Here is a 115,343-nt window from a genome sequence, read left to right as displayed (position 1 = left end):
CTCCACGCTGTATCGCGTGTTCACGCCGGTGGGCGGGGTGTCCCAGTACATCAAGGAGCGCCGCCTGGCGCGCATCCACGAGGCGCTGGCGCGCGGCCATTCCGGCCAGTCGATCGCGCGCCTGGCCGAGGAGTACGGCTTCAAGAGCGCGGCGCACTTCAGCACCGCGTTTCGCGAGCAGTACGGCTACAGCGCGCGCGAGGTGGCACAGCGCGGTCCCGTCATCGCCGGCTCCGCGGCCGCCCGCGGCGAACGCCTGCACGGCTGGCTGGGCGACCTGATGCAGGTCGCGGCCTGAGCGCGGCCAGGCCCGTTCAGCTGGAACGCCCGGGTTCTTCGTAGAGGGCCTGGCGGCCCGAGCGCGCGCGGCCCCAGATCTCCTCGTCCGACAACCCGTTCTGGATCAGCTCGACCGGCACGCCGGCGTTGTCGATCACCTCGACCCGGAAGTCCCGGATCGGCTCGTAGGGCCCGAGCATTACGACGTGGCCGGCCAGGCCGCATCCAGGTCGCTGACCTTGTAGGCCAGGTGCGGCTGGCTGCGCAGCAGGGGTTGCAGGCTCGAATCCTCGTCGAAGCGGTGCCGCTGGATCGGCAGCGCGCCCGACAGGTCGTCGCTGGTGTACGTGCCCACCCGGGCGGCGTAGCGCTCCTGCGCGCGCGGCACCTCGGTCGGTATGCCGATGTGGTGCGGCGCGTAGTGCACGCCGACGCGCCGGAAGTCGGCGCTGCGTGATGCCGGGGCCATGGCAGTCCGCGTCAGCCGGGGTTCCCGCCGAACAGGCGCTGGATCAGTGTCGAATAGAGATAAGCGCGCATATGCACGATCTTGCCGTCCTGGAAACGGGCGACCCAGCCAGTAGCGATTGTCGAAGCGCATGCCGTTCTTGCGGTCGCCATCAACTGCATCCCGACGGCGGCCGAGGTGCCGTCGGTGAGCAAGTGCAGTACGCGAAGCTGCGTGCCCCCTTCGAGGGTCTTCGCGATGCGTGCAAACGTCGCTGCGATGAACCCGCTTGGTGCCGAAGTAGCCGGCCACCAGATGGGTGGACGGTCCAGTCGACTTCATCGGCCACGCGGGAGAAGAAGGCGTCGTAGCCGTGCTCGAGGTGCGCAAAGACGCACCGACTCGCCGGTGATCATGGAGTGGGAGGACATGGGATGCAGGTGTGATTGAGCTTGATGGCAGCATCGTAGGAAGAGCAGGGTGCGCGCTGGTTGCGCGCGCATCCCAACTGGATGCCCCGGGGTGCCCCTGCTGCATCGCGGTGCGCGAGCAATCGACGCTCGCGCGGCGCCCTCGTCACGTGCGAAGGCGTTGACCGTGCGCCAGTGGAAGAAGACCGGTCCCTGGTACTGCTTCACCTCTCCGGCATCATCCGAGCGAATGCGCTTCGCATCCGCGATCCGAGAGACCGGCCCGGCCAGCGATGGTCGGCATCGCGATCGGAGTGACGAAGGGCCAGTGGCCGGTTTCGACCACCATGTCAATGGCCTCGCCTTCCATGGGATCACCACGGACAGCACTGGTGACACCCAACAGCGCTGCACCAACGCATGCCAGCGGATGACGCTGGCTCTCGCCCGGCGCTCACGCCTACTTTTTGCTTTGGGTTTGACGTAGCAATGAAGCGGCCTACAGAATTTATTGCGCGTCTCATTTATTGATGGAACGTCTTTTGCACAACATGAAGAATTATTTCAGATTGCCCTAAGGAACAAGCCATAAATTCACTCCGTCGCCAAAACTGCGCGACACGAACAGAATGACAAGCCGTCCGCGTTATTCTGAAATTTGTCAATCACTTTTATTGGAGAAACCATCATGAACAAGACTCAAATTGAGCGCGTTCGCAACGACAGCGAGCTCACCCAGCCCCTGTGGGTTGGCTGACCTTTGCTGGCGAGCCGGCCGCCGAGCGCCGGCTCGCTTCGTCTGAGAAGCAGGATTAGACAACCATGAAAATCCGCATCGACCCCGACAAAATTCGATCGTTCCAAAATATCGATCGTAGCGAGCGCCGCTTCTGTTGCCTTTTGAGTCGCGACATATTAGAACGATTTGATCTTTGCCATTCGCATTGCTATCTACACAGCGAAGTTCAGGTTTTTGAATCCTCGGCAGCACGCCTTCTACTGCAGGAAAAGAACTATGACGTCCTAGTAATCGTCAATGACGGTTCGCTCCCGGTGATTCAACGCGACGCCCCCATCTGGAAAGGAATGGACAGAACCACCAGGGCCATCGAGATTCCACTTTTCTCGACCGGAGTACCGCCCGAGTTTCTGCCCCAATACGTCGAATCTCTGTATCTGACCAACCCGCAAGACTTCGATGAGCGCGTGGACAGTTTTTTCAGCAAGCTTGAGGTCTCCGGACAACTGCGGTTCGTCAATCGTACCTGCGAGACCGAACTGGTCTATCGTTGCGCCACTGAGGTCGGCCGCGAGCGTTGGCTCGAAGTTGGCGGCTACGCCGAACTCGGGGTCAAGCAGTCCTACCCATGCGGCGAGATCGAGGTGTCCCCTGCCACCATCGATCGGACGATCGCTTTCGATGCCCAAGGAACGCTGAAGCTCGATGGCGAGCTCATCCTCAACGGTCCGAACATCGTCAACGCGGGCTACCTGCCATTCGTGCGGAGCAGCCAGTGCCGCATCTTCGAGGGCCTGTCAGGCATCGATGCTGCCGCACCCGTCAGATTAACCATCGGCAACGGGATCATCCGGTCGATCGATGGCGTCCGTGGGCGGCCAACGCAGGGGGTCAGGATGCTCGAGTCGATCCTCAACATGGACGACCGCTATTCGATCGTGCACGAACTGGGCGTTTCCTTGAACCGCGAGTTGGCTCGCCTTCCTGGCAATCACTCTTACAACGAGATGGTCGACGACAGCGAAGATCGCCAGGGAACCTTGCATCTCGGCCTGGGATTGCTGCCGATCACCCAATACCACTTCGATCTCTTCTCCCGAGGCACAAACATCGGCTTCGCGTAGGTTGGCGCGATCGCTGCCCGCCTTCCGATAGGACGGCGTGGCGGGGCACGGGCGGTCGCCATGTTCGATGACGCGCTCATTGCCTTGTCTTGGCCCCAGGGGCGGTCGAAGGCCTGTCAACTTATGCCTAAGCGCGAGGCCCGGCAGACGCAACCGATAGGCGAAAGTTGGAGGAGACGTTCGCCTGTGGGTTGCCCATCCCCGACAAGGCAGTGCTGGAGTTGCCTTCTCGCCAGTTGTGCGCGATATGCTGCTGCAACGCATCCGCCAAGCGACACACGCGCAAGCCCAAAGCATGTGCGCCGACATCGGGTGGTGCCAAGCCTATCCGGTCCTGGGCAACTAGCCCGAGCCCGCCCGCTTCACCTACGAATCGGCGCTCGGCCCTCCGGCCCATAGCAACCATCAGCCGCCCATCACCCGCATTGCGGGTGTGAACAACCTCCCGAGACTCAACAGCTAGCCGCCGTCGTGCGCCTGGGTCAAGGCCTTCAGGAAGGCCAATGCCAGCCGCGGCGGAGGGGGCGATAGGCGCGAGATGGCCACGAACTGCACTTCGTACCGGCATTGCGGCTGCTCGATGCGCCGCATCGCGCCTACATCCACGAAGCGCTCCGCGTAGTGATCGGGCAGGAAGCCCACGTAGCAGCCGGAAAGCACTAGCGATGCCACGGCCTCCTGGTCGGTGGCCGTCGCCTTTCGCCGCATGTGAAAGCGCTGGCTAGCCTCCAGATTGGGCGAATGAAAGCCCAAGCCTGCGTAGTCGAAATCCTGCAGGTCATTCATAGACAGCCCCGCGTGCGACATGTCGAACAGCGGGTGCCGGCGTCCACAGTACAGACGCATCTGCTCGCCGAACAAGTTGGCATAGCGCAAGCGGTCGGACCGCCGATGGTCGGGGATCACGCCCACATGGATCCGCCCCTCGATCACGCCGGCCTCGATGTCGCTCGGCGTGCCGACCAACACGTCGACCAGCGCCTCGGGGGCGTCGCGCCGGAAATGGCGCAAGGCCTCGGCGATGCGGGCCTGCGGGTTGGTCACGGTCTTGTCGAACAGCCCGATGGACAACGTGCCGACGGGCTCGGCGTGAAGTTCCCGGACCTCGCCGCGGAAGTCTTCCATTGCAGCCAGCAGGCGGGCCGCGGCATCGTAGACCTGCCGGCCATCGGGCGTGAGCGCGAAGCCACCGCGGCCCCGGTGGCACAGGTCCAGGCCGATGCGCTCCTCCAGGTCCTTCAGGTGCCGGCTGATCGTGGAGCGGCCGATGTTCAGTTCGAGTTCGGCCGCGGCAAGTCCACCGCACTCGACGATCGCCTTGAAGATGCGCAGCAGGCGGATGTCCGTGTCGCCGACCTGTCCGAGCAGCGCCTTCTTGACCATGAATGTTTCAGCCGAACGAACGTGAAGATGGAGACGTTGCAGTTTACCGGCGCGCAGGCGCTACGCAGAATCCATCGCGACCCTCCACTCCAACCTGCCACCCATCATGGACCTCAACGATCTGCCATCGTACCTTCGCACGCCGACCCAGGCGCAACTGGATGCGCACTGGATGCCGTTCACCGGCAACCGCGCGTTCAAGAAAAACCCGCGCCTACTGGTGCAGGCACAAGGCAGCTACTACATGGACGCAGACGGCCGGCAGATCTTCGACGGGCTTTCCGGCCTCTGGACCTGCGGACTGGGCCATGCGCGCCCGGAGATCGTGCAGGCGATCGGGCGTCAGGCGGCCACGCTGGACTACGCTCCGGCATTCCAGTTCGGCCACCCGCTGTCCTTCATGCTGGCCGAACGCATCGCCGCCAGGATGCCTAAGGGGCTGGACCGCGTGTTCTTCACCGGCTCCGGCTCCGAAGCGGCAGACACGTCGCTGAAGATGGCCCGCGCCTACTGGCGGGTGAAGGGTCAGCCCTCCAAGACCCGCCTGATCGGCCGCGCCAAGGGCTACCACGGCGTCAACTTTGGCGGCATCAGCGTGGGCGGCATCGGCGGCAACCGCAAGTTCTTCGGCGAGGGCGTGAGCGCGGACCATCTGCCCCATACGCTGCTGCCGGCCAACGCCTTCAGCCGCGGGATGCCCGGCCACGGAAAGGAACTGGCCGACGAACTGCTCGAGCTGATTGCGCTGCACGACGCATCCAACATCGCCGCGGTGATCGTCGAGCCCTTCTCCGGTTCAGCAGGGGTCATCGTTCCGCCTCAAGGCTACTTGCAGCGCCTGCGCGAGATCTGTACCCGACACGACATCCTGCTGATCTTCGACGAGGTCATCACCGGCTTCGGCCGTGCCGGTGCGTGGACCGGCGCCGAGGCCTTCGGTGTCGTGCCCGACATCCTCAACTTCGCCAAGCAGGTCACCAATGGGGTCGTGCCCATGGGCGGCGTGGTCACGCGTTCGGACATCCAGCAGGCCTTCATGGATGCGGGCGGCGCCGACTACAACGTGGAGTTCCCGCATGGCTACACCTACTCGGCGCACCCGGTGGCATGCGCCGCAGCCCTGGCCACGCTGGATTTGCTGGAGCAAGAAGATGCACCGGCGCGCGTACGGGAACTGGCACCTCACTTCGAGGAGGCGGTGCACAGCCTGCGCGGCGCCTCGCATGTGCTGGACATCCGCAACTATGGCCTGGCCGCGGGCCTGAGCATCGCGCCCTGGCCAGGCGAGCCGGCGCGGCGCCCTTACGAGATCGCAATGCGCTGCTGGGAAAAGGGCTTCTACGTGCGCTGTGGCGGCGACACGATCCAGTTCGCCCCGCCCTTCGGGACGGAGCGCTCCGAGATCGACGCGCTCGTCGACACGCTGGCCCAAGCGCTCCGCGACCAACCCTGACGCCCCCGCACGCCGTCCATTTCTTCCTTGAATTCCCATGAACAACATCGAACACCACATCTGCGGCCGCCTGGCCCCCAACACCTCCGGCCGCACGCAAGACGTGACCAACCCGGCCAGCGGCCGCGTCACCGGCAAGGTGGCGCTGGGCGCCGTGGAAGATGTGAACGCGGCCGTGGCCGCGGCGCAGGCCGCCTTCCGGGCCTGGGCCGACACGCCGCCGATCCGCCGCGCGCGGGTGATGTTCAAGTTTTTGGAGCTGCTCAACCAGCACCGCGACGAGCTCGCCCACCTGATCACCGCCGAGCACGGCAAGGTGTTCACCGACGCGCAGGGCGAGGTCACGCGCGGCATCGACATCGTGGAGTTCGCCTGCGGCATCCCGCAGCTGCTCAAGGGCGACTACACCGAGCAGGTCTCCACCGGCATCGACAACTGGACGCTGCGCCAGCCCCTGGGCGTGGTGGCGGGCATCACGCCCTTCAATTTCCCGGTGATGGTGCCGATGTGGATGTTCCCGGTGGCCATCGCCGCGGGCAACTGCTTCGTCCTCAAGCCCAGCCCGACGGACCCCAGCCCCTCGCTGCTCATGGCCGAGCTGCTCAAGAAGGCCGGGCTGCCCGACGGCGTGTTCAACGTGGTGCAGGGCGACAAGGTGGCGGTGGACGCGCTGATGGAGCACCCGGAGGTCAAGGCGATCAGCTTCGTGGGCTCCACGCCCATTGCCAACTACATCTACGAGACCGGCGCGCGCCACGGCAAGCGCGTGCAGGCCTTGGGCGGCGCGAAGAACCACATGGTGGTGATGCCCGACGCGGACATCGACCAGACGGTGGACGCGCTGATCGGCTCGGGCTACGGCTCGGCCGGCGAGCGCTGCATGGCCATCAGCGTGGCGGTGCTGGTGGGCGACGCGGCCGACAAGGTGCTGCCCCAGCTGGTGGAGCGCGCCAGGACGCTGAAGGTGCTGGATGGCGAGAACCTGGCGGCCGAGATGGGCCCCATCGTCACCCGCGCGGCGCACCAGCGCATCACCGGCTACATCGAGCAGGGCGTGAAGGAAGGCGCGAAGCTGCTGGTGGACGGCCGCGGCTTCGACGCGAACTCGGCCGGCGCGGGCTGCGGCGACGGCTTCTGGATGGGCGGCACGCTGTTCGACCACGTCACGCCCGAGATGCGCATCTACAAGGAAGAGATCTTCGGGCCGGTGCTGTCCTGCGTGCGCGTGCACGACCTGGCAGAGGCGGTCGATCTGATCAACGCGCACGAGTTCGGCAACGGCGTCTCGTGCTTCACGCGCGACGGCAACGTGGCGCGGGAGTTCTCGCGCCGCATCCAGGTGGGCATGGTGGGCATCAACGTGCCGATCCCGGTGCCCATGGCCTGGCACGGCTTCGGCGGCTGGAAGCGCTCGCTGTTCGGCGACATGCATGCCTACGGCGAGGAAGGCGTGCGCTTCTATACCAAGCAGAAGTCGGTGATGCAGCGCTGGCCGGAGAGCATCGGCAAGGGCGCCGAGTTCACCATGCCGGTTGCGAAGTGAAGCCTTCCGGAATTTCACCTGAGGTCAGGCGCAAACCGTCTGCCGCCTCGCGTGCGCGTTGAGCACTTCGGCCGAGACGGTCGCGAACGGCGCATGAATCAATGCGCCGTTGACGCCATGCTTCCTGGACAGCACCGATATGTGAACCCTCGCACAGCTTCTGGCGCACCGGATCCGACGATGTCCGAGCACACCCAAAGGCACATGTCGTCTTGGCGGCCCGGACACGATGCCTACAGCGCGGCGATCAGCTTGCTGCGCATGCTGCATCGTGATCTTGGCGATCGTCTCCTCGCCCATCCAGGGCGGACTATCGGAGGCAAATGTCATCACCAGGGCTCCAAGCGGATCACCCTGTTCGCCGAGGACAGGGGCGGAGATGCCTGTGATGTTGGCCCCGAGTTCGTCACGAGCGACGTAGTAGCCCGCGCGCCGCACCGCGTTGTTGGTCGCCACGAACTCTTCCCAGGTCGCACCGATGCGCGCGCGCCATGGGTCGTCGGCATGGGTGTCGTACAGGCGGCGCAGGCGACGCCTGGCTGTGGGTGCCGGGCAACTCCCTGGCCACGGCGGCCGGTGTCCAGGATGGCACGGTGGGGGCACGCGAATACATCCGGTACGGCGCTGGCGACGAGTTCGATCCGGACCGGGTAGACGCCTTCCGCCGAACACGATCTGCGTGATCGATCGCCTGGTGAAAGAGGACTTCCTCTTCGAGGTCGAGGCTGTCGCGTGCGGCGCGACCTAGCCTGGATCGGCGGTCGGCGGCCCACAGCACTTCCTGATCACGGCGACGTGATTGCGCGGCACGAATGAAAAGTCCTCCCGAGTATGCGCTCGCCAAGTGGAGGCGACTCTCATCAGCGCCGCCTCGGCCTCGGCTGGCATACGGCGTGGTCATTTGAGACGCACGTCGAACAGCGCAGCCCCGACGAAAAATAACCTCACGGCATCTCCTTCACACCCACCGGAATGCCATGACTTCGAACTGCTTCCCACCTCCGGCGCACATCGCAGCCCGGCCTCTGAATCGAGTGCTTGCACTCGCCCTGGGCGCTCCGTTCGCGCTGATGCCGGTCGCGGCCCTGGCCGACACCGGCCCGGCTTGCCAGAACGGCGCGCCGACGGCCTGCCAGATCATCTATCTGACGCCGACGGCCGGTGACGGGGACGCCGGCGGCATGGGTCAGCCCATTGTCAGCACCTTCACCAATACCCAGACACTGACCGCGGCGCCCGGCGTCAACGGCACTGGAGCGATCCAGCTCGAAACCGTCGCCGGCGACGGCGGCAAGGGCAGCAGCGACGGCGACAACGGCGGCAACGGCGGCCAAGGCAACCAGGTCACAGTCACGGTCGGCCCAGCGGTCAGTGCGCAGGGCAGCAATGCGGGCGGCCTCCTTCGCTTCACCTCCTCGGGCGGCTGGGGAGGCGCCGGCGTCGGCGCATCCATCGGCGGCGCCGGCCACGACGGCACCGGAGGCGGTGGCGGCCCGGTGAGCGTCACGATGAACGCCGGTACGGTGAACAGCACGGATCCCGCGACACCGGGCTTGTATGTCCTCTCGCAGGGCGGGGGCTCGATCTCTTCGGGAACCGATGGCGGCGCTGGCTACTTTGGCGCACTCTCCGGCGATGGCGGGGGCAGCGCCTATGTCACGGCCAACATCGGCGGCAACATCTCCACTGCCGGCACCGGCGCCTCGCTCAACGCGCTGGGCGGCGTCGGCAGCACGGGCACGAACGACAACGGAGGCATCTCCGAAAGCCAGGGACGCACGGGCGGCAACGGCGGATCTTCCAGCCAGGGCATGACCGCGACCGTGACCGGTTCCATCACATCGTCCCAGGCCGACGGCATCGACATGTTTGCGACTGCGGGTAGCGGGGGCAATGGTGGCAACTCGTCTGCTGCGCCTTCGTCGTCCACGGCGGGCAACGGGGGCGCCGGCGGCAATGCCCCGGACGCGACGCTGACCATCTACAACGCCACCGGCGGCCAGAACCAGGGCAGCGTCCAGGGCGCCGGAGTCGGCGCGCTCGTCAGCAGCACCGGCGGCGCTGGCGGCAACGGGGGCGCGGCGGGCAACGCCAAGGTCTCCGCCGGCGGCGTGGGCGGACAAGGTGGCAATGCGGGCAATGTCACGGTCAATCTGCAATCCGGAGGGCAAGTGGTTGGCAACGGCATCGCAGCCCTGTTGGCCGAATCCCTCGGCGGCAACGGTGGCAGCGGCGGCGCCAGCGACTTTGGCAACGCCACCTCTACCAGCGGCAACGGCGGCAACGGCGGCGCTGCCGCGTCGGCTACCGTCGTCATCGGCGCGACGCCGAGCGATGGCACCACGCGGCCTACGAGCGTCACTACCGGCAGCAGCTCATCAGGCTTTGGCGTGGTGGCGCGCAGCGCAGGGGGCAGCGGTGGCGATGCCGCCGTGGCCGTCGGCGCAACCTACGCCGCTGGCGGCAAGGGTGGAGACGGCGGCAACGGCGGCACCGCCAGCGTCACGCTGCTCGACAACGCTTCGGTGACCACGCAAGGCGCCGAAAATGCGCTCACGGATGCGGTGCACGCTGGTGTGTACGTGGTTTCCAGCGGCGGCACGGCCGGCTCGGGCGGCGATGCCAGTGCCGGCATGGGCAGTGCCGCCGGAAGCGCCGGCAAGGGTGGACTCGGCAACACGGCGACCGCGGCCATCGACGGTACGGTCAGCACGACGGGCAGCTTCGTGAACGGGGTGTTGACGCAAAGCCTGGGCGGCATGGGCAGCAGCGGCGGTGATGCGGCCAGCGTATTCGGCTATGCCGGGCCGGCGCGCAACGGAGGCGACGGCGGATCGGTCTATGTGAACGGACAGAACGGCACTGTCACGACCCAGGGCACCGGATCCTACGGCATGGTCGGTCAAAGCATCGGCGGTGGTGGTGGCGCGGGAGGCAATGCCCTTTCGAGCACGACCGGCGTCGCCATCGGCGGCAATGGCGGCGGCGGCGGCAACGGCGGCAATGTGACGCTCGGCCTGCTGTCGAGCGATCCCAATTCAGCGGTGCTGAACGACACGGTGATCACCTACGGCGACGCAGCCATCGGCATCCAGGGTCAGAGCGTTGGTGGCGCGGGCGGCATCGGCGGCAACGCGGTCGCCGTGGGCACGGGTGTATCGCTGGCGATCGGCGGCGACGGCGCCAGCGGCGGCAACGGCGGCGCGGTCAACGTGAACAGCAACGGCCTGGTCACCACGCTGGGCCCGCAGTCGGGCGGCATCGCCGCGCAAAGCGTCGGCGGCGGCGGCGGCAACGGCGGCGCCGCCGTGGCGATCGACGCCGGGGTGCAGATCTCGACGTCGTTCGCGTTGGGCGGCAGGGGAGCCAACGGCGGCCAAGGCGGCGCGGTTAACCTCACCAATGCAGGGCAAGTATCGACCTATGGGGCGGATTCCTACGGCCTGAAAGCGCAGAGCATCAGCGGCGGCGGCGGCCAGGGGGGTACGGCACTGGCCACGGCCGCAGCACTTGGTGGCGATCCGGAAATTCCGACCACCTCCGTCAGCGTCAGCGTGGGTGGCAGCGGCGGCGCCGGCGGCGACCAAAGCAACAGCCCGGTCACGGTGAACAACAACGGCCTCGTGACGACCGCCGGCGCCGGCTCGATCGGCATCATCGCGCAGAACCTTAGCGGCGGCGGCGGCAATGGCGGCGACTCCACCGCCTCCTCGTACGCCAATGGCCTGAACAGCGACAGCACCAATGTCAGCGTCAGCGTCGCCGTGGGCGGCAAGGGCGGCGGCGGCGGCACGGCCGGGTCGGCCACTATCAACAACAACGGCCTGGTGCTCACGATGGGCGCCGACGCCTATGGCGTCTTCGCGCAGAGCGTGGCTGGCGGCGGCGGCACAGGGGGCGCGGGCGACTCGTCCGCCTCGGCCGGGTCTGGCGACAACAGCTACACCGGCTCGGTCACCGTGGGTGGCTCGGGCGGCCAGGGCGGCATCGCAGGCGCGGTCAATGTGAACAACCAGGCGCTGGGCAATATCGCCACGGCCGGCGACGGCGCCAACGCGATCTTTGCGCAAAGCCTGGCGGGCGGTGGCGGTGCCTCCGGCGGCGGGGTGGCCAAGGCCAACGGCGGCTCGATCTCGGCATCCGTGACGGTCGGCGGCAGCGGCGGCAGCGGCGGCACTGCGGGCGCCGTGACCGTGCAGAACCAGGGCAATCTGCTCACCCAGGGCGCCGAAGCGGACGCCGTCCTCGCGCAAAGCATCGGCGGCGGCGGCGGCAAGGCCGGCAAGGGCACCTCCACCACGGGCGGTGCGCCGAACGCAGAGCAGGTGTTCCAGCAGATGAGCAACTCGATCCAGAGCGGCTTGGGCGTGGACACGAGCGGCGTCACCAAGGTTGCCGACAACGTGTACAGCGTGGGCAGCAAGGTGTGGGGCGCGGTCAACAGCGTGACGAAACTCGGCTCAGCCCTCGGCGGTGGCGACGATGACGCCGCGACCGGCACACTGCGCGACGATGATGATGGCGACGGCCAGGCCAGCAGCCTGAAGCTCAATGCCACGCTGGGTGGCCAGGGCGGCGTCGGGGGAGCGGGCGGCGCCGTCTCGGTGATCAACAGCGGTGGCATCCAGACCAACGGCAACAAGTCCGACGGCATTTTTGCGCAAAGCCTTGGTGGTGGCGGCGGCGTGGGCGGTGCCAGCAGCTTCTCGGGCAGCGCGAGCGACGGTGGCTCAGGCGATGACAGCACGAGCGGCGCGCTCACGGTGGGCGGCAGCGGAGCGGGCGCCGGCGCCGGCGGCACGGTGCAGGTGACGAACACCGGCAGCATCGCCACCCTCGGGGTCAGCAGCTATGGCATCAGTGCCCAGAGCGTGGGCGGCGGCGGTGGCAAGGGCGGTGCGACAGCAGCGTCCGCCGGCGCACTGAAAGACTTCACCGTCACGCTGGGCGGTTCCGGCGGTGCGGGCGGCTCGGGCGGCAGCGTGACGGTGGACAACGAAGGCTCGATCAGCACGCAGGAACGCGAATCGATCGCGGTGCTCGCCCAGAGCGTCGGCGGTGGTGGCGGCACTGCGCACCTGCTGTCCAGCGATGTGTCGGCGTCTACCGATTCGCAGAACAACATGCAGATCAATCTCTCGTTGGGCGGCAGTGGCGGTGCGGCTGGAGATGGCGGCGCCACCACCGTGTTGCTCAACCAGAAGCTCGGCAGTCAAGGGACGATCCGTACTTCGGGCGCCAACAGCATCGGTGTGCTGGCGCAGAGCATCGGCGGCGGCGGTGGCCTGATGGTCGCCACCAGCGCCCAATCGGACGCGAAAGGCGGCGGCAACGGGGGCGGCATTCAGAACACGACCCTGCTGCCGCTGACGATCGGCGATGCAAACGGTTCCAGCGGCAACGGCAATACGGTGAATGTGAACGTGGGCAACGGCAACGGCAGTGGGCTCTGGAACGCGATCGGAACGTCCGGCGCCAACGCCCACGGCATCGTGGCACAGAGTATCGGCGGCGGCGGCGGCGTGTTCTCGGGCGCGACACCCTCGGTGGATCTTGCCAAGCTTTTCCCCGGCACCAAGCAAACCGGCAACGGCGGCAGCGTGAACGTGTCGCTGACGGACTGGAGCTTCGACAGCGTGACCACCAGCGGCGCGGGCGCGGTGGGCGTGCTGGCGCAGAGCATCGGCGGAGGCGGCGGCCTCATCGGCGACATGAGCCATGTCCAGCTGGGCACGGCCACCGCCGGCGGGTTGAAAGCCAACCCGAATCAGCAAAGCGGCCAGGGCGGCAACGTCTCGGTGAACGTGGGCGCCTTCAACACGGTTGCCACCACTGGCGCCAATGCACATGGCGTACTGGCACAGACATTGGGCGGCGGCGGCGGCATTCTGGGCGGCACGGCCGACAACCCCGGCTACAGCTTTGCCGGCAGCACGAACTACACCGGCTGCAGCTCGGACAACTGCACCGGGAACGTGAACGTCACCCTCGGCAACTCGGCCACGGTGAGCACGAGCGGCGCGGGCGCCTGGGGCGTCTACGCCCAGAGCAGCGGCAACGGCAGCAACAACGCCACCATCAATGTAGGCCCGTACGCCTCGGTGCAGAGCCAGGGCCAATCGGCTGGCGCCGTCTATGTCGAGGCCACGGGGACTAACACGGTGACGAACGGGGGCACGATTTCCGCGACCAGCACCGGCTTGGCGGTGGGCAGCGCCGCCGGCACGACCACCCTGGACAACCTGAGCACCGGCATCGTCAACGGCAACGTCAACCTGAAGATCGGCTCGAGCTCGGGCAGCGTGCTGAACCGCTTGGGCGGCACGCTCAACACCGGCAGCCTCATGGGTGCCGACGTGGTGCAGAACGACGGCAAGGTGGAGGTCGGCGGCGTCGGCACGGCAGGCGCGGTCACCGAAGTCACCGGCAAGCTGGTACAGGGTTCCACCGGCCGCATCGTGATCGACAGCGATCACGTGGCCGGCACTTCGGACCGGCTGACGGTCGATGGCGATGCGCACCTGGCCGGCGCCATCCAGATGCGCCCCACGCGCCTGGCGCCCACGACCGTTGACGTCATGGACGTCAAGGGCCAACTCGACGCATCGCAGCTGCAGTCGGTCGACCCGATGCTGGTGCACTACCAGATCTCCAGCGCCGGCACCACCGCGGCCGACGGCTCGGCCCAGCAGTCGATCTTCGTGACGCCGCAGGCGCGCTTCGATGCCGCCGCCTCGGGCCTCGGCAAGAATGCCCAATCGGTCGCCGATCACCTCCAGGCCAACTTCAATGCGGGCTCAGGGGGCCTGGGCGGCACCCTTGCCCAGTTGGCCGCGGGCGTGCAGGACCCTGCAACCTACAAGGCGACCCTGACCAGCCTGGGCAACGAAGCCCAGCAGGCTGTGGGCACCTCGCGCCTGGCCGCCAGCCACGCCTTCGTCGAGCGCATGAACTCCTGCCCCACCTTCGATCAGGACAGTGGGACGGACATGAAGGAGCGCGAGTGCGTCTGGGGCCGGATCATCGACAACAGCACCACCGCCAGCGGATCGCAGCACGCCAACTACAGCGCCGGCACGCACTCGGTGCAGGTGGGCGCCCAGAAGCAGATCGCCGAGGGCTGGTTCCTGGGGGCCAGCGCGGCGTACGACAACGAGGACCTCAACAGTTCCACCGGCGCGGGCAGCGTGGACGGCAACGGCGGCGCGGTGGGCATGGTGCTCAAGCGAGAGATCGGCAACTGGACCATTTCGGGCGCCGCGGACTTCGGCTACGGCAACTACGACACCACGCGCAACATCGCCTTCCCTGGCTATGCAGCGCAAGCCACCGGCAGCTTCAACCTCACGCAGTACGGCCTGCACTCCCGCATTGCCTACCTGATCCCGCAACAGAACTGGTACCTCAAGCCCTACCTGGACCTGCATGCGGTGCGCATGCACACCGGGAGCTACAGCGAACAAGGTGCTGGTGCACTGGGCCTCAACGTGAACGGCAACAGCGACACGATGCTCTCCGCTTCCCCGATGGTGGAGGTCGGTGGTCGCGTCGAGATGGACAACGGCATGACGCTGCGGCCCTATGCGGCCGTGGGCGCCACCGTGCACGACAAGAACGAGTGGGGCGCGGACGCGCAGTTCCAAGGGGCGGTGCCTGGCGTGCAGAGCTTCAACACGGCGGCCAGTGCGCCCACCGCCCTGGCAAACGTGCGCCTAGGCGTGGACTTGATGGTGAAGAAGAACCTGCAGTTGCGCGCCGAGTACGGCGGCCAGTTCGGTTCGGGCTACCGTTCCAACGAAGGCGTCCTGCGGGTGAACTACCTCTTCTGACGCACTATTGCCGGTTTCGTCGTGCTTGCCTTCACGCCCCGCGCTGCGTCAGATTCGCGGCATGGCGAACACCACTTCGCCGCTGAAGGCGGCCGTCGACGAGCCGGCGCTGTCGACGTCGTCGAAGGCGAAGCTGCCCAGGATGAACAGCATCGCCCCGTGGACCTTGAACTTCTTCAGCCGCAGTTCGCCATGCACATCATGGCCATCCAGCAACCTGCGAAAACGCGTGGACATGGAAGCGACGAAGGTCCGGCTGATGACGTTCTTCTTGAAGTCATCCAGGTCGTGCGTGAGGATCGCATCGCGAAAGCGGTGCTCTTCGCGATGCTCGACGAAGTCGGCCATGGTCACGAAGGCTAGCTGGTTCAGACACAGGGCGGACTCCACCGCGTTGAAATGCCCTGTCTGGTCTCCATAGAAGGTCGCGGGCACCGAAAAGCGCCCGTGCGACACGAGCTGCGTCAGGCAGTCGGCATCGCGCCACGCATCCTTCAGGTAGACGCACGAGGGCACGTAAGCATCGAGGATGGATGCACGCGCGAGGGGTTCTATGCGACGCGGGCCGAGACGGCGGGCGTGCGGTGCGGAGTCGACCGCGACATGGGCAAACGGTTCTCTGGCTTGGGTCAGCAGCATGGAAAGATCCTTGGTTCGAGTGGGCTAAGCGATCCGGCGCCGGGTTCAGCACCGGAAGACCAGTCTGGGTCGGAATCCTTAGGCTTTGCTGAAACCATGCGCTCGCGCCCTGCGCTTCAGCAAAGGCTAAGCAGCCTCGCGGAGACTTGCGTCCACCATGACGACTCACAATGACCGCAACAATGCATGGCTTCCCGAGCCACTGGACGAATGCCAGATGCGCAGCATCATCGGACTGCTGGACACCTACGAGGCCGACCCCCATGGCGCACGGGTGATGCTGGACCAGTTGTACTGGGATGGAGCCTTGTCCGGCCACCACCGGCAGGCCGTGCGCATCCTGTTCCTGCTGCCCACGGCCGATGCGGATGAACTTCTCGCCCGCGCCTGCAAGGACGAGCAGGCCCGGCGGGTGTTCCTGAGCATGCGTGGCCAATAGAAGCACAGGCTCTCGTCGATTTCCGCGATCACGCAGAAAGGACAACAAGCGATGGATCTGAACCATCCGCAGCAGGGCACGTTGCCTTACACCGCCGGCATTGATAGATTACGGCTTGCGCCATCGCTGGCGCAGTCACAGCCCTTGCAGGAGCACCCATGATCCGGCCGCACGAAGAGAAGGTACCTTCCTACCTGTTCGCGGGCGACGATCTGCCACCGACACAGGCCAGAGATCTCCTTCGAGAGCGCTTCTCTGCCAATTTCGACCTGGTCCTTCCACCTGCGGGCCCCATACGCGTCGACGGTGCCAAGCATCTGGGCCTCATGTTCGGCGGCATGGCCATACTGTGGCGCCAGATGTACGTGCACGGCATCACGCGCGGCGCAGCCTTGATCCGCAGCAGCCAGATCGATCACTACATTCTCACCGTCTCGCTCGAACAGAAGGGGCCGACGCTCCACGTGTTCGACGACGGTCGCGTGCTGGAGCAGCGTGCGGGCGAGCCCGTGGTGCTCGACATGGCACGCCCGATTCACCTGGACATCCAGTCCGGCACGGACCTCACGCTGTTCATCCCGCGCGACGCCCTTGACGAACTGCTGCCGCGCCGCCTCGACCTGCACGGCGTTAAGCTCCAGGGGACGGTGGCAGCGCTGCTCATCGAGCATCTGCGAACGGTGGTGCGGGAGGGCTCCGGTCTGCATCCCGCGGAAGGACAGCTTCTTTCGCGCAGTACGCTGCATCTACTCGCTGCCTGCCTGGCGCCCATGAGCAACTCGATGGCACTGGCGCGCCCGCAGGCAGAGCACCTGCTGGTGCGTCGTATCGGCCAGTACGTGGAGTCCCGGCTAGCCGACCCGGATCTTTCGGTGGAGCAACTCTGCGCTGCCTTCGACCTGTCCCGCTCGAGCCTGTATCGGCTGCTCGAGCCCATGGGCGGCGTGGCTGCCTTCATTCGAGAGCGCCGGCTCAGCAAGGCGCACCAGTTGCTCGCTGGGGCCCAGGAGCGCGTTCACCTAAAGCGCGTAGCCGACGAATTCGGTTTCCGGTCGGCGGCGCAGTTCAGCCGCGCCTTCCACGATCAGTTCGGCTACTCACCCAGCGAAGCAAGGGGGTGGATCGCGCCTCTGGCCGACAGTTCGTCGCCCTTGCAGTCGGAAGCGCGCCGCTTCGCCACTTGGCTCTACAGCCTGCATCACTGATCGGTGCCCGGTCGCCCCGGTCTCAGCCGACGATCGCGGCAAGCCGCCGCTGGATGATCGAATCGGCCTCAGACATGATGCGTTCGATCAGGTCGGCGACGGACGGGATGTCGTCGATCAGGCCGGCCACCATTCCGCAGCTCCATGCGCCCGCGTCCATCTCGCCGTCGTACATGACGCGCGGATAGACGCCCGCGACCTCGTCGGCGATGTCCTTGAACTGGATGCTGCTGCCGAATTCGCGCTCTTTCTGCAGCATGCGTTCCACCGCGGCGTTCGTCAGCACCCGCTCGGTGTTGCGCAAGGGGCGCATCACCAGCCGCGTATCCAGTTCGCTTGCGCGGACGATGGCGTCCTTGACGTTCTGGTGGACGGGCGCCTCCCGGGTCGCCAGGAAGCGCGTGCCCATGTTGATCCCTTCCGCCCCGAGCGCCAACGCCGCCACCAGCGAGCGGCCATCGGCCATCCCACCCGAGGCGATGAACGGAACCTTCAGTTCCTGCGCCGCGCGCGGCAGGAGGATGAAGTTGGGCACGTCGTCTTCGCCGGGGTGGCCGCCGCACTCGAAGCCATCGACACTGATCGCGTCGCAGCCGATGCGCTCGGCCTTCAGCGCATGGCGTATCGAGGTGCACTTGTGGATGATCTTGACGCCCGCCTCGTGCAGCACCGGCAATACCTTCTCGGGGTTGTTGCCCGCCGTCTCCACCGCCTTCACGCCGCCTTCGATGATGGCGCGGACATAGCCTGGGTAGTCAGGTTGCTTCACGCTCGGCAGGAAGGTGAGGTTCACGCCGAAGGGCTTGTCCGTCAGCTCGCGGCATCGGCGGATTTCCTCGGACAGCTTCTCGGGCGTGGGCAGGGTCAGCGCCGTGATGATGCCGAGCCCGCCTGCGTTGGACACCGCCGCTGCGAGCGGCGCCAGACCCACGCAGTGCATGCCGCCCTGCACGATGGGATGTTCGATGCCGAAGAGTTCCGTGATCCTGGTTTTCATGGTCGAGGCCTTTTGCAACTAGTGGCGAATTAGGCGGCAGCGGACGCGGGGGCGCCGAATTGCTCCCTCAGCCGGGCCTTCAGCATCTTTCCCGTGGCGCCGAGCGGAATGGCATCGACGAACACCACGTCGTCGGGGATCTGCCATTTAGCAATCTTCCCTTCGAAGTAGGCCAGCAGCTCCTCGCGGGCCACGTCCGCGCCGTTCTTCTTTTGGACGACAACGATGGGACGCTCGTCCCACTTGGGGTGCTTCACGCCGATGCAAGCCGCCATCGCCACTGCGGGGTGGGACATCGCGATGTTCTCGATCTCGATGGAGCTGATCCACTCGCCGCCGGACTTGATGACGTCCTTGCTTCTGTCGGTGATCTGCATGAATCCGTCGGGATCGATGGTGGCGACGTCGCCGGTGCAGAACCAGCCGTCGACAAGAGGGTCACCGCCCTCGCCCTTGAAGTATCCGCTCACGATCCAAGGTCCGCGCACCAGCAGGTCGCCGGAGGCGCGACCGTCCCACGGCAATTCGGCGCCGCGTTCGTCCACGATCTTCATCTCGACGCCGTAGACGGCCCGGCCCTGCTTTTCCAGCACGCGCAGGCGCTCGTCCAGCGGCAATGCCCTGTGCTTCGGCTTGAGCGTGCACACCGTGCCCAAGGGGCTCATCTCGGTCATGCCCCATCCGTGCTGCACGCGCACGTCGAGGTCTTGCTCGAAGCCCCGAAGCACGGCAGGCGGACACGCCGCCCCGCCGACCACCGTGCGCCGCAGGCTGGAGAAGCGCAGGCCGTTCGATTGGACGTGGGCGAGCAGCATCTGCCAGACCGTCGGCACGCCGGCGGCCAGCGTGACCGACTCCGACTCTATGAGTTCGTAGACCGATTTCCCATCGAGGGCCGGGCCGGGCAGCACGAGCTTGCAACCCACCAGTGCCGCCGAATAGGGAATGCCCCAGGCATTGACGTGGAACATGGGCACTACCGGCAGCACCGAGTCAAAAGCCGACAAGCCCATCATGTCAGGCAGCACCGAGCCGTAGGCATGCAAGATGGTGGAGCGGTGGCTGTACAGCGCACCTTTTGGATTGCCTGTGGTTCCGCTGGTGTAGCAGAGGCTGGAGGCCGTGCGTTCGTCGAGCGTCGGCCAGGCATAGCTCTCCTTTTGGTCGGCGATCCACGCCTCGTAGCTTTCCAAGTTTGGGATGCCGGTGTCCGCCGGCAGCTTGTCGGCGTCGCAAAGCGCGATCCACTTCCTGACCATGCCGCATCTGGCGTGGACGGCCTGCACCAGCGGCAGAAAGGTAGTGTCGAAGAGAAGTACCTGGTCTTCCGCGTGATTGACTATCCACGCGATCTGGTCGGGGTGCAGCCGTGGATTGATGGTATGCAGTACACGGCCCGATCCGCTCACCCCGTAGTAGAGTTCCAGATGCCGGTATCCGTTCCATGCGAGCGTGGCCACACGATCGGAAACCTGCAGGCCTTCGCCATCCAGTGCATTGGCCACGCGTCGGGAGCGGGCGGCGCAGGCGGCCCATGTGTAGCGATGAACGTCGCCCTCGACTCGGCGCGAGACGATCTCGCCGTCGCCGTTGTGGCGTTCGGCGAATTCGATGAGCTGGGAGATCAGCAAGGGCTGATCCTGCATGAGGCCTTTGAGCATTTGAGTCTTGTCTCCTTTGTTCGTCATTCAGGAAATGGGGCGGGCCAGTTCGGCCAGCGCGAGCCGATGTCCCGCGACAACCTCGGCGGAAATCGTCGCGAACAGCGCGTGGATCAAGACCAGGCTGACGCCATGCCGTCTGGACAAGGTCGCCAGAAGCCGGGCGCGCTGCTTCTGCCGCGCCGGGTCTGAGGGCATCTCGCCCAGCCGGGCCTTGAGCATGCCCACCTCCCGCGTCTTCTCGAAGCGCCGCGCGAGCAGCGCGATCCACTCGTCGTCGATGAGGTCGATGGCCTCGCGCAGGTCGCGAAGCCGCACCTCGGCCATCTCCTTCTCGATGTCCGGCGGGTTCGGCATGTGCTCAGTCCATCCGGATGCCCAGGGGCTTCACATCGCGATTGAGTTGCTCGATGTCCTTTGTCAGCGATGCGCTGAATTGCGCGGGAGTCGTTGACAGCATTTCTGAGCCGATGTTCCTGGCCGTCTCCAGCAGCGCCGGCTGCTTGATCGCAGCCGCCAAGTCGCGCTGGATGCTGCTGGCAAGGGCTGGCGTCATGCCGGGCGGACCGAACACGCCGACCCATGCCGGCACGTTCACGCCTTCGATGCCCTTTTCCTTGAGGGTGGGAATGTTCGGCAACTCGGCCAGCCGCTTGTCGGCCGCCACCGCCAGCGCGCGGACCTTGCCCTGGGCGACCAGGGTGGAAGCGAAGGCCGAGCCCCAGAAGACCATGTCGATGTGCCCTGCCATCAGGTCGTTAATGGGTGAACCGCGATAAGGCACGTGCACCAGCTTTGTCCCGGTAGATTTCTCGAAGAGCGCACCGACCAGATGCGTAGTATTGCCGTTGCCTGCAGAGCCAAAGGTGAGCGCCCCCGGCTTTGCCCGCGCCGCATCGAGCAACTGCTCCAGATTCTGGTAGGGCGAGTTCGCGGCCACCAGCAAGGCGAAGCCCGCCGTACCCGTGAGTTGCGAGATCGGCGTGAAGCCGGTGAGCGTGTCGTAGGGAAGCTTCTCGAAGAGCACCGCATTGGTGGCATGGCCGCCGGTGGTCACCAACAAGGTAGTACCGTCCGGCTTGGCCTTGTTCACTTCGGTGGAGCCGATGATGGCGCTGGCGCCCGGCTTGTTCTCGACGACATAGTTGTTGCCGTTGATCTTGTGCAAGGCCTCTCCAAGCTGTCGCGCAAGGATGTCGGTGAAGTTGCCCGCCGCATAGGGCACGATGATCTTGACGGTGGACTGTGCCAGCGCCGCGGAAGATGCCGCGCACAGGACTGCGGCGCCGATGGAGCCGGCCAGCAGCCGGCGCAGGGTGGAAGAGGCCGTCACGAATACATCCTTTTTCAGAAGTCGGGTTGTTGCAGCAAGAACTGCACGATGGCCTGCGCGAGCAGGCCGGGCGCCTGGACCGCCGCCGAATGGCCGATTCCTTCCAGCGACTCCCAGGCGGCGCCTGGAATGCGGCCGGCCAGGGCCTGCATCACGTTCGCAGGCACCACCTGGTCCAGCGAACCGGATATGCACAGGGTGGGCGACTGGATACGCGCCGGGTCCAGGGCGTGTACCTCCTGCGCCAGCGCGCTGCGCTTGCCGGGCATCGCGCTGGCGAAGCGCGAGGTCAGGGCCGGGTGCCGGGCGACGTGCTCGGGCGTGTAGAACATCGAGGCCAGTTGCCCAGCCGTTTCGGGCAGTCCGGCGCGCAGCGACTGCATGCGGGCCATGCCTTCGGGATTCAGCTCCGGCAGGGAGCGGTCCAGGGGCCAGGTGTTGCACAGCGACAGAGACTGCACGCGCTGCGGATAGGCAATGGCCAGCGCTTGCGCGATGCGTCCGCCAAGCGAGGTGCCGAATACGCTGTACCGCGCATGGCCGAGGTGCCCCATTAGCTCGGCGGCATCCTCGGCAAGTTCGGGAATGTGATGCTCGCCAGTCTTGTTCACGGTCTCGCCGCATTCGCGCTGGTCGTAGATCACGACCTGCGCATGCAGTGCCAGTGCTTCGGCCAGCGCATCGAAGCTGTGACGGTTGGCTTCGGCGCCATGCATCAGCACGATCGCGGGCCCGCTGCCGCGCAGCTCGTAGGCGGTGTGGGTGCCCTGCAGGTTGGCAAACTGCGTCATGCCGACTCGCCCTCCTCCTGCGCCAGATCGAAGGTCAGCTCGATCTTCAGCCCCAGCGGATCGCGGATGAACAGCTGGTGCAGCGTCCACCCCGGCACGGGAGCTTCGGTGTAGGCGATCTTCAGCGCATCGAGCCTGGCGCGGGTGCGGGACAGGCCCGAGGCACGGAAGGAGATGTGGTCCAGCGCCACGGCTTCGGGGCTGGGCGCGCGGCCGGAGGCATACAGGTGCACCATCGGCTGATTGCCCACGTACAGCCAGTAGCCAGGGAAGCGCAGTTGCGGACGCTCGCCGGGCACGAGCCCGAGCGTGCGCATGTAGAAATCGCGCAGCCCATCCAAGTCCTGCGCGTCGCAGCGCAGGGTGAAGTGATGCAGGCCGCGAACCGGCGTGTCCACGATGGTTGACTCAGGCCACGGACTCGGGACGGCGCAGAATCCGGGTCAGCGCCTTACCTAGCTCGCCCGACGGATCGGTGGGCACCCAGGGCATGCGCCACGCGACGTGGCCGTCCGGACGCACCAGCACCGCGCCGTGCAGGCCCATGTCCAGGCCGTCGCGCGAATCCACCGAGGGCAACTGGTGCGTGGCCACCCTCACCCCAAGCCGCCCGCCGACGTCGCGTGCCACGGCGGCCCAGTCCGCGGACTGCGGACCGTGGACCAGCACGAAATCGCGATCGAACAGATCCAGCGTCGAGTGCTGGCGCGCCAGGTCGAGCCAGAAGTGCGGGAAGCGCGCGCCCGGCCGATCAGTGGGATCGTAGCGGCTCAGGGTCAGGCCGCGCGGCGCCGTACCGTCGGGGATCACTGCGCCGTCCTCGTAGCTGAAGCCCAGACCCAGGCCGATGCTGTGGCTGTGGTGGAAGGTGTCCTTGATCCAGAACTCGATCGCCTGCAGGTTCTTGGCGCGGTAGGCCTCTTCCAACTGGACGAAGCGCATGGTGTTGCCGTGGCTGAAGTCCGCGTTGGCCTGTCCGATCGGACGGCGCTCGCTGTCGTAGCTGTCCAGCAGCGCGCTGCCGGCCTGGCCGCGCAGCACCATCGAGAGCTTCCATGCTAAGTTGTGCGCGTCCTGGATGCCGGTGTTCATGCCATAGCCGCCGGTCGGCGGAAAGCGGTGCGCCGCGTCGCCGACCAGAAAGGCACGGCCACGGGCATAGCGCTCGGCCACCTGCTTGCTCACGCGCCAGGCCGAGCGGCTGATGATCTTCACATCCAGGTTCGGGACGCCCGAGTGAGCACGTGCCAGCTTTACCACTTCCTCGTCGGAGCGCATCGGCGGCATGGCCTCGTTGCCGTCGCCCACCCGCGTGACCGTGAGCCAGCGGTCGGCGCCATTGGTGTTGAGGACGGCACCCCCGGGCACCGAGCGGTCGCCCGGCATGACGCGGAAGACGCCGACCTGCCGCACGCTCGGAATGTGCGACAAGTCGCCCTCCCAGAAGTCGTTGTTCATCAGTGCGAGGCTGGCCGGTCCGTTCATCTGGATGTCCATCATCCGGCGCACGCTGCTGCCCGCGCCGTCGGCAGCGACGAGGTAGGCGGCCGTCCAGGTCGTCTGTGCCTCGGTGCCCACATCGCGCGTCACGACCTGCACGCCGTCGCCCCGCTCCTCGTAGCGCACGAACTCGGTCTCGAACAGCACCTTGCCCCACTTGGAGCCGCGCACGGCTTGGTAGAGCTCGTCCTCGACGGCATCCTGGGAGACCGTGCACTTCCAGGCCGGCGTCTGACCGTAGTCGATCTCGCGCGGCACGCGCCCGATCTCGTCGCCGGCGATCGACTCCACGAAGGCGAAGCCGTTGGCATCGTCAGGCAGCCCGCGCGCCTTCACCTGTCGCTCGATGCCCCACTGGCGAAAGAGCTCCATCGTGCGCACCCAGGTCCCCCGGGCGCGCGGATGGTCGGTCAGGCCCGCGTTGCGCTCCACCACCACGAAGGGAATCTCGAACCTGTCCATGAGCAGTGCCGTGGCCAAGCCCGTGGGCCCGGCGCCGACGATGAACACGGCCGTGCCGTGCGTGGACGGGGGAAGAACGATAGGATTCATGGCTCGAATTCGATATGTGGACAAGGACTCGCTGGCATCGCTGCCATGCCGTCAATGTCTCACCCGGGCCGCCGCTGCCGGTAGCGTGACACTGCAAAGAAATAGCGAGAAAGGGCCATGAAGAATCCGACGTCGGGCTTTGCCACACAGACGGCCTACAACGAGGCGCTCAATGAACTGGGCGAACGCCGGGATGGCCCATGGGTGCTCGCCATCTCCGCCGCCAGCGTGCGCTCCACGTCCGAGCGCAGACAGAAGCACGAAGGAAGGTGGCATCAGCACCACCGGGGCCAGCTCATGTTCGTCGACGACGGCGTGCTCTTGGTGCGCACCGAGGGAGAGTCCTGGGTGGTACCGCCGGGCCGGGCCGCATGGGTTCCCCCGGGCAAGACACATGCCGTGAGCGGCACGGACGTCACCAACAGCTGGCACCTGTACTTGTCTCCCAAGGCCAGCAGGGTGCTGCCGCCCAAGCCCTGCGTGGTCACCCTGAATGCGCTGATCGAGGACCTGGCGCCGCGTGCCGTGTCATGGAGCGAACAGGAGCGCTTGACTGCCACGCAACGTAGGCTCATGACGGTCTTGCTGGACGAGTTGCGGACGGCGCCGCTCAATCGGATGCAACTGCCCCTGCCGCGCGACCGGCGGCTGCTGCGCATCGCCTCCGCGATACTGGACAACCCGGCCGACGAGCGTACGCGCGATGAATGGGCTGCCTGGGCGGGCCTTTCCTCGCGGACCCTGACCCGCCTGTTCCAGCAGGAGGTCCAGATCACATTTCACCAGTGGCGCGAGAAGGTGGTGCTGACGGCGGCACTGGAGCGCCTGACGCATGGCGAAAGCGTGGCGGGCGTGTCAGATGCGCTGGGCTATGCCACGCCCAGCGGATTCATTGCCATGTTCCGACGGCATTTCGGGGAGTCGCCAGCACGGTATCTGGCTTCTCAATAGCCTCCCCGCGCCGGCAGGTGTGCCGCAGATTCACTCGTTGGGTTTCACGCCCTGCCGGCGATGGGCCACCACCGTTTCCCGGTTGATGGAAGCGTAGATCGCGAGCGCGGCCTCCGGATCCATCGAGTACTTCCGAGCCAGCGCACGAATGAGCTGGGCCCGGTGCTGCACCCGTTCGGGCAGGCTCACCGGCAGATCGCGCTCCAGCTTGATCTGGCCGATCGCCTGCGTCTTCACGAAGCGCTTGGCGAGCAAGGCGATGATGTCTTCGTCGATTCTGTCGATATCGTCCCGAAGGGTGCTCAAGCTGTCCTCACTCATGATTTTCTCCAAGGCTTTGGTCCTGTGTCCGATCTTCCCTCGCAGGAGGGGGATTCATTCGCGCGCAAGAATACGCTTCAAGGCACTGCCGAGGCTGTCCAGCGGGTCATCCGGCAGGTAGGGCATGCGCCATGCCACGTGGCCGTCGGGCCGCACCAGCACGGCGCCGCGCAGGCCCATCTCGAGCCCGTCGCGCGGGTCCACGCGCTCCAGTTCGAAGCTGCGAATCGAAAGCGCTGTCCGCTGACTCAGTGCTGCCGCAGCCTCATGCCACTGCGGTGCCTTGGGTCCCGTCATCAGCACGAAATCGCGATCGAACAGGTCGATGGTCGAACGCGCCCTGGACAGATCAAGCCAAAGGTGGGGAAAGCGCCCACCCGGACGGTCCGAAGGGTCGTACCAGCGGGTACGCTGCGCCTGCTTGACAGTGCCGTCCGGAATCAGCGCACCCTCATCGTAGCTGAAGCCCAGGCCAAGGCCGTCGTTGTGGTTGTGGTGGACCGAGTCGCGGATCCAGAAGTCAATCCGATCCTGGTTGCCCGATGCGAATGCGGCCTCCATCTGGCCGAAGCGCGCGGTGTTGCCCATGCTGAAGTCGGCGTTGGCGTGGCCGATCGGGCGCCGTTCGCTGTCATAGCTCTCCAACAGGCTGGCACCTGCGTGCCCCTTGAGCACCAGGGCGAGCTTCCAGGCCAGGTTGTGCGCATCCTGGATGCCGGTGTTCATGCCGAAGCCCCCTGTGGGCGGAAAGCGGTGGGCGGCATCGCCGGCAAGAAAGACGCGGCCCTTGCGATAGTGCGCCGCCACCTGCCGGCTTGCGCGCCAGATCGAGCGGTTGATGATCTTCACTTCGAGCCCCGGCAGCCCTGTGTGCGCACGCGCATTGTGTATCACCTCTTCTTGGCTCCAGGGTCGTGCGCTGCTGCCCTCGCCCACACCACCGATGCGGCTGATCGTCAGCCAGCGGTCGTGCGCGTTGGTGTTGAGGACGGTGGCGGTGGGCACGCCCGGCAGGTCCGGCGAGACGCGGTAGCCGCTGACATGCTGCGTGCTCTCGATGTGCGACAGGTCCATCTGCAGGAAGTCGTTGCACATCGTCGCGAAGACCGGCGAGCCCTCCATCGCGATGCCCAGTGCCTCGCGCACGCCGCTTCCTGCCCCGTCCGCGGCAACCAGGTACTTCACCGCCCAGCGCTTCTCCTGACCTGTTTTCAGATCGCGCGAGCGCAGTTCGACGCCATCGGGGATCTCGCGATGCTCGAGAAACTCGGTGGCGTAAAGCAGCTGGCCGATCTCGGCGCGGCGAGCGGCGGCGAGCAACTCGTCCTCGACGGCGTCCTGCGCGACGGTGCAGCGGAGCACGGGGCTGTCATTGCGGTTGGGCTGCGGCGGCGTCCGTCCGAACTCGCGCCCTGCGATGCTCCGCACGAAGGCGAAGCCCCCCGCGTTGTTAGGAAGCCCGCGGTCGCGGACGGGCTTGTCGATGCCCCAGATGCGAAACAGCTCCATCGAGCGCGGCCAGACGCCTCGCGCTTTCGGGTGATCTGTGGTGCTTGCGCTCCGCTCGAAAAGCACCGACGGTATGCCGTGCCGGCTCAGGAGCAGGGACATGCTCAACCCCACCGGCCCGCCACCGACGATGGCCACTAAGGGAGATGGGCTGGTGATGGAGCCGGACTGGTGCGTGAGCGTCTTGCCCTCGTTGAGATTCATGGCTTCCATTGCTTGTTTTCGTCCTGGCTCAAATCTCGCGCGCCCATGCGCCTGTGGCTGTCGACCACCTCTTCGTTGATCGGCTGGTAGATGCGCTGGACAAGCCCTGCATCCAGGCCGAAGCGCAAGGACAGTTCCTTCAACAGCCCTGCGCGATGCGCGCGCCGATCCGGATGGGTCGCACTCAGGCCGTCGCGAATCTTGATCTCGCCGATGGCACGGGTGATGTCGAATCGTCGCGCCACGAGTTCCACGAGCTCTCGGTCCAATTCGTCGACCTCGCGGCGTAGATCGGTCAGGTTGTTTGCGGCCATTTCTTGCAGGATGAAAGTGGGACGGGGACGGTAACTACTGTGTCATGCACCGGTGCGAAGTGGTAACGTAGCGGCGACGATCGGTAGTGATTTCTCGCCATGCCCTCCGACCCGAACCCGATGGATCAGGCCGCCAGCCATACGCAGGCCCTTCACGCCTTGTCCAGGCGATCGTCGGGGCCGATGCTGGTGGCGCTGCAGTCGGGCACAGCGCGCAGCGCGCGCAGCCAAGGCAAGGGGATCTCGCGCGAGACCCGATCTCATGCCCACGCGCAGGGGCAACTCATCTGCATCGACGACGGACTCATGCGCATCCACACGGACCGTGGCAGCTGGGTTCTGCAGCCCGGACGGGCCGTCTGGATGCCGCCCCACGCACCCCACGGCGTCAGCGTCTACGGCGTGAGCACCAGCTGGAACGTGTTCATCTCGCCCGAAGCGGCGCTCGTGCTGCCGCACGAACCCTGCGTGCTGTGCGTCAGCGACCTGGCTCGCGCGCTCATGATGCGCGCGGCCTCCTGGACCTGGCAGGAGGAATTGCAACCGCACCAGGAACGATTGATCGCAGTGCTGCTCGACGAGCTGCGGCAATCCGACCCGAGTGCGATGCACCTGCCGCTGCCTAGCGACAGGCGCCTGTTGCGCATCGCCAATGCCATCCTGGAGTCGCCCGGCGTCCAGCGCACGCTCGGCGAATGGGCAGCCTGGGCCGGCATGTCCGCGCGCACCGTCAACCGCCTGTTCGACGCCGAAGTCGGCATGAGCTTTTCGCACTGGCGCCAGCAGGCCATGGTGATCCATGCGCTGGAACGCCTCGCGCTGGGGGAGGCGGTTTCCGTGGTGGCCGATTCGCTCGGCTATGCAAGTCCCAGCAACTTCATCGCGATGTTCCGGCGCTCGTTCGGGCAATCGCCGATGCGCTACCTGTCCGGCGGCGCGAAGCCAGGCTGACGAGGCTTTGTAGCGGTAGGCCAACCGCGGCGTGCCCTGGCGCTGCGAGCGCCCATGGCATGGCGTTCGTCCCGAAATCAACACTTTTCGTCCCGTGCGTGCTAACGGTCGAGGCGGGGTCGGTGTGACATTGCCCGCTTCCCATCCATCCCATCCTCTGCAGATCAACATGTTTGAGTACTTCAAGGACAACTACGCTTGGAATATCGCAGTCGCGACGCTGGTAGAAGAGGTCGGCACACTGGCCGAACCCATGGAGGCGTTCCAAGCGGTAGCCCACCTGGCCGACGCTGATCCCACTGTCGCCAATCAGGCCTGGCACGACGCCATGATGGCCCTCGGCCAGAGGCTCGAGCGGCTGGCAGATGAGGACCTGGCGGCGGGCCATGCCCTCAGCGCCGCGCGCAAGTACCACCGGGCCTCGATGTACCTCATTCGCGTCGAGCGCATGATGCCGCCTCGCAATTCGGACCGACTGGCGGTGTACCGCCGGGCTCTGGCGAACTTTCGCAAGGCTCGCGAACTTGGCAGAGACGGTGTTGAGTTCGTCGGGATTCCCTTTGAAGGCAAAGTAATCCCTGCCCTGCTGGTGAAAGCCAAAGGCAGCGCACCGGCGCCGATCGTGATCCACCTGCAGGGCTTCGACTCTGTCAAGGAGACGCAGTGGCCGATGCTGCAGGAGTATCGCCGGCGCGGCCTGTCGGTGCTGATCCTGGACCAGCCCGGCGCCGGTGAAGCACTGCGCCTACACGGACTCACGGCGCGCATCGAGAGCGAGACCTACGTTTCCCGCGCAGTCGACTACATCCTCGGGCGCGCCGACATCCGCACCGAGCAGATCGGCCTGGCCGGCCTGAGCATGGGAGGCTTCTTGGCACCCCGTGCCGCAGCGTTCGAGCCCCGGATCAGGGCCGTCGCCTCCTGGGGCGCGTTCTTCCGTCTGCGGCCGCCCGCGCCGCAGCCTGCCGCAGGCTCTGCCCGGAGCGGCGAGGCGCCGGGCGCCGCGTCCCTCCCGAGCATGCTGGCGCATGCCCTGTGGTCCTGGGGACTGGACACGCCGCAGGAGTTCGGCGCCCTGGCCGAACGCTTCACCCTGGAGGGCGTGGTGGACAAGATCCGCTGCCCCTACCTGGTCATGCACGGCGAAGGTGACCGGCAGATTCCCTGGTCCGATGCCGTCGCCACCTACGAGCAGACCACCGCCCCCGGCAAGCGACTGAAGATCTTCCGCAAGGACGAGGGTGGGATCGAGCATTGCCAGTTGGACAACCGAGCCTTCGGCGCCGACTACCTGACGGACTGGTTCGCAGAGATCTTCTCAGGCAGATAAAGCCGCTCTGCCACCCAAGCGCTACGCCATTTCGCCGCTTCGGGTCAGGTAGCGCGTGGGCGACTCTCCGTGCGAGCGGCGGAACATGGCGATGAAGTTGCTAGGGCTGGAATAGCCCAGCGCATCCGCCACGTTGGAGACGCTTTCCCCGCGCGACAGGCTGGACCTGGCATGCATCAGCATCGCCTCCTGGCGCCACGCCATGAAGCTCATGCCGACCTGGACCTTGAAGAGGCGATTCACCGTCCTGGCGGAAACGCCCGCCCAGTCCGACCACTCGTCCAGGGTACGTGCCTGGCCTGGCTGGGCAAGGATCGCCCGGGCGATACGAAGCAGTCGCCGATCGGTGGGCATCGGCAGATGAAAGGCGTCCTTCGAGGCGTTGCGCAGTCGGTCGAGCAGCACCATCATCAGACGCCTCTGGGATGCCTGCCTCTGCTCGTGGGGTGTCCATCCGACGGCCTGCTGCAGCAGCATCCGCGTCAACGGTTCCACGCTGACGGCACAAGGCTGCGGCGCCATGTGCCTGGACAAGGTGGGAGAAAGAAAAAGGCTCCATGTCAGCGGCCGCTCACCGCTCACGCTGGAGGCGTGCATCACCCCCGGCGGGATCCACGCGGCGCGGTGCGGTGGGAGCAGCCACGTCCCACCGTCGATCAGGACCTGCGCCACGCCTCGTTCGACATAGAGGATCTGTCCTTGCGGGTGCTGGTGCCAGTTCGTCTCGCGCCGCTGCGTCGGTGCCGCGGTGGGCGGGCGCTGCAGGGCAAACAGCGGCTGGCTGGCCATCCACTGCGGCATCGCAGGAGGTGACCAGCCGTCGTTGACGAACGCATCGAGGGCCATGTCTTTCGTCCATTCGCTTCCGATGCCGCCATCGTGCCGACTCCGGCGCGCGCTTCCAGCATCATTAGCAGATCTGATGATCGACTTCAGGCCGACGCATCGTGCACATGCCTCAAAGATGCTCTGCAACCAACTGCGCCATCGCCTGCGGGAGCTGAATGGATGCGGAATGGCCGGCGCCCGGCATCACGATCAAGCGGGCACGCGTGAAGGTGTCGGCCATGCCGCGCATGATCGATGTGGGCACGATCTCGTCGAGCTCCCCGGACAGCAGCAGAACCGGGGCCCGGATCCGATTGGCCGGATCCTCATGGGACTCGACCGCAAGCGCGCGCCGCTGCACCCGGGCGGCGAAGGCCGCCCGGGCCCTCACCCGCTCGACTACCACCGGGTGGGCATCGATGTACCCGGCCGGGTAGTACATCAGGGCGACCTCCCTAGCCGTTTCCGGCAAGGCGTCGGTGAGGTCCCGGAGCTTGCGCAGGCCTTCGGGATTGAGCTCGACCAGCTGGCGGTCGATGGGCCACGTGTTGCACAGCATAAGTTGCGACACGCGCTCCGGCCTGAACATCGCGAAGGCCTGCGCCACGCGGCCGCCCAGCGAGGTGCCCAGTGTGGTCGCTGCAGGAATGCCCAGGTGGTCGAGCAGCTGCGCCGCATCGGCGGCCAGGTCTTCGAGGGTATGGGGCCGCCCGTCGTAGCGCGTGTCCCCGCAGCCACGCTGGTCATAGCTGACCACTGTTGCATGGGGCGCCAGCTCGGCACTGAAGTCGCGGAAGTTGTGCCGGTTTCCTTCGGCACCATGCATCAGCAGGATCGGCGGACCTTCTCCGACGCATTCGTAGGCGGTGGTCGTGTGTTCGAGATCGGCGAATTTCAGGGTCATGATTTCTGAAGCGTGGCCTGCGCTGCGGGCTGGGTTGCCGACGGTGCCCCGACCGTCGTCGAATGGCGGCTGAGAACCTTCTGCAGGACCGCATCCAGCGCCGCCGGGGCGTTCGCGGCGGCGCCCTCGCTGCGCCAGGCGACGATGCCGTCGGGGCGGACCAGCACCGCGCCTTGCGGCCCCACGCCGTAGAGCGCCTGCCAGTCGCCGTCGGCATCGACCAGATCGTCACCGACCACATGGGCGCGAATCGACGGGCCCCGCACGGCGTCGGCCGCGTCCTTCCATGCCTTGCCCTGCGGGCCTGCCAGCAGCACGAATTCCAACCCGAAGAGTTCGATCGTCGAGACCTTCTCGCCCGAGCGAAGCAGCTCGGCGTGCGGCGCCCGGCATCCCGGCGTGGCCGAGGGGACGTACTGCGTCACCGGATCGGCCACCTGCGGCACCGGCGTGTCCGGATCCGGGATCACGGCGGTGGATTCGTAGCGGTATCCGAAGATGACACCACGCTCCTGGAGAAACTCCTCGCGCGCCGTCACCGGCTTGTCCGTGCGCTCCTTGCGGCCCATCGACAACGAGCTCAGCAGCGCGGTGCGCGTCGTGAACTCGCCCATGGGCCGGCGTTCGGCGTGGTAGGTGTCCAGCAGCTCCTCGCCGGCTTCGCCCTTGATCACCGCAGCGAGCTTCCAGGCCAGGTTGTGCGCGTCCTGGACGCCGGTGTTCAGGCCCATGCCGCCGGTCGGCGGCATCTCGTGCGCGGAATCGCCCGCGAGAAACACCGGCCCGTCGCGATAGCGGTCCGAGACGATCGCCGAGGCCCTCCACGCGCCGATGCCCAGCACATCGATGTCCACATCGTCCTGGCCGATCGCGGTGCGGATGGTCTGCTTGGCGAACTCCGGCGTGAACTGCTCGGCGGTGAAGCCATACAGCGACATGGAATTGACCAGGAAGCTCCACCGGTCCGAACCGTTGATGGTCAGGAAGGTGCCGCGCAGGTCGGGTTGCTCGATCATGTAGAGCGCTGCCGGGCGATGCTCCACGAAGCGGCGCAGGTCGGCCCTGAAGTGGACATTGATGCTGTCGTAGATATCTCGTTCTCCCAGCATCTGCGCGCCGATCTGCCGACGGATCGTGCTTTGGGATCCGTCGGCGGCGATCACGTAGCGGGCGCGAAAGGGCGTCGCCTGCCCGGTGCCCGAGTCGACAAGAAGGCCCCTGGCACCGTCGGCCCCATAGCGAAGGTCCTGCATCGAGACGCCGAAACGCACCCCGTCCGGCGCACCTGCCTGCGCATGCCTGCGCAGGATGGGCTCGAGCAAGTCCTGCGCGCAGCTTGCATTGGTAGTGGGGGAGACGCTTCGGGTCTCGGCAGACGCGCTTCCCGGCACCAGGCGGCGCACCTCCTCGCCGGCCAGGCTCGTGGCCCACAGGACCATGCGGCTGAAGCGCGGGTCGAGCCCTGCGGCCCGGATCTCGTTCTCGATGCCCAGCTGCCGGTACATCTCCATGGTGCGCGCGTTGATCGAGCGGGCCTTGGGCAGCGTGGCGGTGCCCGCATGCTTTTCCACGAGCAAGGAGCGAACCCCGGCACGCGACAGATGGATGGAGGCCGTCAGGCCGACAGGGCCGCCCCCGACGATGAGGACCGGGACATCGATCGGGGTGTGGGAGGAGCTAGGGGTCGTCATGGAGCTTGCGGATGGGAGTGAGTGAATGTGTGCGCGCTGCTATTTCTTGATCCACAGGTCGGCCCAGCTGCCCAGCACCCAGGTCGGCGTGTTCGCCACGTTCTGCAGTTCGCGGCGGTATGCCTGGTAGTACTGCATCTCGACCAGCGGAAGCGCAGGAAGGTCGCGCATGATGATGCGCTGCAGTTCGGCCGCCACTTGCACGCGGCGCGCGTTGTCCTGCTCGCTGGCCAGGCGCTCAATGGCTGAATCGGCTTCGGCGCTGCGGTACTGCGAGGCGTTGTGGAAGGGGATCTTGTCGATCGTCTTGGACCAGAAGTAGTTGCTGACGGACTGGGCCGGATCCGCGGTCGCGGTCGCCAGCGTGACGGCCAGGTCGAAGTTGTAGTCCCGGTAGATGTTGCGGATCGAACCCGCCGAGTCACGCTGGATCAGTTCCACCTCGATGCCGATGCCCGAGAGGGCCTGCTGGATGTACTCCGCGCCGGAAACCAGCCCCTGGTTGAAGGGCAGGAAGGCCAGCTTCAGCTTCAGCGGCTTCTTTCCCGGCCCATAGCCTGCGTCGGCCAGCAAGGCCTTTGCCTTGGGAAGATCGACCGCATAGGCGGGCACGCCTTCCTTGGTGAAGAAGTGGGCGTCGCGCGGGTAGATCGAGGCGGCGGCCTTGGCGAAACCTGCGAAGGCAGAGTCGGCGATCACCTGTCGATCGATGGCGTGCGCGATGGCACGGCGCACGCGCAGGTCGGACAGGCCGGGCGTCGACAGGTTGAAGAGCATGGTGCCGAACCAGCCCAGGCCTTCGTTGCCCTTGGTGGTGATGGCCACCGTGGGGCTGTCGGCCAGGCGCTTGGCATCGCCGATGGAGATGTTCGACTGCGGCACCAGCTGCGCCTGGTTGGCCTCCAGCGCGGCGGCGGCCGCGCTGTCGTCGGGCATGATCTGCAGCGTCAATCGGTCGAGGTAGGGCAACTGCGGCTGCCAGTACTCGGGATTGCGCTCCAGCACGATGTAGCGGTTCTCGACCCGTTGCGTGATCTTGAAGGGGCCGGTGCCGATCGGGCGCGCGTTGACCGGATTGGTCCGCACGTCCTTGCCCTCGTACAGGTGCCTGGGCACCACGGTGACGAAGGGGCTGGCCAGCGTGGCCCGAAAGAAATCCGGCGAGATCGGCCGCTCCAGGCGGAAGACGACGGTGTCGGCCGCCGGCGTGTCGATGGTCTTGACGAGGTCGAACGCCTGGTTGGTGACGAAGATCTTCCACACGCTCGTCATCGAATAGGCGACATCGGCGGAGGTGAAAGGCTGTCCGTCATGCCACTTCACGCCCGGGCGCAGCCTGACCGTGAAGGTCTGGCCGGCGTCGGACGCGGCGAACGACAGGCCGAGCATGGGAACGAGCTTGCCGGCGTAGTCGAGGATGAACAAGGGCTCCAGGATCTTCGCTCCGATCATCGACACGCCGGTCGTCGCTTCGATCGCGGGCACAAGTACGCCGGGCATCCGTCCGGAGAGGTAGGTCACGTTGCCGCCGCGCTGCGGCTGCTCGCTCGTGAAGCCGCTGATCGGCCAGCCCGCTCCGATGGACACCGAAACTGCCGCTGCTGCCTTCAGCGCACGGCGGCGCTGCACGCCTTGGAGATTCATTGAAAGCACTCCTGCCAACTTGGGGTATGGATGAAACGATCGAACGCGGGGCCTGGCCGATCCCGCTCAGGCCTGGACGGACGTGCCCTGCGCCAGGGGCGCCGTCTGCACTTCCTGCGCAAAATGGCAGGCCGCCATCTGTCCGCCCGGCAGGCGCTGCAATGCAGGCGGGGACTCGCTGCACACCGGCCGCGCATGGGGACAGCGAGGATGGAATGCGCAGCCGGACGGCGGATCGAAGGGGCTGGGCAGCTCGCCCTGCACCGGCGCGCGCATGCGCTGCGCCATGGCGGGGTCGGCGTTCAGGGTAGAGCGCAACAAGGCACGCGTGTAGGGATGCGCCGGCGACGAGAAGATCTGCCGGCGCTCGCCCAGCTCGACGATGCGCCCGAGGTACATCACGGCGATGCGGTGAGACACGTGACGCACCACGTGCAGGTCATGCGAAATGAACAGCATCGCCAGTCCGAAGCTGCGCTGCAAGTCGACCAAAAGATTGATGATCTGCGCCCGCACCGACACATCGAGCGCCGACACGGCTTCATCGCAAACCAGCACCTTCGGATCGAGCATCAACGCCCGCGCGATGCCCACGCGCTGCTTCTGGCCGCCCGACAGCTCGTACGGAAAGCGCGAGAGCATCTCCGGCGTCAGGCCGCAGCGGCCGGCCATTTCCTGAACCCGGGCCTGCAGTGCCCGGGCGGGCACGCCTCCGCGGATCCGGAGCGGCTCCTCGAGGCTGCGGCCGACGCGGATGCGCGGGTTCAACGACGAGTAGGGATCCTGGAACACCATCTGCATCAGCGAGCGCATCGGGCGCAGCTGCCGGCGGCTCAGGCCGACGATCTCGCGACCCTCAACGCGCACCGAGCCGGACGAGGGTTCGATCAGGCGCATCACCGCGCGTCCCAGCGTGGACTTGCCACAGCCGGACTCGCCGACCAGCCCGAGCGTCTCACCCTGCCGCACCTCGAAGGAGACATCGCTGACCGCATGCATCCTGCGGTCGCCGACGCGAAACTCCTTGCTCAAGCCGCTGACGGACAGCGTGGTCATGCGATGGCCTCCTCGAGTCTGTGGCATGCGGCCGCGTGGTCGTGGACGAATCGGGTGAGGCCAGGAACGAGTTCGCTGCAACGCGCCTCGGCGCGAGCGCAGCGCCCGGCAAAGGCACACCCGCGCGCGCGTCCGAGCACCGAGGGTACGGTGCCGGGGATCTCGTGCAGGCGGGGCGGCGTGTCCCAGTCCTGCGCGTCGCCCCGGGTCCCGGGCATGGCGGCCAGCAGGCCTTGGGTGTAGGGATGGCGCGGCGCGGCGAAGATGTCCGCGACGGGAGCCTCCTCGACCTTGCGACCCGCGTACATGACGATGACGCGATCGGCCAGCGCCGCGACCACGCCCAGGTCGTGCGTGATGATGAGAAGGCTCATCCCGCGTTCGGCGCGAAGCTTACGCAGCAGGTCCAGTATCTGCAGCTGCACCGTCACGTCCAGTGCGGTGGTCGGCTCGTCGGCGATCAAGAGGTCGGGCTTGCAGGCGATGGACATGGCGATCATCACGCGCTGGCGCATGCCGCCGGACAGGCGGTGCGGGAAATCTTCCACCCGCCTTCGGGGATCGGGAATCCCGACCTGGCCCAGCAGGTCGACAGCGGCGGCCCGGGCCTGACGGACGCTCAAGCCTTCGTGCTCCCGCAGGGTTTCGGCGATCTGGTCGCCCACGCGCATCACCGGGTTCAGGGCCGTCATCGGCTCCTGGAAGATCATCCCCAGCCGCCCTCCCCGAACCTGGCGCATGCGCGCCGGACTGGCGGCGGCCAAATCCTCGTTTCCGAGCAGGATGCGGCCTGCAACGACCTGCGCGTCGGGCTTCGGCAGAAGTCCCATCAGGCTCAGGGCCGTCAAGGACTTGCCGCACCCGGACTCGCCCACCAGGGCCAGCGTCTCGCCCTTGCGGATAGCGAAACCCAGGGCGTCGATGGCCAGCGCACCGGCCGGCGCGGCGGCGAAGCGCACGCACAGCCCTTCGACCTGCAGGAGCGGCTCGCTCATGACCGCCTCCTGGCGCGCGGGTTGAGCGCGTCGTTCAATCCTTCGGCCACCAGATTGATCGACACCACGAGGATCATGATGGCCACCCCGGGCACCAGCGCGATGTACCACTCGGTACGCAACGCTTGGCGGCCCTTCCCGATCAGCCAGCCCAGGCTGGGTTCGTTGGGATCGCTCAGCCCCAGGAAAGCGAGGGCCGATTCGACCAGCATCGCGATGGCCACGTGCATGGAGCTGAGCACGATGAGCGGCGGCAGGGCATTGGGCAGGATCTGGCGCACGATGATCTGCCAGTCGGGCATGCCCAGCCCCTGGCAGGCCAGCACGAACTCGCGCTGCCGAAGCGACATGAACTCCGCCCTGGCCATGCGCGCGGTTCCGGGCCAGGAGACGATGGCGATGGCCAGCACGATGGTCGGCAGCGAGGGGCCCATGATGGTGCCGAGCACCAGCGCGAAAAGCAGGTTGGGCAGGATCTGGAAGAACTCGGACACCCGCATCAGCGCGTCGTCGATGCGGCCGCCGTAGTAGCCGGCGATGGCACCCACGAGCAGGCCGAGGAGGGAACTGCAAAGCGCCGCGAGAAGCGCGACCGTCAGCGAGACACGGGTGCCATGCATGAGCGCGGCCGCCATGTCGCGACCCAGGTTGTCCGTGCCGAAAGGATGCGCCACCTGGCTGAGCGGCCAGATGTTCTTCTCGGCCACGATGGCCAGGGCGCCGGCCGGATAGACGACCTGCGCCATCGCCGCCGTCAGCACCGCCAGTAGCAGCAGCACCAGGCCGGCCACGGCTGCCCGGTTGCGCAGGTAGGCGCGCACGAACTGCCGCAGCGCACTGGCCGCGGGCGCCGGAGCTGCTCCCGGGCTCGATGGGGCCTTGCCGGCGCCTTCGACGATGGCCAGGCTGTTGCTCATGCGGCCTCCAGCCGGGGGTCCAGGCGCGCGTAGAAGGCGTCCACGACGAGGTTCAAGACGATCACTAGCACGGACGAGAAGAGCAGGATGCCCAGCAGGAGGTTGTAGTCGCGTTGCATCACCGCTTCCTGCGCGAGCCGCCCCAGCCCCGGCCAGGAGAACACTGTCTCGATCACGATGGCGCCGCCCAGCAGCGAACCCAGTTGCATGCTCAGCAATGTGACCACCGGCAGAAGGGCGTTTCGCACCACGTGCAGCAACATCACCCGGCGCTCCGATAGCCCCTTGGCGCGGGCGGTGCGCACGAAGTCCAGTGAGATCACTTCCAGCGTGGAGGCCCGCATGACGCGGGCGTAGATGGCGACGTAGAAAAGGGCCAACGCCCCCGCAGGCAGCACCAGGTGGTGCGCGACATCCACCGCCTGCGCCACCAGCCCAGGCCCGGCGCCGATCGTCATGAAGCCGCCCACGGGAAACCAACCCAGCTTGACCGAGAACAGCACGATCAGCATCAGTCCCAGCCAGAAGCTCGGCGTCGCAAAGCCCAGCAACACCAGGATGGAGATAGTGTTGTCCCGCAGGCCGTGCACCTTCCGCGCGGAGATGGCACCCAGTGCCAGTCCCGTGAGGAAGGCCACGGTGATGGCCACGGTCATCAGCAACACCGTGGGAAAGAGCGACGCGAGGATCAGGTCCAGCACAGGCTGCGAGTACATGAGCGAATACCCCAGGTGCAGCCGCGCGAGGCCGGCCAGGTAGTGCAGCAATTGCATGGGGAGCGGCTGATCCAGTCCGAAGGCGGCCCGCAGGTGATCGACATAGGCCTGCGAGGCGCCCTCGGCGCCGTTGAGCAGAACATCGACCGGATCGCCGGGTATCAGCCGCAACAGCAGGAAGTTCAGGCACATCCCCGCCAGCACCATGGGCACCGCGTGCAGCAGGCGCCGCAGAACGAGACTGCGCCTACGCATCGGCCGTCCTCGAATGCATGGCCATCGTCAGGCACAGGCCTGCCGCGCGATCCGCGCCTGCTTCTCGGGGAGCGGTGCGCGCCATTGCCGGCGAACATTGCCGCAGTGCGGTCGGGGTGCAGTTGGCTTCGGTCTTCACCTCGCCAATGTCACATCGCCGTCATGCGAGGCGGTATTGGGGCACCGACGAGAGGTAGTGAATTTGCGCCGTTCGGCCGCGGCAATCCCATGCGGGGAGCAGTTCACGCCGAGGGCGTCTCGGCGCCGGCCACGGCAATGACCTCGTGCGGCAATCGCGGAAGCGCCGCGCGCAGCTGCGGCAGAAGATCGGCCTGCAGCGCGGTGCGGGTGACGCTGACGATCTCGTCGGCAAGTTCCGACCACTCTGCGTCGCGGCACAGCAGATAGAACTCACGCTGCCCCAGCCGCATCGGGGGAAGTGGATGCACCTGGACATCCTCCAGCCACGCGCGCGACTGCCAAAGGCACAAGGGGGTGCTCAGCGCCCAGCCGATGCCCTCGCCGACCAGGCTCAGCATCGGGTCGGTGGCATCGAACGCGAAGCGCTGGGGGGCTCCCAATCCCAGATGCCGGAGGAAGCGCTCGAGCTGTTGTCCGATCACGGAGCGCTGGGTATAGCGGATGAGCGGCAGTTCTGCAGCGATGGCGCGCACCGCGGCCACATCCAGGTGAGAAGGTGCGGCCATGGAGCGTGGCAGCACCAGGACCCAGCGCTCGGAGAACAGCAGCCGCTGTGCGATCCGGGCGTCGCCGACGGGGGCCTCGGTGCAGATGGCCAGGTCCAGCTCCCTGGACTGGAGTTGTGCGCTCAGGCCAGGCGTGAGGCCCGACCACAGCTGCAGCTGCTCGGCGGTATCCGACAGCGCGCGCACGAGGGCCGGCCCCACCGTCGCTGCGAAGGAGTCCACGCAGCCGAGCCGTATCAGCGTGCGCCCGCGCGATGCGCTGCGATGCAGGCGCCGCGAGAGTTTCCGGGCATCGGCCAGCAGCGCCTCGGACAGGGCCAGCAGCCGCGCGCCGTCACGCGTGGGCCGGGCCGGTCGTACCTCTCTGTCGAGCAGGCGCACGCCGTGCTGCGCCTCCAGCGACTTGATCGTCTGGCTCACGGCGCTCTGGGTGACACCCAGCTGATCCGCCGCCTGAGCCATCGAATTGGCGCCGCAGACGACCACGAAGGTCTCGAGCGCCCGCAAATCCGGCAGTGCCGCGCGGGAAATTTCAAACGGAGGCGGAGAGCGGTGCGGGGTGGTTGACATGGATGTGCGAGGAATGGCCGCGCGTCGGGCGGAACGCGGCTGGAACATCAGCGGGCCTAATTCTAGAAATCAGTTTCGCTTCTGTCCGAAGCACGTGAAGGCATGCGGCCCTAGCCTTTGCGCCATTGCAACAAGAGCGAGCCCTCGGAAGAAAAATGGACGAGAACAAGAACTATGAAGTCATCGTGATCGGCGCAGGCGTCATCGGCACTTCGGTCGCCTACCATCTGGCCAAGCTGGGCTGCACCCGAGTGCTGGTGCTGGACCGCACGCAGATCGGCGCGGGCACCACGTCGCAGTCCAGCGGCATTCTGCGCACCCACTATTCGGTCATCGAGAACGTGCGGCTGGCACAGACGTCGTGGCGCGTGTTCGACGATTTCGCCGCGTATCTCGAAGACGAAGAAGCGTCGGCCGGGCTGGTGAGATGCGGCTATCTCATCGCTTCCCCCGACGGCCCCAAGCTCGACCCGCTGCGCGCGTCGCTGGAGTCGCAGCGTGCGATGGACATCGAACTGCGCTACCTCGACGCGGCCGAAGCCAGGGATCTGCTGCCGATCGCGCGCTTCGACGACGCGGCGCTGATCGGCTACGAACCGCAGGCGGGCTTCGCTGATGCCTACCTGGTGGCCACCGGCTTTGCGCGTGCAGCGCGACGCCGAGGTGTCAGGATCGTCGAGGGCGTGGAGGTCCACGGCCTGCGGCGCGAGAACGGCCGGGTGGCCGGCGTCGAAACCTCGCAGGGCCGCTTCAACGCACCCGTCGTGGTCAGCGCACAGAACATCTGGGCTCGCGACATCGAGCGCTGGACCGGCATTGCCAGCCCCGTAGTGCCCGAACGCCACGCGGTGCTCGCGCTGGAGGGCCCGCAGCCATACACCTTCAGGATGCCGGTCTACAAGGACCTGGGCTCGCCCGGGATGCTGTACTGCCGCAGCTATGGCGGGCGGCAGATGCTGGTGAGCGAAGGCATCGTCGGCGAGACGCTGAGTTCCCCGGACAACGAGCAGGGCGACATCGAGATGGACTACATGGTCGAGGTCGGCGCGCAGGTGGCCGAACGCTTTCCGAGCTTCGGCGAGGCCGGGGTGGCCTCTGCGTGGACTGGCGTCTATGACGTCACGCCCGATTGGAATCCGGTGCTCGGCCCATTGCCCGATGTGCCCGGGCTGGTGGTCGGCTACGGGTTCTCGGGCCATGGCTTCAAGCTGTCGCCGGCCGTCGGCCTGCTGCTGGCGCAATCTGCACTCGGCTTGCCGACCGAGGTCGACATCGCACCCTACGCCCTCGATCGTTTTCGCACCGGGGGCCTGCTCAAGGGCCGCTACGGGCTCGGCGCCGTGTCCTGAGCGACGCGCAGGTGCTCGATCCCTCGCCGAGCGCCCCGGCGCGCGCCATGGCGCGATTTCATCACAACACGGCGCGCGGTCAATAACGCGCGCCCTGCGGCAGTGCCACATTTCCAGTGAGCACGGCCCCGTCAAACCTACCCCCACGAGATGTCCCCATGACAATCAGCGTCCAGCGGCTTCATCATTACACCCTTCGCTGCACGGCGGACGAGATCGAGGAGCTCCGCTCCTTCTACGAAGGCGTGCTCGGCATGACGGCCGGCGAGCGACCGCAGCTGCGGGTGCCTGGCTACTGGATGTACGCCAACGGTGCGCCGCTCGTCCATCTCTTCATCGACACCCCGGGCGCCAGCCCGGCCAACACCGGCTTCGACCACCTGGCCTTTCTCGCCTCGGACCTGGAAGGCAGCCGGCGCTTCCTGGCCGACAGGGGCGTCGAGTTCACGGAGGCACCGGTGCCAGGGTGGCCGCTGCATCAGATCTTCGTGCGCGATCCCCTGGGCGTGAAACTGGAACTCACCTTCGAAACGTCGCAGCGCTCCTGAAAAACGCAGGGGCCGGATGCCACAGGGCAGGCCGGCCCCAAATCCCGAAGGAGACTTGCAGTGCGTGAAAGGCGCGGCGCCTATTCCGACGTGATGCCCAGGGCCGGGAGATCTCTCCGGTAGCGATCGAGTTCGTCCTGGACGAAGGCCGCGAACTCAGGCTGCGGCATGTCGACGATGGCGCGGTTCGCTAGGCGCGAAGCCTCCACGTAGGTTCGATCCTTCTTGGCCTGGGCGATCTCGCCGTTGATCTTCCTGGCCAGTTCCGGCGCCATGCCGCCGGGCGCGAAGACGCCCGCCCAAGCGGGCACATCCACGCCCTTGATGCCGCGCTCTGCCGTCGAAGGCACGCCGGGCAGGAAGGGGTCGCGTTCCGAGCCGGTCACGGCGAGCGCACGCGCTTCTCCGTCGCGCACGAGCAGGGAGGCCGCGGCGGATCCGATGAAGGTCATGTCGATCATGCCGGCGCGCAGGTCGTTGAGCGGACTGGCTTTGTAGGGCACATGGAGCAGCTTGACGCCGGCCGCGCGCTCGAAGGTCGCGGCCACGATGTGGGTCGTGTTGCCGACGCCGGAGCTGCCGTAGCTGAGCTTTTCCGGCGTCGCCTTGGCCGCCGCGATCAGCTCTTCGAGCGAGGCGTACCTGGAAGTCTTGGGCACGATGAGGGCGAATCCCGCGGACTTGGAAATCATCGAGATCGCGGTGAAGTCCTTGGCGGTGTCGTAGGGCAACTTCGAATAGAAGGTTGCATTGCTGGTGTGCCCTCCCGTGGTGTAGAGCAGCGTGTATCCATCCGGCCTGGACTTGGCCACGTCGCCCGACCCAATCGTTCCGGCAGCGCCGGGCTTCGGATCGACGATGTAGTTCATGCCGGTCACCTTGCGAAGCGCCTCCGCCAACTGCCGGGCCGCGATGTCGGTGGGCGCGCCGGCCGCATACGGCACCACGATGCGGACCACCTGTTGGGACTGCGCCTGCGCAGACCCGGGGCCAGCGGAAACGACTGCCAGGAGGAACAAGCACGCGGCGGATAGCTTCACTGCATTCACGATGGAACTCCTCGATTCGCGATGGAAACTTCACCAGGCCAGGGCGTAGCACTCTCGACGCGGGTCCGCGCCCGCCTGGAGCATTCCGGTCTGCGCGTCCCTCATCACTGCGCAGACGCCGCCGCCGGGTGGCGGGAGCACGGGCCACACGTCGACCGAATGTCCCATGTCGCGCAGGCGCGCGAGCGTCTCGGCCGGCAGGTTGCCCTCGGCGCATACCCCACCCGGTACGTAGGCATGGGGCACGAAGGACGAAGGGAAGTTGACGCTCCACGCGCGCGGCTCCTCGATCGCACGCTGCAGCGGCATTCCGAAGTGCGTGGCATTGAGAAAGACCTGCAGCATCGCTTGCATCTGCACGTCACCACCGGGTGTCCCGAATGCCATGAAGGGCCGGCCTTCGGACATAGCCAATGCCGGCGCGGGCGTCAGGCGCGGCCGCTTGCCCGGCTGGACCTCCGCCGGGTGCCCTGGGTCCAGTCGGGACTGGGACCCACGCGAAGAGATCACCAGGCCCGTGCCTGGGATGACCGGCACGTCATGGCTCGTATCGCTTAGCGTCGCGGAGTAGGCATTGCCTTCTGCATCCATTACCGCGCAATAGATCGTGTCGCGGGCGGGCGCAGCTTCGCGGACCGGTGCGGAATCGGCGATCCAGGGCGCCACTGTCGCATCCGGCCTGCCCGGCAGTGGCATCCTGCCGAAGGCGCGCGAGCGCTCGATGCGCGATGCCTGGCCGCGCGCGTAGGCCTTGGATAGCAACCCGGTAGTCGGCACCTTCACGAAGCGCGGATCGCCGACGTACGCCTCGCGGTCGGCGAAGGCCAGGTTGAAGGACTCCAGCACCAGGTGCAGATACTCGGCGCTGTTGTGCGCCATGGGGCCGATCTGCGCCTGCTCGAGGATGTTGAAGGCCTGCAGCAGGCTCACGCCCTGGCACCAGACATCGCCCATGTGGATCTGGTAGCCGCCGAAGGTGGTGGAGATCGGCGCTTCCACCGGAACCTCGAAGCGGGAGAGATCGTCCGCGGTCATGAAGCCGCCTTCCTGCGCATGGAAGCTGGCGATCTGCCGGGCGATGGGGCCTTTGTAGAAGTAATCATGCGCGGCCTGCAGGCCGGCAGAGCGCCCCCGGCGCGCTGCGGCCTGCTCGGCGTCGATCATTCCAGCGATGCTCCTGGCCAGATCGCATTGCACGAAGCGATCTCCCACCTGCGGCGCCGTGCCGCCGGGAAGAAAGATCGCGGCCGAGGAAGGCCAGCGCGCGTAGCTCGCGGCATCGCCTGACAGGCTCGCCGCGAGGAGCGGAAAGACCGCGAAGCCGTCGCGCGCCAGTTCTAGGGCCGGCTGTGCTGCCTTCGCGAAACTGATGGTCCCGAAGCGCTTCAATGCTTCGATGTGGGTGGCAGGCGCTGCCGGCAAGACCTGCCGCAGGACACCTTCGGGCACGCACTTTCCCCCGACTGCGCGCAGGCGATGGACATCCGTTGCCGCCGGCCACCAGCCGAGCCCCGCGAGGCTTACAAGTTGATCGCTCTTGGCGTGGTAGATGAGCGTGGGTGCCACGCCCGCGAAGCTCACGATGTCCGGCTGCAGCACGGCCAGGGCCATCGATGCGGCCACCCCCGCATCGATGGCGTTGCCACCGGCGTCGAGAATGCGAGAGGCCGCGAGGCTTGCAAGGTAGTGCCCGGTGGCAATGCCGAATTGCCTGCCGAACAGCGTAGGGCGGTAGCTGGTCGCCGAGACGCGGCGCTTGTACGAAGGCTTCAGTTCCATGAATTCCCACGGTGTGTTGCTGCGGACTGCGGTGCGCCCCAGCGCATCGCCATCACCACCCGGCTAATGTGTCGTTTCGATGAACGAGCGCGGTAGTGGCCGTGCGCCCACAAGTACTGATTTCGCGACATAGCGGCCCCGGCCCTCAATGGGCGGATCGGCACCTCGATCAGCGGGGCTAATGGCTGGCTTCAGTGGAACTGATGAAGCGCCCTGCACCATGTGGCGCCTGCATGACAAAGACCATCAGGTGGCGCGAATTCAGCAGCATTGGTCGCCAATCTGATACCGCCACCCAGATCCGCGAGAGGACATTGATTGCGCCGAGTGGAGGAACCGCCCGGCGAATCCTACGAACTCTTCTTACGGAAAAAAGCGCATGAAGAAAATGATTGCCGGTCTAGCCGCCATCGCCAGCTCGGGCATGGCGTTCTCGCAGTCCTCAGTGACCATCTTCGGCGTCATGGACGTCGCGGTGGCGTGGTCGTCCAACAAGTCCGAAGATTTGAGGCCTATCACTGCAGCCCATCCCGCCAGCGCCGGAAGCGTTTCGGTCAGCCGCACGGAGTTGCAGTCGGGTCGACTGGTTCCCACACGGATTGGCTTTCGAGGCACCGAGGACCTGGGCGGAGGGCTCGCAGCAGGCTTCTGGCTCGAAGCGGCCAACCTGGTCGACACCGGCGAGGTCACGGGGCAGTTCTTCTCCCGCCGCTCCACAGTGAGCCTGCTGGGACGTCTGGGCGAACTCCGGCTGGGCCGGGACTATGTTCCGACCTTCTGGAACGACTCGATCTTCGATCCCTTCGGCGTCATCGGGGCCGGCCAATCCCTGATCTACGCGGCGAACTCGGTCAACCCCCTGGGCGGCGGCGGTGGCTTCGGCGGCAATCCCTATGTGGTCCGGGCCAGCAATTCCGTCGGCTATTTCCTGCCCAAGGGCCTGAACGGCTTCTATGGGCAGGCGATGTATATCTTCAACGAGCAGACGAGCTATGACCCGAGCTCTGCCGCACCTCTCACGCCCAACACCGGCAGCGCGGGGCGCGGCTACTCCGGCCGCTTCGGCTATGCGGCCGGCAAGCTCGACACTGCCGTCGCCTTCACCAGCGCGATCACTGCTGACAACCCGGCGGCAGGCAGCCGGGACGAGGTGCAGCACATCAGCTGGGGTGCCAACTACGACCTGGACTTCATGAAGCTCTTCGGGCAGATCACCCGCGTGAAGTACGAGCGCAACTTCGCCATCCAATCCGCCGGCGGGCAGCCCGAGGCCACCCTGACCGGCTGGGTGGTCGGCGCGCACTTCCCGGTGGGTCCGGGCGTCGTCCGGGTCGGCTATTCGCGCGCAGACTACGATCTGAACAACGGCGCCCCCGATCCCAAGGCCGACAAGTTGGCCGTCGGCTATATCCACAACCTGTCCAGGCGTACTGCGCTATACGCCACCGTTGCGCGAGTGAGCAATAAGAACAAGGCGGCGCTGTTGGCGAACGGACCGGCCTTCGTCAACAACGCGGTCTTCACGCCCACCACGTCCACGGCGGCGGAGTTCGGCATCCGCAGTGCGTTCTAGCAAGCAATGAAGCAACAGAAGTCCGACATTTCTCTCGCCACCGCTGAGCACCTGGCACAGTGGGTCTCGGGGCTGCGCTTCGAACAGCTGCCTCACGACGCCCGGCGCCGTGCCCTGCAATGCGTGATCGACGCCGTCGCGTGCGCGGCCGGGGCACGCGACCATCCGGCCATCAAGCAGGCGCGGGCCTTTGCCGTCCTTGCCTTTCCAGGGGAGAGCTGTGCGACGTGGTTCGACGGACTGCCGATGTCCACCCTCGGTGCGGCGTTCGTCCACGCAAGTTCTGCATCCATCCTCGATTTCGATGACGGTCATCGCGCGGCTTCCGGCCATCCGGGCGCCGCCGTCGTTCCAGCGGTGCTGACATTGGCAAGGGCAACGGGAAGCTCGCTTCCGGAGGTCCTGGCCGCGGTGGCCTGCGGCTACGAGGTGGGTGTGAGGCTTGCCCGCGCCCGCAACCGGTCAGGGCCGCCCAGCGTCGCCTCAGGCCGCTGGACCACCGTTGCCGTGGCGGCGGCTGCGGCGCGGCTTCTCCGGCAATCGCCACACGCGACCGCGAACGCGATCGCCATCGCAGAAAGCCTCGCGCCTAACCTGTTGGCGGCGGATCATGCGGGCTTCGCGGGAAGCGAGGTCAAGGAAGGCATCGCCTGGTCCGCCCTGACCGGGTTGGCTGCTGTTCAGCAGGCGGCGCTCGGCTCGTCCGGTTACCTGGGTGGACTCGACAATCCATCGATGTACGGCCCGATCGATGGACAGGCGCCGCAGCCAGGCGAACCGTGGCTGATCGAAAGAACCTACTTCAAGCCTTACGCCTGCTGCCGCTGGATTCATGCCGCAATCGATGCCGCGCTTGCCATGCGCGAGCAACCAGGCTTTAGTGTTGCTGCGGTCCAGGAGATCGAGGTCGCAACCTTCGCCCGGGCGCTGTCCCTGGCCAACCAGCGCGCGCCGGAAAGCCCAATCTCTGCGCAGTTCAGCGTGCCGTTCTGCGTCGCACTCGCCCTGATCGACGGACGTGCCGGCGTGGAGGCGATCGAATCGTCCAGCCTGGGCCGGCCCGATGTCCTTGCCCTTTCCAGCAGAATCCGGCTCAGCCTCGACGAATCGCTCGACGCCATGTTTCCCGTCCGGGTCCCGGCGCGGGTGCGCATCGTTCTTGCCGACGGGCCGATCGAGCAGGAGATCCTGATTCCCAGCGGCGACCCGGATGCACCCATGACCCAGGCCCAGTTCACGCGCAAGCTGTCTCGCTTGCTGGGCCGGCGTGCCTCCGGCGTGGTGGATCGGCTGATTCCCATGATCTTCGGGCAGGGGCCCTGGTCCGCATGCGAAATCGAAGAGGCGCAACGTGCGCTGCTCGCGGTGCTGGCGCCCCCGGGAGGATTGCCGGACGAGGAAGGCGGTACCCGCGGACATTCGACCCGGCTGACGTCGGCTCGGGTTACCAGTGATTCGAAGGAGACTTGATGCTTCCTACCATCGTGTTCGAAGGCCGCGAATACTCGCCTGCCTGGCTGCAGCAGAACATCGCCCGAGTACAGGCCGGCCTGACCGAGCTTGGATGCCGTGAAGGCGACACGGTAGCTGCGATGCTGCGCAACTCTCCGCAGTACGTTGCCGTCGTGCTGGCGTGTCGTCTCGGCGGCTTCTACCTGGCTTCGGTGAACTGGCACTTCAAGACGCACGAAGCCCGCCACATTCTGGTGGACAGCGAGGCACGGGCCCTGTTCATTCACGACGATCTGGTCGGCCAGGTCCAGGATGGCTTCCCGTCGGACCTGGCGGTGGTGGTCGTGGCGTCAGGGCGGCCGGTAGAGCGCCCCGGCAAGCCTGCTGTCTCGTTCGAGGCCTTTGGCGACGGTTCGCCGCCCATGCCCTCGCGGCAACTGATCAACCACGGTGCCATCACCTACACGTCCGGAACCACTGGCGTGCCCAAGGGCGTCAAACGCACTGCACCGCCGCCCGAACTGCGGAACCAGATGATCGAGGGGATGTACCGCGTCACCGAGACGGTCTACGGCGATGGAAGCGACCTCGTCGCCTACCTGAGCGCACCCATCTACCACAGCGCCCCCATGACCTACGTCCAGCACTTCGCCCGGCTGGGCGCGCGCATCGTGCTCGAGCGGAGCTTCGATCCGGCGCACGCCTTGGCGCTCATGGCCCGCGAGCGCGTGACCCACGCCTACCTGGTGCCGACGATGTACCGCCGTCTGCTGACGCTGGACGAGGCCGAGCGCAAGCGCCATGACCTGTCGTCGCTGCGCCATGTCGCCTCGACCGGTTCGCCTTGCCCGCCTGCCGTGAAGCGCGCCATGATCGCTTGGCTGGGGCCGGTGATCAACGAGGCCTACGGCTCCAGCGAAGCGAGCTACACCACCTTCATCAACTCGCTCGAGTGGCTCGAGCGCCCCGGCTCCGCGGGAAGGCAACTGCCCAACGCCACCGTGCGGATCCTCGATGCCGACGGCTCGCCGCTGCCGCCGAACACGGTGGGACTCATCTATGTCCGCCAGCATTCCAATACCGACTTCACCTACATCAACAAGCCGCAGGCGCGCCGGGACGTCGAGCGTGAAGGACTCGTCACGCTGGGAGACATGGGCTATTTCGACGAAGAAGGCTATCTCTTCATATGCGACCGGCAGGCGGACATGGTGATCTCTGGCGGAGTCAATATCTATCCCGCCGAGATCGAGGCCGTGCTGCAGAGCATGCCTGGGATTGCGGACTGCGCGGTCTTCGGCATACCTGATCCGGAATACGGCGAGGCGCTGGGTGCGGCCGTCCAGACCGCCGAAGGCTTCACGCTCAGCGCGTCCGATGTTCAGAGTTGGATTCGCGATCGGATGGCGAACTTCAAGGTACCACGGCTCGTGGAATTCCACGAAGCGCTGCCGCGCGAAGAGACTGGCAAGATCTTCAAGCGCAAGTTGAAGCAGCCTCACTGGGATGGATTGGGACGGTCGATCTAGATACCCACGCCGGTGGCTTCATTCTTGCGGTAGTCCAGGAGGTCAGACAGAACCCGGGCAGGCGTCGGCTCGATTCGAACAGGAGCTCTGCCTCTGGCGGAGCCCACCAAGCCATTGAGGCCATTGCGCACCTCATGGCTGAAGACCGCCAGGCAACGCGCTATGGAGCGAGGTGTCTGGTCCGCCGAGAGCTTGGCGTCCTCCAGTATCGTCTCTCGCTGGCGCGGCAGGGTGAGTATCTACTCGGATGCTGGCGACGCCGCCGGAACGCATAGGGCGCTCGCTCAGGTGGATGGCGCGCCCATCGCGATCTGCGTGATCGATCGCCTGGTGAAAGAGGACTTCCTCTTCGAGGTCGAGGCTGTCGCGTGCGGCGCCACCTAGCCCGAAGGCCGAAGCGACAGAATCAGCGGCCGCAAGCCGCCCCAGGTCACTTCCACCCCGATGGCCAGCAAGAGGAAAACCGTCAGTTTGTCACGACCTGGGTGCCCGCGCGGCCGAGGCAGTCGAAGATGGAATCGGCAAAGCGATAGCACAGGCCCACGCACACGCACACGCACACGCACACGCACACGCACACGAAGACGAAGACGAAGACCACGCCCAGCACCGCACCGAGGTAGCCAGCAATAAGATTGTTCCCGGCACGCGCGATCTTGCTCGACAGCGGCATCGACACCGCCAGCGAACCGGCACCCGCGGTCAGGGGCATGGTCAGCGGAAAGAATGCCAGGTCATGGCCCTTGGGCCCGTCGTCGACCATCGGCTGGCCGCCGGCGGCCGGGCCGAGCAAGATCCCCCAGGCCGTATAGAAGACGAACAATCCACCGGCCACCTGGATGTCGGGCAGAGAGACACCAAAGAAGCGCAGCAGCCAGGGGCCGGTGAACAGCACGACCAGAATCAGCGCGGCGCCATAGAGGCTCACCTTCCATGCCAGGGCATGGCGAACGTGCACCGGCTCCCGGGCAGTCTTCTCCAGGAACACCGGGGCCATGCCGATCGGATTGGCCATGGAGAGCAGCGAGACGAAGCTGAAGGTCAGAGTGTTGTGCAGTTCGTTCACACTTTTCCCTTCCGGCCATGCGCCCAGATATCGCGCCTGCCCGAGTGCCTTGCGCCTTGCAAGCCGGGCACCGGCAGCATCAGCGTCAGGACGCCGAGCAGGCCTGCACCCACGCGCTGCCACAGTCCGGCCACCGACCATGCCGGGTCGAAGCCGAGCGCGTAGAGGGCCAGGCCGGCCAGGACGACGAAGCTGCGGACCTCGGCCAGGGTCGGGAGCGCGCTGTCGCGCATCAGTGCACAGGCCAGCATGGCAATCGCCAGCGCCGCCCCGACGATCAATGCGCTTGTGGCGTCGGTCCAGACACTCATGGCTGCGAATGCCCCGAAAGGCACCAAGGCGATGAGTGCGCCACGATCGGTCGGCTCATGTCAACGTAGGGCGTCCGTGGCCCTCAGGCGGCGGGCGAACTGGTATCGGTGCCGGTGGGCCAGATGAAGACCGATCAAGACGGGCCTTGGCCGCCCACGTCGATGCGCTGGCGCAGCGTTCGCCCGCCCAGCGTGGCCTCCACCTGGTAGAGGCCGGGCGCGAGACGCGCCAGCATGAACGGTCCCTGCGCCCGCACGTCGGACAACACCGGTCGGCCCGACGCAGACCGCACCGTGACCACCACGTCGGCCGCGTACTGATTGCGGCTCCCATCGCGCACGGCGAATTCGAAGCTGGCCGGCCATTCACGCGCGAGGCGGCGCATCAGCGCGGATTCGTCGGTGCCGATGCCGCCGCTCGCAAAGACCACGCCTTCAGGTGTGGCATGGAGAGGCACTGCCTCGGCCGCGTACGCGCGCAAGGAGGGCAGCAGCGCGGCCATTGCCAGAACGGCGGCGCCGATGGGATGTGGCATGCCGCGCAGCGTGGCACGGCGGGCACTTTGGTGATGAATGTTGGACATGTCGAATATTTGTTGACGAGCCGCCCGTTGCAGCCCGACAGAGCGGTTGACGGAAAGAAGGTGCCGCAACGAGGCCATGGGCAGGGCGCGACGGGAGATGGTCGTCCGCGCACAGACCGAGGTGTTTACCTGCCGTCCCATTCGATGTCCTGCCATACCGCGGCGTCTCGCCGCCGGCGGCGCTGCCTTGCCATGCGGGATGTGTGGTCAACCAACAGGACGGATCAGCAACTTCGCGGCGCCTTCCGTTCCTACGATGCCCCGCATCACCCAACCGATGCACATCGCCATGGAACCGCAATCCTCCTCAGCTTCGCTACCGCCATCCGCAATGCCGGCAAAAGCCCCGCTGAGCGCCCGAACGCTCGGCCTGTCCGCGCTGGGCGGAACCCTCGAGTACTACGACTTCATCGTTTACGTGTTCTTCGCCAAAGTCATCGGCGCGCTGTTCTTTCCAGAGCATATGTCTGGCTGGCTGCGCGAAGTCCAGACCCTGGGCATCTTTGCCGCGGGTTACCTCGCGCGGCCGATCGGGGGCATTGTGTTCGGGCACTTCGCCGACAAGCTGGGGCGCAAGCGCATGTTCACCCTGACGGTGCTGCTGATGGCACTGCCGACCCTGCTGATCGCCTGCCTTCCGACCTACGCGTCCGCCGGCATGGCCGCACCGCTGCTGCTGCTGTGCATGCGCGTGCTTCAGGGCCTGGCCGTCGGCGGGGAACTGACCGGCGCCTGGGTGTTTGTGGCCGAACATGTTCCTGACCGGCGCTACGGGCTCGGCCTGGGCATTCTTACGGCCGGGATCAATGGCGGCATCGTGCTCGGCTCGCTGGTAGCCGGCTGGATCCACGTTCACTACAGCGCCGCCGAGATCCAGGACTACGCATGGCGGCTGCCGTTTGCGCTAGGCGGCCTCTTCGGCGTAGTCTCGGTCTACCTGCGTCGCTACCTGGAGGAGACGCCCGTTTTCAAAGCCTTGCAGGCGCAGGCGCGAACTGCCCGGGAAATGCCCCTGCGCACCGTGCTGCAGGAACATCGGCCGACGCTCGCCTTCGTGGCGGCGCAGACCTGGGTACTGTCGGCGGCAGTGGGCGTCGTCTTGCTGCTCGCGCCGACCTACCTGCAGGCCCTCTACGACGTTAGCATGGCCCAGGCGCTTCACGTCAACGCGCTGGCCACGCTGGTCGCGGCGCTGGGCTGCGTCGTGGTCGGTTGGGCCAGCGATCGCGTCGGGCCTTCTGCGATGATGGTGGTCGGGTGGGGCGGCTTGATGGTGTCGGGCTACTGGCTTCTGGGTACCCACGCCCCTGCCGGTGACATGACGCTGCGCTACCTGGTAGCCGGCTTCTTCGCCGGTTCCCTGGCGCTCGTACCGATCGCCTGCGTGCGCGCCTTCCCGCCGCCCATCCGCGCCACGGGCATGTCATTCGGCTACAACGTCGCCTACGCCCTCTTCGGCGGCCTAACCCCCCTGCTGGTCAGCCTGCTGCTGCACATCGATGCAAGGGCGCCTGCGCATTACCTCGCCGCGGCCTGCGCAGTCGGGGTGGCGCTTGCCTTCGCCTCGCGCTCACGGTACGTTCGCGCGTCGGGCGACCTTCCTTCACCCGTGCCGGCACAGCGGTCTGCCTAGGGGGCGTGATCTCGGCCGCCCCGATTGGCCGCCTCTTTGCCCGCATCCTCCAGCAGCACGCGGCAGCCCGACGCGCCGGTGGCGCCATCAGGCATCTATCCTTCACCGAAGTCGTCAGCCGCGCAGGACTCCACATCTGCCGATAAGGGGCCGCCCAGGAACTCGATGCCCCAGCGCAGGCCGAAGCACTGCGGCCGCTGCTCGAGAGGCTCGCCCGAGGGTGTGCCCTGCAGGTCCAGCACATCGGCCAGGTGACTGAAGAGGGCCGCCGCATCCAGCCCCGGGTGGATGATCACCTGCTGGCGCGCCCCCGTTCCCGTGATGTTCACGAAGGCGCGTGCCGCCCCGCCCGGTACGCACACCATGTCGCCGCGGCGCGCAACGAAGCGCTGCCCGTCGACCTCGAACAGGTACCGGCCCGACGCGACCTGGAATATCTCCGCCTCGGCGCGCCGGTACAGCAGCGGGCCGAAGCCTGCCGCGTTCATGGTCTCGATCACGGTGGGGCCGCCCTCGACGCCCAGGTGGGCCACGCGCACACGCACCGACAGTCCGAGTGCAGGAATACGGATGATCCGCTCCGTCGGATGCGGCCTGGCCGAGCTGAGCATGCCGGGTCGCCTCAACGCCACGGAAAGTCGGCCTGCAGCGTGCCTCGGCGATGCGTCAATCAATCAACTTCTCCAGCGGCCGGCAAGAGCGTGCGCCTCCAGCTTGTCTTGATGCTTCTCCTTGGATCGGATCATTGAAAGGATCGGTCGATCGTAGGAGGCGGCGCGCCGCGCGGCTTGGTGCAGCGTCCCGTTTCGTGAGCAGCTGTCTCGCCATCGCGTCGAACACCGCCGGCAAAGGCATGGCGCGCATCCGTCGATGGGGAACGGCCAGCCACCCATCATGGGCGAGAGACCCTCCCGAAAAATTGCACGGGCGTCCCAAGTCTTGACCCGGCGTCCCCCGGCGCAGCAGCGGGCGGAGACGCCGCCGCATGAATCGGGACGCTCGCACAACCGTGAGCGCAACATGATTCCTACGATCGCCCCATGTCCCATCCAGCACCCGTCGCGCCATGCAGCCTATCGGTGCCACGCAGCCCGCGCGCTGGATCCTCCCGTTTTCTGCCCCCGTGTTCGCTGCGGTGGCCAGCGCGGCCAATCCCCTGGCCGGCCTGCTGGCGGGCCCTGGCGATGACGCTGGAGCAAGCGCAGGAGGATGTCGCGGCACCGGGCCGGCTCCTGCCCTCCCCCCTCCGTGCTGTGCATGGCCGCGATGTTCGCGCTGCACCTTCTCATCGACGGACAGGGCGGCCCCGCCTGGACCCCGTCCAGCCTGCGGCTGCGCGAAGATTGCAGCATGGCTTGATCCTCGTGGGCACCCTCGTCATCCGCCAGCCCTTCGCGGGCAACCTTCCGGGCCGGATGCCCGCAGCGCGGCAGTCGTCCCCTGCGTCACGGGGTTGCGCGCGCGGCGTGGTGGCGCTGACGCTTCTGTGGGCTGGCGCCTTCGCACTGCTGGTAGCGCTGGAATGGGCCATCCGCAGCCGCGGCCTTGCCGACACGACGGCTGCGCCGCTGGTGCTGCTGGTCCTGATGAGCGCCGCCTGCTGGTCGGCGAGCGTGTGCCGGCGAGTCTCCTCCCTTGACAGGCCGGCTCCGTGAGCAAGGCCGCCCTCATCGAGATGTTCGAGCGCATGGTCCTGTGCAAGGACGCATCGCTCATCGGCCACTACTACCACCCCGATTTCATGCTCCTGAGCAACGGCGAGGAGCAGGACTATGCGACCTTCCTGGCCGGCCACCGGCGCATCTACGCCAGCGCCGTTCGCTACGCCGTCCGCTACGACGATGACAGCTGGGTCGAGGAGCCGGACCGGGTCGCGGTGCGGCTGTGGATCACCGTCCAGCGCCCCGGCGAGGCGCCCACCGAGTTCGAGGTACTGGCCATCGCGCAGTGGAAGGACGGCCGCATCCACCGCCTGTGGGAGCTGACCCGGCCCGACTGGACGCAGGTGGCCGCATTCGCCCACTACGGCGATCCCGCCGCGCTCTGGAAGGCATGAACGCGACGGTACCCGACACGCATGGGGCACCAGCGCAGGAATTGGGACGCCGGAGAAATTGGCGCCGGCCCAGGCTGCCCAGAATCGGGCCAATCACAACACCCACGCACTCATCGATCGATATGCTCTGCAAGAAACTGCACCACGCCGCCTTCCGTTGCAAGGACGCGGCCGCCACCACCCGCTTCTACACCGGCGTGCTGGGCCTGAAGTTCTCCCACGCCATCACGCAGGAGGCCGTGCCATCGACCGGCCAGCACTGCCCGCACATCCACATCTTCTTCGAGATGCAGGACGGCAGCAGCATCGCCTTCTTCGAGTGCCCCACTGCGCCGGGCGAGGTCAAGGACATGGTGTCGCCGGCCTGGATCCAGCATTTCGCCTTCCAGGTGGACAGCGAAGAAGTGCTGCGACAGGCGCAAGCCGAGCTGGAGCACCTCGGCGTGCCGGTCGTCGGGCCGGTCAACCACGACGACTACGTACTGTCGATCTACTTTGCCGACCCCTCGGGCCACCGGCTCGAGCTCACCACGCCGATCTGCCCGCCCGGACGATTGAAGGAATTCGCGGCGCGGGCTCCCGGCGTGCTCGAAGAATGGACGCAGCGCCGTGCGCCCAGCCGCCCGATCGACATCGACTTGCAGCCGATGCCTGAAACGCGCTGACAAGAACGGGACGTGCGCGCAACTGCCAAAGTGCCTGCGCTTCGACAATTCCACTGCACCGGCGACATCCGGGCCAGTGCCGGACAAACGACCGGCCCCGTCCCCTACAACACCCCTCTTCAGTCAAAGCATCATCATGAGAACCAATCGATCAAGCACTTTGCCCTGGGCGCCTGCTGCATGGCGGCCCTGAGCGCCTGCGCCGCGTCCTACGCACTGTCGCATCCTAACTTCCAGGCCGCAGAGGAAGCGCTGCAGTCCGCCATCAACCACATCCACGGCGCGCAGGAGGTCAACGGCCCGACCTTCGCCGGCCATGCGGGCCGCGCGATCGAGCTGATCAAGGAAGCGCAATCCGAGGTTGCCATCGCCGACGAGTTCCACCAGGGCCGCCGCTGGTGAGCCGGCGCGAGGAAGACGACATGCCACCCCTGAAAGCGGCCTGCCTGGCGGCCATCGCCCTGGCATCCGCCCTGCTCGCAGGCTGCGCCAGCAGCGGTATGGGTGGCGGCGACATCGTCCGGGCCGGCCAGCCGCCGCAGCCGGTCCTGATCTCGTGGAAGAGCAATGACGGCGCCATCGACGGCAGCATGACCGCGACGCTTCCCGACGGCACATTCCAGGGCCGCTTCATGGAGATCACCCGACAGACCGTGAGCGACGGGTTGGGTCCGCTGTGGGCGCCCTGGCCCGTGGGCTGGGACGACTGGCCGGACGAAGGAGTCTGGGCCGGCGCGTCTGGCTGGGAAAGCGAGAGCGTGAGCACCCAGTACAGCGGCAAGGTCATCGCCAACCTGACGGACGCCGGCAACCGGCAGATGCGCTGCCGCATCCAGCTGGTGACGCCCGATACCGGAATGAAGGGCGGCGGCACCGGCCGATGCAAGGTCGCGCAAGGGCCGACCTTCACGGTCACTTTCTGAAGCGGGGCCAGTACCGTGAAGTGCGGGGATGTGCGTGCGATCGTGGCCACCGCACGGCGGCGCGAGCGGGTGAGGCCGGCCGCTTCTGCGCCCACGACCCGGCAAGCGTGGCCGAGGGCGCACCCGGCAGCATGATCCGCTGTGAAGCCATGCCAGGTGCCCCCGATGGCGCCCAGGCCTGGCGCATCCTCTACCGCTCCTCCGGGCTGAAGGGCGAGACGATCGCCGGCTCCGGCGTGGCCGTCGCCGCGCCAGCCACCGACCTGGGCCTCTTGATGCAGCGCGATGCGGATACCGTGCCCACGGTCGACGCGCTGGCCGGCGAATGCATCGAGTCGCTGTTCGACGTATTGCGACGCCAGTACACGGGACGCAGCCTGGCGACGGGGTTCCCGCAGGTGCGGGAGCTGGCACAGCACCAGCCCTGGCGGGACCTGCTGGCGCTCAATACACCCGGCCGCTGCCGCCCAGCGTGCCGTGCTACGTGGCGCAAGGCGCCGCCGACACGCTGGTCGAGCCGGCGATCACGCTGCCCTTTGCCCGGCGCCAGTGCGCCACCGGTGGCCCCGTCGAGATGGCGCTGCTGCCGGACGTGGGCCACGGCTTCGCGGCGCGCCGGCGGCGGTCGACTGGCTGACCGACCGGCTAGCCAGCCGCGCCGCACCCAACCAGTGCGCGAGCCTGCCTGTCGCGCCCGACATGCAGCAGGTGCAGTCATGAGCCGCCGCCTGGGCGAAGAGGGGGTGGGGAACGCCTTGCCTGCTGTCCGTCGAGCACTTGCAAGGAGCGCGGCGCAATGTTCTGATTCCGGTCGCGCCGCCGGTGCCAGCGCGGTGCAGGAGATTGCTATGACAGGTGCTCGCATATGGATGGCCGCATGCGTGGGAGCGTTCCTTGCCGCGTGCGGTGGCGGCAGCGGTACGTCGGCCCCGCCCGCGGCGGTGGAGACCTTCCGCAATCCGCCGGAGCTGAGCAGCAGCAAGGGCGAGTTGCGCGCCAGGCTCGACGTCGTCACCACCGAGGTGCAGGTGGACGGAACGCCGGTGATCACCACCATCTACAACGGGCAGTACATTCCGCCGGTACTGCGCCTCAAGCCCGGCGACACCCTATTCCTGGACCTGGTCAACCGCAGCGCCAATCCGACCAACGAGCACTACCACGGGCTGGATGTCTCGCCCCGCATCAATGCCGACGGCAGTGCCTCGGACAACGTCTTCGTGCACGTTCCGCCGGGGACGGCGCAGTCGTACGAGGTGGCCATCCCCTCCTCCCACCACGCCGGCCTGTACTGGTATCACAGCCACCAGCACGGCTCGTCCGAGCAGCAGGTCATGGGCGGACTGTCCGGCGGGTTGATCATCGAGGGGCTGCTCGATCCGCTGCCGCAACTGGCGGGCATCCGGGAGCGTGTGCTGCTGCTCAAGGACATCCAGATCGGCGACGACGGGCGGGTGCCGGCGGACATCGACCCCAGCGGGCCCACGCACCGGACCGTCAACGGCCAGACCAACCCCGTGATGACCATCGCCCCGGGCGAGACGCAGCTGCTGCGCATCGGCAACATCAGCGCCAACATGTACTACCGCCTGAAGCTGCCGGGCCACACCTTCTTCGAGATCGCACGGGACGGCATCCGGCGTGCCCAGGTGGTGGCCTACGACGAGCTGCTGCTGCCGCCGGCGTCGCGCTCCGAGGTGCTGATCCAGGGCGGGCCTCCCGGCACGTATCCGCTGCAGACGCTGGACATCGATACCGGCCCGCAGGGCGACACCGTGCCGGCGACCACCCTGCTCACGCTGGTCTCGCAGGGTTTGCCGGTGCCGGCCCGCCCCATCCCGGGCATGCCGGCGGCGGAGGATTTCCGCACGCTGCCCGTGGCGCGCAACCGCACCATCCAGTTCATCGAATCGGCTGATGGCAATACCTTCTACATCGACTCGGGCAACAGTAACGGACCGGTGCAGTTCGACCCAGCGCGCGTGGACTCGATCATCGATGCCGGCACGGTGGAGGAATGGACCATCCTCAACGTGACCGGCGAATGGCACGTGTTCCATATCCACCAGACCAACTTCCAGGTCACCGAGATCAACGGCGTGCCGCAACCCTTCACCGGGCACCAGGACAACGTGAATGTGTCCTTCCAGCCCGATCCCAGCTCGCCGCCTGGCCAGGTCAAGCTGCTGATCGACTTCCGCAATCCGAATGCGGTGGGCAAGTTCGTCTACCACTGCCACATCCTGGAGCACGAGGACGGCGGGATGATGGCCGTGGCCGAAATGCAGCTGCCTGGGGCACTCGCCTCCGCCAGGCCGCTGCAGACGCCGCGCGCGGCCTTCGCCAACGCGAAGTTCCTGGCGAACTCGACTGAGGCGCGCTTGGCCACGCTGCGCACACAGGACATCTGCACGACGCCGGCCGCCGGCGGGGGCCGTGGCGCATTGCGCGCCCGCGGCCCTGCCGGCGATGCCTTGGCACCGGTCGCTGGCCAGGGCCTGGCCCTCGCTCGCAGTCCTTCGCGGCTGCAAGCCTTGCGCGTGGCAGGCATGCTGCCGGCTTCTGCCGGCGCGAGCGAGCTCGCGACGCGCCGCTGAGCGGCCCGGCCACGCCATGCCCCACCGAAAGGTGCCCGCACTGCATGCGGACTCCCGTGCGATCCCAGTCGACGGACGCATCGACTGGTGGCGTGGCGCGGTCGGCGAAATCTTCGACATCACGCCCGGCTCGCCGGACTCGGCGTCGCCCGACGACCCGCACCACCTGCGCGGCGCCTGGTGGCGCTACGACAAGCTCATCCTGAGCACGGTCGACTATGACGCGAACCACGCCGTCCGCCTGCCTCGGCACGTGCGCAGCGACCAGCTCGACCACTACCGCCTCGTGCTGAAGACGCAAGGCGTGATGCACAGCGACACCAGCGGCCGGCGGCAGATCATTCGTCCGGGCGAGATCCTGCTGCATGACCTGGCACGCCCCGCGACCTTCGATCTCGCCGCCGGCTCCAGCCTGGTGCTCGTGCTGCCGCGCGAGATGCTCGACGAGCTGCTCCCCCTGCCAGTGGACCTGCACGGCGTGCGCCTGCAGGGCGCCGCGACGAAGCTGTTGGCAGACCACCTGCTGACGATGGCCGCCCACTCGCCCGAGATGACGGTCGGCCAGGCGCCCTTCCTGACCCAGGCGACGCTGCATCTGCTGGCAGCCAGCATCGCGCCCTCGGCGCAGACGCTGGCGCGTGCGAGCCCGGCGATCGAGAACACGCTGCTGCGCCAGTTGTGCCGCTACGTGGACCTGCACCTGAGCGAGCCCGGCCTCTCGGCGGAGCAGATCGCCGGATTCTTCGCGCTGTCGCGCTCGCGCCTGTACCGGCTGTTCGAGCCATTGGGTGGCGTCTCCGCCTACATCAAGGAGCGCCGCCTAGCGCGCGTGCACACGCTGCTGTCCAAGCCGACAGGACGCGTGTCGCTGAGCCGCCTAGCCGATGCGCATGGTTTCAAGACAGCCGAGCACTTCAGCCGCGCATTCCGTCAGCAGTACGGCTACAGCCCGAAGGAGCTGAAACAAGGCGTGCTGTCCGGCCTGCTGCTCGCAACGCCGGGCCCGGCGTCCTCCGACGAGGAAAGCTTCTACGGCTGGATCCGGTCGCTGCGGGACTGAGAGGCTGCGAGCGAATCGGCCCTGGCCGCCGCCGGCATGCCCCCGGGCAGGCGCTCGGCACGCCGAGGCTGGACTTGGGACGCGCAGACAACTCGCGCGGGGCGCGCAGGCGAACAATTACTTGCGGCGTCACACCCGCATCCGGGACGGCGCCACGGCCCTCCGACTCTCGCCCTTCAGGACGCACCATGACGACCCTCTCCGATGCCCATCCCTCGCGCCTGGCGCCCGCTGCCGTGCCCATGCCGCCGGCGAACTGGCTGTTCGTGCACACCGGCACCTCCTTCACCCTGAACGGCAGGACGCTGAGCATCCGCGGCGTGCGCACGCTGATGTTCAACGACCGGCCCGAGCGCAGGGTGGGCGACGCGCTCACCTTGGAGTTCGTCCAGCTCTGGCGTGAGGGCGCGGACAATTTCGAGAGCGATCCGCCCAGCGCCACCCTGTCCACCGCGATCGACGGAATGAAGGACCTGGTCGTCGCGGAGCTGACGCATCCGCGCCTGGCCGGCGACACTCTCTGCTACGACATCCGCCCGCTCGACGGTGCATTGCCCGCGGCCGGCAAGCAGATCAGCGTCTTCATCGATGGGCGGTACGGGCCTGAATCGCGCCAGGCCGACCAGCCCTGGCCAGGCCATTGAGGGCAGCGATGCTGCGGTTCGCTCCTGCGCTGCTGGCCTGTTGCGTCGCCGCCTGTTCCTCGCTGGCGCCGCAGATCGGCGGCAGCGCGGTGGACTACAGCACAGTGATGGAGGAATTCAGCAACCAGGTGCTGATCGTCAACGTGCTGCGTGCGCGCGACCAGTCGCCGCTGAACTTCGCCGACCTGCCGATTATCCACGGCAGCATCGCGCAGCAAGCCAGCCTGGGCAGCACGGTGCTACCCGGCGGCACCGCCGGAACGTCGCTGCGCAACACGGCATCGGCCGGCGTGCAATTCTCCAGCTCGCCCACCTTCGACACCAGCAGCCTCAACAACGAGGCCTTCATGCTCAACATGCTGCAGCCGGTCTCGCCAGTCTTCATCGAGAGCCTCTGGTCCAGCGGGCTGTCCAGAGAGTTGCTGCTCAACCTGTTCGTCGAATCCATCCGCCTGCCAAGCGCGGACGCAGACGAACCGGCGCACGAGTTCCTCAACAATCCCGACGCCGAGAACCCGCGGGACTACGCCGACTTCCTGCGCGTGTTGCATGCGCTCGTTTCTGCCCGCTCGAAACTACGTTCCTTCACAGTGCTCGAGCCAATGGGGCCGCCGCTCATGGCGCAGGAGGAGCAGGCCGGCGGCAAGGCCTACCTGCCCGCGAACTTGGCCAACAGCCGCCTTTATGCCTCGCTCGCTCAGTTGGATCCGACGATGTTCCAGCTCGGCAACGTTTCGGCGACCACGACGGACGCGCAGGCCGTCGCCGGGTTCCAGCTCTACCGGCGCTACCACGCGCTGATCGGCCTGTGCGTCGACGCGCAGCGCCTGCGTGCGGTGGCCGCGGCCATGCGTCTACCGGGTAGCCTTGCCGCCGCTGGCGGAGTGTCGGACCCGCTGCCCGGCATGCTCGAGGCCTCGGCGGACGACCTGCAGACCTTCTCCATGTCGAGCGCGCACACTGCCATCGCGCTGTACAGCGGCCGCACGGGCGGGCGAAGCCACGGCGGCGCATCCGACCGCTCGTCCAGCGATGGCGGCGTAACCGGGTTGGCCAAACCTTCGCTGGCGACGGTGACCCAGGCCTCCCGCATCACCGGCATCCTGGACAAGGCGCGAGAGTGCGGCGCGACGGAGCACATCTCGCCGCTGCGCCCCGAGGATGACGAGGCGCGCGATACCGCCCGCTTCGGCTTCATCCGCTGGCGCTCCCCGATGGATGTCTACAACTACCTCGGCGCGCTGGCGCGCAACCAGGACCGGCCCGAACGCACGCCGGCTTGGACCGAAACGCCCGGTGGCGCGACGCACACCGTACTGCGCGTCGTGCCGGGACGACCGCCTGCTGCGCCGGACCAGGTGCTCGCCAGCGTGCAGTATCGTGGCGCGACCTTCAGCATGATCGGGAAGACCCGGGCTACGAGGGGCGCCGAGGTGGTGCACAGCATGCAGGTACTGTCGCTGCTGAGCCAACTGGTGAGCCTCTCGAAGATCTCCAGCGACATCCCTGTGACGCGTTCGTTCGAGGTGCTGCCGTGAGCGCGACCGAGATCGCCATCCTCGCGCTCATGAGCGTCTACGCGCTTTGGCGCCAGTCGATGCAGCATGCCGTTTCGTTGGGACCGGCGCGATTCAAGCTCGCTCTGATCTACGCCGGCGCGGGCCTGGTGATCGGCGGCTACCACCTGCCGCCCGACCGCTCCTCCTGGCTCACACTGGCGGGCAGCCTGCTGGCCAGCGTGGGGGTCGGCCTCCTGCGCGGACGCTACACGCGCCTCTGGCGCGATGCGCAAGGACAGCTATGGAGCCAGGGCACGCCGCTGACGATCACACTGTTCGTGCTGCTGGTGGGCGGCAAGTTCGCGCTGGGGGCGTGGCAGTACATCCACCGGCAGCACCCGCACGGCGGCTTCGGCGAAGTGCTGGTGATGATCGCCCTGATGCTGGCGATGCAGTCGCAGATCATCTGGCACCGGGGCAGGAACGACGACCTGCCGGTACGCTGAGCCCCGCAGCGAGCCACTGACACCTCAGTGGCAGAGGGCGCCCAGCCAACGGTCCAGGCTGTGCGCGCCGGCCACCACGGGCGCCGTCCCGTGGCGCGGCACCTCGCGCGCGCTGTAGCCGAACTGCTCGCGGAAGGCCTTGCTGAAATGCGCCGCGCTCTTGAAGCCGTGGTCCTCGGCCAGTCGGGCGATCTGCGGACGCTCGCTGGCGCCCGAGAGCAACTCGTGGATGCGTGCCAGGCGCCGTTCCTTGATGTACTGCGACACCCCGCCCAGCGGCCCGAACAGCCGGTACAGCGTCGAGCGCGAAATCCGAAGGTGTGCACATAGCATCGCTGCCGACAGCGCTTCCTCGCGCAGGTGCTGCTCGACATGCTTGCGGGCCCGCCGCAGCAGCACGCTCTCGATGGCCGGGCGTGCACCCTGGGCGTTCTTCGGGCAAGTCGCGAGGCTGGCAGCCACTAGGCTGACCGTTGCCTGCGCCAGGCCGGCGGTCTCCTGCGGGGTGGCCGAAGGCAGCATCTGCAGCAGCGCCGCGAGGTGCTCGCCCAGCAAGCCGGCACAGGCGTTGTCGGGCGACAGGCCGTGCAGGCGCATGGGATGGGGTAGCGCCTCGTCGAGCAGGTCGCGCGGGATGTAGAGCAAAGAGGTCTGGCAGGCCGATTAGCTGGATTCCGGCAGGGCCGGTGATGAGAAAGCGACCCAGCCCCACCGACACAGGCGTATCGTCGGCATCGCAGTGGAACCAACCGGCGCGATTGAGCAGGATGCGGTAGTGGTCGAGCTGGTCGGCGCGGATATTGTGCTCGCGCCGCATGCGGTTCTGGGCTGGGCCAAAGCTGCCGCTGCCCACCAAGAGGTCGTGCAGCTTCCACATCGACACCTCGGCGTGGAAATGCGGGGCAGCGTCGGGGTCGACCAGCGACATCTCCCAGCTACGGGAAAGGTTGCCGCGCCAGTGCTCGAAAGCCAATTGGGGGCTGGCAATTGCGCGCGAATCGAAGCGCATATGGGGGAGCGAAGGGGCTGCGAGGGGCGACATGCAAATCCTAGGGGAACCGTTCGGTGATGCGGTGCATGAATGCTAGGAGTAACCCGCCTCGAGAGGTCGACGCGGGATCCCAATCTTGTCTCCCCGTCTCAATATCTATGCGCGCGCCGCTGACGACCGCTGGCGCGCGCCGATGCACTGAAGCTGACCCGTTCAGTCCTGTGTGCCGCTACCCCAGAAGGCGTGGCTGACCCCCGGCAGCTCCTGGACCTCGGCCAACACGCTGTCCAGTTGTGCCGGCGCCACCGAGGTGGCGTAGAGCGTGAGCTGAATCTCGACCTCTTCCGGGCCGAAGGGGCGCTGCTCGACGTCACGTACCGGATGGCCCTGCACGTCCAGCGCCGCGATCACGCGGTCGTGCACCTCGGCCCGCGCGTCGCCACTGCAGATCACGTGCACCGTGTAGCTCGCCTCGCCAGCTTGCTGCAGCGGGGTCCGATTGATGCGGTCGGCCACGGGCCGCAACAGCGTGTTGCTGGCGATGACGAACAGGGCGGCCACCAACGCCTCGCCAATGCGGTCGGCGCCGGCACAAGCCCCGACTGCGGCCGACCCCCACAGGGTGGCAGCAGTGTTCAGGCCCATGACGTTGACCCCCTCCTTCATGATCGCGCCGGCCCCGAGAAATCCCACGCCGGAGACCACGTAGGCGACGACCCGCACCGCCCCGTCGTTGCCCGAAAGGCCCTGGGCCAGGTCGACGAAGGCGGCGGCCGCCACGGCCACCAGCGTGTTGGTACGCAGGCCCGCGGTGCGCTGGCGCACCTGGCGCTCCAGCCCGATCAGGCTGCCCAGCACGAAGGCAGCACCCACGCTGACCAAGGTGTCGAGCATGGCGCCGGCGTTGAGATGCTCCAGGGCCTGCATGATGCTGGCGATTGTGCGCGGCGGATGCTGCCGCGAGTGTCGCCGGCATCCCATACCTTGACGCCGCGTCGCGGCCCGGCCAAGGCCGGCCGATGCATCCTCGCGGGCGGTGGCGGTCCGGCGACTCGCCGCGGCGATCACCAGTAACACCACCGCCGTGCCCGCGAGCATGCCCGCCCATCCGCTGCAGCGCCGGTGCCTCCTCCACCCGCCAGCCGTGGTGCTGCACGAGGACGATGACAAAGCCCATGCCGAACTGGATGGCCGCGTAGCGCTCTGGCGCTTCCCGCTCTGCTGATAAGCGGCGCATCAGACGCCGGCCGCCAGGGCGAGTTGGCATCCTGATGGATGGTCCGAGAGCCACGGAAGCAGCAGGCCCGCCAGCACCGTCATGCCGTTCATCGCAATTCGGCGGCGGATTTGGCGGCTCGGGCCCCGTGGTGCCTTCGCACGGGATTCGCACAAAACACAAGCGTGGTAGCCCCACGGCCGCATAGGGCCGCAGCGTCATGCCGTTGTCCAGCGACCCGGCCACGGACTAGCATCGGCCAGGCCGAGAGCATGGTGTCGCCGAGCCGTTCACGGCCAGCCCGAGCGCACCCGCCCCTGCTCGGCATAGCTGCTGGTGTGAGGTGCCCCGCATGCAGGTCCAGGTAGGGCTTGAGGTATCTGTTCTCCTGTGGCACCAAGTAGGCTGACCCGCGTCAGGTTGAAGGCGCCTTTGGCCTGCGCCGCATAGCCGGAAAAGGCGATGTTGACTGCCACATGCAGGACCATTCGCCGCCGATCACGAGGAAGGCGACAAAGTCCAGCAGGAAGGCCAGGCCCAGGCTCCAGGCTGCCAGGCCCTTGGCGGCGCTGAAGGCGGCTGCGTGGCGGCGTGCGGCGAAAAGCCGGGCGGCGCCGGAAAGGCACAGCGTGCTCATCAGCAATTGGTGGCGATGATTGCGCAGTAGCCAGCACCTGCAGTTGCGGGGCTGTGATGGCGCGCCGCGCAGCCGGTTGTCCGGGAACAACACGGTGAAGGTGCGAAGCACGGCGTGCGCGCCAATGTGATCTGCCCCGGATTCGTGCGCACGCCGCGGGTGGAAAAGCAGGTCCCCGAGCAGGCCAGGACACTTGGCATCTCCGAGGAAGAGGTGGTGAGAACGTCATGCTCAAGGAGACGGTGGATGGCGAGTTCACCAGCACCGATGACATGGCACGCGTTGCCCTGCTGTTCGCGGCCCATTCGACCAACGCGCTCACTGGGCAGTCGCTGGTGGTGAGCCACGGCTGGTTCATGCAGTAGCGCGGGCCCCGGGCCAAGCAGGCCCAGCCATGTTAAGCGCGCGAGGTGTCGTCGTTGCGCCGATGCTGCGCGCCTAGAAAGAAGGCATTGACCGCCAGTGGGACGTGGGCGGCCGAATGCATGGCGCCCGGCACGATGTCCAGGCGGTTGTCCACGCCGACAGCGCGCAGCAGATGCTGCACAAAGCGCGCGCTCCATGCGCGACGCACCCGATTCGTTGAAGCCCTCGGCGTACAGCGGGCTGAGCGGCGCCACCACGATGCCGTCGCCGCGGTCTTCTGCGATCACCGCAAGCGCTCTAGGCTCGCCCAGTCGACGGACTGTCCGAAGCGCTGCGCCAGATCGCGCACGCCGACGAACTGATCCTTCGACGGCCAGCGGCGGTTGCTGCTATCGAGCATGAAACGCAAGGAGGCACGCCATGGGTCGCCACGATCCAGTTGCTGGCTGCGAGTCTCGCGCCGTCCGTCGAGATGCTGGGACTCGCGCGGCCGGCCAACGAGGGAACGCTACCGCGCCAGCTCCGCTGGTTCATGGAAGAGCACCTGGCAGAGGAAGACCTGGGCGCCGACCGCATCTGTGCGCACTTCCAAATTTCTCGCTCGACGCTCTACCGCCTATGCAGCGCTGCTACTTCGGACGCCTGGCGGCCGACAACGGCTTCAAGAGCGCGACGCACTTCAGCCGCGCCTTCCGTGCGAAGTCTGGCCACAGCCCGCGCGAGACCCGCGAAGGCCGTGCGTGACGGGTTCGCGCACCGGCGTCTTTGCCGCTGCGCGAATCGACCTTCGGCCGCTGGCTATCCTCTGCGCCCGTCGCGGCCTGAGCCTAGGGAAGGTCTGAACAAGTCCACCGATCACGCCGTCAGACGTTGAACGCGGCAAAGGGGTCGCCACGATGAATCAACTGAGCTTCTCGGACGCGGAGTACGCCGGCAAGAGGAAGAAGACACGGCGCGAAGTCTTCCTCGAAGAGATGGAATTGGTGGTGCCATGGGAGGCGTTGCTGAAGGTCATCGAGCCGTTCCACCCCGTGGCGGGTCGGGGCCGCAGGCCCTACCTGCTGGAATCGATGTTGCGCGTGCACCTGATGCAGAACTGGTTCGCATTGAGCGACCCGGCGATGGAGGAAGCGCTGTACGAGATCACCTCGCTGCGCAACTTCGCCGGGCTCAACCTGAGCGAGCCGATCCCCGATGAGACGACGATCCTGAACTTCCGGCACATGCTGGAGGAGTACGACCTGGCCGAAGACATCCTCAAGCAGGTCAATGCGCACCTTGCGCGCAAAGGCTTGCTGCTCAAGCGAGGCAGCATCGTGGATGCCACGATCATCGCGGCACCCAGTTCGACGAAGAACGCCGAAGGTCAGCGCGATCCCGAGATGCACCAGACCAAGAAGGGCAATGAGTGGCACTTCGGAATGAAGGCGCATACAGGCGTCGACGCCGACAGCGGCCTGGTCCATACGGTCACTACCACCGCAGCCAACGAAGCCGACGTGGAGCAAGTGGCACAGCTGCTGCACGGCAAGGAAGAACACGTCTGGGCCGACTCCGGCTACCGGGGAGCCCAGAGCCGCGTGGACCGAGAAGACCTGCATTGGCACATTGCTGCACGGCCCAGCGACATTGCCAAGATGCCCGAGGGCAGAGCAAAGACGCGGGTGCAGAAGGAAGAACATCGCAAGGCCAGCGTACGTGCGAAAGTCGAGCATCCGTTTCGCGTGATCAAGCGCCAGTTCGGCCTGCTGAAGGTGCGCTACCGCGGGCTGCAGAAGAACACGGGGCATCTCCTGACACTGTTCGCGCTGTCGAATCTTTGGATGGCGCGTAGGCAGTTGATGGCGATGAAGGGAGCAGTCCGTCCGCAGACAGCATGAGCGCCGAGCGAGGCGCCCTAAACCCGTTCAGGGAGGAGATCGCATCATGAATTCATCGAGCCTTCGCGACATACGCGCGCCTAGTCGGCTCGGGTTTTCGAGTTGTTCAGACCTTCCCTAGTGCAGGAGAGATGCTTAAGCCCTGCCTCAGGCGGGACAGCGATGCTTCGCGCAGGCTGGATCAGGCCGACCTGTCGAACGTACAACCCTCCTTACTTCGAGAGCACTGACCGATGATGGATATCGAACGCACCGTGGCCGAGGCTCGCGCCCTGGCGACCGAGAATCAAGCACTGCGCAGCGACGCCCGCACACGCGCCAGGCTGCTGTGGCAACTGATAGAGGAACGAGACAACTGGAAGCGTTGCCAGGCAGACATGGCGCGTCAACTGGAAAGCGCTAAGGCGGAGGTGAAAACAGCCCATGCAGTCGCAGAGTGCTACCGTCACCAGGCTGTGGTCAGCAAACTCGAGAAGCTGGATGCAGCACGTCGCCTTGCGGCTCGTCCTGGGCCCACTTCACTCCACGCGACCGAGGTGATCGAACAGCAGGCGACCCGCAGGTGACAGGAGATGTTCCTCGCGGCAACAGACGACGAAGCGCCGGCGCGACCACGCATCCAGTAGGATCACGCGCGATCCGGCTGAACTGTCAAGGGGCTCGGTGTGGCCTCGCGCGGAATTACTGGGTCAGGATTCCATGGAAATCAACACTACGCAAGATCCCACTGCGCCGAATGCATTGCGGACAGGAAGTGCTTGCGGTCGTGAAGTTGCTCCGATGGCTGCAATGCACCACGCTTCCGCGACACTGCCTCGAGTGGGTCCTTCGACAGGAAGCGCTCCAATTCATTCGTTGCCCCAGAACGACCCGCCGGCCTGGATGCGCTCGTCGCATTCGGTAATGAAGTATTGGGAAGTAGTGCCGATCGACACATGCCCCAGGTTGTTTTGCATCACCTGAAGTGGCACCGGCGAGTGACCTTCGCGACCCTGTAGCGCATGAGATCCATGGGTGTGCCGGATCCAGTGAACGCTGGCTTTTCGGAATCGATCCGCATCGCGGCCTTCCAACCCTTCAGCCGCTTTCGCAAGAAAGGTCTTCATGGCCTGGTACAGGCCGGACGCCGACCACGCTACTGGTCTAGGTGGTGTGAAACGCGCCAGTATCTCTATCTCTCGGTTGCTCTCGGCCTGCACGTGACGCGCAAAGCCGTGGCGCGCCAATTCGTCACCGAACTCGTCCACGAGTTCGGTGGGCACGGGCACCTGGCGCGTGCGTCCGCTCTTGCCCACGACGTGCAGCAGCCACCCGGCCTCCGCGCTGCGGCGGTCTCCGCGGACCTCCGTCTGCTCGAGGTCTTCACACTTCGCTTGCGTGATCTCGGCCAACCGTAACCCGGTCGCATAGAGCCAACGCATGCCGCGCCGAAGCCGCCGTCTGTGCTCGGTGTCGCCATGCGCCTTCAGTAAGCTTTCAATGTGATCCCATTGCGCGAAGCTCAGCGTCCGGGCCGAACCCAGCGGGCGCTGCGGCAACGGCGCGGGCGCCACCGCCGCCAACGGATTGCCAACCAAATAGCCTTGGCTCACGAGGAAGCCGAACAGGCCACGGAGAATGCCCATTGATTGGCGCAGTGCCGCCGGCGACAGCGGCCCCTCCAGCGGCCGCCACAGCGGCGACCATCGCTGCGTGTGCCGCGGCCCGCACCAACTTGCGGGCGGATCGGCCAGAAAGTGCCTGAACGCCAGTGCGTCTTCCACGGTGAGTGAGGACAGCGCCTTCTTGCGTTCCAGGACGGACCACAACAGCAAACGCTCGGCTTCCTTTCGGTAAGAGCGTTGGGTCGCGGACAGATCCTTTCCATCCGGTGCCGGGCGCTTGGACGCCAGCCAGGCGCCGATCGCTTCGTGGTCATTGCCGGCGATGAGCAGGCATCGCTCCGGTGGACCTCTGAAGCGCCCGGCGCGGCCGTCGAGCTCCGCCGGCAGAATGAATTTTTCATAGGGGACAAGGGCCGTGGCCGCAGGGACGACGGCGGCCAAGGTCGCTGGGGCCAACAGCGTGCGCGGCCGCGCCACGTGCGCGCCCAGGCGCAGACCCAGCACGTCTTCGTTGGCGCGAAGCCAATCCACGATGCGCGCCGCCTTCAGGGCGCCGACCCCGGGCACCTGCACCCACCAGCGCGCACCGATGCCGTTGATATGGCGCACGAGCCCATCCAGGGTCGGCAGGCCCGCTCGCTCCAGCCGCCTGGCCAGGGTCGGGTGAATCCATGCACTCACACCGTCGCCAGGACGTGGATCACGCACCACCAGGTCCTGCAGCCAGCGCAACGCTTCGAGTTGGTGGTCGATGAGACGTGCGCGCCGCGAGAGTTGCGCCCGGCCGCCCTGCCCTCGCCCGCTTGCGCCGCGCGTTGGCGCCTGTCCCGCGCCCGGATACGCGGCGTCATACGCCTGGATCTGCTCGGCCTCGCTGAAATCCTCCATGCCATGCGCGGCGGCGAACTCGGCCAGGCTCGGTGGCGCCTTGGCCGCCGGCACCGCAGAAAACCGCTGCGGATCCATCAGGATGAGCTTGGCCGTCCCCGGCCGGTTTTCGCGCCGGGCGGCGGCCGCGAACTCGTCGCGGATCCATGCGATGGTCCGGCGAATGGTGCGCAAGTCGGCGCCCTCGCCTTCCATTCGCAGGTAGCGGTCCCAACTCGCGCGTTCATCCAGACCCTGGGCCAGCGCCCGCATGAAGGCGAAGTGGCCGCGATGAAGCTTTCGGGGGGGCGTCTTGGCGCGGCTCAAGGGTTCATCTCTCCCTGACCTGGCTCGCTCATTCGCGCGCCTGCGGCGGCGCGCGATGCGCGGTCATCGTCTCGCGTTCCGCATCGGGCGACGACGGCCTCCAGAACTGCCACCAGCGCCGCACAGGCCGCGGCGGATCTTGCGCCAGGGCCGCCATCTGGCGCGGGCGCTGGCGCCGGCGCTGCTCCACTTCCAGCGCATGCGCAATCCCGAAGGCTTCTCGGTTGCCGCGCAAGGCCTGGGCGCGCCAAGCGGCGGCTAGGCGCTCAAGTTCGGTGTCGTCAATGTGGGCGAGCGCCGGCGGCGCGCGGTGCGTGGTCATGATCTCAATGATGAGCGAACGCCGTCTCTCGTTGACAAGAATGGCGACGGGTCCCTACGCTGGATTTTGTACACGGCGAAGGCGGTCAAAGCCGCGCGATCTCGTCCGATGATAACCAGAATAATCATCAATGCAGAAAATCAACGCTCCAGGAGCCTGTCAAGCATCGCCTGGGTTAGTTTTCCTTTGTAATCAATGAGTTAGTAGCGGGAGCTGTCTCTAGAAGTAGGTTGAGGTACTGAGTGCAACCGATCTAATTGTCAGATGTTTGCGCTTACTTTGAAACCGGGGAGTTCAAGGCATCGGACATCCGCACCGGCAACGTTCAGCCGTCAGGTCAACATCCTCGGCGAGCCCACGGTGTGCCAAATGCGGTGGCTCGCTTCATGGCTCATGGGCTCCTAGAACAAAAAGGTCATTCGTTAGAGTGAGCGCTCACGTTACATTTACTGCGGGCGGCGACAACCACCCGGAAGTCATTGCCGCAGCGCCTCCCCCTTGCGTGTTGTCAGCTCTTCATGCCCAGGAAGGCGTCTATCAGCTTGACGAGCTTTCGGCGTTGAGCCTCGTCCATCGCGTGATCGAAAGACAGCGTCACCCTGCTCTTCCGGTCCGTCGTCAGCGACGCTGCGCGCTTGCCCTCTTCGTCCTTCCATTCGATCGCCGCGCCTGGCCCGGCCGCGCGCCCGTCGCCCTTGCGCGTTAGGATCGCGAACACTTCTGCAGGTGACGGCTTTTGATCCCGTGCAAGCAACTCCCGGGAGGTTTGAAGCAAGCCTTCGGGGTCCTTCTGGTGCGCGTCCTTCAATGGCGTAGCCCATCTGAACTGTAGGTTCAAGGGCGAGCCGAATGCGCGAACCACGTCAGCGGGCAGTTTCGCGAGCGCCATGGCTCGACTGATATTGCTCATGTCCCGGTCAATGGCCGCAGCCAACTGCTTGGCCGAGGGGAACAGCCCCTGCTCCAGCGCCCGCATGTACATCACGCCCTGCTCCCAGGCCGACAGATCCTCACGCTCGCGGTTTTCGCGCTCCATCTCCACAAAGAGCTCCGAATCCCCCATATGGTTCTGGATCAGCGCGAGCACCGGCAGGCCCAGTTCCAGACACGCCCGGTGGCGGCGGTGACCATACACGATCTCCAGATGCGGCTTGCCCGGTTCGGCACCGGCCAGTGGCCTGAGCTTGATCGGCTGGACGTTTCCGCCCGCGCTGGCGATCTCGTCTTTCAAGCGAGCGAAAGCCGGCGTCCGGAAGTGCGACTCGTCGCGGTTGGCCCACTTGGAAGCAACGATCTGCGCAGGATCGATTCGCTTGGCAACCTGCGCGCCGTCGAACTCGGAGACGCGCTCACGCAGCTGCACCACCTCCCGGTGCACCTCAGACTGTTCGGTCATGAATGCCAACATCGATCCCGGGCCGGTTCTTGGCGCTGTGATGGGAGTCGGCATTGGCGCAGGCGCCACCTGCTCAACCAGGCGATTCGGTGGCTCGCCTGCGGTCACGGCTCCGTCGAGTTGAACCGCCCCTTCGGTCGCGTCGACCTTGCGCTGGGACGGCAGATTTGCAGTGACGCTGAACGCGCGCTTCACGAGATTCTTATTTGCCATTGCGAAACTCCTCTTGCCATTGCTTCTTCTGGCGAAGACAGCCAGGAAGATTGAACCCGCCCTGTCCGGGACGCTGTCGACGCCGCACGCTAGCCGTCAGGAAAGGTTTGCACGGTGCAAACCCCAGCAGCAAACACGGGCGATCGCTCGGCTTGGCGCCACCACCACGCTCACCTCGGACCGATGAGCACCCTGGGTACAGGTGCTTCGATCGACTGGGGTTTGCACCGTGCAAACCCCTTGGGCGGACCGGAGTTCCGGACATCCGCACGCGAAGCGAAGTTCGCGCCTGCGCGCTCACGCACTGCCCTTCAATCGCGTTCGCTCCGGGCATACCAGTGCAGTGAAGCGTCGCGCTGGGGCGCGAAGCCACAGCCCGTATCACCAAGTGACCGCGCTCAATGCGTCGCCGACACTTCTTTAAGACGGCGGGGGTTTTGCACCGTGCAAACTCCTGCCCAGCGGTGCCCTTACGGCTTTGCGTGAAGCCGACTGAGGACCAGGATTCAGCCTCCTGAAGCGTGACTTTCGAGGGGGTTTGCACGGTGCAAACCCCCTCGCAACTCGAACAAATGTGGGCGCCCTCAGGTACCGAAATCACGTGCCGCAGACCCTTCATGCTTCGACCCGTACTGAGGGGGTTGCACCGTGCAAACCCCCTGCCCCCGCCGCCGGCATTTGCCTGGCCCAGGCATTGCGGATCGACACTTCAATGTGCTGCACGAACAGGTCGTAGGCATCGCGCGCGCGCTTGTACGTCTTGTCCTTGGCGTCTCCCGCCTCACTGTCGTACACGGTCCCAAAGCCGGATGACTTCTGCGAAGCGATGGAAGTCCGGGGAATTTCCAGCGGGAGAACCTTTTCCTTGTAGGTCGCACCGATCCACTCACGCACCGCGTCCGCAGTCGTCGATGCCCCACGACCGGCCTTCGGCGGAACCCGCGAAAGCAGGATATTGATGAAATCAAAACTCTTGGTCTGCCCCCGCGACTCCAGCATCGATTCGGTCAGGTCGGAAAAGAGCGACCAAAACTGCGTCGACGACGCGAAGTCCAAGGTCTCCGGCGGAAGCGGCATGATGATTCCGTTGGCCGCCATGAGCGCATTGATCGTCAGATAAGACAGGGCAGGGGGGCTGTCGATGATGATGACGTCATAGTCTGCGCGCACGTCATCGATTCCGAGGTCCAGCACCTTGTAGAACTCAAAGCCGGACAGGCCTTCCTTCCCCTGCCGCGACGGCAGCATGAACTCCGCATCAAAAAGCGAGGAGGCCGCCGGCACCAGATCCAGTCCGTCCCAGTAGGTGCTGCGAATCAGAGGACGTACCGTTGTCGACGACCCGTCGGCCAGCGACATGATCGTGTCCTTGGCTTCAATCTCGACATCCGGAAGGATCCCGAAAAGAGTCGTCAAAGAAGCCTGCGGATCGGTGTCGATCACCAGGACCTTGTGGCCCAGCAGCGTCAGCCCTTGGGCCAGAGTCATCGCCGTGGTGGTCTTGGTCGTGCCGCCCTTGAAGTTGGCGATCGAGATTGTCACGGCCTCGGCACCCGGCGGACGCAGCACATCCTTGCGGTAGTCGCGAACCCACTGGCGGGTCTCGGCGAGATCGAACAGGCGCTTGCGGCCATTGGACACCAACGTCCCGGAAGGCATATCCTTGCGGCTCGCAACCCTGTGCGCGAACGAACCCCGGGACGAGGCCTCGCACAAGGTGGCGACCTGATCCGCACTGAAGGTCGGGGAGGCCTTGCGAACCATTGGCGCCAACATGGCGGATCGGATGCTTGAGAGCATCTCCGCAGCATCCTCTGCTTGTTGATGAACACCGGCCAGCGTGATCTGTGGTCGAATTTCCATGTGTGATCGTGTTGATGTTTGACGCCGCGATTGTGCGTGTTGGACGTGTTTTGCGCAAACAGGCGAAGTCTCGTCCAAACTTGTGCTCCTCTTTCCTGAAAAAGCTCCGCAGCCGCCAGGCTGGGTATTTATTAGAGTCAAACTCCTTCAACTCCTTTAAGTCTTTGTGCGGGAAAAATCTATTATAAATCAATGACTTAACAGATAAATTGGAGACTTCCCAGTGGCTCCTGGAGCTTTTCCAGTCGGGTGCAGAGTGGATACGGTTCCGTGTGGAGGCATCCCGGGAACCACCCGGAGTGGATTCGGTTAGGACGCGGATGGGGTTCCAGAACCGGCCCAAACCGGCTGTCCGACGCAGAAATCGCACTGGAAACGCCGCAAGGCGGAGCTTTTACGGTTGGCCTTTCCTCGCGCAACGGGTCGCGAGACTGCCGACAAGTGGAGCTTTTTCAGTGAACCGGAAGTGGAGACGGCGATCTCGACACGTGAATCGCCGTCTCACATGAACGCAGCGGTGCGTTACATTCCTCCCATGGCTTCAGAGGCGTCCCGAGAACCGGCTTTTCCTGCGCGCAGCGTGGCACCGCTGCTCAAGCCCGTGTTCTCGCTCGCGCTCGTTCCGCAGAACAACAAGATCACTGCGTTGGGCCGGCGAACCTGGAACGTGCTGCTGCACATGGCCCAAGACCAGGGTCTGGAGCGCGAGACCTTCCGGGCTGCTCTCACCGACATCGTGAAGGGCCTGGACTACAACAGCGGCGACATGAAGATCATCAAGACGCATCTGCGCTCGATGGTTTCAACCCTGGTCGAGTGGCAGTCACCGACCTCGGGGGAGTGGCAGACCTGGGACGTGTGCGGGATGCTTTCGCACGCCAGACTGACCAAGGAGCGCGGACAGATCTTCGTCGAGTGGTCCTATGCGGTGAACATGCGCAACGAGCTGCTGGATCCCGAAATCTTCGCGAAGCTCTCCCTGGACATCATTTCCCAATTGGGTTCGCATCCCTCGGTGGCGCTCTATGAGATCTGCTCGCGCTACCTCGGCGTGGGACAGACGGCGCGCAAGCCCTGGACATGGTGGCGGCCGGTTCTGCTGGGACGGCCGGACGACGAGCGCCTGCAGCGGCTTGAGTACCGCATCTTCAAACGCGACACATTGCGCCCCGCCATTTCGGAGATCAATGCGCTGGCGGACATCGAGATAGAGATGCTCGAGTTCAAAGCCGGCAGGTTCGTCTCGGACCTGCAGTTCACGGTCCGAAAAAAACCGCAGCGCGTCCTGGCGCTCCAACAGCGCACAGCCGCCGAGCCCGTCGACGTGGGCGTTCTTGCCAGTGCCGAACGATTGGGCATCGATCACTCCCGCATCGAGCGGCTGATCGAGGAATTCGGCGACTCAGCGGTCGCCACGGCAATCGAGGCAGTGGAGAAGAGGGCCGCCAGCGCATTTCCCGAGCCCCTGCGCGATCCGCTGCGCTATCTGAAGAGCGTGCTGCCCGGCCATGCGGCCGCGCAGGCCGAGGTGCTCGAAAAGGTCGAGGCTGCTCAAACGACGCAGCAGGTGCAGCTGCAGCCCAGCGAGCGCCTCGCCCAATGGGAGAAGAAGTGGCTGGTCGAGCGCATCGAGAGACTCGCTGCCGAAATCGCCGCACTTCCAGAGCCGCGCCAGGCAGAGTTGGTGGACAGCCTGCACGAGAGCCTGCTAAAGCGCAATGCGCATCCTGCCGTCATTCAGCGTCTGCTGGGCAAAGGTTGGATGCACCCGATGGTGCGACACGAAATGGTCAGCTTCTATGCCGTCGGTGCCTACGGGCCGCAATGGGACAAGCCGACGGACAAGGAACTCTTGGTCATTGCGTCCGGCCCAGGATCCTGACCTGCGCGGCGATGCCACCTTGCACACGCACGCAGTTGTACGAACGACGGTGCTGACCGTCGGCCTTGATCTAGTGGAGGAAAGGGCAGGGAAGACGCTTGCGGTCGAACGGCTTGATGTGCGGACAGTGTCCGGAGTGCCAGGCATCTCGCCCCCCCGGTCCGCACGGGCGCCTCGGCCGTTGTCCAATACAGCTCGGGCCGGAAAGTACCGAGATCCTTAGCGCTCCAAGAGAGCTTCTTCCGTCGCCACCGATGTCTCCGCGATGCGCACAAAGCCCTAAGTTGGAGCCCCTTACCGGTGCGATGCCAAGTCGTTGATCTATGGAGGTGCCTTGTGTGCAGGAGCCCCAAGATCCCCCAAGTTCTCCCCGAAGAATCGCGGGATTGGCAACGCGGCGTGGCATCACTGCGGCGCAGGTCATCGCTGGGACGGCACTGTGCAGAACGCTTTGCCACGCGCTGGGTCACCTGTGATCCAGTTCGCGCGGATCGCCTCGAGGCAGGAGAGGGAACCGGGTGGAGGAGGGGAGGGCTTGCCTGTGTGCCTTGACGCTACTCGTCGTTCTCGCGTTAAAGGCTCTGCGCCCGCCCCGAAGGGGCGTGCTCGGCGCGTGGCCGCGCGCCTGCGGCGGCCTTGAGCGCTGCGCTGCGACGGGGAGAGCAGGAGGCACGCAGGCAATCCCGCCTGCGCTATTTCTTCCAGGAGTGCCTCTGATGAACAACTACACCCCGACCGAGCAGCGCGTGGTCGATCAATTGCGTCTATTCCTCGGCAAGGATGCGCCGGCCGGGCGCGAGTCGGCGCACCCCGCGTACCGGCTGTTGGCCGCCGGCCTGGCCCTGGCGCAGGAAGTGCTGATCGAGCCGGTGCGCAGCAAGCCGATCTTCGATTCGCCCCAGGCCGTGGAGGACTACTTGACACTGCACTTCGCAGGGCAGGGCCACGAATCCTTCGTGGTGCTCTACTTCGACGCTCAACTTTGCCTGATCGCCGTGCAGGAACTCATTCGGGGCACGATCACGCAAACGAGCGTGTATCCGCGGGAGGTGCTTCGGGAAGCGCTCAGGCACGGGGCTGCTGGAATTCTGTGCAGCCATTGCCACCCAAGTCAAAGTTGCGAGCCGTCTCGGGCCGATGAGCTGCTCGCCTCTGCGCTCCAGGACGCGCTGAAATGCATCGACGTGCGAGTGATCGACCACATCGTCGTGGCCGGCCCGCGCACTCGCGCGTTTGCGAAAAGCGGCCTGCTCTAAAGGTCATCGCGCATCACAACGCGGGGCGAAGGGTTGGGGCCCCGCACGTGGACGTGCGTTGGTCATGCGCTGCGCGATATGGCAAGATGAACGACGCGCGTTCCAACACAACCTTGGCAATGGCAACTGCAGTGGTTGGTGCGTGTGTTACTTTGTCTCCTCCACCATTTCGAGGTGGACTGGTCCCCGCGGCGCAGGTTGCGGGGACTTTTTGTTTCTGGGTCCTTGCGCCTCAAGAACGGTCCAGCGGCGATCCACCGGCGATGCGACTGCCGTGTGCGGCCAGGAGTTGCCATCGACCGTCACGCCACGCCCATACGCGCGTGAAGCGGAACGCCCCCTCGAATCGACGGCCACCCTGACGGCCCGCCAGATCCAGCCGCACCGTCACCACTGCGGCGTCCGCCAAAGGGCGGACCGTGCGGTCCGAAGCCCGCACCTGCTCGAAGACCAGGTCGCGCCGGCGATGCAAGGCCAGATCGTCGACCTTGGACACCCGTTGGCCATGGTTGCCGGTGAACATCAAATCCTCGGCGAGCAACTGGTCGAGCGCCTCGACGTCGCCAGCGCGCATCGCCGCATCGAGCCGATCCTCGAGCGCGAGGATGGCTGCCATCGCGGTCGAGATCGCATCGGTCGGGGCCGGGTCGCAAGCGAAGTCCATGTTTTCCATGCCAGCGCAATCTAACCCACCTGGTCGAATTGAACCTTCGCGGTGGACGACGCGAGCGCGGTCGTCGCAGGCCGGGCTGCCCGCGGGCGCAGGGGGCCGGCTGATCAGCGCACTTTGCGCGTGTGTTCTGATCTGCTCGGCCTGTTCTGTGGGCCTCGTGCATCTCCATTGACATCGCCGGGCTTGTCTTGCCCGGCTTTCATCAGATCGCGGCGCGTTTGGACGGCCGCTTGCATGGCCGGTCCGCGTAGCTTGCGGCGCCGGGCACGGCGCTGCATTTCGGCCCGCCTCTTCTTCGACTCGTCTTCGACGTCTGGCTCGCGCGCGGCTTCGCCACCGCCAGCGGTCCCTGGACTGCGATCGCTTGCGCTCGCCCTTCGTGCGTCCGAGGCGGCACTGCGCCGCAGAAGGCCACGCCATGTCCGCAGGTCCTCTTCATCTCTTGCTTCGCGCCTCCGATCCTGAACACCGCGGGCTTTCCCCCTGCACCCCCGAAGACTCACGGAAAGCAGTTCTTCATCGATCCGAACGCCACCTTCCGAGGAGATCCACATGCCGTTGATCCGCGAGCGCCTGCTCGAGCCGCAGGCCTACTACGAAAGCCAGGACCTGGTGCTCGCGGGCAAGGGCCGCCTAGTGCACCACCCGCTGCACGTTCGTCCCTGTCGCTGCAGCAGGAGGTCCAGCACCGGGGCACCGGTGGTCTTCGCCGAGCAGGCCGCCCAGACGGCGGGTCCGAAGGGCGCATCGGTCGCCAAGGAGCGAGCCTGAGGGCCGGCGATGCAGGCCTTCTTTCTCGCATGAATTCACGGGCGAGCGGCCATGCGCCAGGAGAGCGGGTGTGACCCTCGTGCTGGCCCTTGGATGGTCGACCTGTTGTAGGACCGTCTTGCGGACCGATGCGGCATTGAGGTCAGAATGCGGTCCCATGACTCAACTTGCCAGTGTCCTCAGAGCCGAGATCGTGCGCGTCGCCCGCAAGGAAGCGCGTGCCGAGATCGAGAGCCTCAAAAAAGCCAGCACTCAGCACCGCAGCGCGATCGCGCAGTTGCGGCGGGAGGTGGCGGAGCTTCAAAAGCAGCTACGGCAGGCAGGCCGCGAAACGGCCCGCCAGACGGCTCGCCAGTTGGCCTCCGCTTCGCGCCCGGCGGCTCCCGACGCACCGGGCGCGCCCGACGCGACGCCACGACGCTTCAGCGCGAGCCGGCTTGCAGCGCATCGCGCCAAGCTCGGCATCTCCGCTGCCGCCTACGGCCAGCTCGTGGGCATCGGCGGGCAGACTATCTTCAACTGGGAGCAGGGCAAGTCGCGGCCGAACGCGCAGCAACTGCAGCAACTGGCCGCCGTTCGCGCGCTCAGCAAGCGCGAGACGCTTGAGTAACTGGCCGCGCGTTAGCCACGCGGCGCCTGGACGCCGCAGCCAAAGATGGGGACCACTAGGCTCACGGGAACTACCGGAGCTCAGCGGCCATTCGCTCGTCTGAGCCGGACCAGTTGGTCGGCTTCCTCGGCCTTGCACTCGGCGGCGAACTGGGCATACAGGATGTCGATCTGGCGGCGCCAGGCCGCCTCGGCGGTGCTGTCCTTACCCTTCGCCGCTACCTGCACTTCGCATGCGCTACTGTTGTGGCCAGGCGGGTAGAAGGACAATTGCAATCGTTGGCGCTCTGCATATGCACGGGCCAACAGTCTCCTCGAACTGCTTGAACGAGCGGGTTACAAAGCGAGCCTCGCGTCGATCGATAGGGCTCTGACGGCACTACATTTGGCAAGGAGAGACCAGCTTGAATGGTGACTTCGCCAGATCGGTCGCACACACCCAGAGCTTGAACTCGTGCATGGAGAGCGCCTGACGTTCGAGCAGCAGCGCCACCGTCGACGCTGGTGCAGCGTTGTCAAGCGACATCAGCAACGAACCCCCCATGTTGCCTCACCGCACAATGTTACCGACGCATGAGCTGTTCGGATCGCTGCCTGGCGGTGGTCAACGCGAAGCGTTGTCCACGGCCCGTCCTATTTGAAGTTGTTTTATTGTTCTATCGCCAGGCGCGCAGCGCCTGGCCCCCTTACAGCGCTGCAAACTCAGTCGCCGTAGATCCGCGCGCATCTGTCTCGAGACGGCATTGATCAATCCACTGCCGGATTGCGTCGGCCCGCCATACTGCGAGAGCACGTTGGACTGTTCGCAGGTGCTTGTCGGTGAACGTTCCTGCTGGCGCAAGTTCTCGCAGCCGCTGGAGAATCTCCACAGCCGTCAGCCCCGGTTGTCGCTGCAGCCAACTGCGCGCTTGGTCTTCGTAGTTGTCGAGCATGCGCGCCTTCTTCGGTATCGGCTTGCGCCGTCTGTAGGGGCGTCGATGGATCACTCGCTGCTCGCCACTTCGGGCTGAGGGTGTCGCCGCGGCGAGGTCCTTGAAGACATCGACGGTGCTCGCATTCGATGCGTCCACGCCGCGTTGGTCGACACGACGCCCCAAGTCCTCTTGTGCGGCCCGAATTTCGTCCAGGAGCACGACAGGATCGACCGTCGCCAGTACGTGCGCCAGACTCGCCTTGACCTCGGAGCTGACCGCAGCATGCGCCAACACTCGGGCTGGCCGGCGGAACGGGCGGGTGGTATCGCTTGACGACCTTGGCGCCGATGCGCGACTTGCTGCGCAGCTTGAACGACGGTTGCAAAACGTTCGTGTCGATGCGAGCCGCGGCGTACAGCCTGGTCAATGCGCGCACGGCCTCCAGCCCTTCGAAGCGGCCATAGCCGACCAGCCTACGCACGATGGCGCCATTCTTCTGCTCGACCCAGGCTTGATCGTTCTTCCGGTAGGCCCGCGCCCGAGTGACCTCGAGGCCTTGCGCAGTGCACCATCCCACGACACGATCGTTCATGAAGACGCTGTCGTTGTCGAAGTCGACGCCGCGCATGGGGAATGGAAACAGTGTGCGAGCCCTGTCGATGGCATCGATGACCAGCGTGCTGTCGCGCGTGAGCACCGGCACGCATTCTGTCCAGCCTGTGGCGACGTCGGTGAGAACCAGTGTTTGGATGAAGTTGCCCGCCAGCTGAGGCCCACAATGTGCAACGAAGTCGACTTCCAGGTAGCCAGGCGCGGGGTCGCCCCAGTCGCCGAAGGTACGGACCGGGACCGCACGGCGGACAGCCGAGCTCTGCCCGGCAGCACGACGTCGGCCCTTGCTCGCGGCGAGCCGCAGCGACGCAAGAAGCCGGTCGATGGTGGCCGCACTGACAGCGAGCAATTGCGCGTGCAAGTTCGCATCGTTGCTGATCCGGCCATGTCGAATCATGGCCGGCAGCAATGCCGGGATCATGACCTTCAGGCGTTTCGAGCAGACGCGGTCTGAGACCTCCCAGAGTGCTCCCAGAGCATCCCGCACGGCCGGTCCGTATCGAACGCTGGGATTGCGTTCCTTCGGCGACGCAGGCGGTTTGGACAACAAGCGGATGCAGTGCTTGCGGTGGTAGCCGGTGATCGCCTCGAACTCATCAAGGATCGTGCTCCGCTCGTCCTTAGAGCCCAACCGGTATCGAGCGCCTACTGCGTCGATCAATTCCTTGCGTGTTGCCATGCTCACTTGCCTCGTCACGTTCGGGTGCTCCGGCCGGCCAATCCAGCAGGTCGCACGTTACGTGAGGCTCATGGCGGGTCACCCGGTAGCACTTCGGGTGAGTCAATGCGGGGGTTGGTTTGTCGTGTCGCCTGACAGCGTTGCGCGCGTGACGAAGAGCGCCAGCGATATATCCCTTTGCGGAAGTTCCCGACCATTTGCCTCAAAGGCGGCAATCAGTCGCTGATAGAAAGGGCAACTTGCGTGGCGACCCAGGGTTTCATCGGACATAAACTTGCTTGGCAAAGCTGCTGCTCCGGCCGTCCACGTACGCTTGGCGACTTGGCACCTAGTGGGAATCGCACTGGCCCTTGGTGGCGCTTTCCGCGTACAGCAGGCGGGCCTCTCGCATTTGGGGCAATCGTTCGTCGAACTCGGCGCGCACGGACACTCCAACGACATCTCGCAACAGGGCCAACTTGGCAAGCATGGCATCCATCCGCACGAGTTGCTCGGCGTAAGCGGCGTATTCACTAATAGGAATCATCGCGGCACAACACTGTGCATGAAAGATCGGTAACCCGATTGCAACGAGCCTGAAAAATGTGCGCCGTCAGCGAACGCTACCGAGGCAGGAGCCATATCGTCGGCATAACAAGCTGGACTAAGACCGCGGCCCCGGCTCTTGCCTCCTCATTTACACGAGTTCGTTCTTGAAATCTGGCAGACGCCTATATGGCGCGGGCTATGCCCAGGTTTTTCGCGTTGGCAAAGCTTGCCTTCAAGTCGCTAGGGACTTAGTGCCTTTGCCAGGCGTCATTTGGTTTGCAGAACTCATTGGCGAGCCGCAAGCGCAGTTGAAGGCCCGCACGCATCTATATCGTCTCCCTATCCGGAAAGATCGACGGGTGAGTAAAAGCTCGACGACCCGAATCTCCAGATATTCTGGACGGCTTGTTCTGGTTGCGATTGAATTTGTTGTTCAATTTAATCTGAAAGCATGAAGATGTCGAATGCTATTGTTTCTTGGGTTTCACCTTTGACCTGGAAAATATTGCCGACAGTTTGATTAAAAATTACGCGTCGAGTTCGGGTTTCGGTTAACTCCTGAGTGTAATTTCAAAAAATGGTCAAGCGAGATCATTGGAAATTGCAATGCCGAATCGGTTCAATGCGATTGGTCGAGATTAGAGATATTTGATCGACCTTTGGGTTGCTTTGTTTTTGAGATTTTCCATCGCGATTGACCCGGTTGGAGTTGGACGGCATCGCAGCCTCTTTGATGTCGCATTTAAGTAAAATTTGGCCAATTCTCGCATTCACCGGGGCACGAAGAGTTGCGACATCAACTGACAGAGATCAGGTCGGCGCGAGCGTTATCAACCGGAGTTATTGCAAGGTTCGCGAGGGCGTTATCCAAGCTCACTTTTTGATCGAAATTTCGCGTTCATCCCCACGTTACTGCAAGAAGTGGATGCAAGGTTCGAATCGACGCATGTTCAGCCTTCCCGGACAGGACAGGGTGCGGACGATGAAGCCGTTTGCATAGGCGAGTAGATGCCCTCGTCAGCCGCCGGTCCCAGATCAACAACCGGCGGGGATGCCCTCCCTAACTCATTTCCCGGCGTATCCGAAATTTGTCGAACTTAGCGTAGTCCATCCGTTGCCTTTTGGGGAATGCTGATTTTTTTGAATCAGCGCCGCATGCGATTTAAATTTGCTTCTGCGACGGCTCGAAGCAGATGTTTATGGGGCGGTTCGCATCAACCTGACGCCCCAAAGCAATCATGAGTTCAAAATCCGAGAACTCGAGAATTCTCGAGGACAAAGAATCATCTGAGCAATACCAGCATTCCTTGGATTGGCTCCATTCAACCCAACTGGAATTCGGCCTCGAGTCCCGGCCTCAGCAAACGCCTGTCGCGCACTCTCATGAAGATATTCCACTCGGATGCCGGGCAGGGGCACGAATGGTGATGGATGAAGAAATGACATCGACTGGCGACGATGCAATCCATCAGTCCTTCATCTTGAAAATGCAAAGTATTGCAACGGAAATTGCATCGATTGCCGATGATCAAAATGAAGTTGGTCAATTGCCAGAATTATCGAGTGCGGATCAATTGCTGGAGCAATCCATTCAAAAGGATCGCGACGAGGAGCAGCAACGTGGAGTGGAGTCCGCACAATTTCTTTGGTTTCCAACAGATGGCGAGCAAGCGAAATCCGAGCCCCAGTCGCAGGTCGCCGCGACTGTCTTGGAGAAATTCGCCGCGGAGTTGACGTGCATGCGGTGCGGGCACATCGGTGCCATGCCACTGGGTATTGCCGGGCGGCATAGATGCATTGCTTGCGAGGCCTTGTGTGCCGGCGCATTGGCCGAGTTCGCCGCACGGATCGAGCGCCACGGAAGTGCCTTGCCTGTTGGGGACACCAAGGGGAAGGTTCAGCTCTTCGAGTTGCGTGACGTGATCTCACGCGTTCAATCACTGGATGAGCGGGACAAGGATGTCCGTGACCGCATGCGCGACACGCTCTTCAGACTAACCATGTCCGGGGAGTGGCGGCCCCTCGGATCGACCCAGACGTCCTGGCGGACGGCCATAGATGACCTAGTCGAGCGACACCCGAACTTCTCCCAGTGCATCGACGAGAACCTACGGCCTGCGATGGCGATTCGGGCAGCGGGTGGTCGGGCAAGCCCGCCACCCATCTTGTTGCTAGGCAAGCCAGGGGTGGGCAAGAGCCATTTCGCGTCCGCACTAGGCCAATGCCTGGGCGTGCCCGCGCTCAAGGTGGACATGGCGAGCGCCCAAAGCGGCTCGACGCTGGCTGGATCGTCGACCTTCTGGTCCAACAGCGCGCCGGGGATGCTCTTTGAGACGCTGGCGTTTGGCGCCGAGGGACTGCCCGCCCGTGCCGATCCGGTTGTTTTTCTCGATGAAGTGGACAAGGCAAGCGGCGATTCTCGATACAGCCCACTGGGGCCGCTCTACAGCCTCCTGGAAGCCGGGTCGGCGCGCAAGTTTACGGACGAGGCCCTGCCGGGGTTGCCTCTGGATGCCAGCTACGTGCGCTGGGTCCTTGCGGCCAATTCGACCGAGAGCATCCCAGCACCGCTCCTGAGTCGAGTCCAGATCTTCGAGATCGAGGAGCCGACGCCGGCAGCGAGGCGCGAACTGCTGCGCCGGATCTTTGCTGGCGTGGTGGGCGATGCATCTCTCGGTGGGTTCGAGATGACTGTGCCGGACGCAGTCCTGGATGCCCATGTCGCGACCGGCCTTCGGACATTCAAGAGGCTTTCCCTGGCGGCCATCGGGCGCGCGCTCGAAGGAGGGTGTACGGCCGTACGGGAAGAACACTTCGCGACGTCGGAGCATTTGCTCGGAGTTGTCCATGGTCGCCCCAGGATCGGGTTTCTCTGATGCGCCGCGGCCAAGACGAAACGCGACCGGAACAAGCGGATTGGCATTCGAGTCTTTGCAGGTACGCAGCACCATGACCAGCGTCCTCATCATCGTGACTTGGCTTCAGCTCGGAGGGCCCCAGGTGAGCATGCAGACGTTCGAGACGCGCCTGAGGTGCGAAGTTGCGCGCGACGCTGCCGGCCAGATGCTCATTGGGCAGGCCCGCAGCAATCTTGCGGGGTCGCATGAGCTTAAGCCAGTCACCGAGGCCGAACCTGGTCGCGGTCGATCATTGAGTTTACGAACGTCCACGCCGGCAGGGAATTGGCCCGACTGCAGTGCCTGTAGTGCCCAAGGACCCGGCCTGCCCCAACGACTCCAGCAACAATCCAGAAGGACCTCGCAATTGCCCGCCGATCTGTTGAACGACAAGCATCTCCGTCAATTTCTGAAGGCGTACGCGGAGCGGACGCCGCCGCTCAACACCAGCTCGACCAGCAAGCGCCAGTTGTACCTCGGGCTCGACTTTGACGGCGTTTTGCACCATGCCCTCTGCGGGCCGCGCATTGATCAATGCCAAATGTTCGGCTCGGGAGAGATCAACGGAATCCAGTTCCTTGCGTCGCTACTACTGAAAGTGCAAGGCGACCGCAACCGCGACTGCGACCTAGGGGTACCGTTCGACCGCACCCATGCCCTCGCCGACGCGTTGGACGCGAGCCCCGCGGACGTGCGCATCGTCATCGCCACGTCGTGGCGGCTACAGATCGCATTTGACGACCTCGTGTCGCTGATGCCTGCGCGGCTAGCGCGACGTGTGGTGGGGATGCTCGATCTGGACAGCGAGCTTGACGCAAACGGATTTAGCGTCCCTGGCGCACGTGGGCATCTAATGGCCCGGTGGATAGCGCAGCACGCCCCCAAAAGCCACTGGATCGCACTGGATGACATGCCGGAGCACTGGGCCGATCACCCGGACCGGCTCGTCCAGACTCACATGTCCGGACTCGGCGAAAGCGCCCTGATGGCGTTGCGTACGCTCATGGAAAATTTCGCCCTGACGCCGGCCGCTTGATGAGGCTGCGTGTCTGAAGGGCGGTGCTTCTCGGCTGCCGGAGGTTTAAATACCTGGATGAACTTGCGCGACTCGGCGTGCACCCGCACCAGCGAAGGATTCCGTGTTGACACGGCCAATGGCCGGGAGAACTTGGCCTTTGCGCGATTGTTGTTGCGACTGGTCCAAACGACCTGCGCATTGAGGTGGTACTCGGACACGGAGCCGTCTTGGTCAATCGCAGAGGCCGTGATCCAGTGCCGCGCCACAAGGCGCTGAACTACGGCATCAATTTCGCTTTCGTCAATCTGCACGAGTGTGGCCAGATCCGCTCGGCTGATCACGAGTTCGTTGTGATCGCTGACGAACGCAATGAACATGATCAAAGCGGTCAGAGCCGGGCCATCTTGAGGCGCCCACTCACTCACGTTCAGCAGTGCATCGCAGTCAATCTGGACTCGCCTGGGGCTACCTGTCGCAGCAGCGACGGCACCGGGACCTTTCGAACTTGGGTTGTTGGGCCGACTGATAGATTGCGGTGGCGTTGAGCTAGGCATGTGATCTCCCTGGAAGAATGTTGTGCCTTCAATCTACAGGCAAATCACGATGCGCTTCTTGAAAGTGCCGGTGGCGAGCCCGTTCCGACTCGAAATTGCCACCGCGCTTGAGATTTCGATGTTGCAAGCCGGCGGCGCTGGAGAAGGTCGGGCTCGTCCACCGTGAAGACAAGAAGGCCTCGCAAGGCGTCACGCCAACAGGCGCCGGCCGACCGCCCGTGTCTGGAGACGCGATGGGCGTCGGACTTCCTTGGCGCTGATCGTCAGCGATCACCCAAAACTTCGAACGCGAATGGACTGCGTCTGCGCAGCTTCGATCCCGAAGTTACGCACGCGTGGTGCTCGGTAACGAGATCGACACGCACCGGTCTTCGTGGGTGATACCACGCCGAGCGCCTAAGGAACTGCGTGCCCGAGGGGCTTCGCGAGCGCAACATGCGCAAGCGTATGCATCGAAGTCGGATACTAGCTCGATGTCGCACTTCGCGTTCGAATCTTGATGTGCGCTCGGTGGGTCGAGTCAATCTCGGAACCTCGCACACGGAGAGCATCCCCCAATCTCGATCGCGAAGCTACGAAGTGCCTTCGAGGGTTGTGGCGTGTGAATTTGGCGGCAAAACTCAAACGCCACATGTCCGCAAGCGAACACTGCGTATTAGGAAGCTCCGGTGACGAATCGTTTTGAGTTCGGAGTTTTGCGCGTCAGTGATGGTGACAGCCGTTTCGGCCCGGGGGGACCGCGCCGCAACTTCGCATACGAAGAGTCCGCAGACGGTATACGCTCGTGAAGGTTTCGCGATCGAATCTGCGTCGTTGCCGAGCCATGAAAAAGGGGCCGGATGGCCCCTTGGAAACGCGAAACCCCGGCGTCGACGTCAGCTTCCGGTGCGGAACGCAAAGGACTTGCTGAATGCGCCGCTGCCGTTGTTGTTGATTGCCGGATTGATGCCGCTCGGTCCCGCGCCATCCGCCTTGGCCGTTTGGTTTGTGCCTTCCAGCGTGACGATGTAGTCGGTATTCGGAAGGAGCGAGGTCGCCGGCATGATCACAGCTTGATGGATGTCCAATGAGCCGCTGGTATCAGTGCCCTTGTTCAGCACTGGCAGCAGGGTGACCTCGGTGGCGTCACCCTTCTTCTTGATCGAGGCCGAGGTGATCGTGAGGTACTGGCCTTCACGCACTTGGACGACGATTGGCTGGCCGATCGGGTTGGTGCTGAGATCACGGCCCGGCACCGGGTTCGGGCTTTCACCGCGCAGCTCAAAGGCCGTGCCGGTCGTGCCTTCGCACGGATAGGTCTGCACCGCCCCGCCGTCGGGTAGTTGGGCCTTGAAGCCCTGCTGGTAGCCACTATTGATTTGCACGATGGAGCGTGGGCCGTAGGTTCCCGTTGTGCCCGCCTCGTCGCTACCCATAACGGAGATGCCAACGTCCAGGGAGCCGGCGACCAGACCGAGGGCGTGGTAGGGCGCCGACAGAAGGTTGCGGACGCCCTGTTCGCCACGCTCGGTGAGGACGTTGGCGTTCGTGCCGAACGTGTCCGTGTTGGCGTCGCGAATCACCGCGTAGCTGTAGCCTGCTGCCAGAGCGCGATCGCCGGGGCCATTGCCCGTGGCAAACGCCTCGGAGGTGTTCTGGTAGTGGCCGGCCGCGTTGTTGCGTAGCAGGTAGTTGGCATGGCCGCGAGCCATGGCATCCAGCTGCACCTGTTGGGCCAACTGACCAAAGCCGCAACGACTTCGTTCGGCGTTGAGCAGTTCCAACGCGGCCTTTTCTTCCGCATTTGTGTAGGTGGTTGCGGGGACAACCGCCACCAACGTCGAGGAGGTGTCGGCGACTTGTCCGGCCGCCGGCGGATGTTCTGTGGGAGTCTCCGTGTCGGCCTTCGTTTGACCGTTGCCTGCGCTGCTGCCACCGCCTCCGCACGCCGTCAGGGCTAGCGCGGCAATCGTTGCTAGGGTGGCGATGAGTACGTTGCTCTTCATGCTTGTCGTGTTTCCTTGGTGTTGTTGCTTGTCATCGAAGCAGCGGTCGCGGCCTCGATGACAAACTGTAGAACCGCCGCTCGAGACCAGGAAAATAAGCAGCATTGGCGCGTTGCGTGATTTCCCGCCTGCAAACAGGGCACTGATCGCCTGCCTGAGGCTGCGGCTTAGTTGCCCCAGGATCTTCGGATCCTCTATTTCAGACGGGGTTGCCGCAAATGCAAGGTAGCTACCCGCGCTCGCGGCGCGGCAGGGTCCAACACAGATGCCTTGGGTCAGCACTGGTGGCGGCGGGAGTCGCCTAGTCCTGCGTGCGGGAAGTTCGGTGTGGTGGCAACGGGGATAGAGGCGAGGCATGGATCGAAGACCGACCTGGGGCTGCATTTTTTCGGACCTATGTATCAATGCGACCTCGCAACACTCAGCACGCTGATGAACGAGAAGTCATTGCGAATAATGCCCAAGTCGCCTTTCCTAGCCTGCGCCGCCGGTCGCGCGCAGATCTGCTTTCTCGGATCCGCAATTTGATGAAGCTTCTTCGTGTTCACGCATCAAGGCGTCAATACCGGCTCTTCTTATCGCTAGAATGAGTGGTCGCTAACCTGTTCGCCAGATGACCAATATCCAGTCCATCGATTTTTCAAGCTATAACACTGACGTGCTCAAGTGCATGCTCTCTCTAGCCGCCGAACAGATTCAAGAATATGAGAATAACGAGAATCCCTCGCCGTCCGCAACAAGCATGGTAGCTCGCCAACGCGAATTCCTTAGTCGAGTGACTGCTGAATACTTGGCTCGGGTGTCTGCTCCTAGGTAAGCCGAGACCAGGAGCGCGTTAGCCCAAAACCGGAGCCGGCGTAACTTTGAACTTTCGCTAAGCATCAGCGTTGAGTCGGCGCCCGCGGTAGACCCGCCGACACCAGAGGAAGCCTCTTGCCGGATGAGCCACGTTGAGCGACGTGGTGGCGGTGCGAGCGCGGCCCTGCCGCCAAAGTATGGAGTAGTCCGACTAGCCTGCGTGGTCCCGATCGCCTCGAGAAGACATCACTTGGGCGTAGCGCTTGAGTTCCTGTGCTTCGACGCCAAGCCACCTTGCTACAAGCTGGGGCTTTGCGTGATGACGTAGGTGCCGTAGCGCGAAGGTATGTCGCAGCCGAAAGCTGCCACCTTCAGCCCCGTTGATGCCTGCATCCTCGAGAACTTGGCGCGCACACCGATATTGTGAGTCTCGGCTCCAGGGCTTGCCGCCGCGCGTAGCAGGGAAGAGATAGGTGCCTTGGATCCCCAAAGCACGCACAGCTATCCAATGACGAAGAAGCTGTGCCGCCCAGCGCGCGATCGGCGTATCGCGCGCTGGCGTATCGCCGTCGGAGGGGACTCGGATTTTTAGAGGCAGGTCCGGCATCCGATCGCGGCTGCCTCGGAAAGCGATCGAAGACGTCGTCAATGCCCGCACATCGGCCGGCGTGAGTCCGGCGCCAAGCTGCAGTGCAACCGATGCGCGGTTTCGTACGTCCTGCCAGGCGAGCATTGGACCGGGCGCGTGCATGAAACGCGCTGCTGGGCGCGGCCGTGCTGCCGAGACGTAGGTGATAAGCAATGAAGCTTCACGGTTGGTCAGAAACTCCGGCGAAGGGTCAGCTGCAGCGGCCTCCGCGAAGCGGACTTCCGGATGCTTGGCAATCCAATCGGATGCTGAGGTATTGGGCGTGTCCGCGTTGTGCGCCGCATGATGGCGTAACACCCGATCGATGAGGCGCATGAGCCGCAGCGTGTAGCGCGGCGAGAGCGAAGAGTCGGCAGCCTTGCGCCCGAAGCGCGCAGCCTGGAACGCCTGTAGATCCGACAGCGTCAGGGAAGACAGGGTGAGGGCTGGTGATTGATTGCGGGACCAAGCCGCGAACGCTTCCCACATCTCCCGGTAGACGCTGATAGCGGCGGGCTCACGCAGGATGCCCATGGCGCGTTGATCGTCGAGCCAGTGATCGAAGGCTGTTGCGAACCCCGAGGTCTGTGCAGGTCGGTTGGACTCATCGAAGAGCGGAAGCGTCAGGCAGCTATTCAATGGAACGGTACGGTAAGTGGAGGCAAGCCAAATAATACGCTAACGGAGCGTGGACATTTGTAACTGTTGGATACCGATGAGGCCTGATGGGCGCGGGACTACTGGGGAAATGCTTTGCCGTTAGCGTATTTGTGCATTTTGATTTACATCAATCTTTGCATTCGGATTTCTGGGCTAAGTCTTTGATTTTCAATAGAACGCAGCCTTCAAAACGGCTCTCAATCGAGTTTGAATCTGCATAGAAATAGGTAGAGAAAAGGAGGCAGTCGCGCGTCGTCGGAGTTCAAAACGACGCTGAAAGCGCCAGGGGACATATAGGTAGACTGAAAAGAAAAAGTAGGATGACTTTAAGAGCTAGGTGGAGTGACTGTGGAAAAATCAACCTTCAACCCATTCCACAGCAAACTGCGCGCTTGGCGCGCGGGATCCATGTGGCAAGAAAATCCAAGGGAGAATTGAAAATTACCTACGCCGTCACAACAGGTTTTGTTTGAATGTCCTATTTCAGAGCATCTTTTGAAACCATCCTGAACCTCGCTCGTTCCCAGCGACGGGGACCGCAGGCATTGAGTAACAATCAACATGTGCCTCTACCGTTTGAGATCGTCGCAGGCTTCCTGGTGCTTGCGCGACACGCTGACGGCCGAAGTCTTGGTCAATTCGGCCCGTACCGTATCAGCGGCGGCGGAGCAAACGTCATCCACGAGAAGGTAGGCATCGGCGAAGAATCGGCACGTGCGGTGATGAAACGCCTTCGTGACGCGCAGGTCATTCAATTCGCCTCGCTAGAAGCGAAAGCCGTGAAGCCCTATGCGACGTTCGAAGTCCTGCAGGGCGAATTGAACCTGGACCTTCCGCACGCGTTTGTGGACCGTCCCAAGCACGTACCCGACTCAATCCTCAAACGCATTCGTAGCCTGGTCAAGCGTCCAGCCGAGCTGACGGGTTGCTCGACTTCAGAGCTACGGTTGGACATGCTCATGATGGTCATCGCCATCTATCGCCATACCCACATGTTGAAGTACGGAGGCCTCGACCCTTCGTTCAACCACCGGCCGTGGAACATTCGGCGTCTCAAGCCGGCGGACGTCCTCCACGACACGACGAGGTGGGGTGGGGAACCGCAAGAGGGATTCTTGCCAGACAGATCCTTCTGGAGTCAGTGCCTACCGCACGTCGCAACCGATGACCCGGCGCTTGAGCATCGCATTGCCAATGCTTGGAACAATGTGCGATCAGCAGGCCTAATCTACGAAGCCGTCTCGCTCTACGACAGCCAACCGACTGATCCTGATGCGAGGCTTCAGTTGACGTTGCGGGTGAACGACTACCACGCCGGCTCGGCGAATCCGGACGGAGACCCCGCCTTTCTGCGCGACGACCACAAAGACAAGGGTTTCTATATACAGCCCAAGGAGGGCGAGAGGGTGGAGTCGATGTGGGTGGCCCTCCCTCAACATGGGGGGCATATCGTAGGTGTTTGGCGCCCCCGGTTCCGGCCGCACAACAGCGATACAGGCAAGTGGATCCAGAGTGATCAAGCCGCAATCACTAGTTGCCTTGAGCAGATGCAGAAGCCTGTAGCGACAGTCCGTTAGCTGCGCCCGCGACAGTTGCTTCGACCCGCCTGCTTGCGCCTGAAAGCACGCAGGACAGGGGAGGCGTGTGTTAGCGGATTGCGAGGTTGCCAAAGGCCTCTCAGCACGTGGCTAGAACGAACTAGAGCCCGAAGCAAACTCGCCATCGTGGTACGAGTTCTCTCTCTGATTATGTTCACTCCCTCTCCACCGTCCGTGAAAGACCGGCTCTCCAAGGAGAAAGGAGCGGGGCAGGGCGCCTCGGCCCTCCATGACAAATTGACGCGGCGCGGCGCCCGGCCAGTCCCCTGAAAACCGCTTGGCAAAGCGAGGCGCCCCCGACCGGACGCGCCTGGCTGCCTTGGCTTGCCTTGCTTTGCAATGCATGGCTTGCTTTGCAAGGAGACTCCCATGCCCTTCCTCGCACCCTCCGCCGCCCGCCTGCCGCCGCTGGCCTACCTCCTGGCCGACCAGGTGGCGCCGCGCAAGGCCATCGCCCGGCACCTGGGCCTGAGCTTCCGAACCCTCCAACGCTACCAGGCCAGCAGGCCAGCGGCAACGCCCCGCGCTTGGTCTAGCTCGCCCCCTGGTTCGAAAGCCGTTGGGGGCTCTCCGCCCTGCATGAACACACCTTCAACGAAGCTCGGCACGCCCGCGCCTGGGTCAGAGCCCTCGAAATCGAATGCGAGCGGCTGCGCGGCGTGATCCACGCGCGGGAGAAAGCCCACGAAGAAGAACATGCCGCTAACTCGGCAGTGTTCTGGGTGGGGTAGCCGGGGGAGGGTGGGGGCCCTGAGGAGAAGAGAAACCTGGGGGCTTTGGCGCCCCGCAGCGGGCGGTGGTGCGCCGCCGCCGGCCGACCACCTCGTTGCCCCGATGGATGTTCCATGCCGGCGGGTAGCCGGCTCAGTAGGGGCCGATCCTCCCCAAAGTTTCAAATCCCTAGGCGGTCGGGGGCAGCGGCGGCTCCGCGTTGTCTGCGGCGGGCTCGCAAATGGGAACTACATCTGCCCGTGCCGCCGCAGGAACGCCTCGAATTCCGTGGCATCCATGATCTTGATCTGTGCGCCGGCCTCCTTCAATTGCATGGCTTTGCGCTGCTTCGTGCTCATTCCATCTTCCCCGACCAGAGATAGATCCTGATCTCCGACGACCACGAAGTCGGTCTTCTTGGAGACACTGCTCGTGCACTGACAACCAAGCGAAGCTGCTCTTGCCTCCGCTACACCGCGCGGCACGGAAAGTTCGCCGGTAAAGACAATCCGGGTACCCGCCAACGGACCAGCAGAGTTCGGTACCAACGGCGCAGGCTTCTCTGGCTTGACCCTGCTCTCACCGGCGATCGCCACGCTCTGTAACCCGGTCCAATCGCGCGCCCATGTGTCTGTGGTCAACTGAGCTTTGACGAAAACGTGTCCGGCCGCACGCGCGTCGGCCAAGGCATCGTGGTGATTCTCAAGGTCTATCCCAAGATGCGCACAGACCTTCTTCAACGCCCAGCCGCCTGTGCCGAACTCTTCGGGCCAAGCACCCCTGACCACATGCTGCAGGTCAAGCCACTGCCCTTCTATCGCGGGCAGGTTGTACCGTATCGCAGCTTGCGAGAATGCGCCGCGGTCGAAGTCCCCGTAACTTGCAACGCACGCCCCCGCCACTCGCTTCTGAATCTCGATGAAAACTTCAGGCAGCGTTGGCGCTGATTGGACCGCCTTTTGGCCAATGCCGTGAATTCCAACGTTGATGACATTGAATTCGTCCTCCGGGTTGATAAGCGTCGTCCACTCATCAACGATGCGTCTGTTCTCAAAGACGACAAGGCCAATCTGGCAGATCGATGCGCGCCGGGCATTGGCCGTCTCGACGTCAATCGCTACGAATCGTGCCATCGGCTACCCTTCCTCGGATGGCGCCAGCGCCAGTGCTTGAACGTCGCCTGTGAATGTGACTTTGGTTTGGAAGCGGGTGCAGGTCAGAGCAGGGGCAGCGTCCGGGTCAATGTCGAGATCGTCTCCCCGGAGGCCTTGCCATGTCGCGAGGTAGTTCAGCGAGCCGATTCGCTTGCCGGACTTCAACGCCTTATCTGAGCCGCCTTTCCACGCCAGCGGCGGAAACTCGCCTCTGAGAGCAGCGTCGCGCAGAGTGGGTGACTCCTTGGCTTTCTCGATGCCTCGCAGCCAGCAACAGACCAGACCTTGATCCTCGCCCTCCCAACGCTCCTCCCAAGTGGTAAGGGTCGGAAGTGCTCCGTCTATAGGTCGGAAAATTCTTGTCATGGGACGTCCTTCAGAGGCGAGCAATCGACCAACGGCCCATCGCCGCTTCGGCCGCCTCGGTCTGACAAACTGCACTCGATTTGGAAAGCGGTGTTGCGCGCAGCAAGTAGAAGCCGACGACCCGCGGCGCCGCGTCTATGAACGTTGGAGTTCATCGTTGCCACGGATGCTAGGCGCTTGCCAAGCTGATCGCGTGCTGAAGGCGAGTGCGGGTAGCGGCGCGGATTCTTCCCAGGCCCAGTTCGACCGCCATCGCAACAACCGCCTCTTCGCCGCCACATTTCGAAAGCACCTGGCGCGCCAGCGCCGTAAGCTCTTCGATGCATATTTCATCCACAGGTCGCGGATCCTCGCTCGAGGAACGGAATCTCGAGTCCGCATCCGATCCGGCAGCGCTTGGCCAATAGAAAACTCCCATGTCATCCTTCGTACTCTCAAAGGACTTCGCCGTCAGCGACACCACACGTTCCTGGATGCGAGCGCCAGTGCGCTGCCATCCATGGGCTCTGGCGATGCGACGCGCAAGAACCGAGTCCAGCAATGGACCTTCGTTCTTCACCACGTGTGCGATCATTGTTCTCAGCGTCGCGTCGTAGCTCGGGTTGAAGAAGTCGTCGGGAATGACCGATTGAACTGAACTGAGTGGATCCGACTCCACATACTGCAATCGCGACGACGGCGCCCCATCTTCCACGGCAACGTTGCGTGCGTAGACCTCCGGTTGAACTGTCGACGCGAGCGGCGCTTCAAGGCCTTCGATACCTAGAGCCGCACCCGCCGGTTCGCCACTGACTTGGACTGCATCAGAAGAGCCCAGGTCTTCCTTGGCTTTTTCGATCGCCTCCCGAGCGGCGTGGCGCGCCGCTTCCCTTTCTGCGGCTTCCGCACGCGCCGCTCTACTACGGGCGAGCAGGTCGTTCAGCTTGATGTCCAACTTCTCCAACGTGCTGGCCCGATCCACCCACCAGTCAGTGGACCAGACCCGTACGATCTCCCAACCGAGCCCTCTCAGCACCTGTTCGCGTAGCATGTCGCGATCGCGTGCCGTCGCAGACCTGTGGTAAGTCGCGCCATCACACTCCACGCCAGTCAAGTACGTGCCTCTTGCATCTGGATGGACGACGGCAAGATCGACGCGAAACGACGACGCACCGATCTGCGTGTGAAGCTCCCAACCCTTGCTGGCAAGCGCCGTGGCTACCGCTTCTTCGAACGGGCTTTCGAAGCCCCCGAGACTCCCACTGGTCGCCTCGGCCAACGCCTTGGTGCCGCGCTCCGCAAACTCCAAGAAATGCTTGAGGTCCCGTACGCCGCGAGCTTGTGTACGCGCGAGATCCATCTTCTCCGCCTTGAGGCTTGAGAACACACGAAGCTCCTGGCGGGCGCGCGTGATCGCAACATTGAGTCGGCGTTCACCACCCTCCCGATTCATGGGGCCGAAGTTCATGGAAACCGAACCGGAGAGGTCGGGTCCGTAGGTGATCGAGAAGTACATGATGTCCCGCTCGTCGCCTTGAACGCTCTCGAGGTTCTTCACGAAGAGGGGCTCGAGCTCCAGCTCAGCAAAGTACGGCTCCAGCGATGGGTCGCTGCGCCTTTCCTCGTCCAGTAGATCCTCAATGAGGGCTTGCTGTTCGGAGTTGAACGTCACTACGCCGATCGTGCGACCCGACTGCCGGAAACCCGGGTCCCGCAGCTTTGCGACGATGTCCGCGACCACGGCTTTAGCCTCAGCCTTGTTGATCCGAGCTCCACCCTTCTCGTAAGCACCAGCAACATAGTGGAAACTGACAGCTCGATCGACCGTCACCGGGGCCGGGAATGTCACCAAGGAGCCACCGTAGTAGCGGTGGTTTGAGAACGCGATCAGACTCTCATGGCGGCTACGGTAGTGCCAGGAAAGGTTCATGGTGGGCAGGTTAGCGCCCATGCATTCATCCAGAATGCTCTCCAGGTCACCCTCCTCCTCCTCATCGTCGCTCGACGATTCGGCGCGATCAAAGAAGCTCGTCGGAGGCAGTTGCTTCGGGTCACCCACCATCACCACCTGCTTGCCGCGTGCGATAGCACCCACGGCGTCCCAGACGGGAATTTGCGATGCTTCGTCAAATACGACGACATCGAAGGTGTTGGCGTCTGCGCTGAGGTACTGAGCAATTGACAGCGGGCTCATCAGCAGGCACGGCGTGAGCTTCGTCAGGGCCGTTGGAATGCTCGACATCAGTTCACGCAGGGGTAGATGCTTCGTCTTCTTCGCCATCTCATGGCGCAGCAGCCCCCATTCCGAACCTCGCGTCACGGTGTCTTGCTTCGGCAGGTCTGCGCACAGGCTCGCTCGGATCCAGGCCCGCGTCAGATCCGTGTGTCGAGCCTCCAAGGCCCGGAAATCTCCGATCCGCTTCTCGTGCTCGGCTGCGACGAACGTTCGGATCACCGGTTCGTTGTCGACCACCGCATTCAACCACCAGCGGCTGTAGTTGGTTTCAAACGCTTCCAACACCGTGCCCGGCTTTACCGCACCGTTTTCGATGCCAGCGACGACCCCCGACAACCCGAGCCGCGATGCCTGGTCGCGCACCTTGCGCCAAGCGCACCACGCGTTAAGTCGGGGTTCTGCTCGAATGATCTCGTTGCAGCGATCAATGAGATCGTTCAGCGAGATCTCACTGAAGTGCGCCTTCGATGGCTCTGAGAACGCTCCGGCAGCGCCGAGTTGATCAATCTTGGGTTGCAGCGCAAGCCAGTCACTCAGGTACCTTTGCGCAGCCAAATGAACCTCCCCTGAAGGCTCGAGGAGGGTGCTCTTCCCTGCGAGAAGTCGCGCAAGCGAAGCCGCGACGGCGTCGGCGTCCTCGGGCCCCGATGCCAAATTGGCGATTGCCGTGCTGACCGAGGCATGAAACCGAAGTGCCTTGTCGCATTCGTCAGTCTTGGTGTCCAGCCCGTCCCAGAGCCCGCAGGTCGCCACCTTCAGTTCCGTCAGTTCGGTCAGACTCAGCTCGATCGAAGCGCGTCGCTGCAAAGCCTGCAGGTCCGCAGCCATTGCGTGTCCGCACACGCCTGCCGCGACGAGCTCGTGTGCGTCCGCCAGAGCACCAGAGGTACGCACGCGATCGAGCGCTGCATTGAAATCCAATGCAGCGGCCAGATTGCCAACGTCCGTTGCGAGGCCCGACCAGAGAGATGATGTCGGCGCTGACAAACCTTCCAGGGACGCGATCTCCTCATCCAAGGCGCGAAGGGTACGGAGATTCTTCAGCTCGTCCTCGAGTCGCACACCGCACCGGCCGTTCGCGACCGCATCGAGACCGGCGTCATTCCACTGACGGCCGCTCTTGGCTGCCTCAAGCTCGCTCTGGAACTTGAGTGCGGCTTGCACAAACTCCGATCGCGTCTTCAGGCCGGCCCAAACTCCTTCGACCGCCGGACCAATTTGCAACGCTTCTGCCTCCGCTCTCAAGGAGCGGATTCGGATCCAATGACGCAGATCAGCCGCCACATCAGGCTCGCCTTCTCCTGTGACACAGCTCTCGAGCGCTTGCCTCACCTTCCGCTTGCCGACGAAGGATACTGGCCAGACAGCTTTTTCAGCCTTGGCAAATTCGCGCTGCAGTTGCGACACGTTCAAGTGCTCGATTTGTTCTCCGTAGCGAACCGAGAGTTGGTCGGTAGCCTTCGCGAGCTCATCGAGGAGCTTCAGGCCGCCTCGAAGTTCACTCACGACATCATCTGTCCATGGCTTGCCAATCCGCGCGTACAGAGCGCGACGCTGCTCGATAAGCGTCATCCCGCGCTTGCAAGATGCCACGATCGATGGCGACCAAGGTGCGGACAGGGCCGATGAGAGCTGACGGTGCTGCGCGATGAGGTCTATGCCAAGCCGAAGTCGCTCGGCAGTCCTCCGGGCGTCCGACCGAACTGCAAAACTCCAGTCACGGCCCGCAGCGCCAGGAAGCGCCCGTGCGAGCACGCCCATCCCACCTCGCACGGTGCGCGTAGACGAGAGCGGCGGAAAGCCGCAAGCCGTGGTGAAGCGTTCGTAGGCCGATGTCAAGGCGTGAGCCGCGGGCAGCACATCGTGAGCGGCGCGCACTAGGTCTTGCTGCAGCTTTGGCGACCACTCGCTGTGTCCGACATCAGCCAAGGGATTCTTGAGCGTTCCGTCGTAGCCCACCGCATTGGCATTCACGTCCAAGCGCTCGGCGACGCTTCTCATCAGGTCCATGGTCGTAGCATCGTGCGCATTCGCCACGCTCCAAGAAAGACCAAGCCGTGGAATCGCCTCGCCGTCGACGACGCGTCCGATGGCCTCGTAGATGGTCATCCCGTTCGCAAAACGGAAGTGCAATCGTTCTACGTAGCTATTGAGTTCGTCGCGCACCGCCTTCAATCGTCGCGCCTCCGCACGCCAGACCTCGGGATCGACGTCTCCTTTGGCCTCCCAGGAGTTCTTCAGCTGCGCAAGCACGTCGAGCTTCCGGGCTTTGCTTGAGTGAAGCTCAAGACAGAACTCGCCGAGCTTGACCTCGCGCAGACGCCGATACACCACGTCCAGCGCCGCAATCTTTTCAGAGACGAACAGTACCCGTTTGCCTTCCGCAAGGCATTGGGCGATCAGGTTTGCGATCGTTTGGCTCTTGCCGGTGCCAGGCGGTCCAATGAGGACGAAATCCTTCCCACGCACTGCAGCCATGACCGCGGACAACTGCGACGAATCGGCCGGCAAGGGGCAAAAAGTCTGTTCCGGGCCAAACTCGCGGTCCAGTTCGCGGGGGCTTGGAAACGCAACGCCAGATGGGTAATTGTCCCTTGGCGAGTCGATTAGATGGCGAACAACTGCGTTCTGGCGGAGTTGGTCGGTGCGCTCCGTCAAGTCTTTCCACATCAAGTACTTCGCGAACGAGAACATCGAGAGGATCACTTCTTCGGATACCTCCCATCCCTTGATGTCCTTGATGGCGCTTGATACGGCCCTCCATACTGACTGCACATCCAGGCCGCGATCGTCCATCGGCAATGCGCTGTCCGACACGCCCAGGTTTAGATGGAAGTCCTGCCTCAGCATCTCGATGAGGGTGGGATTGAAGCGCGGTTCGTCGTCATGAATCGCCAGCGTGAATCCTGAGCGAGCGCTCTTGCGGCTCAGCGTGACGGGAACAAGGATCAACGGCGCACGGTACTTCTGTTCGGACTTCTCTTCCCTTGTCCAAGACAAGAATCCAAGTGCGAGGTATAGCGTGTTCGAACCGCCTTCCTGCATCGTCGTACGTGCCGTACGGAAGAGCTCCACCAGTCGTGCCTCTAGCTCATCCTTGGGAACGCCAACGAACACTTCCTTGCGCCGCAAGGCATCCAATGCGTGCGTGCGGCGGACATCCTCTCGCTCTCTGCTCTCGTAGATTGCTTGGCTGCGGGGGTCTGCCCCGTCCATGAGGTCCGGGCGTGGCAGGATCTTGAGGATCTGCCCTTCAGCAAGAGCGTCCTCTAGCAGACTGGCGTCAGGTGCCTCAAGCTTTAGCGCCTTCTTTCCGGCCTTGAAGTTCAGCAGGTTATTCCGGAGTGACAAATCCAGGAGCTTTCGCTGCCAGCGAGCAAGGCGATCCTTTGGGTTCAACGCAGCGGAATCGGTCTCGACTTCTTGGCCTTCGTCAGGAAGATCGGGAGCCTCGTCGAACGTCAGCTCGGCTCCAACCGCCACCTGATCGACGGCGGGCTGCACGACCACCGTCTCAGCGCTTGCGAGCGGCTTGATGCGCTGCATCCGCGCGCGCCGAATATCCACGACCAGTTCGAACGATTCCTCGACAGCTTCGCCGACCTGTTCTGCGCCGCGCTGCGTCGCGTAGGTAAAGCTAGGACTGGGCCGTTGCGTGATGAACGTGGTCTCGAAAACAACCAGTTCCTTCAGCTTGATTCGCTTTCGCAATGCAGTCACGTCGTCCACAACAGTCGTGGAAAACTGGTCCGCCTTGAGCCAGACGCCTGCGAACGCATGCCCCTTCGTAAACACTAGAATCGGATTGAGGCCCGCCTGCTCCAGCGCGGAACAGAACATCAATGCGAGGTCCAGGCATGTGGCCAGTCCAGATTCCACGATCTGACCGGCACCTCGAACCTTCTGCCCCGCATGCTCGAAACTTGCGGGAGGAAGTGCATAGTCAAGGCCGAGTTGAGCACTGGCACTCCAAATCCCAGACGCAAGCTCCCAAGCACGCTTGCTGCCGCCCGTGTATCCGTCGAGGGCGGGCTTCTTCCCATTCTTCCTAAGTATCTCTGCCGTCTGCTTGAGCAAGCGTTCGACAGCCGGATCGTTAGGCTGCACGAATGCTGCAACGAGATCTGGCAAGTGGGATAGCCCGCCCCACTGATTTCGAGGAAGCAGATCCACGTGGCGTTCCAGGCTTGCAAGTTCAACCTCTGGATCTGCACGGAGCCTCAGGCTGAGCTTGACGGTCGCCTGCTCTGCCTCAGTCAGGCGCGTAAGGAACGGACCGTCAAGTTGGACATCGAGATCTGCAATTCGACAACTGTCATTCTTAGCGACGGACTCAACGTGCCATGCCTTCGGTTTGAGGAAGGCAGGTATTGCTTCGATCCGCAGATCAACTTCTTGCAGGACTTCTTCAGTTCCGTTGATGATGCGTAGCTCCTTGAGCATCGGCACCGAGTTCTGAAAATCTGCCAGGTTCAGCTTGTTGACGAGCGCTGCTTCCAAAACGATGCGCGCTTCGCGATTGGCAACGATTGGAGAAATGTCGTTGGATGTCGATTCGACTTCTGGCATTCAGGCCCCTTGCGAAAATGAAAGATGCATAGCGGTAGCCCGAGAGATGTTGCGCAATGCATTCCCCGATGCTGCAGGCTCTATATCTGGCCCACGAAATTTTTGCCGCCGAGATGTCGGGCGACATGCGCGAGCGGGGCATGCGATGAGTAGTCGAAGCTGCCTGCCTGTGCGCGAAGTGCGGAGCGCTGCAATCAAGACAAACTTCTGACCGATGGCAGCCAAGCGGCCACCAGCTTTGTTTCCGAGAAGTGGGCCTGCCTCACTCCAACAGGGCGAGGTCGACGACCATGCCGGCAGAGCAAATTGAAGACCAACAATATGCTTCACGCTGCGTCCTCACAGTTTGACGAGTGAGCATGCAGCCTGTACCTCAATTGTTAACTAAGGGTCTTCATTCGGCGCGTGACAAAGGTGACAGACGAGCGATTGAACACACAACTCCTCGCTCCGAGCGTGAAATCGTTCCGCATTTTTGACGATACATGCAGTGTCAAGAACGAAAGCGCTTGCTCCATTGCGGGAGTGCCCCCAATACGGCCTACTAGGGTCGAAACCCCACTCGGCGCTAGCAGGGCTACTGGCCCAAGCGCCCCGATGGAAGTAGTTGACTGTGATGCGGCGGTACAGGCGCCCAGCGCATACGCTCTTGCGTCACCGCACCTTCGAGTCGCTGAACCTCGCGCCAGGCGCGCGCAATTTCTGGATTCGAAGCCTTGCCTAGAGTACCGCGAGCCTTCGACTCTTGAGCCGCGTACAACGCGCGTCCCACGCTCGTCGTCGCTGCCTCAGCCAACCATGCCATGTCGGGAAGCACAAGCCGCTGCACCCTGTCGGAGGGCAGACCATTTGCGATGACTAGCCCAGCGGGATCGAAGTCCACAAAAACCCAGATCGGCTCCTGTCGTCCGAGGATGCACCCGCGCGGCGCCGAAGGAGTGAGGTGGCCATCACCGCGGTAGATGACCAGGACAGAAAGGCCTTCGTAGTCGATCCATCGGTATAGCTCCAACTCCCGGAACGTCTCTAGGTTCTCGACGAGCATCAGTCGCTGGCAGGCGATCCGTGCAGCGACGTCCCCCTTCACCACAAGGTATGTTCCTTGGGGCGTGTGCAGCGGCGCGCCGTCCAAGCTGCAATGTCCGATGCAGCGGATGGCCACCGAATTCGCGTGTGGTGCAGTGCTTAGCGCCTTTTCCGAAAGACCGCCAAACGCCGCCACGTCCGCGCGACTCGCGTCGGACGACATTGGTGTGATCGGCAGGTCATTGGCGCGAAGGAGCTGACGCGCGGACTCGATGTGATCAGCTCGGTACTCAATCCAACTTCCGATGAGGGTGCCGAGACTGAAATGCTCGCAAAAGAGGCGGGCAGCGTCGCCGGCACGGCGCCGGCCGGGCCCCGCATGCACCAGGCGCTGCAGATAGAGGATTTCCGGGGTGGAAAAGGTCATCAGGCGGGCAGGGGGGTCGGCGCAGCGAGCGAATGCGGGCGCCTCACATGAATGTCAAAGAACGCATCGTTGATCGGGAAGGCTTCCAACCCAAGCTCCGACATGAAGTCGACCTGGTATTTCATGCCCTTGAGTTGCATCGACGAGAACATGAGCCAGGTTTCATCCGACAGGTGGCTCAGCTCCGATTGATCGGCCTTCCAGGCCAGAAGGGAGGTCGGCATATCGCTGCGACACACTTCGGCAGCCAAGCGCTCTACAGCGATCTGTTCAGGCGTAAGGACCTCCGCCACAGGCTCTTCGTCGCCATCTAGCATCATCTGCGGGCCAGCGACCGGCCCCTGGTGCTTGGTGGCGGCCTTGGGCGGCACGCGGCTAGCGGCCGCGATCATGGCATCCCAAACGACCGGGTCGGTGTCGCTCACATCCGGTTGCGGTCGGACCTTGGTGGCTTGCGGACGGACAAGCGCGGCATCGATCCTCTCATCAACCGGCAACTCCCATCCGTCGACCGTGCGATGCCGGGTGAGCCAGAGGGCGAATCGAGATAGGCGTTGGAGGCGCTCTTCCATGAGCTTGGCCTCGAACAGGCGCTTGCTGATGACCGCTTGGGCATCCTTGATCTGGGACGTCCAGGCAAAACGCTTCGCGCCGAGGCGACGCGACACCATCTGGCGCACCTCCAGCATGCCGCTGGCAATCGCTTCGTCGCCGACGCGCTCGACGAAGGCATCTATCGACTCGACGTCGGCCAGAAACTGCGCTACTTGGCGTGCGTAGTACCGGTTCTGGCTCAGCTTGGAACTCAAGTCATCTACATTGCCGTACTGAGTCGACAACAATGAGTGGAGCATCGAAAGATTGTGTTCGATGGAGTAGGCGATCTCGACCACCGATTCATCGAAAGCCGCGTGCAGCCGGGCGGCATCGCGTGCGATGCCGGAAGTCTTGAGCCTGCGCAGTTCGCTCCATTGCTCGCGCGCCTGACGCATGGTGCCAGTCACGCGTCGCAGTGCTTGAAACGCCTGGTAGCTCGCGAAGTAATCGGCCAGAAATTCCCGAAGGCGTGGGTTGAGGCGGTACTCGTCCTCGTCAAATGGTGTGAGGATGCTCAGCGCGAACAAGGCCTCGATGCCGACGTTTCGCTGCTTGTCGCCGCCTGATATGGCGCCGTCAAATGCCTGTGCAATGAGGTCAGCGTGCTTGGCGAGGCTCCCGAGGAGCTTCTGAATCTGGTCGCCCCGTTCCGTCACGCGAGGTCTCCTTCATCGATAGGACGCCGAGCCTCGTCCACCAAGTCAGGCTTCTCGTCTTCACCCTCCTGGTCGTCGACCTCCGACCGAGGAATGACCTTGTTTTCGTCAAGGAACTGCAGTACTGCGTACAGCTGATCGATCTTACCGGTCACCTGGTAGGTGCTCGTATCCTTGTTCACTAGATGCACGTAGCCGTCTTTGGCGAGATGCTCAAGCAGCCGGCGCAGGTTCTCATGATTAGTGTTGCGCTGTGCGGCGTTGCTGATGACGCCGATCAATCCCTTGAGCTGGGTTTCGAGCATGGTGGATTGCGCCACCGCGCTTTCGAGTTGGTAAAGGGACAGGTACTCTCCAGGCGACAGGCCGATTGCGCCTGCATCCGTCTGGCGAATGAAGTCCAAGAGCTGGACAGCAGGGCCGTACTCGTCACGGAACTTCACCAGCTCGGTTTTGACCTGGGTGATTTCGCGTGCACTGATGACCGAGGGTGCCATGAAGAACGCACCTTCGTCCCCAACGCGCGCCAAGCGCATGTTGATCTTCGAAAGCCATTGACCCACTTCTTCTTGCTCTTCGTTGTCGAGCAGGATCTCATGCTCCACCGGATAGCGGATTGAACAGATGTACTCCCCGGCGAGGAGCAGTTGTGCCACGCGGAGATTCATGCTGGAGCTCCGACCGTAGCTTTTGCGACGTATTCGCGGATGCGGCCCCGATCCTCAAACAAATATCGACGCGCAAACATCGCGTGCTGAACGGGACCGAGTTCCGGAGAGGCAGTGACCACATCAATGCGGTTGTCGCGCAGCCATTCCATCAGTGCGCGGAAGTTGCCTGGGTCGTACTTTCCAACTTCGTCTGTAATCCAAGGGATGGCGATTGGATCATTGCCGCGAACGACGTTGAGCAGCGCCGTCATGAGCGTGATCAGTACGATCGAGGTCAACCCTTCGGAGGACACGTGCTCCAGCTCGCTGGCGCGCTTGAAAGGCTTGAGATTCCCGTTCTCCATCACGCTGCCGCTCAGCGTGATGTGCTGAGCCAAGTTCACTTCCACGTTGCCGTCCGAGCCGAGCACGGTCATGAAGTCTCCCAAGGCACGCGCGGTTTCCTCGGGGGGCAGCTCGCGAGAGTAGTCGCGACCGACTTCCGCTGCATGAGCTCGCGCAATCTCCTCCATCCGGGAGAGCTTCTTGTAGAACCCAAGATCCTCAAAGTTGGTCACGATGTCCAGGCGAGGGCTGGAGAGCCGCTCGAACCCCTTGACGCTGCTTAAGCCGCGCTGTAGACGCTCGTTGAAGTGGCGCACTTCCTTCTCGAAGGACTTGATGGCTCCCGAAAAGGCCCCAATGTTGGCCAGCAGCGTCTTCAACGTCATGTTGACGTCATTGGCGACCTGCGGGCCGATCAAGCGATAGCAGTTGAATAGTGCAGCCGCCCGCGTGATGGGGTCGGGACTGTCGATTTGCTCAAGGGTCGCGTCGACCAAGTCTTTAACCGAACTGGGTTTCGCCGTGAGCGCCTGGCGCAGCGTGCCGCAGCGACGCTCAATGCCCGTCGTCAAACTGTTCAGCTCCTCATGGGCCGAACGCACGCGTCCCTTCAGCTGCTTGGCTGGCGTATTCAAGTCGATGACCGAGGCGCCGCTCGCCTGGTAGTCCCCAAAAGCTTCGTCCAGCCCTTTGAGGATCGACAGATCGTCTGCAATGTCCGAAAGCCGCTTGTCTCGTTCCTCGTAGGCGAGCTTGAAAGACTGGGCGCGTTGCAAAGCCTCGGCGTCAAAGCTATTCAGGGCGCCTCCAGCATCCCGTGAGGCCTCTGCCGCCCGCGCCGCCTTGGCACCGAGCGCGTCCACGATCGTGCTGCCTCCAGCGTCCTTCCACTTTCGGTAGCGGTGCACCAGGCTGACCTTGTCCTCCAATTCAGCAACGGTCGTGGACAGATCGCGCAGCTGGTCACGCAAGCCGTCCAGCCGTTTGGTGTCCACCCCCTGAGCGCTCAGATGCTCGTTGAGTTGCTCCTTCAGCTTTTCCAAAGCGACGTTCAGCTGCGTGTCGAAGACACCGATGCTGGCGTCGATGGCCTGCAATTGGCCATCGCAGCGGTTGCGGGCGGATTGCCTGTCCTTTTCATGGCGCTCTCGAACTACCTTGATTTCTCGCACGTGCGCTTGGTCGAGAGTTTGGCGTTGGGCCTTGAGGTCGTCGAGGCGGGACTTCAGCCTCCCAAGCTCTGCTTGCGCGTGTGCGACGCAGCCCTGGCGCTCTTGCTCCACGCGAGCTCGCGCGGCTTCCTGCTGGCCTTTGAGCTCTTCGACCTGGCCTGTACGGACCGTCAGCGCGGCCGAAGTGGTCTGTACAGCGAGCTCCGCATCGCGCAGGCGGCCCCCGATCTGCTGCAAGCGGGTCTGTTGCTGCGTCACGTACGCGGACGCGGCTTCTTGCCGCAGCGCGGCCTCTCCAACGGCACGCTGCGCGGCTTCGTCATCAGCCCATGCAGGCGTTGCGATGGCCAACGTATTGACTTGCCAGCCATACAGAGATGCGGCGCCTTCATCGATCAACAGAGGATCAAGGTCGCCGCGCTCCAACAGGTCAGCATCGACGACTTTTGCCAAGCTGCGCTTCCAGGTGTCGTCGGGGCTACTGCGCAGCGCGGCCAGAAATGTGCCAGGCTCGGGCATGAAGCGCGCCTGTGCCTGACGCAACGCGGCATCTTCTCGTTCGAGTTGCGCGCGGGCTGCGTCGATCGCCTTCTCCTGGGCACTGAACTCATGCAGCGCATCGTGGTGGCGTTGACGCGCGTCGCTGGAGGTCCTGCGCACGTCGTCCAGGCCGTCGGTACTGCGTTGCAACGTTGAACTGATTTCTTCGAGCGCGGCGACGGCGGCTGCGCTCGCAGTAGGGTTGCTCTGCTGGTTGAGCCAAGCGCCGCGCTGTTCGGTCAGCGGCTCCCTGGCAGCCTCGAGCGCCTCGCGCTGCACCTGGACGACGTCTTCTGCCTCCTGGATTTGTTGTCGTTCAGACGCATCGATGGCTTGGCGGACCTTGTCGAGACTCAGACGATGCTCTTCCTTGCTCTGCTCGAGCTTACGCGTGGCTATCGTCGCGGCGTTGCGTTCATCGTCCGCAAGGCGCGCATAGTGCTGGGTTGCTTCGGCACTCAAAGACTCGGCAGCGTCGATCTGCGTCTGCAACGACCGGGCTTCGGCTTTCAGCGTAGGAAGTTGATCGATCTGACCGTCCCAATGAGCCGCCCGCTCTAGTTCAAAGAATTCCGCGGTCGTCTTGGCATCCTCGTAGGCGTTCTTGGCTTGGGTCGCAGCCTCTGCGGCAGAGCCTGCCGCCGCACTGAGTTTTGCGCGCTCCTTGGCCTCGGCCTCCTTTTCCTCGTCGCGCTTGTCTATGAGGGATTTCAGGGCCCTCTCGACTTCGCCTTGCTCGCGCTCGCGTGCCCCGATCAGTGCGTTGACATCGGTACGAAGAGCGCGGAACCGAGCCTCGGCTTGGCGGTGGTCAGTCAGATCATCTTCCATCTCTGTGAACTGACCGAGCAGCTTGAACGCGGCGCCGCAGGCCTCTCGATTGGCCAGCCAACGCTTGATGGGTTCGCGCCCCTGTTTGAACGTGAGCTTGGCGCGCTCGCCGCCCTGTCCCAAGTCGTGCTGCACCATGCCCACCGCGACTTGCACGATGTCGACGAACGAGATGTGCTTCTTGACCATGGCCGCAACGATGCGGTCGAGATTGTCCAATGCTCTGGGACCGAAGGAGAAGTCCAGGCTGTAGGCACGAAGGCGCGCCTTGTCCTTGGACGCCGCAGGCGTGCGCAAGATCACCGATCGGTACTCGGCTGTGTTTAGCTTGCTGGTGGTAACGATGCCCAGGTCATTGGCCTTGAGCTGGGTCTCCTCATCACTCAAGAAGCGTCCTTCGTGGACGAACAGATCTTTGCGAAAGCCACCACGATAGATTCGATAGAAGGGTGCGTCGTGGTCGTCCGCCCGACGACGGATCACTGCGAGCCGCCGGTCCTCCTCACGATCGCTACCGCGCTGGTATTCGAACGCAACCGCGCTCGCGTCCGTGGGGATCACAAAGCGGATCATGGGCTCTTGACCATGGCCACTGGCAACGATCTGGCTGGGCAGATGACCGAAGAAGAGAGGAAGAATGCGCAGGGTGGTGGTTTTGCCCACGCCGTTTTCTCCCAGCACCGCCGCGCCGCCGCGTGGATCCACGGCCGTGATGCGTCCGCTGGGAACGTGCATGTTCGACCCCGCATTGATCAGCACCATGCGGTGAAGTTGATAGCTGGACGAATCCGTCATTCAGAACATGGACGTGTTGACGCCATTTGTGCAACCTGAGTCACGAGGTTAGCGAACCGTGGGGTGCCTCCAACCTAGTGAATGCACGATTTGTGCCGGTCCGTGAATTTCTACTGCAGTTCGATTTCTGTGAGTGGCGGCGAGCCCTGTGAATTCACAGATCTTGGTGACAATCGCCTGGGGTCACCCTCATTGGCCCACGCATGCTGCGCTCGTGTCATCACCCGCTAGGGTGAAGCGGCGGGTCATTGCAGCTGAGAGTGTCCTGCACACCCAGCGTTGGGCGTTCGACCAAGTGGCCTTCCATCCCGTATGCGTTGTCCGAAATGTGTCATCAATTTTCGGACTGATTTGCTATTTGTCCGAAAAACGACTACAAATATCGGACAATGCCCGATCTCAAGACACAGATCGCCGACCTCATCGGCGCGCAAGGAAGTGGCCGCGTGTGGGTTCCCACGGATTTCGTGCACTTGGCGAGCCGCGACGCCGTTGACAAGGCACTGCAGCGCCTGGTCGCGGCGGGCGATCTGCGCCGAATCGACCGGGGCCTATATGACAAACCTATCCAGAACAAGCTGACGCGACGCCCGAATCCGCCCGACTACCGCGCCGTGGTGGAGGCAATTGCACGTCGCGATCAGCTCCGCCTGCTGGTCGACGGCATCACTGCGGCCAACGATCTAGGATTGACCGACGCCGTACCGGCACACGTGGTCATCCACACGGATGCGCGTCGCAAGTCAGTCCAGCTCGACAACCTCACGATTGAATTCAAGCAGACAGCGCCCAGTCGCCTGTACTGGGCTGGCCGTCCGGCCATGCGGGTCGTGCAGGCACTGTATTGGTTGAAGGACGCCATGGTCGCCGACCAGGAGCAGATCATCGGCAAGCTGCGCCGGATCGTTTCCGATCCTGTACGAGGGCCGGCGATCCGGCAGGACTTGTTGGAGGGATTCAGCGCGCTCCCCATCTGGATGCAAGGCCTCGTGCGCGAACTGCCCGGCTGCGCACCGGACGCAGCATCTCATGTGTCTGCCGGGAAAGTGGGAAGCGCCGTTCGCGACCCGGATTTCGCGGGTACCACGGCGACCTCCCGGTGAATCGCAGCTTCAACATCATCATCGAGGCGACGGAAGACGAACGCCGCGGCTTGTTCCTCGGGACAGCAGCGCGGCTGGGCACGGCCGTGCAAAACGTCGAGAAGGACTTTTGGGTGTGTTGGACGCTGGACGTGCTCTTCAATGGCCTGAAGCCAGGCGGCCCCCGTCTGCTATTCAAGGGAGGGACCTCGCTGTCGAAAGCCTTCGGCTTGATCTCACGGTTTTCCGAGGACATCGACATCACGGTGGCACGAGAGGACCTTGGCCAGCCCATCGAAGCGGCCGACCTGGACGGCCTCAGCGGAAAGCAACGTAGGCTGCGGCTCGACGCCATCCGGGAATCGTGCCGTGACTACATCATGGGCAGCCTGCAAAGCGAGTTCATCGCAATCGCGCAGGCCGTCATACCGCAAGGAAAATTCAAGGTCGAAGCCGATCCGGAAGATGCCGACGGACAGACCTTGCTTTTCTGGTACCCCGCGGTGACAGGCGCCGAAGGCGACTACGTTCGCGCCGCCGTGAAAATCGAGGCCGGCGCGAAATCTGCCATTGACCCGCACGTCAATGCCACGGTGACACCGTTCGTAGCTCCCGATGTGCCGGACACCGACTTGGGAGTCGCCAACATCACCACAGTCAAGCCGGAGCGCACGTTCTGGGACAAGGTGGTGATCCTGCACGGACTGCGCCAGTGGTATGAGCGCCGTGGTGTTCTTCGTCAGCAAGGTCAGCGCGTATCGCGCCACTACTACGACCTTCACCGTCTCGTGCACGACCAAGCGGCCAAAGAGTGGGCAACGGACCACGCGCTGGCATTGGACTGCGCGCGGCACGCGCGCCTGTTCTTTGGCTCACCAGACCTTGGCCTCGAAAGTGCGGCACCTGGAAAATTCACGCTGACGCCCCCGACGCAGATGCTCGAGGCCCTCTCCAGGGACTACACCGCCATGGCGGGAATGGTCTTCGGGGAAGTTCCTTCCTTTGGGGACGTTCTGGCAACGGTCCAGAAGCTTGAGCAGTTTCTCAATGCTGCACCCGCCCAGCAGCCCACTCAACCTACGACACATTGAGTCCCAAGGCGACATAGAACCTCCGCCCCAATAACATATGCACGAAATCATCTGTCCCCACTGCGCCAAAGCATTCAAGATCGACGAAGCCGGATACGCAGACATCCTCAAGCAGGTTCGCGACGGCGAATTCGAACAGCAGCTTCACGAGCGCCTGGAACTGGCAGAACAAGACAAGCGCAATGCCGTCGAGCTGGCGCGGACCCAGGTGGCCAGCGAGTTGGGGAGGACTGCCGCCACCAAAGACGGAGAGATTCAGGAACTAAAAGCTCGGCTCGACGCAGGGGAGGTGGAGCGCAAACTCGCAGTGAGCGAAGCCTTGAGCGACCTTGCCCGCGAGCGCGACGTCCTCGCGAACGAGCTCGAACAGGCCAAGCGTGCCAAGGATGCCGCGGCGCAATTGGCCGAAGCACGACTTGTGAGCGAGTTGCAGAGGACTGCCGCCGCAAAGGATGCAACGATCCAAGGCTTGACGGCGCAACTTGGCGCCTTCGAAGTCGCGCAACAGCTCGCGGTCACCCAGGCGGTCACTGCGGTCGAGAAGCAGCGCGACGAACTCAAGGGCGGCCTCGAGCGCCTGACTCTCGAAAAGCAACTCGCCGAGAAGTCTCTCAAGGACAAGTACGAGACCCAAATCAGGGACCGCGATGATGCGATCGAGCGGCTTCGGGACATGAAGGCTCGCCTGTCTACGAAGATGGTTGGCGAAACGCTCGAACAGCACTGCGAAATCGAGTTCAATCGCGTCCGCTCCATGGCGTTCCCTCGGGCCTACTTCGAGAAAGACAATGACTCGCGCACCGGCAGCAAGGGCGACTACATCTTCCGCGACCTGGACGACGCTGGCACGGAGATCGTCTCGGTCATGTTCGAGATGAAGAACGAGAGCGATCGCACAGCGACGAAGAACCGGAACGAAGACTTCCTCAAAGAACTCGACAAGGACCGGGCGGAGAAAGGGTGCGAGTACGCGGTGTTGGTTTCGCTGCTGGAGCCCGACAGTGAGCTTTACAACGCAGGCATCGTTGACGTGTTCCACCGGTACCCGAAGATGTACGTGATCCGGCCACAGTTCTTCCTCCCGATCATCACGTTGCTGCGGAATGCGGCCATGAACTCGCTCAAATACAAGTCGGAGTTGGCGCTCGTGAAGGCGCAGCACGTTGACATCACGAACTTTGAAACACAGCTCGAGGGGTTCAAGACTGCATTCGCCAGGAACTTTGATCTTGCTTCCAAGCGGTTCCAGACGGCGATTGACGAGATCGACAAGTCGATCGACCACTTGCAGAAGACCAAGGAGGCGCTGCTCGGCGCCGATCGAAACCTTCGCCTGGCCAACGACAAGGCCCAGGATGTGACTATCAAGAAGCTCACTCGCGGCAATCCCACAATGGCGGCCAAGTTCGCCGAACTGAAACTCCAGGATGCCACTGACGTTGCGTAGGGGTCCAAGGCCCCAAGGGCGGTGCCTTACCAAGTGGAACCTGCCGCGATCTTGGCCGTCCCGATCGCGCACGAGGAGAGATTTCCGTCCGGCGCGTGTGAAATGTCATAGACGCAGTTCGATTGCTCCCCAGAATTGAGGGGCATGAGGTGGGTCCTTCCCCTCAAACTGACGTCGTCTGGTCACGGCACTCGAAATGGAGCGACATCGTCGCGCTCTGCCAAATGGCTGACGTTAAGTTCTGTCGAACAACGCGCCGGTCTCGTTCCAGAACGATTTCAGCAGCATTAGAGAAGTCCCCTAAGGATCGCCTTGAAGAAGATTGACCTGCACATTCACACGGTTCCGACAATCAGCGACAGGGCGTTCACCTACAGCCTTGACAGTTTCAAGAGGTATGTCACCGAGGCGAAATTAGACGCCGTCGCGGTCACCAATCATGACGTCTTTGACGGTGCGCAGTTCCGTCAGATTCAGCAGGCGCTCGACGCGACTACGGTATTTCCTGGCATTGAGATTAACGTGGACAAGGGGCACGTTCTCATCATTGGGGATGCTTCGAAACTCGAAGATTTCGAAGCTAAGGCGGCGATGATTTCGCAGCGGATCACGAAGGTCGGCGACAGCGTGTCCGTAAAGGAGCTCGTCCAAATCTTCGGAAAGTTGGAAGACTACCTTGTCATACCGCACTATGACAAAGGACCCGCGGTCGCGGGCGAAACTCTTGAGCAGCTCAGACCGTATGTCTGTGCAGGCGAAGTAGACAGCGCAAAGAAGTTTGTGCGCAACATCAAGGACGTCACAAAACTACCGCCAGTACTGTTCAGCGACTCGCGGATGGCAGTTGACATGAGGTCCTTGCCGACTAGACAAACGTTCATCGACTGTGGGATGGTGACCCTTGAAGCGCTCAAGAGATGCCTTGGCGACAAGGCCAAGGTAGCCCTGACGGAGCGCGATGGGAACAAGTTGTGGCAAGTTTTCGAGAACGGCCAACAACTTTCGACTGGCCTAAACATTTTGATCGGCGCGCGCTCGACGGGGAAAACGCACACGCTCAATCAGATATTCAAGTCGGTCAAGCGTGTCAAGTACATAGAACAGTTCTCGCTAGTTCAGCGAGACGAGGCGACGTATGAACGCGAGTTCAGAAGCAACATTGAACGTGAGCGCAGCGCCTTCTCTGATCAGTACCTCGCAGGTTTAAAACGCGTCCTGGACGGGGTCGTGAAAGTGGACCTCAACGCCAACGATCGCCGCACCACCGCGTACCTGGACACACTCTTGAGGTCAGCGGAAGAGGCGGACCGACAAGATGCTTTCTCAAAAGCAGACCTATTCGATGAAGTTGAGTTTCCTATCGGAAACGTGACGACCCTCCAATCCCTCATCGAGTCAGTTCGCCAAGTGATAGAGAACGTTGAGTACCGTCCGATTATCGAGAAGCATGTTGACCTTTCTGCGCTGAAGAGGCTGGCAATTCAACTGATCGAGGTGCTTCGGTCGAAGATCCTGGATGCGGACAAGAGGCGACTCGTAAACAGTCTCGTGAGAGAGGTCAAACAGGGTTTGAAGATCCGGACTTCAGCCGTCCAAGTTGAAGATGTAGATCTGTACGAAGTTGCAATGGACCGCAAGCGGGTAGAGAGGTTCAAAGACTTGGTCGAGAGTCTCAAGAAAGGGGCCGTCGTTAGCAGGGACACCCTTCAGGGCTTTACGATCGAAGCGAGGAAGCAGGCGTACTCGGGCGCCGGTGAGATCAGGGGAGCCAGTGGGACCAAGTTGGCATTCGGTGACGCGTTTCGCAAGTACGACGACGCCTATGGCTATTTGCTCGAGCTGATGCAGATCGAAGGTCTCCCTCCAGGGGACTTCTACAAGCTGTTCGCAAAAATCGACTACCGCATTCTGAACAAGGACGGTCACGAGGTTTCGGGCGGCGAGCGGTCCGAATTCAGGCTGCTCCAGGAAATCGCCGACGCTCAAAACTACGACCTCCTGCTAATCGATGAGCCAGAGTCATCGTTCGACAATCTGTTCCTCAAGAGCGAAGTCAATCAAATCCTCAAAAGCATCTCGGAGACGATGCCCGTGGTGGTGGTCACTCACAACAGTACGGTTGGAGCATCGGTCGGGGCGGACTATCTGCTCTACACCACCAAGAGATTGGTGGACGGCGTGCCCGAGTACCGCATCTTTTCGGGCTACCCGACGGACAAGCAGTTGACTTCGGTGGATGGAGAAGTTGCGAACAGCCACGTAACACTGCTGAACTCCCTAGAGGCTGGTGCGGAAACCTACGAGAGACGGAGACAAGGTTATGAAGCTGTTAAGAATTAGTGAAAATTGCGGTCACTTTTTGACCGCAAAGGGTGAGTTCAGCCCCATTGACAAGATTAGCAAGGAAGACCTTCTTCGCCTAGTCGATCATATTTTCGGTGAGTCTGAAGTCGAATTCGACCCATACGACGATCAGCTAATAAAGAACCAAGCTCACCAGGTTATCTACAAGAGCGTCGTCCAGAAATTGAGCGACCTCAGTAAGCGGAAACAGGAATTCGTTGACGAATCCGCACGCGTGTTTCTTGAGGAGTACGAGAGGTATCGTGAATAGGGCGGTCGATTCGCTCATCGGCGGTCTCTGTTGAATTGGCTCTTCTGCAGGTTATAGACTGCGTGAATATCTCAGCCTGACCGCGAGCGATAGGTCTCCCTCCTGCAAGCCGGGCGCCGCTACTACGTTGACGCGCCGCCGGTGGACCCCTTGGCCCGTGAACGCGCCTTCGCTGCCTGCTTTCTTTGGCTGTCGAGCTTGGTTTGTAAGCGTCCGGCCAACCCATCTTGATTCCCGCCGGCGGGCCTAGGAGCATCGTGTTCACTACTCCACTTATTTCTTGGCGGACACGTGAACACT

General features: G+C 64.3%; 97 protein-coding genes and 1 pseudogene (1 of these 98 running past the window's edge). 43 read left to right on the top strand and 55 right to left on the bottom strand.

From position 1 onward, the window contains the following. A protein-coding gene (locus BM345_RS18790; protein WP_175545060.1) for a helix-turn-helix domain-containing protein crosses the window boundary here: on the top strand, positions 1 to 298 show its end. The gene continues 752 nt to the left of window position 1, outside the view; only the last 298 of its 1,050 coding nucleotides appear in the window; the start codon falls outside the window, past its left edge; its stop codon occupies positions 296 to 298. Positions 299 to 314: 16 nt separating this feature from the next. Here BM345_RS18790 and BM345_RS30575 read toward each other — a convergent pair whose 3' ends face one another. The 4 genes from BM345_RS30575 to BM345_RS30785 all read right to left on the bottom strand — a co-directional run bounded on the left by BM345_RS30575 (position 315) and on the right by BM345_RS30785 (position 1,507). Next, positions 315 to 479: a hypothetical protein gene (locus BM345_RS30575; RefSeq protein ID WP_254789805.1), complete on the bottom strand. Its 165-nt coding sequence runs from the start codon at positions 477 to 479 to the stop codon at positions 315 to 317. Beyond that, complete coding sequence (locus BM345_RS30570; protein WP_254789804.1) at positions 479 to 748, bottom strand: hypothetical protein; 270 nt, start codon at positions 746 to 748, stop codon at positions 479 to 481. The genes BM345_RS30575 and BM345_RS30570 overlap by 1 nt, the downstream gene beginning before the upstream one ends. A gap of 11 nt (positions 749 to 759) precedes the next feature. Continuing rightward, complete coding sequence (locus BM345_RS18780; RefSeq protein WP_093381942.1) at positions 760 to 942, bottom strand: nuclear transport factor 2-like protein; 183 nt, start codon at positions 940 to 942, stop codon at positions 760 to 762. 433 nt (positions 943 to 1,375) lie between these two features. Beyond that, entirely contained in the window at positions 1,376 to 1,507 is a 132-nt protein-coding gene (locus BM345_RS30785) for a hypothetical protein (protein WP_302847579.1), read from the bottom strand. 452 nt (positions 1,508 to 1,959) lie between these two features. On the opposite strand from BM345_RS30785, the gene BM345_RS18775 reads away from it, so the two are divergent. Next, positions 1,960 to 3,000, top strand: coding sequence for a hypothetical protein (locus tag BM345_RS18775; RefSeq protein ID WP_139237559.1), 1,041 nt, complete (start codon positions 1,960 to 1,962; stop codon positions 2,998 to 3,000). Between the two features lie 459 nt (positions 3,001 to 3,459). Here the strand turns inward: BM345_RS18775 and BM345_RS18770 are convergent, their stop codons facing one another. Next, the gene (locus tag BM345_RS18770; protein WP_093381936.1) at positions 3,460 to 4,383 is read right to left on the bottom strand and encodes a LysR family transcriptional regulator; all 924 of its coding nucleotides are present in this window, start codon (positions 4,381 to 4,383) and stop codon (positions 3,460 to 3,462) included. A gap of 106 nt (positions 4,384 to 4,489) precedes the next feature. On the opposite strand from BM345_RS18770, the gene BM345_RS18765 reads away from it, so the two are divergent. After that, complete coding sequence (locus tag BM345_RS18765) at positions 4,490 to 5,836, top strand: omega-aminotransferase AptA (protein WP_093381934.1); 1,347 nt, start codon at positions 4,490 to 4,492, stop codon at positions 5,834 to 5,836. Positions 5,837 to 5,873: 37 nt separating this feature from the next. Beyond that, a complete protein-coding gene (locus tag BM345_RS18760; protein ID WP_175545059.1) occupies positions 5,874 to 7,379 on the top strand; it encodes a CoA-acylating methylmalonate-semialdehyde dehydrogenase in 1,506 nt (501 codons plus the stop codon). 24 nt (positions 7,380 to 7,403) lie between these two features. Here the strand turns inward: BM345_RS18760 and BM345_RS29755 are convergent, their stop codons facing one another. Beyond that, positions 7,404 to 7,835 carry an IclR family transcriptional regulator gene (locus tag BM345_RS29755; RefSeq protein ID WP_139237558.1) on the bottom strand — a complete coding sequence of 144 codons (432 nt, stop codon included), beginning with the start codon at positions 7,833 to 7,835 and terminating at the stop codon, positions 7,404 to 7,406. Between the two features lie 578 nt (positions 7,836 to 8,413). Here BM345_RS29755 and BM345_RS18755 point away from each other — a divergent pair. After that, complete coding sequence (locus BM345_RS18755; RefSeq protein ID WP_139237557.1) at positions 8,414 to 15,208, top strand: autotransporter outer membrane beta-barrel domain-containing protein; 6,795 nt, start codon at positions 8,414 to 8,416, stop codon at positions 15,206 to 15,208. A 48-nt stretch (positions 15,209 to 15,256) separates the two neighbouring features. Here BM345_RS18755 and BM345_RS18750 read toward each other — a convergent pair whose 3' ends face one another. Continuing rightward, positions 15,257 to 15,847, bottom strand: coding sequence for an FcoT family thioesterase (locus BM345_RS18750; protein WP_093381931.1), 591 nt, complete (start codon positions 15,845 to 15,847; stop codon positions 15,257 to 15,259). Between the two features lie 157 nt (positions 15,848 to 16,004). Here BM345_RS18750 and BM345_RS18745 point away from each other — a divergent pair, with 157 nt between their 5' ends. After that, a complete protein-coding gene (locus BM345_RS18745) occupies positions 16,005 to 16,286 on the top strand; it encodes a hypothetical protein (RefSeq protein ID WP_093381930.1) in 282 nt (93 codons plus the stop codon). Positions 16,287 to 16,444: 158 nt separating this feature from the next. Then, positions 16,445 to 17,491, top strand: a complete 1,047-nt coding sequence (locus tag BM345_RS18740; RefSeq protein WP_093381929.1) for an AraC family transcriptional regulator — start codon at positions 16,445 to 16,447, stop codon at positions 17,489 to 17,491. A gap of 22 nt (positions 17,492 to 17,513) precedes the next feature. On the opposite strand, the gene BM345_RS18735 is transcribed toward BM345_RS18740, so the two are convergent. Genes BM345_RS18735 through BM345_RS18705 form a run of 7 tightly spaced genes read right to left on the bottom strand, consistent with a single transcriptional unit; the run spans position 17,514 to position 24,325 of the window. Next, positions 17,514 to 18,488, bottom strand: a complete 975-nt coding sequence (locus BM345_RS18735; protein WP_093381927.1) for an NAD(P)H-dependent flavin oxidoreductase — start codon at positions 18,486 to 18,488, stop codon at positions 17,514 to 17,516. Positions 18,489 to 18,517: 29 nt separating this feature from the next. Beyond that, positions 18,518 to 20,149 carry a 3-(methylthio)propionyl-CoA ligase gene (locus BM345_RS18730; RefSeq protein WP_093381923.1) on the bottom strand — a complete coding sequence of 544 codons (1,632 nt, stop codon included), beginning with the start codon at positions 20,147 to 20,149 and terminating at the stop codon, positions 18,518 to 18,520. Positions 20,150 to 20,176: 27 nt separating this feature from the next. Beyond that, positions 20,177 to 20,506: a chorismate mutase gene (locus BM345_RS18725; RefSeq protein ID WP_093381918.1), complete on the bottom strand. Its 330-nt coding sequence runs from the start codon at positions 20,504 to 20,506 to the stop codon at positions 20,177 to 20,179. A 4-nt stretch (positions 20,507 to 20,510) separates the two neighbouring features. Beyond that, on the bottom strand, positions 20,511 to 21,482 hold the full coding sequence (locus BM345_RS18720; RefSeq protein ID WP_175545058.1) for a Bug family tripartite tricarboxylate transporter substrate binding protein: 972 nt from the start codon (positions 21,480 to 21,482) through the stop codon (positions 20,511 to 20,513). Positions 21,483 to 21,496: 14 nt separating this feature from the next. Continuing rightward, positions 21,497 to 22,273: an alpha/beta fold hydrolase gene (locus BM345_RS18715; protein WP_093381915.1), complete on the bottom strand. Its 777-nt coding sequence runs from the start codon at positions 22,271 to 22,273 to the stop codon at positions 21,497 to 21,499. Then, entirely contained in the window at positions 22,270 to 22,671 is a 402-nt protein-coding gene (locus BM345_RS18710) for a VOC family protein (RefSeq protein ID WP_093381914.1), read from the bottom strand. The genes BM345_RS18715 and BM345_RS18710 overlap by 4 nt, the downstream gene beginning before the upstream one ends. 10 nt (positions 22,672 to 22,681) lie before the next feature. Then, positions 22,682 to 24,325 carry an FAD-dependent monooxygenase gene (locus BM345_RS18705; protein ID WP_093381913.1) on the bottom strand — a complete coding sequence of 548 codons (1,644 nt, stop codon included), beginning with the start codon at positions 24,323 to 24,325 and terminating at the stop codon, positions 22,682 to 22,684. Between the two features lie 117 nt (positions 24,326 to 24,442). Here BM345_RS18705 and BM345_RS18700 point away from each other — a divergent pair, with 117 nt between their 5' ends. Then, positions 24,443 to 25,276 (top strand): AraC family transcriptional regulator, encoded by an 834-nt coding sequence (locus BM345_RS18700; protein ID WP_093381906.1) that lies wholly within the window; start codon positions 24,443 to 24,445, stop codon positions 25,274 to 25,276. 30 nt (positions 25,277 to 25,306) lie between these two features. Here BM345_RS18700 and BM345_RS18695 read toward each other — a convergent pair whose 3' ends face one another. The 3 genes from BM345_RS18695 to BM345_RS18685 are packed head-to-tail and all read right to left on the bottom strand — an operon-like array spanning position 25,307 to position 27,624. Then, positions 25,307 to 25,597, bottom strand: a complete 291-nt coding sequence (locus BM345_RS18695) for a chorismate mutase (RefSeq protein ID WP_093381905.1) — start codon at positions 25,595 to 25,597, stop codon at positions 25,307 to 25,309. Positions 25,598 to 25,651: 54 nt separating this feature from the next. Continuing rightward, the gene (locus BM345_RS18690) at positions 25,652 to 27,310 is read right to left on the bottom strand and encodes an FAD-dependent monooxygenase (protein WP_175545057.1); all 1,659 of its coding nucleotides are present in this window, start codon (positions 27,308 to 27,310) and stop codon (positions 25,652 to 25,654) included. Further along, complete coding sequence (locus BM345_RS18685) at positions 27,307 to 27,624, bottom strand: chorismate mutase (protein ID WP_093381902.1); 318 nt, start codon at positions 27,622 to 27,624, stop codon at positions 27,307 to 27,309. The genes BM345_RS18690 and BM345_RS18685 overlap by 4 nt, the downstream gene beginning before the upstream one ends. Positions 27,625 to 27,723: 99 nt before the next feature. On the opposite strand from BM345_RS18685, the gene BM345_RS18680 reads away from it, so the two are divergent. Further along, positions 27,724 to 28,575, top strand: a complete 852-nt coding sequence (locus tag BM345_RS18680; protein WP_254789803.1) for an AraC family transcriptional regulator — start codon at positions 27,724 to 27,726, stop codon at positions 28,573 to 28,575. Between the two features lie 169 nt (positions 28,576 to 28,744). Continuing rightward, positions 28,745 to 29,905 (top strand): alpha/beta hydrolase family protein, encoded by a 1,161-nt coding sequence (locus tag BM345_RS18675; protein ID WP_093381895.1) that lies wholly within the window; start codon positions 28,745 to 28,747, stop codon positions 29,903 to 29,905. A 21-nt stretch (positions 29,906 to 29,926) separates the two neighbouring features. Here the strand turns inward: BM345_RS18675 and BM345_RS18670 are convergent, their stop codons facing one another. The 9 genes from BM345_RS18670 to BM345_RS18630 form a co-directional block, all read right to left on the bottom strand. Next, entirely contained in the window at positions 29,927 to 30,751 is an 825-nt protein-coding gene (locus BM345_RS18670) for an AraC family transcriptional regulator (protein ID WP_254789802.1), read from the bottom strand. A 112-nt stretch (positions 30,752 to 30,863) separates the two neighbouring features. Then, positions 30,864 to 31,637: an alpha/beta fold hydrolase gene (locus BM345_RS18665; RefSeq protein WP_093381894.1), complete on the bottom strand. Its 774-nt coding sequence runs from the start codon at positions 31,635 to 31,637 to the stop codon at positions 30,864 to 30,866. After that, the gene (locus BM345_RS18660) at positions 31,634 to 33,328 is read right to left on the bottom strand and encodes an FAD-dependent monooxygenase (protein WP_093381893.1); all 1,695 of its coding nucleotides are present in this window, start codon (positions 33,326 to 33,328) and stop codon (positions 31,634 to 31,636) included. The genes BM345_RS18665 and BM345_RS18660 overlap by 4 nt, the downstream gene beginning before the upstream one ends. Positions 33,329 to 33,367: 39 nt before the next feature. Then, positions 33,368 to 34,972 carry an ABC transporter substrate-binding protein gene (locus tag BM345_RS18655; RefSeq protein WP_093381892.1) on the bottom strand — a complete coding sequence of 535 codons (1,605 nt, stop codon included), beginning with the start codon at positions 34,970 to 34,972 and terminating at the stop codon, positions 33,368 to 33,370. A gap of 66 nt (positions 34,973 to 35,038) precedes the next feature. Further along, positions 35,039 to 36,028: an ABC transporter ATP-binding protein gene (locus BM345_RS18650; RefSeq protein WP_217654005.1), complete on the bottom strand. Its 990-nt coding sequence runs from the start codon at positions 36,026 to 36,028 to the stop codon at positions 35,039 to 35,041. Further along, positions 36,025 to 37,023, bottom strand: a complete 999-nt coding sequence (locus BM345_RS18645) for an ABC transporter ATP-binding protein (protein ID WP_093381888.1) — start codon at positions 37,021 to 37,023, stop codon at positions 36,025 to 36,027. Before BM345_RS18645 ends, BM345_RS18650 begins: the two co-directional genes overlap by 4 nt. Then, positions 37,020 to 37,940, bottom strand: coding sequence for an ABC transporter permease (locus BM345_RS18640; protein ID WP_093381886.1), 921 nt, complete (start codon positions 37,938 to 37,940; stop codon positions 37,020 to 37,022). The genes BM345_RS18645 and BM345_RS18640 overlap by 4 nt, the downstream gene beginning before the upstream one ends. Then, positions 37,937 to 38,911, bottom strand: a complete 975-nt coding sequence (locus tag BM345_RS18635) for an ABC transporter permease (RefSeq protein WP_093381885.1) — start codon at positions 38,909 to 38,911, stop codon at positions 37,937 to 37,939. The genes BM345_RS18640 and BM345_RS18635 overlap by 4 nt, the downstream gene beginning before the upstream one ends. Before the next feature lie 242 nt (positions 38,912 to 39,153). Next, positions 39,154 to 40,188 carry a LysR family transcriptional regulator gene (locus tag BM345_RS18630; protein ID WP_093382152.1) on the bottom strand — a complete coding sequence of 345 codons (1,035 nt, stop codon included), beginning with the start codon at positions 40,186 to 40,188 and terminating at the stop codon, positions 39,154 to 39,156. A 155-nt stretch (positions 40,189 to 40,343) separates the two neighbouring features. Between BM345_RS18630 and BM345_RS18625 the strand changes: the two genes are divergently transcribed. After that, positions 40,344 to 41,537: an NAD(P)/FAD-dependent oxidoreductase gene (locus tag BM345_RS18625; RefSeq protein WP_093381883.1), complete on the top strand. Its 1,194-nt coding sequence runs from the start codon at positions 40,344 to 40,346 to the stop codon at positions 41,535 to 41,537. Between the two features lie 158 nt (positions 41,538 to 41,695). Then, positions 41,696 to 42,085, top strand: a complete 390-nt coding sequence (locus tag BM345_RS18620; protein ID WP_093381879.1) for a VOC family protein — start codon at positions 41,696 to 41,698, stop codon at positions 42,083 to 42,085. Positions 42,086 to 42,165: 80 nt separating this feature from the next. Here BM345_RS18620 and BM345_RS18615 read toward each other — a convergent pair whose 3' ends face one another. Then, entirely contained in the window at positions 42,166 to 43,134 is a 969-nt protein-coding gene (locus BM345_RS18615) for a Bug family tripartite tricarboxylate transporter substrate binding protein (RefSeq protein WP_139237556.1), read from the bottom strand. Positions 43,135 to 43,164: 30 nt separating this feature from the next. Next, a complete protein-coding gene (locus BM345_RS18610; protein ID WP_093381871.1) occupies positions 43,165 to 44,913 on the bottom strand; it encodes a gamma-glutamyltransferase family protein in 1,749 nt (582 codons plus the stop codon). Positions 44,914 to 45,292: 379 nt separating this feature from the next. On the opposite strand from BM345_RS18610, the gene BM345_RS18605 reads away from it, so the two are divergent. The 4 genes from BM345_RS18605 to BM345_RS30185 all read left to right on the top strand — a co-directional run bounded on the left by BM345_RS18605 (position 45,293) and on the right by BM345_RS30185 (position 49,851). Then, positions 45,293 to 46,486, top strand: a complete 1,194-nt coding sequence (locus tag BM345_RS18605; protein ID WP_093381870.1) for a porin — start codon at positions 45,293 to 45,295, stop codon at positions 46,484 to 46,486. Between the two features lie 6 nt (positions 46,487 to 46,492). Next, positions 46,493 to 47,956 (top strand): MmgE/PrpD family protein, encoded by a 1,464-nt coding sequence (locus BM345_RS18600; protein ID WP_093381860.1) that lies wholly within the window; start codon positions 46,493 to 46,495, stop codon positions 47,954 to 47,956. Continuing rightward, complete coding sequence (locus tag BM345_RS18595) at positions 47,956 to 49,467, top strand: AMP-binding protein (protein WP_093381858.1); 1,512 nt, start codon at positions 47,956 to 47,958, stop codon at positions 49,465 to 49,467. The genes BM345_RS18600 and BM345_RS18595 overlap by 1 nt, the downstream gene beginning before the upstream one ends. Positions 49,468 to 49,698: 231 nt before the next feature. Beyond that, complete coding sequence (locus BM345_RS30185) at positions 49,699 to 49,851, top strand: hypothetical protein (protein ID WP_175545056.1); 153 nt, start codon at positions 49,699 to 49,701, stop codon at positions 49,849 to 49,851. Positions 49,852 to 49,933: 82 nt separating this feature from the next. On the opposite strand, the gene BM345_RS18585 is transcribed toward BM345_RS30185, so the two are convergent. The 3 genes from BM345_RS18585 to BM345_RS18580 all read right to left on the bottom strand — a co-directional run bounded on the left by BM345_RS18585 (position 49,934) and on the right by BM345_RS18580 (position 51,428). Next, positions 49,934 to 50,533 (bottom strand): MarC family protein, encoded by a 600-nt coding sequence (locus tag BM345_RS18585; protein ID WP_175545055.1) that lies wholly within the window; start codon positions 50,531 to 50,533, stop codon positions 49,934 to 49,936. Then, positions 50,530 to 50,844, bottom strand: coding sequence for a hypothetical protein (locus BM345_RS30180; protein WP_175545054.1), 315 nt, complete (start codon positions 50,842 to 50,844; stop codon positions 50,530 to 50,532). Before BM345_RS30180 ends, BM345_RS18585 begins: the two co-directional genes overlap by 4 nt. Before the next feature lie 134 nt (positions 50,845 to 50,978). Then, a complete protein-coding gene (locus BM345_RS18580) occupies positions 50,979 to 51,428 on the bottom strand; it encodes a hypothetical protein (RefSeq protein WP_093381853.1) in 450 nt (149 codons plus the stop codon). Between the two features lie 331 nt (positions 51,429 to 51,759). Between BM345_RS18580 and BM345_RS18575 the strand changes: the two genes are divergently transcribed. Beyond that, positions 51,760 to 53,061 (top strand): MFS transporter, encoded by a 1,302-nt coding sequence (locus tag BM345_RS18575; RefSeq protein WP_254789801.1) that lies wholly within the window; start codon positions 51,760 to 51,762, stop codon positions 53,059 to 53,061. Positions 53,062 to 53,156: 95 nt separating this feature from the next. Here the strand turns inward: BM345_RS18575 and BM345_RS18570 are convergent, their stop codons facing one another. Continuing rightward, positions 53,157 to 53,693 (bottom strand): cupin domain-containing protein, encoded by a 537-nt coding sequence (locus tag BM345_RS18570; protein ID WP_217654004.1) that lies wholly within the window; start codon positions 53,691 to 53,693, stop codon positions 53,157 to 53,159. Between the two features lie 732 nt (positions 53,694 to 54,425). Between BM345_RS18570 and BM345_RS18565 the strand changes: the two genes are divergently transcribed. The 11 genes from BM345_RS18565 (at position 54,426) to BM345_RS18520 (ending at position 63,011) form a co-directional block, all read left to right on the top strand. Next, positions 54,426 to 54,716: a hypothetical protein gene (locus BM345_RS18565; protein ID WP_139237555.1), complete on the top strand. Its 291-nt coding sequence runs from the start codon at positions 54,426 to 54,428 to the stop codon at positions 54,714 to 54,716. Next, a complete protein-coding gene (locus BM345_RS18560) occupies positions 54,713 to 55,117 on the top strand; it encodes a nuclear transport factor 2 family protein (protein ID WP_093381850.1) in 405 nt (134 codons plus the stop codon). The genes BM345_RS18565 and BM345_RS18560 overlap by 4 nt, the downstream gene beginning before the upstream one ends. A 122-nt stretch (positions 55,118 to 55,239) precedes the next feature. Further along, complete coding sequence (locus BM345_RS18555; RefSeq protein WP_093381849.1) at positions 55,240 to 55,782, top strand: VOC family protein; 543 nt, start codon at positions 55,240 to 55,242, stop codon at positions 55,780 to 55,782. 12 nt (positions 55,783 to 55,794) lie between these two features. Next, positions 55,795 to 56,184, top strand: a complete 390-nt coding sequence (locus BM345_RS29745; RefSeq protein ID WP_139237554.1) for a hypothetical protein — start codon at positions 55,795 to 55,797, stop codon at positions 56,182 to 56,184. Positions 56,185 to 56,204: 20 nt separating this feature from the next. Then, entirely contained in the window at positions 56,205 to 56,705 is a 501-nt protein-coding gene (locus tag BM345_RS18545; RefSeq protein WP_093381846.1) for a hypothetical protein, read from the top strand. 472 nt (positions 56,706 to 57,177) lie between these two features. After that, positions 57,178 to 57,342 (top strand): alpha/beta hydrolase family protein, encoded by a 165-nt coding sequence (locus BM345_RS30175; RefSeq protein ID WP_175545053.1) that lies wholly within the window; start codon positions 57,178 to 57,180, stop codon positions 57,340 to 57,342. A 244-nt stretch (positions 57,343 to 57,586) separates the two neighbouring features. Then, positions 57,587 to 59,302 carry a multicopper oxidase family protein gene (locus BM345_RS18540; RefSeq protein WP_175545052.1) on the top strand — a complete coding sequence of 572 codons (1,716 nt, stop codon included), beginning with the start codon at positions 57,587 to 57,589 and terminating at the stop codon, positions 59,300 to 59,302. Between the two features lie 16 nt (positions 59,303 to 59,318). Beyond that, entirely contained in the window at positions 59,319 to 60,362 is a 1,044-nt protein-coding gene (locus BM345_RS18535) for a helix-turn-helix domain-containing protein (protein ID WP_175545051.1), read from the top strand. A 188-nt stretch (positions 60,363 to 60,550) separates the two neighbouring features. Next, a complete protein-coding gene (locus tag BM345_RS18530) occupies positions 60,551 to 61,006 on the top strand; it encodes a hypothetical protein (protein WP_093381838.1) in 456 nt (151 codons plus the stop codon). An 8-nt stretch (positions 61,007 to 61,014) separates the two neighbouring features. Then, positions 61,015 to 62,544, top strand: a complete 1,530-nt coding sequence (locus tag BM345_RS18525; protein WP_093381837.1) for a hypothetical protein — start codon at positions 61,015 to 61,017, stop codon at positions 62,542 to 62,544. Continuing rightward, complete coding sequence (locus tag BM345_RS18520; RefSeq protein WP_093381836.1) at positions 62,541 to 63,011, top strand: hypothetical protein; 471 nt, start codon at positions 62,541 to 62,543, stop codon at positions 63,009 to 63,011. Before BM345_RS18525 ends, BM345_RS18520 begins: the two co-directional genes overlap by 4 nt. 24 nt (positions 63,012 to 63,035) lie before the next feature. Here BM345_RS18520 and BM345_RS18515 read toward each other — a convergent pair whose 3' ends face one another. The 3 genes from BM345_RS18515 to BM345_RS18505 form a co-directional block, all read right to left on the bottom strand. After that, entirely contained in the window at positions 63,036 to 63,656 is a 621-nt protein-coding gene (locus BM345_RS18515) for a helix-turn-helix domain-containing protein (protein ID WP_093381835.1), read from the bottom strand. Between the two features lie 559 nt (positions 63,657 to 64,215). Then, positions 64,216 to 64,929, bottom strand: coding sequence for an MgtC/SapB family protein (locus tag BM345_RS18510; RefSeq protein ID WP_093381834.1), 714 nt, complete (start codon positions 64,927 to 64,929; stop codon positions 64,216 to 64,218). 704 nt (positions 64,930 to 65,633) lie between these two features. Continuing rightward, the gene (locus BM345_RS18505; RefSeq protein ID WP_093381829.1) at positions 65,634 to 65,855 is read right to left on the bottom strand and encodes a DUF2165 family protein; all 222 of its coding nucleotides are present in this window, start codon (positions 65,853 to 65,855) and stop codon (positions 65,634 to 65,636) included. Positions 65,856 to 65,951: 96 nt separating this feature from the next. On the opposite strand from BM345_RS18505, the pseudogene BM345_RS18500 reads away from it, so the two are divergent. Then, positions 65,952 to 66,220 (top strand): annotated as a pseudogene (locus BM345_RS18500) (SDR family oxidoreductase); the annotation flags it as partial. Positions 66,221 to 66,252: 32 nt separating this feature from the next. Here BM345_RS18500 and BM345_RS30170 read toward each other — a convergent pair. Both BM345_RS30170 and BM345_RS30780 read right to left on the bottom strand, forming a co-directional pair. Then, the gene (locus BM345_RS30170; protein WP_175545050.1) at positions 66,253 to 66,402 is read right to left on the bottom strand and encodes a hypothetical protein; all 150 of its coding nucleotides are present in this window, start codon (positions 66,400 to 66,402) and stop codon (positions 66,253 to 66,255) included. Between the two features lie 102 nt (positions 66,403 to 66,504). After that, complete coding sequence (locus BM345_RS30780; RefSeq protein ID WP_302847575.1) at positions 66,505 to 66,630, bottom strand: hypothetical protein; 126 nt, start codon at positions 66,628 to 66,630, stop codon at positions 66,505 to 66,507. Between the two features lie 209 nt (positions 66,631 to 66,839). Here BM345_RS30780 and BM345_RS30775 point away from each other — a divergent pair, with 209 nt between their 5' ends. From BM345_RS30775 to BM345_RS18490, 3 genes are all read left to right on the top strand, one after another. Further along, complete coding sequence (locus BM345_RS30775; RefSeq protein WP_302847573.1) at positions 66,840 to 66,965, top strand: helix-turn-helix domain-containing protein; 126 nt, start codon at positions 66,840 to 66,842, stop codon at positions 66,963 to 66,965. A 152-nt stretch (positions 66,966 to 67,117) separates the two neighbouring features. Then, positions 67,118 to 68,101 (top strand): IS5 family transposase, encoded by a 984-nt coding sequence (locus BM345_RS18495; RefSeq protein WP_093381828.1) that lies wholly within the window; start codon positions 67,118 to 67,120, stop codon positions 68,099 to 68,101. A gap of 233 nt (positions 68,102 to 68,334) precedes the next feature. Further along, positions 68,335 to 68,667 (top strand): hypothetical protein, encoded by a 333-nt coding sequence (locus BM345_RS18490; protein ID WP_093381827.1) that lies wholly within the window; start codon positions 68,335 to 68,337, stop codon positions 68,665 to 68,667. A gap of 282 nt (positions 68,668 to 68,949) precedes the next feature. Here the strand turns inward: BM345_RS18490 and BM345_RS18485 are convergent, their stop codons facing one another. The 4 genes from BM345_RS18485 to BM345_RS18470 form a co-directional block, all read right to left on the bottom strand. Further along, entirely contained in the window at positions 68,950 to 70,899 is a 1,950-nt protein-coding gene (locus BM345_RS18485) for a site-specific integrase (RefSeq protein WP_254789800.1), read from the bottom strand. Between the two features lie 28 nt (positions 70,900 to 70,927). Further along, positions 70,928 to 71,221 carry a hypothetical protein gene (locus BM345_RS18480; protein ID WP_093381826.1) on the bottom strand — a complete coding sequence of 98 codons (294 nt, stop codon included), beginning with the start codon at positions 71,219 to 71,221 and terminating at the stop codon, positions 70,928 to 70,930. A gap of 508 nt (positions 71,222 to 71,729) precedes the next feature. Then, positions 71,730 to 72,830: a ParB/RepB/Spo0J family partition protein gene (locus BM345_RS18475; protein ID WP_093381824.1), complete on the bottom strand. Its 1,101-nt coding sequence runs from the start codon at positions 72,828 to 72,830 to the stop codon at positions 71,730 to 71,732. A gap of 615 nt (positions 72,831 to 73,445) precedes the next feature. Next, complete coding sequence (locus tag BM345_RS18470) at positions 73,446 to 74,693, bottom strand: AAA family ATPase (RefSeq protein WP_217654002.1); 1,248 nt, start codon at positions 74,691 to 74,693, stop codon at positions 73,446 to 73,448. A 505-nt stretch (positions 74,694 to 75,198) separates the two neighbouring features. On the opposite strand from BM345_RS18470, the gene BM345_RS18465 reads away from it, so the two are divergent. Both BM345_RS18465 and BM345_RS18460 read left to right on the top strand, forming a co-directional pair. After that, complete coding sequence (locus BM345_RS18465) at positions 75,199 to 76,575, top strand: replication initiation protein (protein WP_093381821.1); 1,377 nt, start codon at positions 75,199 to 75,201, stop codon at positions 76,573 to 76,575. Positions 76,576 to 77,291: 716 nt separating this feature from the next. Continuing rightward, positions 77,292 to 77,831 carry a JAB domain-containing protein gene (locus BM345_RS18460; RefSeq protein WP_093381819.1) on the top strand — a complete coding sequence of 180 codons (540 nt, stop codon included), beginning with the start codon at positions 77,292 to 77,294 and terminating at the stop codon, positions 77,829 to 77,831. 232 nt (positions 77,832 to 78,063) lie between these two features. On the opposite strand, the gene BM345_RS30165 is transcribed toward BM345_RS18460, so the two are convergent. Beyond that, positions 78,064 to 78,504, bottom strand: a complete 441-nt coding sequence (locus BM345_RS30165; protein WP_175545049.1) for a nuclear transport factor 2 family protein — start codon at positions 78,502 to 78,504, stop codon at positions 78,064 to 78,066. A gap of 552 nt (positions 78,505 to 79,056) precedes the next feature. On the opposite strand from BM345_RS30165, the gene BM345_RS18450 reads away from it, so the two are divergent. After that, positions 79,057 to 79,275, top strand: a complete 219-nt coding sequence (locus tag BM345_RS18450) for a hypothetical protein (protein ID WP_093381816.1) — start codon at positions 79,057 to 79,059, stop codon at positions 79,273 to 79,275. Positions 79,276 to 79,432: 157 nt separating this feature from the next. Further along, positions 79,433 to 79,885: a helix-turn-helix domain-containing protein gene (locus tag BM345_RS18445; RefSeq protein WP_093381815.1), complete on the top strand. Its 453-nt coding sequence runs from the start codon at positions 79,433 to 79,435 to the stop codon at positions 79,883 to 79,885. An 80-nt stretch (positions 79,886 to 79,965) separates the two neighbouring features. Here BM345_RS18445 and BM345_RS18440 read toward each other — a convergent pair whose 3' ends face one another. Together BM345_RS18440 and BM345_RS18435 are read right to left on the bottom strand one after the other, a co-directional pair. Continuing rightward, a complete protein-coding gene (locus BM345_RS18440) occupies positions 79,966 to 80,154 on the bottom strand; it encodes a hypothetical protein (RefSeq protein WP_093381814.1) in 189 nt (62 codons plus the stop codon). A 477-nt stretch (positions 80,155 to 80,631) separates the two neighbouring features. After that, positions 80,632 to 82,089 (bottom strand): integrase catalytic domain-containing protein, encoded by a 1,458-nt coding sequence (locus BM345_RS18435; RefSeq protein ID WP_217654001.1) that lies wholly within the window; start codon positions 82,087 to 82,089, stop codon positions 80,632 to 80,634. 1,766 nt (positions 82,090 to 83,855) lie between these two features. On the opposite strand from BM345_RS18435, the gene BM345_RS18425 reads away from it, so the two are divergent. Both BM345_RS18425 and BM345_RS18420 read left to right on the top strand, forming a co-directional pair. Continuing rightward, positions 83,856 to 85,493 carry an AAA family ATPase gene (locus BM345_RS18425; protein WP_093381812.1) on the top strand — a complete coding sequence of 546 codons (1,638 nt, stop codon included), beginning with the start codon at positions 83,856 to 83,858 and terminating at the stop codon, positions 85,491 to 85,493. Between the two features lie 388 nt (positions 85,494 to 85,881). Further along, positions 85,882 to 86,550 carry an HAD domain-containing protein gene (locus tag BM345_RS18420; RefSeq protein ID WP_093381811.1) on the top strand — a complete coding sequence of 223 codons (669 nt, stop codon included), beginning with the start codon at positions 85,882 to 85,884 and terminating at the stop codon, positions 86,548 to 86,550. On the opposite strand, the gene BM345_RS29740 is transcribed toward BM345_RS18420, so the two are convergent. The 3 genes from BM345_RS29740 to BM345_RS18410 all read right to left on the bottom strand — a co-directional run bounded on the left by BM345_RS29740 (position 86,469) and on the right by BM345_RS18410 (position 91,031). Continuing rightward, a complete protein-coding gene (locus BM345_RS29740; RefSeq protein ID WP_139237552.1) occupies positions 86,469 to 86,915 on the bottom strand; it encodes a hypothetical protein in 447 nt (148 codons plus the stop codon). The two genes, BM345_RS18420 and BM345_RS29740, sit on opposite strands and share 82 nt — an antisense overlap. Before the next feature lie 1,046 nt (positions 86,916 to 87,961). Then, entirely contained in the window at positions 87,962 to 89,071 is a 1,110-nt protein-coding gene (locus BM345_RS18415) for a CAP domain-containing protein (RefSeq protein ID WP_139237551.1), read from the bottom strand. A gap of 1,009 nt (positions 89,072 to 90,080) precedes the next feature. Then, positions 90,081 to 91,031, bottom strand: a complete 951-nt coding sequence (locus BM345_RS18410) for a tyrosine-type recombinase/integrase (protein ID WP_093381807.1) — start codon at positions 91,029 to 91,031, stop codon at positions 90,081 to 90,083. Between the two features lie 599 nt (positions 91,032 to 91,630). On the opposite strand from BM345_RS18410, the gene BM345_RS18405 reads away from it, so the two are divergent. Beyond that, positions 91,631 to 92,734, top strand: a complete 1,104-nt coding sequence (locus tag BM345_RS18405; protein WP_139237550.1) for a hypothetical protein — start codon at positions 91,631 to 91,633, stop codon at positions 92,732 to 92,734. Between the two features lie 512 nt (positions 92,735 to 93,246). Here BM345_RS18405 and BM345_RS18400 read toward each other — a convergent pair. From BM345_RS18400 to BM345_RS18365, 8 genes are all read right to left on the bottom strand, one after another. Further along, a complete protein-coding gene (locus tag BM345_RS18400; protein WP_093381804.1) occupies positions 93,247 to 93,453 on the bottom strand; it encodes a hypothetical protein in 207 nt (68 codons plus the stop codon). Between the two features lie 261 nt (positions 93,454 to 93,714). After that, on the bottom strand, positions 93,715 to 94,599 hold the full coding sequence (locus BM345_RS18395) for an exonuclease domain-containing protein (RefSeq protein WP_093381802.1): 885 nt from the start codon (positions 94,597 to 94,599) through the stop codon (positions 93,715 to 93,717). A gap of 3 nt (positions 94,600 to 94,602) precedes the next feature. Continuing rightward, positions 94,603 to 94,986, bottom strand: a complete 384-nt coding sequence (locus BM345_RS18390; RefSeq protein WP_093381800.1) for a hypothetical protein — start codon at positions 94,984 to 94,986, stop codon at positions 94,603 to 94,605. A gap of 169 nt (positions 94,987 to 95,155) precedes the next feature. After that, on the bottom strand, positions 95,156 to 101,770 hold the full coding sequence (locus tag BM345_RS18385; RefSeq protein ID WP_093381799.1) for a DUF3320 domain-containing protein: 6,615 nt from the start codon (positions 101,768 to 101,770) through the stop codon (positions 95,156 to 95,158). A 577-nt stretch (positions 101,771 to 102,347) separates the two neighbouring features. After that, positions 102,348 to 103,223 (bottom strand): DUF7281 domain-containing protein, encoded by an 876-nt coding sequence (locus BM345_RS18380; protein WP_093381798.1) that lies wholly within the window; start codon positions 103,221 to 103,223, stop codon positions 102,348 to 102,350. Then, complete coding sequence (locus BM345_RS18375) at positions 103,223 to 104,476, bottom strand: hypothetical protein (protein WP_093381797.1); 1,254 nt, start codon at positions 104,474 to 104,476, stop codon at positions 103,223 to 103,225. Before BM345_RS18375 ends, BM345_RS18380 begins: the two co-directional genes overlap by 1 nt. After that, positions 104,473 to 105,144, bottom strand: a complete 672-nt coding sequence (locus BM345_RS18370; protein WP_139237549.1) for a condensin complex protein MksE — start codon at positions 105,142 to 105,144, stop codon at positions 104,473 to 104,475. Before BM345_RS18370 ends, BM345_RS18375 begins: the two co-directional genes overlap by 4 nt. Further along, the gene (locus tag BM345_RS18365) at positions 105,141 to 108,809 is read right to left on the bottom strand and encodes an ATP-binding protein (protein ID WP_093381795.1); all 3,669 of its coding nucleotides are present in this window, start codon (positions 108,807 to 108,809) and stop codon (positions 105,141 to 105,143) included. Before BM345_RS18365 ends, BM345_RS18370 begins: the two co-directional genes overlap by 4 nt. A 389-nt stretch (positions 108,810 to 109,198) precedes the next feature. Between BM345_RS18365 and BM345_RS18360 the strand changes: the two genes are divergently transcribed. From BM345_RS18360 to BM345_RS18345, 4 genes are all read left to right on the top strand, one after another. After that, positions 109,199 to 109,912 carry a DUF6088 family protein gene (locus BM345_RS18360; protein WP_254789799.1) on the top strand — a complete coding sequence of 238 codons (714 nt, stop codon included), beginning with the start codon at positions 109,199 to 109,201 and terminating at the stop codon, positions 109,910 to 109,912. Beyond that, positions 109,909 to 110,982: a nucleotidyl transferase AbiEii/AbiGii toxin family protein gene (locus BM345_RS18355; RefSeq protein ID WP_093381794.1), complete on the top strand. Its 1,074-nt coding sequence runs from the start codon at positions 109,909 to 109,911 to the stop codon at positions 110,980 to 110,982. Before BM345_RS18360 ends, BM345_RS18355 begins: the two co-directional genes overlap by 4 nt. Before the next feature lie 37 nt (positions 110,983 to 111,019). After that, entirely contained in the window at positions 111,020 to 112,429 is a 1,410-nt protein-coding gene (locus BM345_RS18350; RefSeq protein WP_093381793.1) for a DUF2130 domain-containing protein, read from the top strand. A gap of 312 nt (positions 112,430 to 112,741) precedes the next feature. Next, the gene (locus BM345_RS18345) at positions 112,742 to 114,769 is read left to right on the top strand and encodes a phosphotransferase (RefSeq protein WP_093381792.1); all 2,028 of its coding nucleotides are present in this window, start codon (positions 112,742 to 112,744) and stop codon (positions 114,767 to 114,769) included. Positions 114,770 to 115,343 lie beyond the last annotated feature (574 nt).

Source organism: Variovorax sp. OV329 (assembly GCF_900114785.1).
Classification (GTDB): Bacteria; Pseudomonadota; Gammaproteobacteria; order Burkholderiales; family Burkholderiaceae_C; genus Variovorax.
Note: the sequence above shows the minus strand (reverse complement) of the source record. Positions and strands in the feature narration are given on the sequence as shown.

What these genes read in the sequence shown, in the direction of transcription:
- BM345_RS18480 (WP_093381826.1), bottom strand. Translation starts at nt 71,221, where the DNA reads ATGACCACGCACCGCGCGCCGCCGGCGCTCGCCCACATTGACGACACC.
- BM345_RS18535 (WP_175545051.1), top strand. Translation starts at nt 59,319, where the DNA reads ATGCCCCACCGAAAGGTGCCCGCACTGCATGCGGACTCCCGTGCGATC.
- BM345_RS18745 (WP_093381930.1), top strand. Translation starts at nt 16,005, where the DNA reads ATGACGACTCACAATGACCGCAACAATGCATGGCTTCCCGAGCCACTG.
- BM345_RS18390 (WP_093381800.1), bottom strand. Translation starts at nt 94,986, where the DNA reads ATGACAAGAATTTTCCGACCTATAGACGGAGCACTTCCGACCCTTACC.
- BM345_RS18770 (WP_093381936.1), bottom strand. Translation starts at nt 4,383, where the DNA reads ATGGTCAAGAAGGCGCTGCTCGGACAGGTCGGCGACACGGACATCCGC.
- BM345_RS18445 (WP_093381815.1), top strand. Translation starts at nt 79,433, where the DNA reads ATGACTCAACTTGCCAGTGTCCTCAGAGCCGAGATCGTGCGCGTCGCC.
- BM345_RS18740 (WP_093381929.1), top strand. Translation starts at nt 16,445, where the DNA reads ATGATCCGGCCGCACGAAGAGAAGGTACCTTCCTACCTGTTCGCGGGC.
- BM345_RS18365 (WP_093381795.1), bottom strand. Translation starts at nt 108,809, where the DNA reads ATGACGGATTCGTCCAGCTATCAACTTCACCGCATGGTGCTGATCAAT.
- BM345_RS30575 (WP_254789805.1), bottom strand. Translation starts at nt 479, where the DNA reads ATGCTCGGGCCCTACGAGCCGATCCGGGACTTCCGGGTCGAGGTGATC.
- BM345_RS18505 (WP_093381829.1), bottom strand. Translation starts at nt 65,855, where the DNA reads ATGAGCACGCTGTGCCTTTCCGGCGCCGCCCGGCTTTTCGCCGCACGC.
- BM345_RS18425 (WP_093381812.1), top strand. Translation starts at nt 83,856, where the DNA reads ATGAGTTCAAAATCCGAGAACTCGAGAATTCTCGAGGACAAAGAATCA.
- BM345_RS18610 (WP_093381871.1), bottom strand. Translation starts at nt 44,913, where the DNA reads ATGGAACTGAAGCCTTCGTACAAGCGCCGCGTCTCGGCGACCAGCTAC.
- BM345_RS18410 (WP_093381807.1), bottom strand. Translation starts at nt 91,031, where the DNA reads ATGGGCATCCTGCGTGAGCCCGCCGCTATCAGCGTCTACCGGGAGATG.
- BM345_RS18545 (WP_093381846.1), top strand. Translation starts at nt 56,205, where the DNA reads ATGCCACCCCTGAAAGCGGCCTGCCTGGCGGCCATCGCCCTGGCATCC.
- BM345_RS18705 (WP_093381913.1), bottom strand. Translation starts at nt 24,325, where the DNA reads ATGAATCCTATCGTTCTTCCCCCGTCCACGCACGGCACGGCCGTGTTC.
- BM345_RS18635 (WP_093381885.1), bottom strand. Translation starts at nt 38,911, where the DNA reads ATGCGTAGGCGCAGTCTCGTTCTGCGGCGCCTGCTGCACGCGGTGCCC.
- BM345_RS18460 (WP_093381819.1), top strand. Translation starts at nt 77,292, where the DNA reads ATGAACAACTACACCCCGACCGAGCAGCGCGTGGTCGATCAATTGCGT.
- BM345_RS18685 (WP_093381902.1), bottom strand. Translation starts at nt 27,624, where the DNA reads ATGGCCGCAAACAACCTGACCGATCTACGCCGCGAGGTCGACGAATTG.
- BM345_RS18595 (WP_093381858.1), top strand. Translation starts at nt 47,956, where the DNA reads ATGCTTCCTACCATCGTGTTCGAAGGCCGCGAATACTCGCCTGCCTGG.
- BM345_RS18555 (WP_093381849.1), top strand. Translation starts at nt 55,240, where the DNA reads ATGCTCTGCAAGAAACTGCACCACGCCGCCTTCCGTTGCAAGGACGCG.
- BM345_RS18620 (WP_093381879.1), top strand. Translation starts at nt 41,696, where the DNA reads ATGACAATCAGCGTCCAGCGGCTTCATCATTACACCCTTCGCTGCACG.
- BM345_RS18380 (WP_093381798.1), bottom strand. Translation starts at nt 103,223, where the DNA reads ATGACCTTTTCCACCCCGGAAATCCTCTATCTGCAGCGCCTGGTGCAT.
- BM345_RS18695 (WP_093381905.1), bottom strand. Translation starts at nt 25,597, where the DNA reads ATGAGTGAGGACAGCTTGAGCACCCTTCGGGACGATATCGACAGAATC.
- BM345_RS18470 (WP_217654002.1), bottom strand. Translation starts at nt 74,693, where the DNA reads ATGGAAATTCGACCACAGATCACGCTGGCCGGTGTTCATCAACAAGCA.
- BM345_RS30570 (WP_254789804.1), bottom strand. Translation starts at nt 748, where the DNA reads ATGGCCCCGGCATCACGCAGCGCCGACTTCCGGCGCGTCGGCGTGCAC.
- BM345_RS18775 (WP_139237559.1), top strand. Translation starts at nt 1,960, where the DNA reads ATGAAAATCCGCATCGACCCCGACAAAATTCGATCGTTCCAAAATATC.
- BM345_RS18625 (WP_093381883.1), top strand. Translation starts at nt 40,344, where the DNA reads ATGGACGAGAACAAGAACTATGAAGTCATCGTGATCGGCGCAGGCGTC.
- BM345_RS18655 (WP_093381892.1), bottom strand. Translation starts at nt 34,972, where the DNA reads ATGAATCTCCAAGGCGTGCAGCGCCGCCGTGCGCTGAAGGCAGCAGCG.
- BM345_RS18400 (WP_093381804.1), bottom strand. Translation starts at nt 93,453, where the DNA reads ATGTTCTTCTTCGTGGGCTTTCTCCCGCGCGTGGATCACGCCGCGCAG.
- BM345_RS18760 (WP_175545059.1), top strand. Translation starts at nt 5,874, where the DNA reads ATGAACAACATCGAACACCACATCTGCGGCCGCCTGGCCCCCAACACC.
- BM345_RS18700 (WP_093381906.1), top strand. Translation starts at nt 24,443, where the DNA reads ATGAAGAATCCGACGTCGGGCTTTGCCACACAGACGGCCTACAACGAG.
- BM345_RS18395 (WP_093381802.1), bottom strand. Translation starts at nt 94,599, where the DNA reads ATGGCACGATTCGTAGCGATTGACGTCGAGACGGCCAATGCCCGGCGC.
- BM345_RS18600 (WP_093381860.1), top strand. Translation starts at nt 46,493, where the DNA reads ATGAAGCAACAGAAGTCCGACATTTCTCTCGCCACCGCTGAGCACCTG.
- BM345_RS18680 (WP_254789803.1), top strand. Translation starts at nt 27,724, where the DNA reads ATGCCCTCCGACCCGAACCCGATGGATCAGGCCGCCAGCCATACGCAG.
- BM345_RS30180 (WP_175545054.1), bottom strand. Translation starts at nt 50,844, where the DNA reads ATGAGTGTCTGGACCGACGCCACAAGCGCATTGATCGTCGGGGCGGCG.
- BM345_RS18580 (WP_093381853.1), bottom strand. Translation starts at nt 51,428, where the DNA reads ATGTCCAACATTCATCACCAAAGTGCCCGCCGTGCCACGCTGCGCGGC.
- BM345_RS18630 (WP_093382152.1), bottom strand. Translation starts at nt 40,188, where the DNA reads ATGTCAACCACCCCGCACCGCTCTCCGCCTCCGTTTGAAATTTCCCGC.
- BM345_RS18360 (WP_254789799.1), top strand. Translation starts at nt 109,199, where the DNA reads ATGCCCGATCTCAAGACACAGATCGCCGACCTCATCGGCGCGCAAGGA.
- BM345_RS18525 (WP_093381837.1), top strand. Translation starts at nt 61,015, where the DNA reads ATGCTGCGGTTCGCTCCTGCGCTGCTGGCCTGTTGCGTCGCCGCCTGT.
- BM345_RS18725 (WP_093381918.1), bottom strand. Translation starts at nt 20,506, where the DNA reads ATGCCGAACCCGCCGGACATCGAGAAGGAGATGGCCGAGGTGCGGCTT.
- BM345_RS18530 (WP_093381838.1), top strand. Translation starts at nt 60,551, where the DNA reads ATGACGACCCTCTCCGATGCCCATCCCTCGCGCCTGGCGCCCGCTGCC.
- BM345_RS18490 (WP_093381827.1), top strand. Translation starts at nt 68,335, where the DNA reads ATGATGGATATCGAACGCACCGTGGCCGAGGCTCGCGCCCTGGCGACC.
- BM345_RS18495 (WP_093381828.1), top strand. Translation starts at nt 67,118, where the DNA reads ATGAATCAACTGAGCTTCTCGGACGCGGAGTACGCCGGCAAGAGGAAG.
- BM345_RS18605 (WP_093381870.1), top strand. Translation starts at nt 45,293, where the DNA reads ATGAAGAAAATGATTGCCGGTCTAGCCGCCATCGCCAGCTCGGGCATG.
- BM345_RS18715 (WP_093381915.1), bottom strand. Translation starts at nt 22,273, where the DNA reads ATGACGCAGTTTGCCAACCTGCAGGGCACCCACACCGCCTACGAGCTG.
- BM345_RS18650 (WP_217654005.1), bottom strand. Translation starts at nt 36,028, where the DNA reads ATGACCACGCTGTCCGTCAGCGGCTTGAGCAAGGAGTTTCGCGTCGGC.
- BM345_RS18465 (WP_093381821.1), top strand. Translation starts at nt 75,199, where the DNA reads ATGAACGCAGCGGTGCGTTACATTCCTCCCATGGCTTCAGAGGCGTCC.
- BM345_RS18750 (WP_093381931.1), bottom strand. Translation starts at nt 15,847, where the DNA reads ATGCTGCTGACCCAAGCCAGAGAACCGTTTGCCCATGTCGCGGTCGAC.
- BM345_RS18435 (WP_217654001.1), bottom strand. Translation starts at nt 82,089, where the DNA reads ATGGCAACACGCAAGGAATTGATCGACGCAGTAGGCGCTCGATACCGG.
- BM345_RS30785 (WP_302847579.1), bottom strand. Translation starts at nt 1,507, where the DNA reads ATGGAAGGCGAGGCCATTGACATGGTGGTCGAAACCGGCCACTGGCCC.
- BM345_RS18765 (WP_093381934.1), top strand. Translation starts at nt 4,490, where the DNA reads ATGGACCTCAACGATCTGCCATCGTACCTTCGCACGCCGACCCAGGCG.
- BM345_RS18450 (WP_093381816.1), top strand. Translation starts at nt 79,057, where the DNA reads ATGCCGTTGATCCGCGAGCGCCTGCTCGAGCCGCAGGCCTACTACGAA.
- BM345_RS18670 (WP_254789802.1), bottom strand. Translation starts at nt 30,751, where the DNA reads ATGGCCCTCGATGCGTTCGTCAACGACGGCTGGTCACCTCCTGCGATG.
- BM345_RS18640 (WP_093381886.1), bottom strand. Translation starts at nt 37,940, where the DNA reads ATGAGCAACAGCCTGGCCATCGTCGAAGGCGCCGGCAAGGCCCCATCG.
- BM345_RS18385 (WP_093381799.1), bottom strand. Translation starts at nt 101,770, where the DNA reads ATGCCAGAAGTCGAATCGACATCCAACGACATTTCTCCAATCGTTGCC.
- BM345_RS30775 (WP_302847573.1), top strand. Translation starts at nt 66,840, where the DNA reads ATGCAGCGCTGCTACTTCGGACGCCTGGCGGCCGACAACGGCTTCAAG.
- BM345_RS18510 (WP_093381834.1), bottom strand. Translation starts at nt 64,929, where the DNA reads ATGCAGGCCCTGGAGCATCTCAACGCCGGCGCCATGCTCGACACCTTG.
- BM345_RS18690 (WP_175545057.1), bottom strand. Translation starts at nt 27,310, where the DNA reads ATGAATCTCAACGAGGGCAAGACGCTCACGCACCAGTCCGGCTCCATC.
- BM345_RS30165 (WP_175545049.1), bottom strand. Translation starts at nt 78,504, where the DNA reads ATGGAAAACATGGACTTCGCTTGCGACCCGGCCCCGACCGATGCGATC.
- BM345_RS18735 (WP_093381927.1), bottom strand. Translation starts at nt 18,488, where the DNA reads ATGAAAACCAGGATCACGGAACTCTTCGGCATCGAACATCCCATCGTG.
- BM345_RS18730 (WP_093381923.1), bottom strand. Translation starts at nt 20,149, where the DNA reads ATGCTCAAAGGCCTCATGCAGGATCAGCCCTTGCTGATCTCCCAGCTC.
- BM345_RS18475 (WP_093381824.1), bottom strand. Translation starts at nt 72,830, where the DNA reads ATGGCAAATAAGAATCTCGTGAAGCGCGCGTTCAGCGTCACTGCAAAT.
- BM345_RS18645 (WP_093381888.1), bottom strand. Translation starts at nt 37,023, where the DNA reads ATGAGCGAGCCGCTCCTGCAGGTCGAAGGGCTGTGCGTGCGCTTCGCC.
- BM345_RS18405 (WP_139237550.1), top strand. Translation starts at nt 91,631, where the DNA reads ATGTCCTATTTCAGAGCATCTTTTGAAACCATCCTGAACCTCGCTCGT.
- BM345_RS18665 (WP_093381894.1), bottom strand. Translation starts at nt 31,637, where the DNA reads ATGACCCTGAAATTCGCCGATCTCGAACACACGACCACCGCCTACGAA.
- BM345_RS18415 (WP_139237551.1), bottom strand. Translation starts at nt 89,071, where the DNA reads ATGAAGAGCAACGTACTCATCGCCACCCTAGCAACGATTGCCGCGCTA.
- BM345_RS18370 (WP_139237549.1), bottom strand. Translation starts at nt 105,144, where the DNA reads ATGAATCTCCGCGTGGCACAACTGCTCCTCGCCGGGGAGTACATCTGT.
- BM345_RS18675 (WP_093381895.1), top strand. Translation starts at nt 28,745, where the DNA reads ATGTTTGAGTACTTCAAGGACAACTACGCTTGGAATATCGCAGTCGCG.
- BM345_RS18575 (WP_254789801.1), top strand. Translation starts at nt 51,760, where the DNA reads ATGCCGGCAAAAGCCCCGCTGAGCGCCCGAACGCTCGGCCTGTCCGCG.
- BM345_RS18660 (WP_093381893.1), bottom strand. Translation starts at nt 33,328, where the DNA reads ATGACGACCCCTAGCTCCTCCCACACCCCGATCGATGTCCCGGTCCTC.
- BM345_RS18350 (WP_093381793.1), top strand. Translation starts at nt 111,020, where the DNA reads ATGCACGAAATCATCTGTCCCCACTGCGCCAAAGCATTCAAGATCGAC.